Raw genomic sequence first — 106,858 nt, forward strand, 5'->3', positions numbered from 1 at the left:
CCCCCTCTCCGTCTCGGGCTTCGCCCGAGCCACCTCTCCCCCGCTTTGCGGGGGCGAGGAACCGAAATTGTTAGACGCTCCCATCAAAACCTCGGAATATCCGGAAATGCCACCTGCCCGCGATGCACATGCATGCGCCCCAATTCCGCGCATCTGCGCAGTTGTGGAAACACTTTTCCCGGGTTGAGCAGATGATTGGGATCGAAGGCGCATTTGACGCGCATTTGCTGGTCGAGGTCGATCTGGTTGAACATCTCCGGCATTAGGTCGCGCTTCTCGACGCCGACGCCGTGCTCGCCGGTCAAGACGCCGCCGACCTTGACGCAAAGCCGCAATATGTCGGCGCCAAAGCTTTCCGCCTTGTCGAGTTCGCCCGGCACATTGGCATCATAGAGGATCAGCGGGTGCAGATTGCCGTCGCCGGCATGGAAGACATTGGCGACGCCGAGCCCGTATTTCTCCGACAGTTCGCGCATGCCGGCGAGCACCTTCGGCAGCTCCTTGCGCGGGATGGTGCCATCCATGCAGTAATAGTCGGGCGAGATACGGCCGACAGCGGGGAAGGCCGCCTTGCGGCCGGCCCAGAAACTCAGCCGCTCCTGTTCGGACTGCGAGATGCGGCAGGTGGTGGAGCCGTTCTTGTAGGCGATCGCCTCGACCAGGCCGATCAGGTGATCGACCTCGACGCCCGGCCCGTCGAGTTCGACGATCAGCAGCGCCTCGACATCAAGGGGATAGCCGGCATGGACAAAATCCTCCGCCGCATGGATTGCCGGGCGGTCCATCATCTCCATGCCGCCGGGAATGATGCCGGCGCCGATAATGTCAGCGACGCATTGGCCGCCCTGCTCGCTGGTGGGAAAACCGATCAGCAGCGCGCGTGCCGTCTCCGGCTTTTTCAGGATGCGCACAGTGACCTCGGTGACGACACCAAGCAGGCCTTCGGAGCCGGTCATGACGCCCAGCAGGTCGTAGCCTTCCGAGTCCAGATGATTGCCGCCGAGGCGCACCACCTCGCCGTTCATCAGCACCATCTCGATACCCAGCACATTGTTGGCGGTCAGGCCGTATTTCAGGCAGTGCACGCCGCCGGAATTCTCCGCGACATTGCCGCCGATCGAGCAGGCGATCTGGGAGGATGGATCGGGCGCGTAGTAAAACCCCTCCTGCTCGACGGCGGTGGTGATGCCGAGATTGGTGACGCCGGGTTGAGCGACGACAACGCGGTCGGGATAGTCGATGGCAAGGATGCGGTTGAAGCGGCTCATGACCAGCAGCACGGCATCTTCCAGCGGCAGCGCGCCGCCGGAGAGCGAAGTGCCGGAGCCGCGTGGCACGACGCGAATGTTGCGGTCGTTGCAGTATTTCAGCACCCGCGACACCTGCGCCACGGTTTCCGGCAGCACCACGACCAGCGGCAATTGCCGGTAAGCGGTGAGGCCGTCGCTTTCGAAAGCGCGCATTTCGTTCACGGCATCGACGACGCCCTCGCCCGGCACGATGATGCGCATGTCGGCAACGATCTCTGTGCGCCGGCGCATCGTGGCGTCGCCTGGCTTGGGCATGACAAGGCCGGACATCGGCAACGTCCTCCGCGTGACTGGTAAAAATCTTTTACCAGCCGTCGGCGCTTGTTGCAAATCCTGCTTTGGTCGAGCGCGCGGCAAGGTCCAGCGGCGAGCTTCCGCAGCGGCAATCTGCCGCTGGCGCTCTCCCCCCTTGAAGGGGAGATGGCCGCGAAGCGGTCAAGGGGGCCTTGCACGTGAAGCGCCGACGTCGTCTTCCGTCTCGAGAACGAGGCTGGCGCTTCACGCGAGACGACCCCCTATGTCGCCTTCGGCGACATCTCCCCCTCAAGGGGGGAGATTATTCCCCCGGATGTTTCGCGGGCTCGGAATGCATGCGCCGCACACGGCGCACACCCCACCAGACCAGCAGGATGGCGATGGGCACCGAAGCGGCGGTGACAATTTCGGGCGCAAAGGCATGGCCGAAGATCGAGGCGCCCTTGGCGAGATAGGAGATCAGGCCGACGACATAGTAGGACACCGCGGCGACCGAGAGGCCTTCCACCGTCTGCTGCAGGCGCAGTTGCAGCCGGGCGCGGTTGTTCATCGAGGCCAGCAGATCGCGGTTCTGCTTCTCCACCTCGACATCGACCCAGGTGCGCAGCAGCGTGGTGGCGCGGGTGAGTTTTCGCGACAGATTGGCCTGGCGCTCCTCGACCGAACGGCAGGTGCGCATGGCGGGTGCTACGCGGCGCTGCAGGAAGCCGCCCCAGGTGTCGTAGCCGGGCACCGCCTCCTCCTCCAGCGCTTCCAGCCGCTCGACAACGATGCCGTCATAGGCGCGGCTGGCGCCGAAGCGATAAAGGCTGGAGGCGGCATCGGCTTCCAGTTCGGCGGCAAGCTCGGTCAAATCGGCGAGCAGTGTCTGGCTGTCGCGGGTTTCAGTGACCTTCATTTCCAGCGTCGTCTGCGCCAGCCGGTCCTCGATGCGGCGGGCGCGGCTCGACAGCGTCAGCGCCAGCGGCAGGCCGAGCATGGCAAGCGTACGGTAAGTCTCAATGTCGATCAGGCGCTGCGACAGCGCGCCGGTGCGGGCCGGCGTCAGGCCGCGGTCCAGAACCAGGATGCGGGTCATGCCGTCGCCGTCCTGGCGAAAATCAGTGACGATGGCCGCGTTGCCGCGCTCGACCAGCGAATAGCACAGGCTCGTCGGGTCGAAGCCGGCGATCAGCTTCTCGCTCGCCTGCGTCCATTTGCGGATGTCGAGGCGGATGCCGGAAATGACCGTTCCAGGCGGCGAAAATCCATTGCCGAAGGGAGAATCCTCCTGCGCCCTGCCGTTTTCGGCAAGCGGCCCTTCCCACAAATAGGTCGAGAATTCGGTGTGCCGCTCCCAGCGCAGCGTGCCCTTGCCCCACTTCATGGCGTGGTGGCGGGCGTGACGGTCGGGCGCGGCGATGCCGAGGCGCCGCGACAATTCGGAGAGCACGGCCATGTCGACGCCGGAGCCGCCTTCGGTCATGAAGGCAAGCTGCACCAGCACACGCGGCTTCTCGATCAGCGGATGCGGCCGGGCATGAACCTCGCCAAGCGCGCCGGGCCGTCCCTCATGCGCGGGAAAGCCCATCACGCTGCCTTGGGCGCGCGGCTGGAATTCGAGATTGGACGTCTCGTCCGACACGGCTGGTCCCCCTGTTCTCGACCCTTCGTGTTGTCGCGTCCTCTTGAGACAATCGATGAGGCGCGTAAACAGCAAAGTTTAGCCGAAGCGATTTCGCCGGCACCGCACGGAAAGCGACTGTGTGGGGCGAATTGGATAAATAATTTGACCAGTTGGCGACACCGGCTTTAATCTGCACGACAAGAAGCAGAGCATGATGTCGTCCCGAAAACCGCTTCACACTTTTCGGCATCATGCTCCAGGCAAGATTTCCCAGGCGCCCCTTTGAGCGATATTTTCTCTAGGATCGAGCATTCGCGCACCGCCGACGAGGTGGTGCAGCAAATCGAAAGCCTGATCCTGGAAGGTGTGCTGCGCACCGGCGACCGGCTGCCGGGCGAACGCGAACTGGCGCGCCAGTTCGACGTGTCGCGGCCGATCCTGCGCGACGCGCTGAAGGCGCTGGAGGGGCGTGGACTGTTGACGACCAAGGCCGGCGGCGGCACCCATGTCGCCGATGTCGTCGGCCAGCTGTTCACCAAGCCGGTGACCGACCTGATCGCCATGCACCGCAAGGCGGTGACGGACTATCTGGAATATCGCCGCGAGATCGAAGGCGTCGCCGCTGAATATGCGGCGCGGCGTGCCACAGCAGACGACATCGCGTTGCTCGACCGCATCATGGCGCGCATGGACGAGGCGCACCGCACCGGCGATTTCGACGACGAGGCGGAGATCGACGTCGAGTTCCATCACGCGGTCTGCGAGTGCGCGCACAACATCATCCTGTTGCACACGCTGCGCTCCTGCTACCGGCTGTTGTCGGAAGGCGTGTTCCAAAACCGGCTGCTGGTGTTCACCGTGCCCGGCGCGCGCGAGGCGCTGCTGGCCCAGCACCGCGCGATCTACAAAGCGGTGAAGGCCGGCGATCCCTCAGCCGCCCGGCAGGCGGCGATGGACCACATCTCCTATGTCGAGCGCTCGATGCTCGAGGCCGAGCGCAGCGGCGACTGGCAGCGCGTGTCGCGGCTCAGGCTCAAACAGCGCTCCGACGCCGGCGACGGCACGAAAACAACCGGCTAGCGAGAGACCACCATGAGCGACATCCTCACCATTGCCGACCTCAAGGACTTGGCGCGCCGGCGGGTGCCGAAGATGTTCTTCGACTATGCCGATTCCGGCGCCTGGACCGAGAGCACCTACCGCGCCAATGAGGAGGACTTCGGCAAGATCAAATTTCGCCAGCGCGTGCTGGTCGACATGAGCAACCGCTCACTGGAATCGACCATGATCGGCGAGAAGGTGGCGATGCCGGTGGCGTTGGCGCCAACCGGCCTGACCGGTATGCAGCATGCCGATGGTGAAATGCTGGCGGCGCAGGCGGCGGAAGAATTCGGCGTGCCGTTCACGCTGTCGACGATGAGCATCTGCTCGATCGAGGATGTGGCATCGGTGACGAAGAAGCCGTTCTGGTTCCAGCTCTACGTGTTGCGCGACAAGGATTTCGTACTCAATTTGATCGACCGGGCGAAGGCGGCGAAATGCTCCGCACTGGTGCTGACGCTCGACCTGCAGATCCTCGGGCAGCGCCACAAGGATATCCGCAACGGACTGTCGGCGCCGCCCAAGATGACGCTGGCCAACATTGTAGACATCGCCATGCGGCCGCGCTGGCTGATGGGCATTGCGGCTACCCCGCGCCGCACCTTCCGCAACATTGTCGGCCATGCCAAGGGCGTCGGCGACGTCTCCTCGCTGGGCTCGTGGACAAACGAGCAGTTCGATCCGCAGTTGTCGTGGAAGGACGTCGCCTGGATCAAGGAACGCTGGGGCGGCAAGCTGATCCTGAAAGGTATTCTCGACAAGGAGGACGCGCTGATGGCGGTCGAGACAGGCGCGGACGCCATCGTCGTTTCCAACCATGGTGGGCGCCAGCTCGACGGCGCCTCATCATCGATCATGGCGCTGGAAGAAATCGCCGATGCGGTCGGCGACAAAATAGAAGTCCATATGGATGGCGGTATCCGCTCCGGCCAGGATGTGCTCAAGGCGCTCTGCCTCGGCGCCAAGGGCACCTATATCGGCCGGCCCTTCCTGTACGGTCTCGGCGCCATGGGCAAGGAAGGGGTGACCCTCGCGCTGGAGATCATCCGCAAGGAGATGGACATTACGCTGGCTCTATGCGGCAAGCGCCTGGTGACCGACATGGGCAAGGACCAGCTGCGGCGCTAGGAGCTTGTTCATCGATTGATCCTAGCCTTCCGGGACCACGGAGACGACGCCAGCCTTGACCGAGACCGGCATCCATTACCTCGATGCGCGCGCGCCGGACGGCATGCGCCTCTATGCAATCGGCGACGTGCATGGCCGGCTCGACCTGCTCGAAGCCATGCACCACCGGATCGAGAGCGAGCTCGAATACAAGCCGACCGCCGACTGGCGGATCATCCACCTCGGAGACTATGTCGACCGCGGACCAGACTCCAAGGGCGTCATCGATTTCCTGATCGAGGCGCAAACGCGCGATCCGCGCAACCTGATGCTGGCCGGCAACCACGATATCGGCTTCCTCGATTTCCTCGACGTGCCCGACCCGGAAGGGCTGTTCATGCGCTATGGCGGTGTGCAGACGGCACAATCCTATGGCGTTGACCTGATTGGAGACGCACGCTGGTTCGGCAAGGCAGAGGCGGTGCAGCGGGGGCACGCCGACCTGGTCAAGGCCGTGCCGCAAGCCCATGTCGACTTCCTGCGATCGCTGACGTTTTCAGTAAGCTTCGGTGATTTCTTCTTCTGCCATGCCGGCATCAGGCCTGATGTGCCATTGGAGAGCCAGAACCCGCAGGATCTCATCTGGATTCGCGACGCCTTCCACAACCATCCAGGGCTTTACCCGAAAGTGGTCGTGCACGGCCACACGCCGGTGCCGGAGGCCGAGGTGATGCCCAACCGCGTCAATGTCGACACGCTCGCCTGGCAGTCAGGCATGCTCACCGCGCTGGCCGTAGACGGCGCGGACAAGCGTATCCTGACTGTGCAGGGAAAAGCGTTTTAACGGAGCGCGGCGGTGACGCCGTAGCCGTCGACGGCTTGATGGTTGTTGGCTGCATCGGCGGAATAAATACCGAGACCGCACAGCACGATGGCAGACAGCATGACAAAGGACAGAAGCGCTGCTTTCACGGACGTCATCTCTAGTTGAGCTTCCTGCATCTGGGCACGAGGCGGTTACCAATGCGTTGAAACGGAGAATTCGTCTCAAAGTTTCGACGATTTCGCGCTTGTAGGTCGATTCTGTATCGGCGGTGTGTCGCGCGGAGCACACAGAAGGTTCATCGCGGTTGCATTGCCGATGCAGAGCGCGCGCCTTGTAAGATAGCGTTCGGCCACAAACCAAGGACGAAAGAGGTTGTCCCCGGCGGATTCACCGCCGCGTGCCAATTATGCAACGGCTGGCTTCCGCGCGGCTACCGGGGGGTCAGATCGTCGCCACCCAAGCGCGGGCAATGGCGAGGCCGGCGGCATCGGCGTCAGGGCCGTTGCGGGCCATTTCGCCATCGAGCCGGTCATGCCAGTCGGGATGGCGCTCGGCGATGAGCGGTGCGAAGGATGTGCTCCAGTCCTTCACCATCGGCCGGTCGGCTTCGAAATGGAACTGGAAGCCGTAGACGGCGCGGCCGATGCGGAATGCCTGGTTCTCGGCAATATCGCTGCCGGCTAGCCGCACCGCATTTTCGGGCAGTGCGAAGGTGTCGTCGTGCCATTCGAAGATGGGGAAATCCTGGGGCAGTGCGCCAAGCACCGGATCGGTCTTCGCGTCCGGTGTCAGCGACACCTTGTGCCAGCCGAATTCCGAGGCGCCGCCGATCTTGTTCTCGCCACCGAAAGTGCGGGCGACCAGCTGGCTGCCCAGGCAGATACCGAGCACAGAGCGATCCTTGGCGGCGAAATCGCGGGTCAGTTCGAGCAGCGCCGGGAAATAGGGGTAGTCATCGTCGGCCAGCGCGTTCTGACCGCCGCCCAGCATCACCATGGCATCGTGCCCGGTCGCGTCGTCAGGCAGCGGATCGCCCTTGTAGGGCCGGCGCAGGTCGAGATCGGCGCCGGCTTCGGCAAGTGCCGCGCCGACCTGGCCGAGACCGGTGTTGTCGTAGTTCTGGACCACCAGCACCCGCATACGGAAATCCTGCTGACATGAAATGACGCGACGAGCGATATCATGTCGCCAGCATTGCAGCCAAGATGCGCGTTCCAGGAGAGAGCTATGCCACTGCAAAACCGGGTCGATCCGTTCGGTGCCATTCATGCCGTGCCGGAACGCGGCCTGTTCACCGGCAATCGCGGCATCATCCACGACCCGCAGACCAAGACGCTGCTGAAAAAGCGCTGGGCGCTTCAGGCGTGGATCATCTGCGTCTGCAAGTTTGGCAATGTGCGGCGCGAGCCGATGGGCCGTAATCGGCCGGGTGGCAAGGCCGGCTGGACCGAGCTGTTCTTTCTCGACGAGGTGACGGCGCTGGCCGCCGGGCACCGGCCCTGTTTCTACTGCCGGCGTGAGCGAGCCACGGATTTTGTCGGCCGTTTCGGCAAAGCTTTCGGTGTGACCGAGCCGCGCGCGCCAATGGTCGACAAGCGTTTGCACAAGGAGCGGCTGGCTTCGGGCGGCAAGCCACCGGCGATCAAGGCGGAAGATTTGGCCGGATTGCCGGACGGAGCGATGATCGCGGATGCCGGCACCGCCTATGCGTTGCGTAGCGGCAAGACACTGCGTTGGTCGTTCGCGGGTTACGGTAGTGCGGTAGGGTTTGCGAGCTTTGCCGGTCGACAGGTTCACTTGCTGACACCGGCGACAACCGTTTCGGTGTTGCGGCAGGGCTTTGAACCTGTGTGGCATCCTTCCGCCGAGGCTTGACGCCGGGAACCGCCTCGCCCATTCCTCGGCGATGCGCGCCAACTACAAGATGCAGCGACTGTTCGTGCCGGACGATCTCGCGGTAGGCATCGAATTCGATGCCGGCCAGCAGCAGAGCCATTATTTGATGCATGTGCTGCGACTTGGCGAAGGCGCCGAGATCCTGGTCTTCAACGGCCGCGACGGCGAATGGTCGGCGGCGATCGCCTCCAAGTCGAAGAAAGCGGTGCGGCTGAAGGTGCTGGTCCTGCAGCGGCCGCAGCCGCCACTGCCCGATCTCGTCTACTGCTTCGCGCCCCTAAAGCAGGGGCGGCTCGACTATCTCGTGCAGAAGGCGGTGGAGATGGGCGCCGGCATCCTGCAGCCGGTGGTCACCCAGCACACGCAAGTGGCAAAACCCTCCATCGATCGGCTGCGCGCCAATGTCGTCGAGGCGGCCGAACAATGCGGCATACTGGCTGTGCCTGAGGTGCGCGAGGCGGAAAAGTTCGAGCGCCTGCTCTCCGGCTGGGACAAGGAGCGGCGGATGATCTTCTGCGACGAGGACGCCTCGACCAACAATCCGCTGCCGGCATTGCAGGCGATCAGGGAAAGGAAGCTTGGGCTGCTGGTCGGACCGGAAGGCGGCTTTTCCGACGACGAACGCAAGATGCTCCGGGCCCTCCCCTTCGTCACCGCCATCCCGCTCGGCCCACGCATCCTGCGTGCCGACACGGCGGCGGTAGCCGCCCTTGCTGTGATGCAGGCGACGATCGGGGACTGGTGAGACTTCGCCTATTGCAAGGGACGGGCGAGGCAGTCACATTCAATTCCTGTTGACCTGTGGCTCAGGATTTTTTGCTTGATCGGCTGCTGACATTTCGTCCATTTAGCGCCGGCGGGCTCCGAGAGCCGCAGAGGGGGCCCCCATGGCGCGCGACACAACCGATTTCCGGCCAATCGAAGACTTCGACGAACTCGTCGAGCATCTGGCGGAAGGCAACAAGCCGCGCGACAAGTGGCGCATCGGCACGGAGCACGAGAAATTCCCCTTCTATGTCGACGGCAACGCGCCGGTGCCCTATGGCGGCGAGCGCGGCATCCGCGCCATCCTCGAAGGCATGCAGCACAAGCTCGGCTGGGATCCTATCATAGATGACGGCCGCATCATCGGCCTGGTCGAGCCGACCGGACAGGGCGCCATCTCGCTGGAGCCGGGTGGCCAGTTCGAACTGTCCGGCGCGCCGTTGGAATCGATCCACCAGACCTGCCGCGAAGGCAATGCCCATCTGGCGCAGGTGCGCGAGATCGCCGAGCCGATGGGCATCCGCTTTCTCGGCCTCGGCGGCAGCCCGAAATGGTCGCTCGCCGAGACGCCGAAAATGCCGAAATCGCGCTACGAGATCATGACCCGCTACATGCCCAAGGTCGGCACCAAGGGTCTCGACATGATGTACCGCACCTGCACCATCCAGGTGAACCTCGACTTCGAGAGCGAAGCCGACATGCGCCGCAAGATGCAGGTGTCGCTGAAGCTGCAGCCGCTGTCGACGGCGCTGTTTGCCAACTCGCCCTTCACCGATAGCCGGCCGAACGGCCTGCAGAGCTGGCGCGGCGACATCTGGCGCGACACCGACAACCAGCGTTCTGGCCTGCTCGAATTCTGCTTCTCGCCCGAGTTCGGCTTTGCCGACTATGTCGAATGGGCGCTCGACGTGCCGATGTATTTCGTCATTCGCGACGGCCACTATCACGACATGACGCACGTCACCTTCCGCCAGTTCATGGCGGGCGCCGCCCGCAATGAAGTGCCCGACGGACTGCCGACGATGGGCGACTGGGCGAACCATCTGTCGACCTTGTTTCCCGATGTGCGGCTGAAGCGCTTCCTTGAAATGCGCGGCGCCGATGGCGGGCCGTGGCGGCGCATCTGCGCGCTGCCGGCCTTCTGGGTCGGATTGCTTTACGATGAGGCCGCTCTCGACGCCGCCGAGGCGCTGACCTCGAGCTGGACCTATGAAGAAACGCTGGCGATGCGCAATGCGGTGCCGGAACAAGGCATTTCGGCGCCGTTCCGCAACACGACGCTGCGCGACATCGCCCGCGACGTGCTGGTTATTTCGCGCATGGGCCTGAAGAACCGCGGCAAGAAAAACCGCGACGGCTATGACGAGACCTCGTTCCTCAATACGCTGGACGAAGTCGTGGCGCGCGGCACCACCAGCGCCGAGGAAATGCTGTCGGCCTACCACACGCGCTGGGGCGGTTCAATCGAGCCGGTGTTCATGGAATATGCCTATTAACGGCGCGGCTCGAGCTGCGGCAAAAGCCGCTTCAATCGAGCATTGAAACCAACTAGGCTCTTCTTCGAGGATTTCCCGGAGGAGAAACCGATGCCCACCTTGTTCGACATATTGGCGCAGGCCCAGAACGGCAACGGCATGCAGGCGCTTGCCCAGCAGTACGGGCTCTCGATGCAGCAGACGCAGGCGGCGGTCGCTGCATTGCTGCCCGCTTTCTCGCAAGGGCTGCAACGCAACACGGCCGACCCTTACGGGCTCGGCGCCTTCATGACGGCGATGGCAAGCGGCCAGCACGCCAAATATTTCGAGGACGCGACCAGGGCTTTCTCGCCGCAAGGCGTCAATGAGGGAAATGGCATTCTGGGTCATCTGTTCGGCTCCAAAGAGCTGTCGCGCGCTGTCGCCAGCCAAGCCGCGCAGGCCACCGGCGTCAGCCAGCAGATCCTGCAGCAGATGCTGCCGGCCATCGCCTCGATGGTGATGGGCGGACTGTTCAAGCAGACGACAGACCAGTTGATGGGGGGCCAGATGCAGGCCGCCGGCGGCTTCGGCGGTGGCAGCAATCCGCTCGGCGAAATCATCGAGCAGATGATGCGCCAGGCCGGTGGCGGCGCACAGCAGGCGCCGCAGCCGGCACCCAATCCTTACGGCGAGAACCCGTTGGGCAAAGTGCTGCAGGACATGTTCGGCGGTGGCGCGCAACAGCCGCAAACCCAGCCGCAACAAGCGCCCAACCCCTATGGCGACAATCCACTCGGCAAGGTGCTGCAGGACATGTTCGGCGGCGGCGCGGCGCAACAGCCGCAGGGCCGGGCGCAGCAGCCGCAACAAACGCAGAGCCCTTACGGCGACAACCCGCTGGGCAAGATTTTCGAGGAGATGATGCGGCAAGGTGGCGGCGGCGGCTTCGGCCTGCCCGGTGGCCAGCCGGCGCCGCAGCAGCCGCAAGCATCCCAGCCGCGGCAGGCGCCACAACAGCGCCAGGCGCCGCAACCGCAGGCCAATCCAAGCGGCAGGCCACGGAACCCGTTCGACGATATTTTCGGCAAGATGTTCGAGACCGGCGCCCAGCAGCGCGACGAATATCAGAAGGGCGTGGAAACGATCTTCGACCAGTTCAAGCGGGACATGGACCGGCGGTAGTCAGAGGCTGAGCAAAAAAGAAAAGCCCGGTCCTGGGAGGACCGGGCCAGTGTGCAGGCTGGCCGGCGGGGATCCGGCAGGGAGTGGGGAGCCTGCGATAGTCCTTGGTTGCCGCGAGCCTGAGAAAGGTTCACGGAAGCCGAAACAGGGCGCCTGATATCACGCTACCTGGCGGGCAAGATTTTCGATCGTATCGGCACGATCACTGGCGATCGCACGCAGCTTCACGGTCGGATCACCGCCGAACGGCACATCGATGGCGACATGGAGGTCGGCGCGCGTCAGGCCGATGTCGGCGAGTTCGGCGTCCGACATTTCGCCAAGGCGATAGAAGGCGCGGCGATTTTTCCAGGCCTGGAAGGCGTTGAGAAGAGCATTGGCCACGCGCGTCGCAACGGCCGGACGCGAGGTGATGCGCGAGGTCTCGGTGGCGAAATCGATCGTGGTCATGTCAGTCTCCTTCGGAGTCGAGCGGACGAAGCCGGGCAAACAGTGCTTGGGAGAAGCGCCGTTCCGGTCTCGATTCACATGCCTTCATGTGGATGTCAGGGAATATGCCACGACGCGATTGATTAATCCAACGAATGTTTCTAATCTTTAGCATCAACGCCAGTGATGGATTGGACCCGATGAAAGCGCCACTCGATCTCGACCAGTTGCAGACCTTCATCTCGATTGCCGATACCGGCAGCTTCACCCGCGCCGCCGAGGAAGTGCTTCGCACCCAGTCGGCGGTGTCGATGCAGATGCGCCGGCTTGAAGAGCGGATCGGCAAGCCGCTGTTCGAAAAGGACGGCCGCACCAACAGGCTGACCGAGGAAGGCGACAAGTTGCTCTCCTATGCACGGCGCCTGCTCTATCTCAACCGCGAGACGCTGGCCGCCTTCGACGACCGGCGGCTCGAAGGCACTATCCGCATCGGCACGCCCGACGACTATGCAGACCGCTTCCTGCCCGAGATCATGGCGCGCTTCACGCGCTCCAACCCGCGCGTCGAGCTGACCGTCATCTGCGAGCCGACGCCGGGGCTGGTCGAGCATATCAAGCGCGGCAATCTCGATCTGGCGCTGGTGACGCACAACGATACGCGCGGCCAGTCGGAAGTGGTGCGGCGCGAACCACTTTTGTGGGTAACCTCGGCCAACCATGCCACGCATGAACAGGAAGTGCTGCCGATGGCCTTCGGCCGGCCGAATTGCATCTGGCGGCGCGCCGCCGTCGATGTGCTCGACCGGCAGAACCGCGACTATCGCATCCTGTTCACCAGCTTCTCGGCAACCGTCATCACCGCCGCAGTGCTGTCGGGGCTCGCAATCTCGGTGCTGCCGGAATGCGCGCTGCGGCCCGGCATGCGGGTGCTGGGCGAAGCCGACGGCTTCGGCGTCCTGCCCGACTGCCGCATCGGCATCATGCGCGGCCAGACCTCGCGGCCGGAGATCGTCGACGCGCTGGCCCGCCACATTTCGGAAAGCCTCGACAACATTTCCGTGCCGCTCGGCGAAGAGACGGGAAGCTTCGATTTTGCTGCACTCGCCTTCGCCAAGATGAAGCGGAGCAAACCCAACCAGATCCTGCCGGGCTGGTAGGGCGGATCAGGCCGACGCGGCCGTCTCTGTCGTTGCGTTGGCCGACGACAGGCCGGGCAACGCCAGCAATTGCGCCGGCTCAAGCGGCGGCGACAGGAGATAGCCCTGCAGTTGCTGGCAGCCCATGGCGACCAGCAGCGCCTTCTGCGCTTCGGTCTCGACACCTTCGGCGGTAACCTCGACCCTGAGAGCGCCGGCGAGATCGATCAACGCCTTGACGACGGCGCCCGAATTGCCGTCGCCATCGAGAAGCCGCACGAAGGAGCGGTCGATCTTGAGCTTGTCGATGGCATGGCGGCGCAAATAGCTCAGCGATGAATAGCCGGTGCCAAAATCATCGAGGGCGATGCCGACACCCGACCGGCGCAGGCCAGCCAGAATCGTTCTGACCGTATCGTTGCTTTCCAAAAGCACGTTTTCGGTAATCTCGAGCTGCAGCCGGTCCGGCGCCAGCCCGGTTTCGGCAAGGATCGTCTCAACCTGATCGGCGAAACCCGCGTCGCGCAATTGCAGCGGCGAGACGTTGACGGCCAGCCATGGCAATTCGGTTTTGACGGCAAAGCGGCAAGCTTCGCGCAGCACCCACTCGCCGAGCTGGCCGATCATGCCGCGTTCTTCCGCAATGGCGATGAATTGCGCCGGCGGCAATGCGCCATGGATCTCATGCGCCCAGCGGATCAGCGCTTCGGCCCCAAGGATCGTCTTGCCGTCGGCCGCAAATATCGGCTGATAGGCCAGTTTGATACCGGTTCCACCATTCAAGGCAGTGCGCAACTCGCTCTCGACCTTGCGCTTGCGCAGCAAAAGGTCGTCCATGTCGCCGGCGAAGACCTGGTAACGGCCGCGGCCATTCCTCTTGGCTTCGTAAAGTGCGATGTCGGCCTTGCGCAGCAGGTCGTCGGCATCGGCATCTGGCCCCGTCGACAAGGCAATGCCGATGCTGGCGCCGACAAAGACCTGGTCGTCTATCAGTTTGAACGGCTCCTGCAATTTTTGCAGCACCCGGTCCGAAATGTCTTCTGCGCTCCTGATGTCGCGGACATCGAGCAGGATCACCGCAAATTCGTCGCCACCCAGCCTCGCCACCGTGTCGACGTCGCGAACCGTATGCTGCAGTCTGGCGGCGGTCTGGCGAACGAGCTCGTCACCGGCCGGATGGCCAAGCGTGTCGTTGACATGCTTGAAACGATCGAGGTCGAGGTAAAGCAGCGCCACCTTGCCGGCATCGGTGCCGGAACTGAGCAAGGCACGCCGCAGCCTGTCCTCGAACAGTGCCCGATTGGGCAGGCCGGTAAGCATGTCGTGGAAGGCGAGATACTGCGCCTGGTCCTGGCTGGTTTGCAGCGCCCATGATGCACGGCGCAGACGCCGGAGCAGGAAGGCGAGCACGCTCGCCGCGAGCAGCGTGGCCAGAGCCAGAGCCGGGCCGGCCTTGCGCACCAGCGTCAGGCCTGGGCGCTCCTGATCCCAGCAGATATAGCCGAGGATGACGCCGCGCGAATCGAGCAGCGGAATGGCGGCAGAGCCGGTCGGCTGCGACAGCGTCAGCAGATGAGCGCCATCCAGCAGGTATTTTTCAGCAATCTTGGCGATAACCGCATCGTTGAGGAACTCGACCGACACATGCAGATACTCGGTTCCCGGCGCCTGGCTGACGCGACCCGAACTGGGCACCAGGGGCATGATGCTGAGGATTGCAGGCTTGCCACCGAGCGACACCAGATCCTCGGCGACCATCTTCGCCGGCGCCCCGGAAGCATCAGCCTTCGGTGGCTGGCTGATCATGCCGCGCAGTTTTTCGATGGTGGGCTGGATCGCGGGCTCGTCCTCGCCATAGACGGACGGGTCGAGCACCTTGCCCTCCCGCATGGCGTGGACCGGATGGTTCCCGCCGTCGAGTATGTAGACCCGGTTGTGACCGTAGTAGGAGTACATCCAGACGCTGAGATTTTCCTCTATCCAGGTCTGATTGCCGGCCTTGGTGTTGATCACGGAATCGTCCCAGACGGCAACGCTTTCCTGCTCGCGCGCGACCGCCGCGATCTGATCCTTCAGTCCATTGGTGAGGAAGATCTTCTGCCGTTCGAGCGAGACATGATCGGCTTGCGCGGTCGCGTATATGCCAAAGCCGACGACCATCGCCAAAGCAAAGGCGGCGAGCATCAGCACGGTCAGCGTGACCTGGTGCGTCAACGGGCTGCTGTTCGGGCGTGCGCTCATGCGTCCTTGGCCATTTGAGTGACCTACACTCAAATCAAATCGGGCTTAAGATCACGTTATGAATCGGCCACGAACTTCAGCCGCTTGACGCGGGCGGACAACCGTCCCCCAATCGGCGCATGAGCGACGCAGAATCCGAATCACGCACAAACGCCACCGAATACACGGTGAGCGAGATTTCCGGCGCGCTGAAGCGCACGGTCGAGGATGTCTTCGGCCATGTGCGGGTGCGCGGCGAAATCTCCGGCTATCGCGGGCCGCACTCTTCCGGCCATGCCTATTTCACGCTGAAGGACGACCGCGCGCGGCTCGATGCGGTGGTCTGGAAAGGCACGATGAGCCGGCTGAAATTCCGCCCCGAAGAGGGGATGGAGGTGATCGCCACCGGTAAGCTCACCACCTATCCCGGCAAATCCAACTACCAGATCGTCATCGATAATCTCGAGCCGGCCGGCGCCGGTGCGCTGATGGCGCTTTTGGAAGAGCGCAAGCGACGGCTGCAGGCTGAAGGGTTGTTCGACGCCGGTCGCAAGCGGCGACTGCCGTTCATGCCGTGCATCATCGGCGTCGTCACCTCCCCGACCGGATCGGTCATCCGCGACATCATTCACCGCATCAAGGACCGCTTTCCACTGCACGTGCTGGTCTGGCCGGTGAGAGTCCAGGGCGAGACGGCAGGCGCGGAAGTGACGGCCGCCGTCAACGGCTTCAACACGCTGGCCCGGGATGGCGCCATTGCCCAGCCCGACCTTCTAATCGTGGCGCGCGGCGGCGGCAGCCTGGAAGACCTCTGGGGGTTCAACGACGAAGGTCTGGCGCGTGCGGTTGCCGCCTCGCGCATTCCGGTGATTTCGGCCGTCGGCCACGAGACCGACTGGACGCTGATCGATCTCGTCGCCGATATGCGGGCGCCAACGCCGACGGGCGCAGCGGAGATCGCGGTGCCGGTGAAGGCGGATCTCGAAGCGACGCTCGCCAGTCTTGGCGCACGGCTCAAGGCGGCGGTCTTGCGCAATTTTGAACGCAAACGGCAGGCCTCGCGCGCGGCCGCCCGCGCGCTCCCCTCGCCCGACCAGTTGCTGGCGCTGCCGCGCCGGCGCCTGGATGAGGCGACCAGCCGGCTCGGCCGGGCGCTGTCGGTGAGCATCGAGCGCAAGCGGACCAAGCTTCAGGGCCAGCGGCTGACGCCGGCCACCCTATCGCGACGCATCAACGAGGCACGCACGCTGACCGGACGCGACCTGGCGCGGGCGCAAGCAGCATTTTTCGGCATCGTGCGCGAACGGCGCACCCGGTTTTCGCGCACAGCAAAACGGCTGTCGCCGGCGCCGATCGCCAGGCGGCAGAAATTGCAGGCGGACGCGCTGGCAGCACTGACGCGCCGCCAGGATCATGCGGTTTCGCGACGGCTCGACCGGCTGCGCGGACAATTGACCCAGGCTGACCGGCTGCTGGCGACGCTGTCGCACAAGGCGGTGCTGGCGCGTGGCTTCGCGCTGGTCAAGGACGCTGAAGGCGCAGTGATCAAGCTGGCGGCGGATGTCGCGCCGGGCGCATCGCTGCAAATCGAGTTCGCCGACGGCACCACGAATGCGGTTGCGATCGGCGGCACGGGGCAGCCGGAGGCAGTTGCCAAACCGGCTACGCCGCCTGCCAGCAAGCCCGCGGTCACCAAGGCTGCCCCCAGCAAACCAAAAGAACCGGGCAATCAGGGCTCGCTTTTCTAGAGGACGGCATGGCCGGACACGACCCGCATCTTCAAACGCCGGCCGGCAAGCCGCGCGCCCGTGCGTTCGGCATTGCCTTTGAAGGCACGCCAGGCCGCTTCAATGCCATCACCGACGTGCCCGGTGTGAGCGTCGGCTATGCGACGCTGATCTCAGGCGATGGTCCGCTCGATGTCGGCACAGGACCGGTACGCACCGGCGTCACCGCCATCCTGCCGCGACCGTTAGCGGAGCTCGCCACGCCGGTGTTTGCCGGCGTGTTCAGCCAGAACGGCAATGGCGAACTGACGGGCTCGCATATCATCGAGGAGGTCGGCGCCTTCAACCTTCCGGTCACTATCACCAACACGCATTCCTGCGGCGTCACCCGCGACGGCACGCTGCGCTGGATGCAACGCGTGCTGCCGGCGGCACTCGACCGTGGTTGGGGGCTGCCAGTGGCGGCGGAAACCTATGACGGCTTCCTCAACGACATCAACGGCCATCATGTCGGCTTCGAACATGTCGAAGCCGCGCTCGACGGTGCCACCGGCGGAACCATCGAGGAGGGCAGCGTCGGCGGCGGCACCGGCATGATCGCCTTCGGCTTCAAGGCCGGCTCGGGCACGGCGTCGCGCATCGTCGAATGGCAGGGCATCAGGCATACGGTCGGTGTGTTCGTGCAGGCGAATTTCGGCAAGCGGCACAATTTCACGCTGCGCGGCGCGCGCGTCGGACCTGATCTGGTGGAACCGGCGATGCGCGAAGGCACGCCGCGCGCCGAGAAGGGTTCGATCATCGCCATCGTCGCCACCGATGCGCCCTTCCTGCCGCATCAGATGAAGCGGCTGGCAAGGCGTGTGCCGCTCGGCATCGCCATGACCGGCGGCTTCGGCTACCACAGTTCGGGCGACATTTTCCTCGCCTTCACCACCGCCAACCCGCAAGCAGCACTTGCGCCGCCAGGACAGACGGCCAGCGCCGCTTACATTCCGGACGTCGATATCGACCCGTTCTTCGATGCGGTGGTGCAGGGTGTGGAAGAGGCGATCCTCAATGCGATGGTCGCCAATGAGGATATGAGCGGGCGCGACGGCAATTTCGTGCCGGCGCTGCCGAAGGCCTGGCTGAAAAATGGGTTTGGATAGATGGGAGCCCGGCTCTGGCGGCCGGGCCTGACATTTATTCGGCGGGCTTGCCCGAATTCGCGTTGCTCTGGTCGGCCTCGGCCGCCTCTTCGAGCCGCGAGGCGATCAGCTCCTGGATGTCGCCGACTTCTTCCTGGATATCCTCCAGCGGGATGCCGACCTCGGCCGCCTTGGCGGCGCATTCCTTGGCCAGGGTCTCGGCCTGCTTCTCGATCTTCACCGGCGAGTGCTGGCAGTGGACCTTTTCACCAATCCACCCGCGCAAAAACTCGATCGCATGTTCACTCATACTGCTTTTCCCTGGCGGCTATGCCGGTTGGTAATCGTAAACGTCCGCACCCGGTAAAGGATGCATGCCCGCATTCGAACCGAGTCGGCTTCGCCCGGCAAGCCGATCTTGCCCGAGGTCCACAAAGCCGAAGGAAGGGAAGGGTTCAAGGAGCACGTTCTGATTGTTTGATAGAGTGGTACCGTTGGCTGGGATCGAACCAGCGACCTCCGGATCCACAATCCGGCGCTCTAACCATCTGAGCTACAACGGCACGTTCGCCTGAGCCAGATCGTGGTGAAAAATTCATTCTCCGAGATCCGCTCTGTCGTTCGGCGATGCGTCCAATACGGTCTATCAGAGTCTAATTCAAGGCCTTTGATAAGGCAAAGCCCGGTTCCTCGAGCGGGCGCCGCTTTTCAGCAGGCAAAAGAAAAGGCCGGCGGGAGGAGGTGCCGGCCTTTTCCTGTTACGAGCCAGCGGGAGGAGGTGCTGGCTGGTTACCCCGGAGAGCAGAGGGAGGAGGTTCCACTCGCCGGGTATTCATTGGACAACTCTATCGCACATCTATTTGTCTGACGAAATGCGACGTTTTGATGCATCGCAGAGTTGTGCGTAATTATTAGGCGGCCTTGATGTCCTTCAGGGCCTTCTCGAAAGCGGTCTTGACCGGCTTGGAGACGTCTTCGGCAGCCTTTGAAGCAACCGCCTGGAATTCCTTGGCCTGCTCGACGGTCGACTCGACGCGCTTGCGCAGGAAGGCGGTCTGCAGCTCGACGACTTCCGACAGCGACTTGGCGCCGATCAGGGCTTCGAGATGCGAGAAGCCGGCTTCGGCATTGGCGCGCAGAGCGGCGATGGTCTTGAGCGACAGGTCGCTGGAAACGGTCTTGGCGGTCTCGAAGGTCGATTCCAGAACTTTCTGGGTCTCTTCGGCGCCGGTCTTCAGCTTGGAATAGGCTTCCTTCGACTGCTCAACGCCCTTTTCGGCGAAAGCGCGGATCTGGTCGGTCGCCTTGGAGGCGTCGAAGCTCGGGAATTCAACGTTTTCGATGGTCTCAGCGGTCTTGGCCTTGGTCATTTTCCATCCTTTCGGGGGTAGCGGCTTTGACAGAAAGCCGTCTCGTTCATGTATGATGGCAATATAGCGGTTTTTTTGTGCGATGCAATATCTTTGTTGCAGTGCACCATAAATTTCTTCCGCGACGTTACCCCGGGCATTGCCCGAGGGTCGTTAACCAAGAGGCCAGAGATTCCGTCTGCTTTCCGCCACGGCTTGTGGACCTTCGCCGCGTGGGCTTTTATTAACAAAGCGTTAACTGCAAATTGCCCGCCTTGTAGGTTCGCCAAGAGGTTTCACCGAAAGGGTCCGCCAAGCGCATGCCGTCCGAGAACTACTCTTTCCTCGATGTCGCCGTGCTCGACGCGGTCCGCCGGCGCTTCGCCGCCGGCGACGCGATCGCGATTCTGTCGGCTGACCTCGAACAGGTGATCTGGGCCAACGGGCCGGGCGCGGCGGTGTTCGGCTACCCCGATATCGAAGCCATCATCGGCGCCTCGGCACAGCTGCCGCTGATCGCCAGGCGGCAGATCATGGCGACCGCAGGCTTTCCGAAGATCGGCAGCGACCGCGCCATCACGGTGCGTCTGGCGACCGGCATGACCAGCCGCGCCGTCGGCTTCCTGGCCAGTGCGGTGACCATGCCGGACGGCGAAAGCGCGATCATGCTGGCACTGCCGGCAGCGCAGACCGGCTCGCGCAGTGCTGCAGACATTGCGGCCCGCGCCATCAGCGGCTTTAACGAAGACGGCCATTTCATCGCCTTTGTCAACGCCGCCGGCACCGTCGAGGCGGCTTCGGATGGTTTTGCCGCGCTCGCCATCCGGCCTGAAACGCTGGCGGCGCTCGTCGCCGATGTGGCGAGCCAGGACGACCGCATCGTCAAGCGGCTGGTCCCGGGCGGTACCACGTCCTATCCGGCGGGCTTTGCCCGCCTGACCGAGTCCAGGCATCTGCTGGTGGTCATCGACGAGGATCAGCTCGGGGAGGAAAACCCCGTCGGTGAGCTGGATGCCGAACCCGCCACAGCGCAGCAGGACGCGGACCCGACGCAAGCGGCCCCAGAGGACGCAGTGACGGCGGATGCAGTAGCCGATCAACCCGCAGCAAGCGGCAATCAGGGCGCACGGCTCGCGGTCGTGCCAGCCGAGGCCGCTCCGACAGCGACTGAGCATGATGCTTCGGCGTCAACCGATACAAAGGCAGACGATCGCGGGCAAACGACCGGCCGCGAGCAGGCGGCGAACGACAGCGCGCCTGTGCAACATGATCATTGGTACTTCCATGCCGGCGAAGAGCCGCAGGCGAGCGAGTCGGACAGCCCGACCGAAGCCGAGCCGGAATCGGTTGTGTCGGCCGTGAACCCACAGCCGGACAGTACTGTTGCCACCTCGCCCACCCTGCCCTCCAATGTAACCTCACCGGCTGCGCCACCCGCCGCCCGCGAGATCGACCGCACGGCGCCGCCGCTGCGTTTCGTCTGGCGCACCGACGCCGAGGGCAAATTCAGCGCGTTGTCGCCGGAATTCACCGACATCGTCGGCAAGCCCGCCGCCGATGTGATCGGCCGCCGCTTCAAGGATGTCGCGGCAACATTCGGCCTCGATGCCTCTGGCGAGATCGCCCGCCTGCTCGAACGGCGCGACACCTGGTCGGGCCGCTCGGTGCTGTGGCCGGTGGCCGGCACCGACCTGAAGATTCCTGTCGATCTGGCGGCACTCCCCGTCTATGGCCGCAGCCGCGCCTTCGAAGGGTTCCGTGGGTTCGGCGTCGCCCGCGCCAGCGATGCGGTGGTCGATCCGGAAGCGATCGGCATGGCGCTGGTCCCCAACGGCACCCCACCGGCGGCAGCCGAGCGAGCCGCGGAACAGACCGTGGCGGACGCTCCCAAGGCGGCCGATCCGTTCAAGGGCGAAGTGCCTGCACTGACCATCGTGCCGAAGCAGGAACGGCGTTTCGCCGACAAGGTCATTCGGCTGGCCGAGCATCGGCAGCCCGCCAATGACAAGGGTCTGTCGACGCTGGAACGCAGCGCTTTCCGAGAGATCGGCGAGCGGCTGAAGAAGGACAATCCTCCGCCGGAGCAGCCGGAGACCAGCAAGCCGGCCGAACCTGCCAAGCCAGATCAGGTGACGCCGGACCAGGCCGGGCCGGACCACGCCAAGGCAGATCAGCCCAAGCCGGATCATATCGAGGTGGACCAGGCTGAAACGGCCCCGCCAGCCCAGCAACCCGCCGAGGCCACGGACGAAGCCATCCCGGCAGCCGCATCCGAAACACCGGCAATTGAAAGCGAAACGGCTGAGGCCGAACCGCCCGAAGGCGACGCCGAGGACGAAAAGGATCTGGCGCGGCTCGACGGCGCCGAGCCGGACAAAGCGGCTACAAACAAGGATGCGGGCGAGACGAAAGCGCCGATCGTGTCGCGCTCGCTGCTCGACTATGCCGATCCCGAACCAGGCTCCGTCACCGGCGAAGGCGACGCGGCGACGTCTTCCGGTAGCGAACCGGCGCCGGCTTCCGAGCCGGTAGAGACGAGCGCACAAGAGACCGTCGAAGCTTCCGAACCGCAACCGGCTGCTGCCGAGGCGCCGGCCGATGCCGGCGAAGACGACAGCATGACTGCCGCCGATTTCCGCGATGCCGAGGACAATGAGGATTGGGCCCCGGCCGACGAGGCGACCGGTTCGGCCGTGCAAGACGGTGACAAGGCCGGCGCTGCGGACACCGCGCCGGCAGAACCGCCGCGCCTGAAAGTGCCGCCGCTCAAGCTTGAAGGGTTCGTGCCCTCGGCATTTTCGGCCGGAGATGAACACAAGGCGCCGGACACCTCGTTGCTCGGCAAATTGCCGGTGCCGCTGCTGATCCATTCCGGTGACGAGCTTCACTACGCCAATGAGGAATTCCTCGGCCTCACCGGCTATGACACGCTCGAGGATTTGAGCGATGCTGGGGGCCTCGACGCGCTATTTGCCGATCCCTATTCTGAAGCGGCAGATGAAAGCGACCACGCGCTTCGGCTGAAGACGCGCGAGGGCCAAGAATTTCCGATCGAAGCCATTTTGCGTTCGGTGCCGTGGCGCGCAGGCAAGGCGCTGATGCTGGTGGTGCGGCGCACCGGCGACGATGAGGCGCCGGTGGCTGCGCATGTCGCAGCTGAAGAACAGACGCAGCCCGACGTTTCCGAGCTCAAATCGCGCATTGCCGAAATGCGCACCATCATCGACACCGCGACCGATGGCGTGGTGCTGATCGGCCGTGACGGCGACATCCGCTCGATCAGCCGGCCGGCCGAGGCGCTGTTCGGCTTCGACAGCGACGAGGTGACCGGCAAGCCGTTCGCTTCGCTGTTTGCCATCGAAAGCCAGCGCGCGGCGCGCGACTATCTCAACGGCCTGTCCGAGCCCGGCGTGGCGAGCGTCATGAATGATGGCCGCGAAGTGATCGGGCGGGAGGCGCAGGGGCGCTTCATTCCGCTGTTCATGACCATAGGCAGGCTGCCCAACGACAGCGGCTTCTGCGCCGTGGTGCGCGACATCACGCAGTGGAAGCGCGCCGAGGAGGACCTGACCCAGGCGCGCGCGGTGGCTGAGCGCGCCTCCTCGCAGAAGACCGATTTTCTCGCGCGCATCAGCCACGAAATCCGCACGCCGCTCAATGCCATTATCGGCTTCTCTGAGCTGATGGTGGACGAGAAGTTCGGCCCGGTCGCCAATGACCGCTACCGCGACTATCTGCGCGACATCAACCGCTCGGGCAACCACGTGCTCGACCTCGTCAACGACCTGCTCGACATCTCGAAGATCGAGGCCGGCCAGCAGGAGATGGACTACGAGGCAGTGTCGCTCAACGATACGCTGGGCGAGACGGTGGCGATGATGCAGCCGCAGGCCAATCGCGAGCGCGTCATCATTCGCTCCAGCTTTGCTTCGCGGCTGCCGGAAGTGGTCGCCGACCTCAGAAGCGTGCGCCAGATCGCGCTCAACATCCTGTCCAACGCCATCCGCTATACGCAGGCCGGCGGCCAGGTGATCGTGTCGACCGCCTATGAAACCTCCGGCGACGTCGTCATGCGGGTGCGCGACACCGGCATCGGTATGAGCCATGCCGAGATCGAGCAGGCGCTGAAGCCGTTCAAGCAGATCAATGCGCTGAAGCGCGGACGCGGTGATGGCACCGGGCTCGGCCTGCCGCTGACCAAAGCGATGGTGGAGGCCAACCGCGCCCGCTTCACCATCACCTCGACACCCGGCGAAGGCACGCTGGTCGAGGTCGCCTTCCCGTCGACGCGTGTTCTGGCGGAATAGAGCCGCTCCATCCAGAACCGGCACAAAGAAAAGGCGTCCAACAGGACGCCTTAAATGGATTTGCTGTCACAACGGGGGCTTGAGCGAATCTGATCCTCAGGGGACGAGGAACGGGATTTCTCCCTCAAGTTACGTGCGACTATCGACGCCGGGCCTTAACAACTCCTTACCGGCCGCCCAAAAAATTTACGAATGTGTACCACTCGTGAAATCTAGGTAAATTCGACCGACATATCTCGTTAACCATGCCGGCGGCGGTCACTCCGCCAGCTGCGGCAGGTTCCTGAACAGCTCCAGCGCCTCCGGATTGGCCAGCGCCTCCTTGTTCTTGATGGCGCGGCCGTGGACCACGTCGCGCACCGCAAGCTCAGTGATCTTGCCCGACTTGGTGCGCGGAATGTCTGAGACGGCAACGATCTTTGCCGGCACGTGGCGCGGGCTGGCGCCGGTGCGGATCTTCGCCCGGATGCGCTTTTCCAGATCCTCGTCCAGCGTCACGCCGGCGGCCAGCCGCACGAACAGCACGACGCGTACGTCATTGTCGAAATCCTGGCCGATGCACAATGCTTCGAGGATTTCCGGCATCTGTTCGACCTGGTTGTAGATCTCCGCCGTGCCGATGCGCACGCCGCCCGGATTGAGCGTCGCGTCGGAGCGGCCATGGATGATCATGCCGCCATGCGCCGTCCATTCGGCGAAGTCGCCATGGCACCAGACATTGTCGAAGCGTTCGAAATAGGCCGCCTGGTATTTCTTGCCGTCAGGGTCGTTCCAGAATCCGATCGGCATCGACGGAAACGCTTTTGTGCAGACCAGTTCGCCTTTCTCCTCGCGAATCGGCTGGCCGTCATCATCCCAGACATCGACGGCAAGGCCGAGGCCGGGCCCCTGGATCTCGCCGGTCCAGACAGCTTGCGTCGGCACGCCGAGAACGAAGCAGGAGACGATGTCGGTGCCGCCGGAGACCGAGGCAAGGTGCACGTCCTCCTTGATCCCGTCATAGACAAAGCGAAAGTCCTCCGGCGACAGCGGCGAGCCGGTGGAGGAGATCGCCCGCACGGTCGACAGATCATGGCTGCGGATCGGCCTGAGGCCGGCCTTGCGCACGGAATCGATGAATTTGGCCGAGGTGCCGAAGAAGGTCATCTTCTCGGCATCGGCGAAGCGAAACAGCACATTGCCGTCAGGGTAGAAGGGCGAGCCGTCATAGAGCAGCAGCGTCGCCCCTGACGCCAGGCCCGACACCAGCCAGTTCCACATCATCCAGCCGCAGGTGGTGAAGTAGAAGAAGCGGTCGCCTTCGACGAGGCCGGCATGCAGCCGATGTTCCTTGACATGCTGGATCAGCGTGCCACCGGCCGAATGAACGATGCATTTGGGAATGCCGGTCGTTCCCGACGAAAACAGGATGTAGAGCGGATGCGCAAACGGCAGGCGATCGAATGTGACGGACTTTGCCGCAAAAGGCGACAGCGCCTCTTCCAGCGCCACGGCCTTGTCGATAATCCCCGCGATATCGCGCGACGTCCCGAGATAGTCGACGATCAGCACCTTGCCGACGGTTTCGAGCTTCGTGGCAACGGCAGCGATCTTGTCGGCAACTTCGATTGCCTTGCCATTGTACCAGTAGCCGTCCGGCGCGATGAAGACGACGGGTTCGATCTGACCGAAACGGTCAAGCACGCCCTGTTCGCCGAAATCGGGAGAGCAGGACGACCAGACCGCGCCAATCGAGGCGGCCGCCAGCATGGCGGCGACGGTTTCCGGCATGTTGGGCATCATCGCCGCGATACGGTCGCCCTTTTTCACCTTGAGCGACAGGAAAAGCTGCTGAAAGCGCGAGGTCAGCTGGTGCAGTTCGTTCCACGACAGCCGCCGCTCGATCTTGTCCTCGCCGCGAAAGACGATTGCCGCACCGGAACCGGTCTTTTTCAGCAGGTTCTCGGCGAAGTTGAGCGTCGCATCGGGGAAGAACGATGCGCCGGGCATCTTGTCGCCATCGACGAGCACCGTCTCGCCCTTGTCGCCGACAATGCCGCAAAAGTCCCACAGCAGGCTCCAGAGGCCTTCGCGATCCTCGACCGACCAGCGATGCAGCTCGGCGTAGGAGGCGAAGGATGTGCCGGTTTTGGCTGCCGCCGCCTTCATGAAGGCGGTCAGCGGCGCTGCATCGATTCGGTCTTGCGTCGGGGTCCAGAGCGGTGCTTCGGCAGCCATGATCGATCCTCCTTGAAGCCGGTCGCGTCGCAAGACTGATATGCTTTTGTTTCCATGCATGTCGTTGTCCTGGAACCGCTGCACACTTCCGGCCGACATGCATTAGCCCCAGCTTTACAGGCGTCGCTGTCCCAAAAACGCCGCGTCTCGTACCAGGCTGAAGCTGCATCGCTTATGCCTATCGCCATGCGGCAGAGCAAGATTTTGTTCAGCTAAACTCAGCCAGGTGTGCGCAATTGCCATCGCCGGGCCATAAAGACTTGAAATGCGTCAGCGCTGGGTTACACCCGTCGGGCGATTTTTGTCGGAATGAAAGCATACGGGGCGATATGCCATCACCTTTGATCCGGCACGGAATATGGGCGATCGGCGTTGCCGTGCTCGTCATCGCGCTGGTCGTCGCCGCTCTGCCGCTGATTGCCTCGACCCGGATCGTGCGCGACCGCATCGCCTGGGAGATGAGCGCATGGAGCGGTTTCAGGGTCACCATTGACGGTTCACCGCGCATCGAGGTGTGGCCGAACTTCCGCGCCATATTGAGCGACGTCACGCTGTCGCAGTGGACCGAGACCGACGCGCCGCCGGTGATCGAAGCCGAGCGGGTCGAGGTCGACCTTTCAGCTATGGCGGCGCTGCAGGGCGATGTGGAGTTTTCGACGGCGCGGCTGGTGCGGCCGACGATCCGGGTCCAGCGCACCGCAAACGGCATGTTTCTGCCCGCCATGCCGACCGGAGGGCGCATCACGCGCTCCATCGACACCGCGCGCGGCGTGGTCAGCGCCGATCCGGCGAAGCCTGATCTGAGCAAGCTGCCGACCGATCCGTTCGGCACCGTGGAGTTCAGGGACGGCCGCATGGTCGCCTCCATCGGCGGCAAGGACGTCGAATTGCTGACCAGCCTCAGCGGCCAGGCGAACTGGGCGGCGATGAACAGCAATGCGACCTTGTCGGCGACCGGCATCTGGCGCGGCGAAAGCGTCACCCTCGATGCGTCCTCGCCCAAGCCGCTGGTGTTGTTTGCCGGCGGTGCTGCGCCAATCACCTTTTCGTTCAAGGCAGCCCCGGCCAGCTTCTCATTCGACGGCACGGCCGGGATGTCGCAAAACGCCTATTTCGACGGCCAGGTGAAATTCGCCGCACCGTCGCTGCGGCGCGTGCTGGAATGGTCGCAGGCCGGAATTGCACCGGGCGCCGCAATCGGCTCGGTGTCGATTTCGAGCAAGATCACTGCGACGGCCGGCCGCATCAAATTCGAAAACACGGCGGTCACGCTCGACAACAACCCGGGAATGGGGGCGCTGGACTTCTCGTTCGGCGACGCCTTGCCGGTGATTTCCGGCACGCTCGCCTTTGATACGCTCGACCTCAGGTCGCTGTTCTCCGCCTTCACGCCGCTGGCGCCCACCGGCGAAACCGGCCCCGGGGAAATCGACACCAGCTTTGCCGACCGCGTCAATCTGGATCTGAGGCTATCGGCGGCGCATGCCTCGGCCGGCGCGATCCAGCTTGCAGACGTCGCCGCCACGGCGCAGGTCAAGAACGGGCTTGCCGTCTTCGACATTTCCGATGCGTCGGCCTTTGGCGGCAACGTTCAGAGCAGCCTGCGCTTCGACCGCAAGCCGGAGGGTTCGCAGGTCGAGATCCGGCTGCTCGCCTCCGACATTGACGGCGCCGCTTTCGGCACGGCTGCCGGCATGACGCGATTGGTGCCGGCCAGCACCGGCACGGTCTCGGTTATCCTCAAAGGGCCGGGGAAATCGTGGGACTCGATCTTCGAGAACGCCGACGGCTCGGTCTCGGCGACGTTCGGGCCAGGCGCACTGAGCGGGCTCAATTTGCCGGCGTTTCTGAAGCACACCGAACAGGGCGGCTTCTTCGCGCTCGACGATGTCTCGGACGGGACGCTGCCGATCGACGGCGCCGAGCTCAAAGCCACCATCTCGAAGGGCGTGGCGCGGCTGGACAAGGCCGAGGCCAATTCGGCGAAATACAAGATCTGGCTATCCGGCATCGCGTCCTATGGCGGACGCGGGCTGGCGCTGTCGGGCGGTATCACCCAGGTCGATCCGGCGGCAGCGCCCGCCAATGGCCAGCAGGTGCCTAACCAGTCGTCCTTTTTCGTCGGCGGCACCTGGAGCACACCGTTCATCTCGCCGATCAGCCGCGGCATCTCAGGCGAATAGGCAGCCCCTCCCCGGGAGCTGCCGTGCTCTGTTTGTTTGACGCAATTCCGAACGGAATTGCTCGGGATCAGCCGCGCTGCGCGGCCTGTTCGTCGAGCTGACGCTGCACCTCACGCCGTTTGTTGGCGACCGAGGCGATGACAACGCCTACTGCCACAACCGCGATCAGGATGGTGCAGGCGGCATTGATCTCCGGCGTCACGCCGAGACGCACCTGGCTGTAGATCTTCATCGGCAGCGTGGTGGCGCCGGGGCCAGACGTGAAGGACGCGATCACCAGATCGTCGAGCGAGAGGGTAAAGGCCAGCATCCAGCCAGACACGATAGCCGGCATGATGACCGGCAGCGTGATCTGGAAGAAGGTCTTCACCGGCGTTGCGCCGAGATCCATCGCGGCCTCTTCCAGTGACCGGTCGAACGAGACCAAACGCGACTGCACGACGACGGCGACAAAACACATGGTCAACGTGATGTGGGCAAGCGTGACGGTGACGAAACCACGGTCGAGACCGACGGCAACGAAGAGCAAAAGCAGCGACAGGCCGGTGATGACTTCCGGCATGACCAGCGGCGCAAACACCATGCCGGAAAACAGAATGCGGCCCCGGAAGCGGGTGTAGCGGGTCAAGGTCAGGGCCGCCAGCGTGCCGAGCACGGTTGCCACCGTGGCGGAGATGACACCGACGCGCGCCGTCACCCAGGTTGCGTCCATCAGCCCCTGATTGTGGAACAGCGAGACATACCATTTGGTCGAGAAGCCGCCCCAGACGGTGACCAGCTTCGATTCGTTGAACGAGAAGACGATGAGCAGCACGATCGGCAGATAGAGGAAGGCAAAGCCCAGCACGACCGAGGTGACGTTGAAGCGGCTCCAGGTGGCGTTCATTTGTCCTGCTCCTGGGCGCGTGCCTGGGCCTGCTGGAACAGCATGATCGGCACGATCAAGAGCAGCAGCAGGATGACGGCGACGGCCGACGACACCGGCCAGTCACGGTTGGCGAAAAACTCGTTCCACAAGGTCTTGCCGATCATCAGCGTCTGCGAGCCGCCGAGCAGGTCGGGAATGACGAACTCGCCCACCGCGGGGATGAACACCAGTAGGCAACCGGCAATGACGCCAGGCAGCGACAGCGGGAAGGTGATCTTCCAGAAGGCTGATGTTGGCGGACAGCCGAGGTCCTTAGCTGCCTCAATCAGCGAATAGTCCATCTTTTCCAGCGACGAATAGAGCGGCAGCACCATGAATGGCAGGTAGGAATAGACGATGCCGATGAAGATCGCCGTGTAGGTGTTGAGGATGATCAGCGGCTGATTGATGACGTGCAGCGACAGCAGCAGCTGGTTGAGCAAGCCTTCGGGCTTGAGGATGCCGATCCAGGCGTAGACGCGGATCAGGAACGAGGTCCAGAACGGCAGGATCACCAGCATCAGCAAGGTCGGGCGGATGGTCGCCGGCGCGCGCGCCATCCCGTAGGCGATCGGGAAGCCGACGAGCAAGGTCAGGATCGTCGAGACTGCAGCGATAATGACGCTGGTGACATAGGCTTTGAAGTAAAGCGCGTCCTGCGTCAGCCAGACATAATTGTCGAAGTTGAGATCGCGGAAGCCGGCGAAGAAACCGGAAATGCCGTCCGTGAAGTCGAGCACCGGCGTGTAGGGCGGCATGGCGATTGCCGATTGCGACAGCGAAATCTTGAAGACGATGATGAACGGGATGAAGAAGAAGAACAGCAGCCAGAGATAGGGGACGATGATGACGAGCCGGCTTACAAAGCCGGCGCCGAGCCGTGTGAGCAATGGTTTGGCCGCTGTCGATGGGCCGGCGTCGGTGATGGCGATGTTGGACATGGCCGCCCCCTATCGTGTCAGCACGACGCCGGCGTCCGGCCGGAAGGAGACCCAGGCGCGGTCGTTCCAGGTCAGCGGATCCTCGGTGACGCGCGCCGCGTTGAGCGCGCTTGCCCTGATGATCTGCCCGTCATCCAGCCTGATGTGGTAAACGGTCATGTCGCCGAGATAGGCGACGTCGTAGACTTCGCCCTCCAGCGCATTGACGGCGTCCGCCGGCTTCTTCGACGTTACCTTGATCTTCTCCGGCCTGATGGCGAAGACGATGTTGGAACCAGCTGCGGTATCGGTGTTGTTTTCGACGACGATCTGGGCCCCTGTCGCGCCGGTGATGCGTGTCGTATTTGCCGCCCGCTCGGCGACCTTGCCCTCGAACATGTTCACATTGCCGACGAAGTGGGCGACGAAGCGCGAGCTGGGTGCCTCATAGACTTCCGCCGGCGTCGCCACCTGCATGACCTCGCCCTTGTCGATGATGGCGATACGGTCGGCCATCGTCATCGCCTCTTCCTGGTCGTGGGTGACGACAACAAAGGTGAGGCCGAGATTTTGCTGCAGATCCATCAGCTCGAACTGCGTTTCCTCGCGCAGCTTCTTGTCCAGCGCGCCGAGGGGCTCGTCGAGCAGCAACACTTTTGGCCGCTTGGCAACCGAGCGGGCGAGCGCGACGCGCTGGCGCTGGCCGCCCGACAATTGGTGCGGCTTACGCTTGGCGAACTGCTCGAGCTTGACCAGCTTCAGCATCTCGGCGACGCGCTTTTCGATATCCGGCGCCGGCATGCCTTCCTGCTTGAGGCCGAAGGCAATGTTCTTTTCCACGCTCATATGCGGGAACAGCGCATAGGACTGGAACATCATGTTGACCGGGCGGCGATAGGGCGGGATGCCGCGCAAATCCTGACCGTCGAGAAGGATGCGGCCGGCGGTCGGCTCCTCGAAGCCGGCGAGCATCCGCAGCAGCGTCGACTTTCCGCAGCCCGACGCACCGAGCAGGGCGAAGAACTCACGCTCGAAGATGGTCAGCGACAAATTGTTGACGGCGGTGAAGTCACCGAACTTCTTGGTGACGTTCTCGAATTGAATGTATGGCTTGGCGTTCGGGTCGTTCCATGGCGCGAAATCCCTGCGGATGCTGCCAAGCGATTTCATGTCCCACTCCGTCCTGTTTTTTTGCTTCTTGCCCCAGAAGAATGGCCCCGGCAGGTGACTGCCGGGGCCATGTCGCATTGCTTACTGGCCAGTGACGATCTTGGTCCAGCTGCGCGTGATCAGGCGCTGCGTCTTGGGATCGTAGGGCTGGACCGTATAGAGTTTTTTCAAGGTCTCGGCGTCCGGATAGACCGCCGGATCATCCAGCAGCGCCTTGTCGACGAACTGCTGCGAGGCCTTGTTGCCGTTGGCGTACAGCACATAGTTGGACGACTTGGCGATCACTTCCGGCTTCATCATGTAGTTGAGGAATTCGAGTGCCTCGGCGACATGCGGCGCATCTGCAGGGATCGCCATCTGGTCGAACCACATCTGCGCGCCTTCCTTCGGCACGGAATAGCCGATCTCGACGCCTTGCTTGGCCTCGACGGCCCGGTTGCGCGCCTGGAAGACGTCACCCGACCAGCCGACCGCCAGGCAGATATCGCCATTGGCGAGCGCGTTGATGTATTCCGACGAGTGGAATTTGCGGATGTACGGCCGCACCTTCAGCAAGGTCTCCTCGGCCTTGGCGATGTCGTCGGGCGAGGTGCTGTTGGGGTCGAGGCCGAGATATTTCAGTGCCGCCGGGATGATGTCGGCCGGCGAGTCCAGCACATAGACGCCGCAGTCCTTCAGCTTGGCCAGGCTATCGGGATTAAAGAACACATCCCAGCTGTCGATCTTGTCGGTGCCGAGTGCCGCCTGCACTTTCTTGAGGTTGTAGCCGATGCCGACCGTGCCCCACATGTAGTTGACCGAATATTCATTGCCCGGATCGTATTTGGCGGTCCGCTCCAAAACCGTGTCCCACATGTTGGAAATGTTCGGCAGCTTCGACTTGTCGAGCTTCTGGAACACGCCGGCCTGGATCTGGCGCGCCAGGAAGTTGCCGCTGGGCACGACGACGTCATAGCCGCTGCCGCCGGCAAGCAGCTTGGTCTCGAGGATCTCGTTGGAATCGAAGGTGTCATAGACGACCTTGATGCCGGTTTCCTTGGTGAAGTCGTCGATGATCGAGCTGTCAATGTAGTCCGACCAGTTGAAGACATTGACGACGCGGTCCTCGGCATGGCCACCGACGGTAAAAAGCGTCAGAAATGCCGAGGTTGCCGAAAGCCAGAGCGCTTTGCGGATCATGCTGTTCTCCTTTGATGAGTGTTCCTTCGCCAATTCGTCGCTGTTCCAGCGCGATTGGGCATTTGCTTCAGAGTATTGAGCTTTCCGGGCAGCCACAAGCGCGAACTGCCGGCGCCCTGCGGGCGGTTCGACGAGCAGCGGATGATGGCTCTGTGTGCCCGTGTGGCGGGCGCGCCGACGCCGTCAGAGGCTTTCGCCGTGGCGCGGGCAGGGATACGACGCTGTGATCCGGTCTTGGTCCGACCGGCGGGGACACTTGGCAAGATACGCCTGTCTTGTTGTTGCCGTGTCTCCAGCCTGCCCGTGCGGTAGCAACGTTGTCAATGGCCCATCTCGCGCTTTGGGCGCGCGGCGTCGTCAAATGGGCAAAGGCAGCGTCAATTAGGGGACGGCAGGCCGGTGACGCCTGGCCGCGCCGGCCGCGCCTGGCGCTTGAATTCGAGCCCGATATGGACGAGCAGCGCGGCAACCACAACGGCGCCGCCGATGATGGTGCGCACCGAGGGCACCTCGGCATGGACGAGCCAGACCCAGATCGGGCCAAGGATCGGCTCGAAAGTGCCGAGCAATGCCGCGATCGCCGCCGGAACGAGGCGGGCGCCGGTGGCGAAGAAGGCAAGGCCAAGGCCGAGATTGACGACGCCGAAGGCAAACAGGAAAGCCATGTCGTGGCCGGAAACCTCAAACTGCGTGGCTTGCGATGCGGCAAACGCCGCTGCCAGCATCGTGCCTAGGCAGGTCGCCGGTGTCATGCGGACATGGGCGAAGCGCCGGGTGATAACGGTGGCAATCGAGAACATGACGGCGATCAGCAGCGCCAGCCCGTCGCCGATCGGCGATACGGCGCCGTCGAGCGATTCCGACACCATGATGGCGACGCCGGCGATGACGGCGGCGATCGCCACCCAGGTCGCGACGGCGACGCGTTCGCGAAATAGCACCCAGGCAAGCAAAGCCGCCAGCAGCGGCACGCCGGCCTGCATCAACAGGATGTTGGCGACGGTGGTGTAGGCAAGCGCGACAACGAAGCAGGTCGAGGCAGTGGCGAAGCACACGGCAACGGCAAGGCCGGGCAGGCCCATGTCGCGAAACAGCCGCGGCACGCCCCGCCAGCCGTCGCGCCAGGCCATGAAGCAAATCAGGAACGCAGCCGCCCACAGCGAGCGCCAGAACACCACCGTCCAGCTGTCAGCGGTGTCAATGAAGCGGGCAATGGTGCCGCCAAAGCTCCACATCAGCGCCGACAGGAATACCAGCAGGAAGCCGATGCGCTCGTCGCGCGGCGACACGGTCGGCGAAGCAGTTGTCGGCATTGATGCGGTGTCGGTCATGGGTGCGACTGTCGGCTATCTCGGGACGGCATGATGCACAATGGACGACAGAAACGTGCCGCATTCGCCTAGCGCAAAGGCCACGGCCGCACGTGATCCAGCCCGGTATTCCCTTTGGCGCACCGCCTGCCAGTCGGCGGCATTCAGTCAAAAAAATCGGCGGCGCCTATGACTTGGTCTTGTTGCCGCGGATGAAGCGCCAGAGACCGGCCAGCGGAACCAACAGGAGAATGCCGAATTTCTTCAGCGCGATCAGCGCGACCGCAATCAGCCCTGCCTTGGCCGCCAGTTTGCCGGCGATGAGGCCGCCAATGCCGACTGCGGCGACGGTGTCGGTGCCTGGCAGGAAGTCAGTGTATTTCTTGCCGGTGTTGAAATCGGCAACGCCGAGCACTTCCTCCAGGCTCTGCTTGATCTCCGGCAATTGTTCGACCGTGGCGATGTAGCTCATCACGAAGACGCCTTCCCGGCCGAGGAAACGGACATCGTAGTTGAGCGTGTGGACGGTATCGTCGCCGAACTGCAGCTCCTTTGCCCAGTGCAGCCGCTTGTGGACGAAATCATAGACCGGGGGCGAAGCCCAGCCGATCAGCTTGATCGGCTGATAGCCGTCCTTCACCCGCTGATCGTTGGCCGACAAAGTGTCCGCCCGCATGCTGCTCAGCAATTCGGCGTAGTCGATGGCGGCGGCGTCGCTGTCATCGACATGGCCGATCTTTTCATAGCGCAGCTCGATTCCCCAACCGTTGCCGGCGATGGGCTCATACTTGGCCGGGAAAATCATGCCGATCGCTTCAGAGGCGGTATCAGGCGGGTTGCCCCAGGCCTCGGTCAGAACGGATGTCGCATCCTTCTTGTCCAGAAAGTAGAACTTGTCCTTGAGATCGAGATGGATGCCTTCCGGAAGGTCGACCGCGCCGGTCTTCGGATCGATCTTGTCCAGGAATGCCTTGCCGTCGTCGCTATACTGTTGATAGCCCTTGAAGAATTCAGAGGATTTTTCCGCCAGAGCAGGCCCTGCCGAAAAGGCAAGCGCCACGCCAAGCCACAAAGCTTTCCTGTCCATATAAGCCACCCCCCTGGCTGCCCTCACCTTTCGATACCGCAGCGCCGATGCTTAATCAATATTTCGATCGCCTCGGCTGGGATAGGATCTATATTTCACGTCGCTAATGTGCAGGCGCCTCTTCGAGGACCCACAAACCTCGACAAGCATCACTGAAAGTCGAAGGCGCTCAAGCCCGTCACCATCTCGTCGAGGCCGAGCGGGCGGGTCACCGGCGGCTCGGCGCGGGCGAGACAGCCGATGCGTTCGCACAGCCGGCAAGCGGGGCCGATCGCCGTGGCGGCGCCCTGTCCGGTCTTTGCCGACGCCGGCAGCCCCGCGCCATAGACGATCTCGTCGCGAAAGCCGATGTCGCAGCCCAACAGCAGCGCGGTACGGCGCGGGCGCTCCGAGAACGAGCCTTGCGGCCCCTCGAGCGTGCGGGCGATGCAGAGGAACTCGGCGCCGTCAGGCATTTCCACAGCCTCCACCAGGATCTGGCCAGGCAGTGCAAAGGCGGCATGCACAGGCAGTTTCGGACAGCCGCCGCCAAAACGGCTCTGTGGAAAGCCTTGGCCGCCCGCCTTGCGGAAGCAGTTTCCGGCATTGTCGACCTCGAGCATGAAGAACGGCACGCCGGAGGCACCCGGACGCTGCAGCGTGGTCAGACGGTTGGCCGCCTGCTCGAAGGAAACGCCGAAGCGTGAGCGCAGCACATCAATGTCATAGCGGGCGCGGACGGCAGCGGCGTGGAACGACTGGTAAGGCATCATCAAGGCATGGGCGGCGTAGCTGCCGAGTTCGAAGCGGGCGAGCCGGCCGGCTTCATCGGTGCCGAGCTTCAGCGCCTGGATTTCGCCGGCGACGGCGACGGTCATGCGGATCAGGCAGGCCTCCATGGCGACCTCGCGCAACTGGTCGAAAGGCGACAACCGTTCGGACAGGAACAGGCGCTGCGAATGGCGGTCATAGCGGCGGCGCCAGTTCGGCATGGTGGCGACCGGCAACACCTTGACGACGATGCCGTATTCGCGTTTCAGCCAGGCTTTCAGCGCGCCGAACAGATCATCGCCCGGGGAGAGCACCGAGGTGAAGGCCTCGGCCTCTTCCTCGAGTGCTGCAAAATGGTTCGGCCGGCGTTCGAAAATCTCGTGCACCTCGTCGATCGGCAGCCTGGCGCCGGAAAGTGCTGTTGCCCTGCCCTCGCGCGCCAGCAGCTCGTTGAGATCGGACAGCCGCTCGGCCTGCTCGCGATAGGCGCGAAACAGCTTTATCATCGCGGCCGACGCGTTGGGCGCAGCCTCGGCGAGCTCGATCAGCTCCTGGTCGCCCGGCAATTCGCCGGCAAGCAGCGGGTCGCCGAACACCTCCTTCAAGGCCGAGATCGACCCCCTCGCCTCGCCCTGCAGCTCATGCGGGTCGACCTTGTAGACCGAGGCCAGTTTCAGGATCAGCTGCACCGTCAGCGGCCGCTGATTGCGCTCGATAAGATTGAGATAGGAGGGCGAGATGCCGAGGCCTTCGGCCATCGCCGTCTGGGTCAGGCCCTTGGCGAGGCGGATGCGGCGGATGCGCGGCCCCGCAAAGATCTTCTGGTCGGCCATCGGCTGTCCTTGACAGGAATTTTACAACGCTTGCGCGCCATGAGCGCACATCGATTTTTACAATCGTGACAAATTTACAGCGCTCGCCCGTCAAACACAACACAGGTTTTCTCTTATTTTCTGCGAGATATGACGGTTTCCCTGGGCTCTCTTCGCGACGCAATGTAAATGATGTCACACACCGACGGCGCAAATTTCCGATTACGCGACGTTGCAAGACACTGGCATCGATTGATCTGGAGCGACCAATGACTGATTTTTACAACCTCGTCCCATCCGCGCCCGAAGGCCGCTTCGACGGCATCGAACGGCCTTACTCGCCGAACGATGTGAAGCGGCTGCGCGGCTCGGTCCAGATCCGCCAGAGCCTCGCCGAAATGGGCGCCAACCGGCTGTGGAAGCTCATCCATGAGGAAGACTTCGTCAACGCGCTCGGCGCCATGTCGGGCAACCAGGCGATGCAGCAGGTGCGCGCCGGGCTGAAGGCAATCTATCTCTCGGGCTGGCAGGTCGCCGCCGACGCCAACACCGCGTCGGCCATGTATCCGGACCAGTCGCTTTACCCCGCCAATGCGGCGCCGGAACTGGTCAAGCGCATCAACCGCACGCTGCAGCGCGCCGACCAGATCGAGACCTCGGAAGGCAACGGCCTGTCGGTCGATACCTGGTTCGCGCCGATCGTCGCCGATGCCGAAGCCGGCTTCGGCGGACCGCTCAACGCCTTCGAGATCATGAAGGCGTTCATCGAGGCGGGCGCTGCCGGCGTCCACTATGAGGATCAACTGGCCTCGGAAAAGAAGTGCGGCCATCTCGGCGGCAAGGTGCTGATCCCGACCGCGGCGCATATCCGCAACCTCAATGCGGCGCGCCTTGCGGCCGACGTGATGGGCACGCCGACGCTGGTCGTGGCGCGCACCGACGCCGAGGCGGCCAAGCTTTTGACGTCCGACATCGACGAGCGCGACCGGCCCTTCGTCGACTACGATGCCGGCCGTACGGTGGAAGGCTTCTACCAGGTCCGGAACGGCATCGAACCGTGCATCGCGCGCGCCATTGCCTATGCGCCGCATGCCGACCTGATCTGGTGCGAAACCTCCAAGCCAGATCTGGCGCAGGCCAAGAAGTTCGCCGAGGGCGTGCGCAGGCATCACCCTGGCAAGCTGCTCGCCTATAATTGCTCGCCGTCGTTCAACTGGAAGAAGAACCTCGACGACGCGACGATCGCCAAGTTCCAGCGCGAGCTAGGCGCCATGGGCTACAAGTTCCAGTTCATCACGCTGGCTGGTTTCCACCAGCTCAATTTCGGCATGTTCGAGCTGGCCCGCGGCTACAAAGCGCGGCAGATGGCGGCCTATTCCGAGCTGCAGGAAGCCGAATTCGCGGCCGAAGTCCATGGCTACACCGCGACCAAGCACCAGCGCGAGGTCGGCACCGGCTATTTCGATGCGGTGTCGATGGCGATCAGCGGCGGCCAGTCATCGACCACCGCCATGCATGAATCGACCGAGCATGCCCAGTTCAAGCCGGCAGCGGAATAACAGCAAACAACCAGAGGAAACGCCCAACAGGGCAAGGGGCACAGGAGAAGAAAAATGGCATCGATAAGCCGCGTCAAGGAACGTGCAGAAGAGCAGTCCACCACCATGAGCGTCGACCAGCAGGCGACCATCCGCATGCTGGCCAACGACCTGCACAGGCTCAATCAATCGGTGATGAAGGCAGTCGAGGCGGGCGTCTCGGTGGAACTGGTGCGCTCGGCCCGGCACCATGGCGGCGACGGCAATTGGGGTGACCTGCTGATCCCGGTGATCGTCACGCAGCAGAGTCACGGATGATCTTCCCTTACGGAAGCTTTGTGCTTACGGAATCTTCTGACACGGTCATGCACTGGCCGATTTCAACGTCACCCGCGCGTTTTCAGTGCGGGTGACTTTCGTTTTTGAGCACGAAATTAACTACAGTTTGAAAACAGACCTTGGTTTCGCGGTTTAATATTTCCGGCTATATTTCCCGGCTCCGCCATTTCAGCTTGACATGGCGCGCGATCTCGCGCCAATTGGCTCTCGTATTTCAACCCTGCATTGAAGCAGCGCCGAGTGCCCGCACCGCCCATGTGCCCTGTGAATCGCGAGACCGACACCGCCAAACATCTGAAGTCGACAAGCAGGGATGCGAACTCCAAGATATCAACGGATTTCTCCCACGTGCTGGTCGTCGGAAAATCGCCGATCAACCGGGTGGTGGTGTCGAAGATCGTCGAGAAGTCCGGGCTGAAGCCGATCTCCGAGTCACTCGAAATGGCGACCAAGACACTGCGCACCCTCATTCCGGGCGCCGTCGTTCTCGATGGCGGCGCCGACAACAAGGATTGCGACGCGCTGATGTCGGCCATCGATGCCTTGCGGCGAGCGTCGGGCCGGTCGCTTCCCTCGGTGATCCTGCTTTCAACCAAGACCGGCACGCCCGAAAGCCTCGGCCTGTCCAGCGTGGTCGATGTCGTGGTGGCCAAGCCGATCACCACCGAAAGGCTGCAACCGGTGATCGACCGGCTGATCGGTCTCGGGCGCGGCTGATCGCACTCCGCGGCGTTCGAAAACCCGTCGAGCCGGTCAACCTTTCCTGTCGATGCTTTCGATCAATGCCGGCAGTTCCCCGAGATCAACAATCTGCCGAAAGCGCGGTGCTGAGACCGGTGGCTCGACATGTTCCAGCACCCAGGTCAGTTCATGCGGGATGTAGACGCCCCAGCTGCCGGCCTCGATGGCCGGCACCACGTCCGACTTGAGCGAATTGCCGACCATCATGCTGTCCTGCGGGCTGCCGTGGCGGCCAAAGATCCTGGCATAGGTAGCGGCGCTCTTGTCGCTGACGATCTCGACGGCATCGAACAGGTCGCCAAGGCCGGACGCCGCCAGCTTGCGCTCCTGGTCGAACAGATCGCCCTTGGTGATCAGCACCAGATGATAGGCGCCGGCGAGCCTTTCCACGGTCTCGCGCGCATGCGGCAGCGCCTCGACAGGGTGGCCGAGCATGTCGCGGCCGGCGGCAAGGATTTCGGCGATGGTCGCGGCCGGCACACGGCCCTCGGTCACCTCGATCGCCGTCTCGATCATTGAGAGGGTGAACCCCTTGATACCGAAGCCGTAAACGGCAAGGTTGCGCTTTTCGGCTTCGAGCAGCCGCGCCGAGATGTGCTCGACCTCGCCATGATCGGCGAGCAATGCCGCAAAGCGCTTTTCGGTCATGCGGAAGAACTGCTCGTTCTGCCACAGCGTGTCGTCGGCATCGAAGCCGATGGTTGTCAATTTGCCTGGCATGCGGTGTCTTCTGCTGCTCGATCCGCGGGAGGCTGACCCTAATCTGCGCGGGGCGATTTTCAACCGGGAAGGCGAACGTCCTTGTTTGACGCAATTCCCAAGGGAAAGCGCTACGCGCTTTCCGGGAAAACCGCTCACACTGGAATTGCTCTCGGCGGCCTCCCCTTCCCTTCCATCACCCGCCCCGGCTATACTCCAAAATCCGCAACCCAATCTGGTGAATGATGCCGCCTGCAAAAAAGGAAGTCCGTCCGTCGAGCCGCGGAGGACGCGTCCGCACGCCTGCCTTCGTGAAAAACCAACGCGGCGTGAAGAACTGGAAGGAAGTCAGCGCCTGGCTGGAATGGCGCGGCATCGAAGACATAGAATGCATCACACCCGACCAGGCCGGCGTCGCCCGCGGCAAGATGATGCCGTCCAAGAAATTCACTTCCAACACCTCGCTGGCGCTGCCTTCGGCAGTGTTCATGACGACGATTTCGGGCGGCTATCCCGAGGATGGCAACGGTTTCCACTATCCGGAAGACGATGGCGATCTGAAGCTGATGCCGGATCTGTCGACCCTGACCGTGGTGCCGTGGGAAGAAGACCCGACGGCAGCTGTCATCTGCGACCTCGTCCACCAGGACGGCCGCTCGGTCGAGTTCACGCCGCGCAACGTGCTGAAGCGCGTGCTGGCTGCCTATGACAAGCGCGGGCTGAAGCCGGTGGTGGCGCCCGAGATCGAATTCTACCTGGTGCGTAAGAACCCCGATCCGGACTATCCGCTGACGCCGCCGGTCGGGCGTTCGGGACGGGCCATCGGCGGCGGCGCCGGCTATTCGATCGCCGGCGTCAACGAGTTCGACGAGCTGATCGACGACATCTACCATTTCTCCGAAAGCCAGGGCCTGGAGATCGACACACTGATCCACGAGGAGGGCGCCGGCCAGCTCGAGATCAATCTGCGCCACGGCGACCCGATCGAGCTTGCCGACCAGGTGTTCATGTTCAAGCGCACCATCCGCGAGGCGGCGCTCAAGCACGAAATCTATGCCACTTTCATGGCGAAGCCCATCCAGGGCCAGCCTGGCTCGGCCATGCACATCCACCAGTCGATCATCGACAAGAAGACCGGACAGAACATCTTTTCGGCCGAAGACGGCTCGGAAACCGACGACTTCTTCCATTTCATCGGCGGCATGCAGAAGCATGTGCCGAATGCGCTGGTGATGTTTGCACCCTACGTCAATTCCTACCGCCGGCTGACGCAGTCCGCCTCGGCGCCGGTCAACAACAAATGGGGCTATGACAACCGCACCACGGCGTTCCGCGTGCCGCGCTCGGACCCGGCGGCGCGACGTGTCGAAAACCGCATCCCGTCTTCCGACGCCAATCCCTATCTGGCGCTGGCGGCGTCGCTTGCCTGCGGGCTGATCGGCATGACCAGCAAGGTCAAAGCCGAGCCTCCGGTGCTGACCACCGCCAACGCAGACGAGATCGACCTGCCGCGCGGCCTGCTCGAGGCCGTCGACCTGTTCGAAGGCGACGAGGAACTCTGCGCCCTGCTGGGCAAGTCCTTTGCCGCCACCTATGCGGCGATCAAGCGGGCGGAGTTCGAGACCTTCATGGAAGTGATCAGCCCGTGGGAGCGGGAGTATCTGCTGCTCAATGTGTGAGGGGCGACTTTGTCGCGTCGATGGTGAATGGTGAATGGTGAGTAGTTTCATACTGGATGGATGAGCGCAGGCGACGCGCGTCGCGCAGCCATTCACCATTCACTATTCACCATTGACTGGCGTTCCCATGCCTTACCAATCACCGATTTCACCTGGCCGCTCCTGGTACGAAGACACAGCCGGGCCACGCCCTGAGTACCCCGCCCTAGACGGCGACCGTAGCTGCGACGTCGTCATCGTCGGCGGCGGTTTCACCGGTCTGTCGGCGGCGGCGCATCTGGCCAAAGCCGGCGCGGACGTCGTGCTGATCGAAGCGTATCGCTTCGGCGATGGCGCCTCCGGGCGCAATGGCGGCCAGCTCGGCACCGGCCAGCGCGCCTGGGCCGAGGAGATGGAGGCCGAATACGGCTTTTCCCGCGCCAAGGCGCTGTTCGATCTTGCAGAGGAAGCCAAGGCGCACCTGCTCGAATTCGCCGCCGTCAACCAGATCGACATCGACTATATGCCCGGTCAGTTGTCGGTGGCGCACAAGCAGCGCTATGTCGACGACTACAAGGCGCATGCCGAGATCATGGCGGACCGCTTCAACTATCCGCACATCGCCTTCATGGATGCCAGGGAAACGGCCGAACGACTGGGCTCCACACGCTACTTCGGCGGCACCCGCGACACCGGCACAGGACACATCCACCCGATGAAACTGGTGATCGGCACGGCAAAGGTGGCGACTGCTGCCGGGGCCCACCTGTTCGAGCAGACGCCATCGACCGGCATAATGTCCAGCGGCGGCAAGGTCAGGGTCACGACGCCGAGAGGCACCATAACCGCGCAGAAATGCCTGATCGGCGTCAACGCCTATGGCGGCACGCTCGAGCCGGTGAGTGCCGCGCACATCATGCCGATCGGGTCGTTCATCGGTGCGACGGTGCCGCTGGGTGTGGACTCCAAGGTGCTGCCTGGCGGCGAGGCGGTCGACGATTCGCGTTTCGTTGTGCGCTATTTCCGCAAATCCAGGGATGGAAGGCTGCTGTTCGGCGGGCGCGAGGTCTACGGCGTCAACGATCCGAAGGATATCCATATCCATATCCGCCGGCAGATCGTGGAACTCTATCCGGACCTCCGGGATATCGAGATCACCCATGGCTGGGGCGGCTATGTCGGCATCACCGTGCCGAGAAAGCCGTTCGTGCGCGAGGTGATGCCCAATGTGATCTCGGCCGGCGGCTATTCCGGCCATGGCGTCATGCTGTCGAACTTCTTCGGCAAACTCTATGCCGAGACCGTCGCCGGCAACCGCGACCGGCTGAAGCTGATCGAGGATTTGAACATCCCGGCCTTCCCCGGCGGCCGAAGCTTTCGCACGCCGCTGCTGTTCCTGGCGCTCAACTGGTTTGCGCTGCGCGATCGAATCTAGAGCAACAAGCGATTCCGTCTGTAATATTCGTTGCTTGAGCGACACATTGCAGAATCCTTAACAAGGGTGCAGAATCCACGGTTGGGGCGCACTGATGCCACAATCGCGGGTAAAAGGTGCCGGTTCTGGGTGATTGAACGGGGACTTTTGCGGGCCTGCCCGCTTGTTTTTGGGACCGATGCCGATCGAATGCCGGCCTTCCGGCGCTGATCGAAAGAACATCGGCCGCATGTTGGAGGTGGCAAACGTGAACGAGCCCTTCAGTTTCGGCGCGCCGGAACGTCGGCGCTTTGCCATGCAGTTCGGTTACGACATGCGGCCCTCCTTCTGGCAGGGGGTGCGCACGAATTCGCATCTGGTGATCGCCGCGGTCGGCACCGCAGCGCTGCTTGGCGTGGCGGGTATCGCGCTTTGGCTGGCATTGCCGGCGAGTGACCGGCAAGCGGTTGCCAGCACCCAGCAGAGCGTTCCGACCATTCCGGTCAAGACAACGAAGATCGCCCCCGTCACGCCCGCGACGACAGTTGCCGCGGTGGCGGCGCCGCAAACGGCGCGCAAGGGCGACGCGGTTTCGCCCAAGGTCGCTGCCAGCGAGGCCGCGATACCGGCACTGTCGGCCAATGATCCGCGCTGGACTGCGCCGCAATCGAACAGCGACGCTGAAGCCACGCCGTCCGATCAGGCCGCGACCGAGCAGGCAGCCGCCAAACCAACAGGTGCGGCAGCTTATGAGGAACCGTCGGCGCAGAGCGATGCCACGACGCAGTTGTCCAAGGTTGCTGCACCAGACGCCGCCGCGAAAGACGGGCACACCGACGGCGCCGAAACCGCCGCCATCCCGACGCCGAAGCCGCAACTGCCGGACGCGCAATCTTCCGCCGCCACGGACGATACACAGGCCAAGACCAAGCCACAGAATGTGGCAGCTGCTGCCGGCACCGGACGTATTCTCAGGACCGTGACAATGCGCACCGGCCCGCAGAAAAACGCTGCCGCCATGGGAACCGTGCCCGCCAAGTCATCGGTGCAGGTGGTGAGCTGCAAGAAATGGTGCCAGATCGTCTACAACGGCAAGCGCGGCTGGGTTTACAAGAGCTACATCAAGACCGGGGCGTGAGACAACGACGTCGTCGACGCTGCCCGGGACCAAGCCGCTAGATTTTGGTCAGCCACCGAGCAACCATCTGAAACGGTGTCTTCTGCGGGCAAGTTTGCGCTTTGCCAGGAAATCCGAGTGCTCCTCGAACGGCACCTCATACAGGCCGCACATTTGGCAGCTTTCTGACTTGCCGCATACTGGAATCCAGCATTTCACATCGTGCGTCCAGGCGAGCGCGATCCTTTCCAGATGAAGGTTGGACGAACTTTTCAGCAGAATTAATTCTCCCGGGACTGCCGTCTGTTTGATATGATCCGAAACTTCCTTGGCACTGCGGAGCTCGATGAAACGGCCGCTGTCGCGGTCGACCTGGCTGGCGCGCGAGCGATGCGCATTGTCGCCCGTGTAGATGACCTCATCGGCGATTTCGCGCGCGATCTTGTAGGCGGTGCCGTATTTCCTCGACGAGCCGGCGTAGTCGGATATCTGCCCAAGCACAATGCGCTTACTAGAGGCCTTGGCCTTTGCAATCATCTCCAGGGCAATGTTGATCGAATGCCAGGGCGCTTTGGCGGTATCGACCAGGAATTGCGGACCTGCTTGTACCGCTTGCACGGTGGAGCGGTTGGGTAACGGTTCAAACGATGCCACTTGCCCAGCAATCTTCTCTGGCGAGACGCCAAGTTCCAAGGCGGCGGCCACCGCGGCTGCAGTCGGCAGCCAGAACTGCTCGCCGGGAAAAGGCGCATGAATATTCAGGCTGCCACCGCGCCAATGAAGGGTGAACCGCAGCAATTCCGGATACGCGGCATACACGTCACTCACGCGGTAGTCTGCCTCGTCGGATCGGCCAAAGGTCGCAATCCGGCACTTCGCGCCAGATGCCATACCGAGCACCAGTGGGTCATCGCAATTGAGAACCGCAAGTCCATCGGGTTGGAGTGCATCGACCAGCGCCCGCTTCTCTGCCGCCACGGCGTCCAGAGTCCTGAACTTGCCGAAGTGCTCCAGCCGGACCATCGTAACCACCGCCACGTCCGGCTTCAGCATCTGCGCCATGGCGCTGATCGTGCCAAAGTCGGAAGCGCCGGCTTCGAAAACGACGTAGTCGACTTTGCCGGCCTTCCTCAGGCGCTTGTAAAGCGTTCGAATGAGCGCAGGCATTGTGTTGGCTTGGGCCTGTAGATGCACCTTGCCTTGCGCGCCCAGTATGTGTGCAAGCAGGCTGGTGGATGTGGATTTGCCGGAGCTGCCGGTAATGCCGATGAACGTCGCCTTGTTACGCGCTCGCACCCAGCGCGCCTGCAGCCGTCGCAGCGCCCACCCCAAGTCCTTGCGAATTTTCAGGAATTCCAGTTTCACAACCCGCCGGTTTTTAGCCCTGCCTTATATGCGTCGTGCCGAGTTCCCGAGTCAAACGGAGCGCTGGCGTGCTCGGGCCAAAAACTTTAGCGACTGATGAGCCGCAGCAGTCTGTGCTTGCGGCGCTTCAATTTTTTCTGCGCCACAAACTCGCGGTGCTGCTCAAACGGCACTTCGTAGAGACCGCATTGCTCGCACCCCTCGGTTTTGCCGCACACCGAAACCCAGCACTGGACGTTGTGGGTCCAGGCAAGCGCGACACGCTCGAGGTGAAGGCTGGATGAGCTCTTAATCAGGATCAGTTCGTCCGGCTGCGCGGTTTGCGCGACGTAGTCCGACACCTCCTTTGCCGTGCGCAGTTCGATGAAGCGGCCGCTATCGCGATCAGACTGGCTTGCCCTGGAGCGATGGGCGTGATCGCCGGCATAGATCACCTGGTCTGCGATCTCGCGTGCGCTGCTGTAGGCGTAGGCATACTTGCTGTTCGAGCCGGTAAAATCCGATAGCTGGCCAAGAACGATGCGTTTTCGCCCGAATGTGGATCTGGCTACCATGTCGAAAGCAAGGGTCAGAGAATGCCAGGGCGCTTTCGCGGCATCCACGATGAAGTGGGGGCCGCCAGCGGGGGCGAGCACCTGGCCGCGGTTCTCCAGGGGCTGGAACGTCGCGGTCCTGTCCTTTACGATCTGCGCAGGTACTCCCAGTTCAAGAGCTGTTGCCGCAGCCGCCACCGTCGGCAGCCAGAAATGCGCACCGGGGAACGGCGTCTCGATATTGAGCACACCGCCGCGCCAGTGGAGCGAGAATCGCAATCGCCTGGGATAGGCGGCCTCGATATCGCTGACGCGATAATCCGCCTGCTCCGATGTGCCGAATGTGACGGCGCGGCAATCGCTCACCAAGGCCATGCCCAGCACATGCGGGTCATCGGCATAGAGCATTGCGAAGCCGCCCGGCTCCAGCGCCGCGACCAGTGCGCTCTTTTCATGCGCGACGTTTTCCAGAGTCTTGAAACTGGCACGATGCTCCAGCCGGACCATTGTGACAACAGCCACATCAGGGCGAAGCAACTCGGCCATCGGCTTCATTGTACCCGGACCGAACGCAGCCGCCTCGAAGACGACGTAGTCGGTTTTGCCGCTCTTCCTCATTCGCCTGGATAGCGTCGAGACCAACAGCTTCATCGTGTTGGCCAGAACCTGCGTATAGACCGAACCGTGGCCCGCCAGGATATGGCCAAGCAGGCTTCCCGCCGTCGTCTTGCCGGAACTTCCGGTAATGCCGATGAACGTCGCCTTGCTTCGCGCCCGCGCACGCCTGGCCAGGTAAAGCCGCAGCCGCCATCCCAGATCGTTGCGTGCCTTCGGCTGCTTGATCTTCATCTCCCATCAACACCAATGGCCGATCCGTTATGCCTTTCGGTGGATCGCGAAGTCAAACTGGGGCCTGGCGTGACGGCGTCAACTGTTCGTTCCTTGGCCGGCCGGCGAACCGATGCGAACTCTTCCTGACGTTGCTCTATCTGCCACGCATTGCGAACAGAGAGGTACTTCCCTCAAATTGCTTAGATGCAGCGGCCGCCATCGACCTCCAGCGCCACGCCGGTGATGAAGGCGGCTTCGTCAGATGCGAGCCACAGCGCGGCGTTGGCGATATCGAGCGGCGTCGACAGCCGACCGAGCGGGATCGAGGCGCGGAACTTCTCGCGGATTTCGGGCGTGTCGGCGCCCATGAATTTCTCCAGCATGGCGGTTTCGCCGGCGACAGGGCAGAGACAGTTGACACGGATGTTCTTGGGCGCGAGTTCGACCGCCATCGACTTGGTGGCGGTGATCGCCCAGCCTTTCGAGGCATTGTACCAGGTGAGGCCCGGCCGCGGCCGCAGACCTGCGGTCGAAGCCGTGTTCAGGATGACGCCGCCGCCCTGCCGCTCCATGATCGGCACCACGGCAAGCGCGGCATGGTAGATCGCCTTCATGTTGACTGATGTGATCAGGTCGAAGGTCGCCTCGTCGACGTCGAGCATGTCGCCATTGCGATGGGTATAGCCGGCATTGTTGACCATGATGTCGATGCGGCCGAAGGCGTTTTTTGCCGCATAGACCATCTCGTCGAATTCGGAACGCTGCGAAACGTCGGTCTGGGTCCAGATCGCGGCCTCGCCGATGTCGGCGGCGACACGCTCCGCGCCCTTGGCGTTGAGGTCGGCGACGACGACCTTGGCACCCTCTTCGGCAAAGCGCCTAGCCATGCCTTCGCCGAAGCCCGCTGCCGCACCGGTGATGACGGCGACCTTGTTTTCCAGACGCATGCTTTTCCTGCTCATTCCAAGATCACCTCGCAAGCGCATTTCTCTCTTTGTTTTGATGCATGTCGACCTCTCAAAACCGGGGCCACTTTTGAGCGACGTGCATTGGCTTTCGTCACATTCCCGCTCTATGTTGCAGGTGCGAAAGCCCCCCGGGACCATAGCTTGACGAAAAGCCTCCGGGTGGCAGCCAGTGTCAAGGCACATTTGGACCGAATCAATATGCAGTGATCGGTCCTTGATGTGACACCATGGCACTGGATAATTTAAATCGATTAGATTATATCCAGCCGCGTCACAGTGTGCGGCGTCAAAGCGGACAGACCATGACCAGCCAGATCATCCCCGTCGATCCCTTCGACTTCATCATCTTCGGCGGCACCGGCGACCTTTCGGAACGCAAGCTCCTGCCGTCGCTCTACCATCGCCAGCGCGACCATCAGTTTTCCGAGCCGACCCGCATCATCGGCACGTCGCGCTCTAAGATGAGCGACGAGGAATTCCAGGCCTTCGCCAGCCAAGCGATTTCCGACCACGTCAAGCCGGCCGATATCGACGCCAAGGAGCTGAAGACGTTTCTGGCGCGGCTGTCCTACGTGTCGGCCGACGCGACGACGGGCGCCGGCTTCGACAAGCTGAAAAAGGCGATCGGCGACAGCGACCGCGTCCGCGCCTTTTACCTGGCGGTAGCGCCGGCGCTGTTCGGCGACATCTCGCACCAGCTGAAAGCGCACAATCTGATCACGCCGAATTCGCGCATCGTGCTGGAAAAGCCGATCGGCCGCGACCTCGATTCGGCGCGCAAGCTCAACGACCTGGTCGGCGACGACTTCCACGAAAGCCAGATCTTCCGCATCGACCACTATCTCGGCAAGGAGACGGTGCAGAACCTGATGGCGCTGCGCTTTGCCAATGCGCTTTACGAGCCGCTGTGGAACTCGGCGCATGTCGACCATGTGCAGATCACGGTCGCCGAGACCGTCGGGCTGGAAGACCGCGTCACCTATTACGACAAGGCCGGCGCGCTGCGCGACATGGTGCAGAACCATATGCTGCAGCTGCTTTGCCTGGTTGCCATGGAGGCGCCATCGTCGATGGATGCGGACGCCGTGCGCGACGAGAAGCTGAAGGTGCTGCGCGCGCTGAAGCGCGTCAACGGCAATGAAGCGCCCAAGCACACCGTGCGCGGCCAGTATCGTGCCGGTGCCTCGGCCGGTGGCGCCGTCAAAGGCTATGTCGACGAGCTTGGCAAGGACAGCAACACCGAGACCTTCGTCGCCATCAAAGCCGAGATCGGCAACTGGCGCTGGGCCGGCGTTCCATTTTACCTCCGAACCGGCAAGCGCTTGGCGACCCGGGTCTCTGAAATCGTCATCGAGTTCAAGCCAATCCCGCATTCGATCTTCGGCGACAGCGCCGGACCGATCTTCGCCAACCAGTTGGTCATCCGGCTGCAGCCCGACGAAGGCGTCAAACAGTTCATCATGATCAAGGATCCGGGCCCGGGCGGCATGCGGCTGCGCCAGATCCCTCTCGACATGAGCTTCGCAACATCTTTCGACGGTCGCGCGCCCGATGCCTATGAACGGCTGATCATGGATGTCGTGCGCGGCAACCAGACGCTGTTCATGCGCCGCGACGAAGTCGAGGCGGCATGGAAGTGGATCGATCCGATCCAGAACGCCTGGGAAAGCGCCAGGCAGGAAGCGCAAGGCTATACGGCCGGCACATGGGGCCCCTCGGCCTCGATTGCGCTGATCGAACGCGACGGGCGGACATGGCACGAGAGCAATTGAGCGAGCCCGCCTACAGCTGGAACGGCTTTGCCGGGCGCCAGGACCTGGCGGCAGCCCTTGCCGGCAATGTCGCGGCGCGGCTGACCAAGGCCATCGACGAACGCGGCACGGCTCTGCTTGCCGTTTCCGGCGGCACCACGCCGGCGAAATTCTTTACAGCACTGTCGGCCATTCCGATCGCCTGGAACAAGGTGACGGTGACGCTGGTCGACGAACGGTTCGTGCCGGCCTCCTCGCCGCGCTCGAATGCCGGGCTGGTAGCCGCCAATCTGCTGCAGAACGCGGCGGCGGCCGCGCAATTCGTGCCGATGTATCACGAGGCCGCAAGCATCGAGACTGCCGCAGCGTCCGACGACATGGCACTCAAGGCACTGGCCTGGCCGCTCGACGTCGTCGTGCTCGGCATGGGCGGCGACGGCCACACCGCGTCGTTCTTTCCTGATGCAGATAACCTCAGCGACTTGCTCGATCCTGCTTCGCGCAGGATCGTGCTGCCGGTGCATGCACCGAGCGGCGGCGAGCCGCGGCTGACCCTATCGATGGCGCGCATCATCGCCGCTGGCTTCATCGCGCTGCATATCGAAGGCGAGGACAAGCGCATCGCCTTCGAGTATGCGATGGGACCGGGTGCGAAGAAGCCCATTCGCAAAGTGCTCGAAGCAGCCCCCATACCAATAGAGGTGTTCTGGGCACCCTGATTTTCACGAAAAGCAGCCCCGGCAAACAGTGGGAGGACGTTCTCCGGGGCTCGAAAGGACCGACCATGACAGCCAGACGCGACATCGAAGCCATCACCGAACGCATCCGCCAGCGCTCGAAAGCCGGCCGCGAGCGCTATCTCGGGCGCATCGCCGAGGCCTCGAGCCGCACCGCCAACCGTTCGGTGTTGTCCTGCGGCAACCTCGCGCATGGCTTTGCCGTCTGCAGCCCGTCTGAAAAGCTGGCCCTCGGCGCCGACAAGGTGCCGAACCTCGGCATCATCACCTCCTACAACGATATGCTGTCGGCGCATCAGCCGTTCGAGACGTTTCCGGCGCTGATCAAGGATGCCGCGCGCGAAGTTGGCGGCATCGCGCAAGTGGCCGGCGGCGTGCCGGCCATGTGCGACGGCGTAACCCAGGGACAGCCGGGCATGGAGCTGTCGCTGTTCTCACGCGACGTGATCGCCATGGCCGCGGCAATCGGCCTGTCGCACAACATGTTCGACGCCGCCGTCTATCTCGGTGTCTGCGACAAGATCGTGCCGGGGCTCGTGATCGCGGCCCTCACCTTCGGCCATCTGCCGGCGGTGTTCGTGCCGGCCGGACCGATGACGACGGGCCTGCCCAATGATGAGAAGGCCAAGGTTCGCCAGCTCTATGCAGAGGGCAAGGCAGGACGCGCGGAACTGCTCGAGGCCGAGTCCAAATCCTATCATGGGCCGGGCACCTGCACCTTCTACGGCACCGCCAATTCCAACCAGATGCTGATGGAGATCATGGGCCTGCATACGCCCGGCGCCTCCTTCGTCAATCCGGGCACGCCGCTGCGCGACGCGCTGACGCGTGAGGCGACGAAGCGGGCGCTGGCGATCACCGCGCTGGGCAACGCCTACACGCCGGTCGGCCGCATGATCGACGAACGCTCTTTCGTCAACGGCGTCGTCGGCCTGCACGCCACCGGCGGCTCGACCAATCACACCATCCATCTCATCGCCATGGCCGCGGCGGCCGGCATCACGCTGACCTGGCAGGACATTTCCGACCTATCGGAAGCGGTGCCGCTTCTGGCCCGTGTCTATCCGAACGGGCTTGCCGACGTGAACCATTTCCATGCCGCCGGCGGGCTTGGCTTCCTGATCCGCGAACTGCTCGACGAAGGCATCCTGCATGAGGATGTCCAGACAGTGTGGGGCGAAGGCCTCCGGCCCTATGCGGTCGAGGCCAGGCTCGGCGAAGACGGCAGCGTGGTGCGCGAAGCCTCGCCGCTGCAGAGCGGCGACGAGAAAGTGCTGGCTCCTTTCAAAAAGGCCTTCCAGCCGACCGGCGGCCTGAAGGTGCTGGCCGGCAATCTCGGCCATGCGGTCATCAAGACCTCGGCCGTGAAGCCGGAACGCCGCGTCATCGAGGCGCCGGCCAAGGTGTTCGACAGCCAGCAAGGCCTCAACGAAGCCTTCAAGGCCGGCACGCTCACAGGCGACTTCATCGCCGTCATCCGCTTCCAGGGGCCGAAGGCCAACGGCATGCCGGAACTGCACAAGCTGACCACTGTGCTTGGCATCCTGCAGGATCGCGGCCAGCGCGTCGCGCTGGTCACCGACGGGCGCATGTCGGGTGCTTCCGGCAAGGTGCCGGCGGCGATCCATGTGACGCCGGAAGCGGTCGAGGAAGGGCCTATCGCCCGGATCCATGACGGCGACATCATACGGCTCGACGCCGACGCAGGCACGCTGGAAGTGCTGGTGCCTGGGCCTGAACTCGCGCTGCGCCGCACGGCCGACATCGATCTCATCGGCAACGAGTTCGGCTTCGGCCGCGAGCTGTTCGCCGGCTTCCGCCAGTTGGTCGGCCGCGCCGATCATGGCGCCAGCGCTTTCGGCACGGCCTGAACCATCATTTCCTGCGATATAAAAAGGGCGGCTCAAGGCCGCCCTTTTTTCGTTTGGGATGAAACGCCAATTACGGCTGGACCGTAATCTCGATCCGTTCGCCGGCCTTGACCGTCACCGGCATTTCCTTGTCCTGGCCTTCGCCGGACATGTGGCGGACGACAACATAGTCGCCGGCCGGAATGGTCTGCTGCCAGGTGTCGCCATAGCTCAGGCCAAGCGCCTTGCGGTTGCCCTGGATGTCCTTCTTCGACGACAGCATCTCGATCGAATAGGCGCCCGGCGCCGACATGGCCAGCACGCCGGCATCGAGCGTCACCTTAACGTCCTGGGCGTCGCCGGCCTTGACGCTGAAAGGCTGCTCGACGGTTGCGAGGTCGAGCGCGGTGACCGCGACATAGTCATCCGGCGGCAGCCAGAACTTGCTGTCAGGGCCATAGGAATGGGCGACGTCTTCGCGCGAGCCGTCGATCTTCTTCTTGGCCTTGACGATCTGGATGCTGATGCCCGACGAGTCGGCCTTGTCGCCGCCCGCGGTGTAGTAGGCGTTGACGACGGCATGGCCGACGCCGACGACGATGTCCTTTTCGACCGTCTGGCCGGCGGCGAGCTGGATGGTTTCGGTCACCGAGCCGCTGCCGACCGCCACCGTGATCTTCTGTTCGCCCGCCGGCACGATGATCTTGGTGTCGCCATAGTGAGTGGTGCTGCCACCCGGGAAGGCGAAGTCGACATGGGCTTCGTCGCTGATATCGGCACCCTGGTAGGCCTTTGGATGGATGAGCATGGTGCCGGCGTTCAAGGTGAAGAGCGGCTTGTAGACCTGCCCGGCCTCGATCTTGACCTTCTGTTCCACCAGGGCCTCGTCGGCGCGTGCGACGACGATATAGTCGCCCGGCTCGAGATTGGCCTCGTAGCTGTTGTACTGGGTGGTGACGGACTCGCCACGCGTGCCATCGGGCTTGGTCTTGTAGACCTCCCAGGCATTGCCATCGGTGATCGGATCGCCGCCTTCGGCCATGACCACGCTCGGTATGAAATTGAATTCGGGCTTGGCCGGTTCGGGCGCCGGTGCCGGAGCAGGCGCCGGAGCGGGTTCAGGCGCCGGTGCTGGGGCCGCGACGGTTTCGACCAGCGCTTCCTGCAGAGCCTTCTCGTCCGAAGCCTGGATGTATTTGCCGCCGGTGTTCTCGGCCAGGCATGCGATCTGCTTGCCTTCATCGGCGGTCAGGCCGAAGCCGACGACATCGGCGGTGAAGTCGACGCCCGACGCTTCCAGTTCCTTGCCCAGCGCGCACGGGTCACCTTCGCACGTTTCAAGCCCGTCGGTGATGAGAACGACGGTCGCCTTGTCCTCGGTGTATTTCAAGGCTTCAGCCGCCTGCTTGACGGCAGCGGTCAGCGGCGTCTTGCCCAAAAATTTCAGGCTGTCGGCGGCGGCCGAAATGGCACTGGCCGAGCCGGCCTGCGGCGGCACGATCAGCTCGATGTCCTCGCAGCTGCCCTTCTCGCGATGGCCATAGGCCATGAAGCCGATCTCGTCGTCGGCCGGAACCGACTGCAGCACGGTTCTGAGCGATTCGCGCGCGATTTCGAGCTTCGGCTTGCCGTCGATCTGGGCCCACATCGAGCCTGAAGCGTCAAGAATGATGATGACCTTGTTTGCGGCAAAGCCGAGCGACGTCATCGACAAAAGGAGCAGCGCCGCAGCGACGCTCCGCAAAAGTCCCGCCATTGGAATCTCCTTGAGGCCGCCCTCTGGTCCGCGCCGGAAGCTATTTGACGGCGCGTTCGGACACAAGCCTAGAGCGTGTCACGAACGGTTGCAGTGTAACAGGATCGGCCCCGGGCCAAGGCCTGTTCTGAGGCTGGCTCAGCACCGCATCAGTAGGTGGTGCGCCGCTCCTCGGAAGGTGGACGGCCGAACTGCAGCCGGTAGCTCTGCGCGAAATAGGAGTGCGAGGTGAAGCCGGTGGCGATCGCCACATCGAGGATCGGCATGTTGGTCTGGCGCAGCAATTCGCGCGCCCGCTCGAGCCTGAGCCGCATGTAATAACGGCCGGGCGTGACGCTCAAATGGCGCAGGAACAGGCGCTCGACCTGGCGCACCGACAGGCCCGCCGACTTGGCAAGCTGCACCGCCGATAGCGGCTCGTCGAGATGGTCGGCCATCAGTTCGACGATGCGCCTGAGCTTCTCCGATTTGCCGGTAAGGTCACGTTCCGGCCCGACGCGCTGGCGGTCGCCGGCGGAGCGGATGCGCTCATGCTGGAACTGGTTGGCGACGCCATTGGCGAGGTTCGAGCCGAAATCGCCGCGCACGATCTCCAGCATCAGGTCGATCGAGGTGGTGCCGCCGGCGCAGGTATAGCGCTTGCGGTCGATCTCGAAGACATTGCCGGTGCAGTTGATATCGGGGAAGCGCTCGACGAATCCGGCGCGGTTTTCCCAATGGATGGTGCAGCGATAGCCTTCGAGCTGGCCGGCTTCGGCGAGCAGATAGGAACCGACAGACAGCGCGCCGAGCGCGTTGCCGCGCCGACCCCAGCTGCGCAGCGCCGCCAGCACCTTGCTCTTGCCGGGGAATTCGATCGACAAGCCCACCGACACGAACAGGATGTCGACCGGCGGCAGGTCGGCCACGGCATAGTCGATCTTGAGCGGCAGGCCGTTGGAGGCCATGACCGGATCGCCGTCGGCCGAGACTGTGGTCCAGCCGTAAAAATCGCGACCGAGCAGGCGGTTGGCCGAGCGGAAAGTGTCGATTGCCGCGGCCAGCGAAAACATCGAAAACTTGTCGACCAGCAGGAACGCGAATTGCCGTCCGCCTTGAACGGGATCATCCATGACCGGCCGTTCAGAGGGAACAATGGGGTTCGGCAAAGAAGCTGCTTTCTGGGTCAGAAGGAAGGCCGCTTCAAGCCGGCCGCAAGGTAGGCTGAGGCTAACGTATTGGCCATCAGCATGGCAATGGTCATCGGTCCGACACCGCCGGGCACCGGGGTGATGGCGCCAGCGGCCTTCGCCGCCTCGGCATAGGCGACATCGCCGACGAGGCGGGTTTTGCCTTCGCCCTTCTCGGGTGCCGGAACGCGATTGATCCCGACATCAATCACCGTGGCGCCCGGCTTGACCCAGTCCCCCTTGACCATTTCAGGCCGGCCGACGGCGGCCACCAGAATATCGGCCGTGCGAGCCAGCGCCGGCAAGTCCTTGGTGCGGCTATGGGCAATGGTGACGGTGCAGTTGGCGGCAAGCAGCAAATTGGCCATCGGCTTGCCGACAATGTTGGAGCGGCCGACAACGATCGCATTAAGGCCGGAAAGATCCTTGCCGCGCACGCGTTCGATCAGAAGCATGGAGCCCGCCGGCGTGCAGGGCACAAAGGCGGTCTCGAGTTCGCCGGTGCCGAGCTTGCCGACATTGATGAAGTGGAAGCCGTCGACATCCTTTTGCGGCGCGATGGCCTGGATGATCTTGCCGGCATCGATATGGGCGGGAAGCGGCAGCTGCACCAGGATGCCGTTGACGGCCGGATCGGCATTGAGTTCGCCGATGATCTTCAGCAGTGCCTCTTCGGACGTGTCGGCCGGCAGCGTGTGCTGCAGCGAATGAAAGCCGCATTCCTTGGCGGTGCGCGACTTAGAAGCGACATAGACCTGGCTTGCCGGATCCTCGCCGACGATGACCACCGCCAGGCCGGGCTTGGCCCTGCCCTTGGCGATCAGGTCCGCGGTCAAGGCCTTGACCTTCTGAACCACGTCTTCGGCGACGCTCTTTCCATCAATCACTTCGGCCATGAACCATCCTCGATATCATTCCAGCCAAGGCGCGCCGCGCGCCTTGAACGTTGTTTCGTGCATGTCGTTGTTCCAAACGTTCCGCCCATTCGGGTCAAGCCCGACGGCAGCGCTTTTTGAGCGCCATGCTGCGCGGCATTTTCACGAAATTTGACCCAGGCAATCCCGTCAAAGCGCCGTCAGATGCCGTAAACTCGAAACCGGCAGTTTTTATTCCGTGCCGGCGGGGTCAGAAATAGCGGCGGCGCGAACGGTTTTCGGTGAGTTCGCGCACAGCCTCGCGAAATTCGCGCAGGCCGGCGCGGATATCGTCGATTTGCGCCTGCTGGTCGTCCGGCGCCGCCTCGGCGGGCCACGGAGAAGACTGCTCTGACGCTGCCGGCATCGGCTGGGCCTGCGAATAGGCGTAGTCAGCCGGTCGACCCGGTTGCGCGTAGCCGGGCTGCTGCTCATAGGCGTGTGGAACCTCGTGCGGGAAGTCCGGCTGACGATAGCCCACAGGCTCCTGCATCGGCCTTGCGCGCTCAGCGATGGCCGGCGCGGCTGGTTGGACACGGCTTGTCCTGGCGGGTTTTTCCTGCTGCGTCCCGCCGCCTGGCATGGCTTTGCGCACAGCCGAAAACATTCCACCAAACAGACCGGGCGCCAGGGCGGAAGCGGTCCCGGCCGGCGGCACCGGAGGTGTTGCAGGCAGCGGCGCCACAGGCGGCGGCGCGCGATAGCCCTTGTCTTCGACGGGTAGCCGGCGCTCGTTCATTCTGCCGCGCGAACGCGAATTGGCGGCGTCGCGCAGGCTTGCAAAGGCGCCGCGCAGGGCGCCGAGACCGATGCCGGAAGCAAGGCCGAGCAGCAGGCCGGCAAGCGCGATCACAGCCCGCGATGGCCCGGCGGCTTCGAGCGGGGGGCGAGCCTCGGTCCACTTACTGATGTTGGTGGTGTTGATGTTTTCCTGCTGGCCGGTCTCCTTGGCGCGCAGCAGATATTGTTCATAGACGGCGCGCTTGGCGGTGGCATCGCGCTCATATTCGCGCAAGGTGACGAGGTCGCTGTTGACGTCACCGCTCTGGACCTTTGCCTGCGCCAGGCGAGAAGCAAGATCCTGCTCGAGCTGGACCGCGCGCTTCAAGTCGACCTGCAGCGACGAGGCGATGCGGCGCAGTTCCCCGGCGATGCGTTCGCGCGCGCCAGCGAGCTGGGCATTGAGCGCCTGGAACTCAGGATGGCGCGGGCCAAGCCGCACGGAGGCGCGGTCGGCATCCTGTTTCAATGTCGCATATTGCGAGCGCAATTCGCTCATCGTGTTGGAGTTGATCTCTTCCGGCAGAGTGCCGTTGATAACCGAATTGACGTCCAGCGAACGCGCCGACGCCGCCCGGGCATTGAGTTCCAGCGTGTGGGCACGGGCAAGGGACAGCTGGTCGTTGAGCTTCAGCATCTGGTCGTCGCTGATCAAATGGCCCTGCGCGTCGACGAGATCATGCGTGGCCCTGAAATCCTCGACTTTGCGCTCGGCCATCTCGACGTCGTTTCGCAAATCTGCGAGCTTGGCCGTCAGTTGCTTTGTCGCGCGTCCGGCCGTACCGAACTGGTCTTCGGCAGCCTGGTCCTGGAAGACGTCCCTCGTCGTGTTGGCGATATCCGCCGACAGCTTTGGGTCCTGCGTCTTGGCGCTGATGGAAACGACAAAGCTCTTGCCGCTGCGCTCGACCGACAGGCTCTCGGCCAGATTGCGCACGGCCAGCGCCTGGCGAATCTTGTCTTCGCCGGCCGGTCCGTCCTGGCGCGACAAGATCGAGCGGATGAGCGACATAACGCTGAGACCGCCGGAACCCTGCCCGTTAAACTCCGGATTGTCGGCGAGCTTTAGGTCCGCGACGACCTTGTCGAGGACATTGCCTGATGTCACCATCTTGATGCGGGTTTCGACGACGGCGAGCGCCGCGTCGGGTTGCCCGACCGGTTGGGTCAGATCGGTATTGGAAAGGTTCAGGTCACCCGGGTTGATGACTATTTCGGTTGTGGCCTCGTATTTCTTGGGCGTCGACACGGCGATGGCGATGCCGAGCACCGTCCCCAGTATCGTCGTCGAGACGATCAACAGCTTGGACCGGGTGATGCCACGGACGACCTGTAGCGGGTCTATCAGCGGCTTCCATTCCTGATCGTCGTCATCGTCGCGGTCCCGCCGCTGCTCGTCGGCATAGCGGGGCTCATAAGCGGGTTGCGAACGGTAGGCTTCGAACCGGGTAGCCTCGTCACGCGGTCTAAAATCAGATGCTTCGGGCGGCCTGGCGTGCTTGTAGCGAACGGCCTCGTCTGCCGACGACCATGGCTCGCCCGAAACGGGTTCGCGGTCGGCTCGTGGCGGCTCGGGCGGTGACGCTGGCGCGGGATTCGACCGCGCCTCGCGCTGCGAGCGGGCGATCCGGTGACGCGTTGCGGCGTCCTCGCGCCATGACGGATCGGCCCGGTCACCGATAGAGACCGGCGATGCATCCGCCGCCTCGTCGCCGCGCACAGCTTTGCCGAGCGCCAGGAGGGAGCGCTCGCGCCTCCAGTCTTCACGGTTTTCCCTGTCGACCATTGTCTCGAAACTTTACCCTTGGCGGCTTGGGAGCGGCGGTCGGCCAATCGTTAAGCCACGCTAAACAGGCATGGGAAACAAAAGGTTAATTTCCTTGGTCCGAAGCCGAAGTTTCTCGCGTCTGCCGTACATTATCGAATGCGTAAAAGGGCGGTCAGAACCGCACGTTAAACTTTCCCGCCTATGGCTTTCCTCGACATGATGCAGGCTAGCGACACACCGCAAAGGCGGACATTCGCCCGGATCGGTACCTTCGTTGCCGAACGACGGGGGTTGGTCCGCGACTATCTCTCGGCGATCAGTGGCGCCGGCGGGCGGCTGGTGTTCTCGCTCGCCTATTTCATCGCACTCGCCAACACGCTGTCGATCGCCGAGTTCGGCATGTTCGCCACGGCATCGGCGGCCGGTGTCATGCTGTCGCGGATCCTCGCCTTCGGCTTCATCTCGGCGCTCTACCGCACCGCCACCATCCGACCCAACCTGATCGGCACCTTCACCGCCGGCTTCCTGCTGCTTGGCGCCGTGTCGTTGCCGCTGCTGGCGGCCGCCTCCTACGGCGTCTACCTGATCTTCTTCGCCAGCACCGTGCCGCTGGCCGTCTTTGCCGCAATCGTCTTTGCCGAAGCACTTTTGTGGCGGCCGGTCGAGGTCGTGCTGATCGTCAACAACGGGCTCGGCAAATTCGGCCGCGCCGCCGTGCTGTCGATCGTGACCACGGCGTTCCGCGCGCTGGGCGCGGTGCTGTTCATGCTGTCGGGGCAGCACAGCGTCTGGGTGTGGTCGTTGTTCTACATCGGCGCCAACGCCGCCTCGCTGCTGCTCGCCTTCGGCTTCTACTATCCACGCCAGCGGCTCAGGCTGCGCACCGAGCTGTATCTGCGGCGGCTGGCCGATTCGATCTATGTCGCCGGCGCCGAAGTGCTGTTCTACCTGCAGTCGGAATTCGACAAGCTGCTCGTGCTGGCGATCGGCGGGCCGCATCTGGCAGGCATCTATGCCATCATCATGCGGCTGGTCGACCTGACGGCGATCCCGATCCGCACCTTCTCGATGATGCTGGTGCAGCGCATGATGCGGGCGCCGGAGCTGTTGTCGCGACTGCGGGTCAAAAGCGGCATCGAAGCCGGCGTGTTCCTGGTGTCGACTTTGGCACTGGCGGCACTCGGCATCGTGCTGCATTTCTTCCCCAATGCGCTTGGCCGGAATGTCGCCGAGGCAGCACCGCTGGTGGCATTGGCAATCGGCGTGCCGGGACTGCGCAACCTGGTCGAATATCACGCCGAGCTTCTGTTCGCGCGTGGCCAGACCGCGATCCGCGCACTCAATCTCGGCCTGCTGGCCGGGCTGAAGGCGGTGCTGTTGACCTATGTGCTGACCGCGATCGCCGACACGCCCACGCTGGTGCTGTCGCTCAATGTCGTCTTCCTGCTGCTCTATCTCGCCTCGGCGCTGCTGACCTACTCGGCGATGCGCAAGCCGGCAAAGGCTATTTAGGGTCAAACTCAATCAGCTGGATGCGCCTGGGCAGCCTCTCCGTCCAACCTGCCCAGGCTTTCGCCCAATACGACAAGTGCGATGCCGAGCAGCGCGATGTCCTTGATCAGGAACTGACCAACGGGACCGAGTGCCGGAAAGCCCAGAGTAGGTTCCCAGATCGGCAGGGCGATCATGATAGAACAGGTTACCAGGAAAGTCAGGGCGGCCAAGGCCCCGCCGGCCACGCCGGCGCGCGCCGACCAAGGGCCGACGATCAGCAAAAGCGCGGTCGCGATCTCGATGACGCCAAGAACATAGGAGGTGCCGGCTTCACCTAACACCGGATACATCCAGGCAAGCCACGGCGTGCCGCTGATCAGCGGTTTCAGCGCCTCGATCTCAACCTGAGTAAATTTCATGCCGCCGATCAAGAGAAGCGGTAATATGACTCCAGCCAAGGCAACGATCCGGCCGACTTTCCTGATCGTTGTGGCCAATGGCCTCGTGAGAGAGCCGTTTTGAAGGTCAATCCCTGATGTTTTGAGAGCCGACATGAATTTCCTCCTGTTGGATACCGACGGTGTCATGAGTTAGAGATCAGGACTCAGTGGTGTTGAGGCGTTCATCGGCTGCTGCCCGGCCCCAGCGCTCACGCCTTGCAGCAGAACCCCGGCAAGGATCGCTGCCGCCAGCACTATCAGGGCGCAGATACCGGCAGCCGTCTGGAACGCCAAAGCGAACGCCTCTCGCGCTTTGTCGAGCAGATCGGAACCGAGTTCATCGGGCAAGGCCATGGCGACTGCCACGGCGCCTCCTAGCGTGTCCTGGGCGGCATCGATTTGTTGCACGGCTACCCCGTCCGCGACCACCCCGGTCATGCCGCTGCGATAGACGGCGGTGATGATGCTGCCGAGAACCGCGATGCCGAGTGCGCCGCCCAACTCGCTGCTGGTTTCCGCGATGCCGGAGGCAGCGCCGGCCTGCTCGGGTTCAACGGTCCCCACGATGATGTCTGTGGCCAAAGTGAACGCCGGCGCGAGGCCAAGCGAGAAGACACTGTAGCCAGTTACGATAACTGCGAGATCGGCCTGTCCGCCAACGCGGGTCAATACGAGAAAGCCTGTCGCCGCGAGCGCCAGGCCGGCAGCCATCACATAGGCCGGACGAACCCTGGCAGCCACGATTGGGGTCAGCGTCGAACCGGCGATGAAAGCGAAGGCGGAAGGCACGGTCCACAAGCCGGCTTCAAAGGGTCCCATCCCCAGCACCAGCTGGAGATATTGCGCGGTAAAGAGGAACGATCCGAACGCGACGAAGAAGCCGAGAACGTTCACCACCAATGAGGCGCTAAAGGCGCGCGAGCGAAAGAGCCCCAAATCGATCAGGGGATTTCTCAGCCTCTGCTGACGCAACGCGAAAGCTGCGCCGACGGCCAGGCCGAAAACAATGGAGAAGGCCGCCTCCCGCCCCAATCCGTATTCGGCGATCCGCTTGATGCCATAGATCACCGAAAGTACAGGGACGAGCGATAGCGCGGCGCTCAGAATGTCGAGCCTACCCGCTTCGGGATCACGATACTCTGGCAGGACCATCGGAGCGAGCACCAGCAACGCGACCATGACCGGGACCGCGACGAGGAACACGGAACCCCACCAGAAATAGCTAAGCAGGATACCTCCGACCAGCGGACCGATGGCGCCGCCTGCAGAAAAGCTGGCAATCCAGACGCCGATTGCAACCGTGCGCTCCTTCGGGTCGAGGAACATGTTGCGGATCAACGAAAGGGTGGACGGCGCAAGCGTCGCCGCGGCAATCCCGAGCAGCGCGCGCGCGATGATCAACATTTCGGCGCTTGTGGAGAACGCAGCAAAAACCGAAGCCATTCCAAATGCTACCGCACCGATCAACAGCAGCCTGCGGCGGCCGATGCGGTCGCCCAATGTGCCCATCGTGATCAGGCTCCCGGCAAGGAGAAAGCCGTAAATGTCAACGATCCAGAGCAATTGCGAACTAGACGGTTTCAGGTCGGCGCTCAGATGCGGTACGGCCAGGTTCAAAACCGTCAGATCCATCGAATAAAGAAGGCACGGCAATGCGATGACGGCGAGCCCGGTCCATTCGCGCCGTGTTGCTCTGGGAAGCGCGGTGACATCAGACATTTGCCAGATGCTCCGCCAGCATGTCGAAGCTCTCGCTCCAGCCTTGGATATGGCCGTCGCGGATTTCGACTGAGGTGAAGGGGGCCTGGTGGAAAGTCATCCTGGTCTTGCCTTCGTGTTCGGCAAACGTCACCGTCACCAGCGTTTCGTGGCCGGGGGTGCCATCCTCGGTCTCCCACGCATGGGTGAAAACCAGACGCTCAGGCTCGGTAACTTCGCGAAATATGCCCTGCTCGGCGGTCTCAGAACCATCCTTGCCGCGCGAACTGACCCGCCAAATTCCACCGGGTCGCAGATCCATCACACATGAAAGCGTCGTGTAGCCGCGTGGGCCCCACCACAGCCTGACGATCTGCGGCTGGGTCCAGATTTTGAAGACGAGCGCACGCGGCGCGTCGAAAACGCGATCAATTGCGAGTTCGCGATCCAGCTCTTTCTTCGGTTCAGTTGCTGGGGTCATTCTTCACCTCCTTGCTGAAGATCACGTAGATAGTCGTCGATGCGATCGAAGCGTTCTTCCCAAAACTTGCGGTAACGATCGAGCCAATCGTCGATCTCTTTGAGCCGATCAGCTTCGAGCCGGCATGGACGCCATTGCGCCTCGCGGCCGCGGGCGATCAGACCGGCGCGCTCCAGCACTTTGAGATGCCTTGAGATGGCCGGACCACTTATATCGAACGGCTCGGCCAGTTCGTTAACGGTTGCCTCACCCGAGGTCAGGCGCGCCAGGATGGCGCGCCGCGTAGGATCGGCAAGGGCTGCAAAGGTAGAGCTGAGGTGGTCCATCGGTCCCTGTATTTAACATTGTTGTTATATAACGTTATCGTTAAATACTGGGTTGGCTGCTTGCTGTCAAGCGTGGCGCGCCTTTCAGCGATGCGGCCTATCCGTTCGAACTGTCCATTTGACGAATGGCCGCCAATGTCGGGATAGAGGCGGTCAGAATTCCCCTTGGAAAAGGGTGGTGAACTCGGTCGTTCAGAGTGACTGGGTTGGCTCTAGGACCAATCCAGCCCGATCAGACGGCGGATGCGGCCGATATCGGTGCCGATGAAGGATTGCATGCCGATCGCCACCTGTTCCGGCGCCATGGCGGCGACGAAGCTGCGGAATTCGTCGTCCGACAGCGCTTCACCGGTCCAATGCACACGGCAGAATTCTTCCGAGCCGTGGAAATGGCCGGCGCCCTTCAGCACATCGTCGACATAACGGCCGTAGATCATGCATTCGGAGAATCGGCGCGCCGAGCCGATGACTTCGACCCAGCCGCGCGCGTGGACCTTCTCTATCTCGGCGCACATCGCCATCACCGTCTGCCTGCGCCAGGCGATCAGCGTCGAAATATAGTCGTGGGTCGAAACTTCGGATGGATCGATGCCAAGCGCTGCAGCGGCATTGCGGGACCAGATGCGATGCTCGTCGTGACCCTCGCTCGACAGCACGCCGTCGCGCCGGAACAGCCGCACCTTGCCGTCGTGCCAGAAGGCGCTCAGATCGAATGGTTTGACGAACGCGACGTCGGAATCGCAGAAGACCAGCACGTCTTCTGCCGCATGCGCAGCGATGGCGATGCGGCGCAGCTGCTGCACATGCCAGCCGCGAAGCGGCTGGGTCTTGAAACTGAGCCAGATGCGGCGGCGAAACAGGCTCATCGGATCGTCGAACACACGCAGCCAGCGCGGCAGCAGGTCGCGTTCGTCGACGACGGTGCGGCGGCCGTTTTCCAACTGGCGAAACAGCGCCACGTCGCGATGCTCAACCAGTATGTAGTGATGCGCCACGCCGGAGACATGGCGGTCGAGGGTCTCGCACAACAGACGGCAGCGCTCGAAATCCGGCGCATAGCTGGCGGTCACCACCGCCGCTGTCGGCGTCTGCGGCAGGACGCCCGTGTCGGCGGCGGCATCAGGCACGAAGCGGCTGTTCACCGCAACTCTCCGGCAGGCCTGGGTCGATGCGAGAATTTCTGCCTGACGGCACGCCACAGAAACACCGGATTGCCGACGACGTAGCGGCGCCACAGCCGGCCCGGCTCGATGCACAGGCGGAACAGCCATTCGAGCCTCAGCTGGCGCATCCACAGCGGCGCTCGCGGCACGGAGCCGGATAGGAAATCGAGCAGCGCGCCGACGGCGATCGGCAGCGTGCAGTGGCGAGCGTCGATATGACGGGCGATCCACAATTCCTGACGCGGCACGCCCATGGCGACAAGCAGCACGTCGGGCCGCAACGCCTCGATGCGGTCGACGATCGCCTGCTCTTCGGCGGGCGAGAAATAGCCGTCATGGATGACGACGAATTTGTGCTGCACGGCCAGCGCCGCCAGCTTGATCGACGCCGCCTCGGCGTTGGCGCGGGTGGCGCCAAGCAGCCCGACGGTCAGCGGCCTTGCCGATGCCTGCAGAAAGGCTGGAATGAAATCCGTGCCGTTGAGATTGTCCGGGAATGGCGCGCCATAGAGCAGCTTTGCCGCCAGGTCGACGCCGACGCCGTCGGGCAGGATGAGGAAATCGTCGAGCGCTTCGGCAAAGACCGGATCGGTATAGGCGATGTTGGCATTGTGGGCGTTGAGAAAACTGACCTTGGTGAAGTGGCGCTCGGCAATCAGCCGGGCCAGCAGCGCGATCGCGTCATCCCAGCGGATGGCGAGGACCGAAATGCCGAGGATCATCTTCAGCGTATCGAGCCCCAGGGCGGCGCGGGCGGTGTGCATGTTCATGCAAACACCTCCTGCCCGACCGGTCCGAGCCTTTCCAGGCCGAGCCTGATGGCGGCATCGAGCGCCTTCATTTGACTGCGATGGAAGGCGCTGCCGTCGACATCCCTGACATCGGCCGCCGCCGCTTCCAGCGCGCCGGCGAAGGCGGCCGGATCGTCCGACACCACGCAATTGGCCGGGCGATGGTCGATGCCCCGCAGCGAGCGGCTGGTAGCGACCGATGGCAGGCCGAGCTCGAAGGTTTCGATGGTCTTGAGCTGCACGCCGCTGCCGGCGGTGCTGATCAGCGGGATGACGGCGGCGCCGCGCACGAAAGCCTGCGCGTCGGGCACGCGGCCGACGAATTCGACGCCGGGATGCGCGGAGGTGATATCGGACGGCATGTTCCCGGCGATCCTGATGCGAAAATTCCGCCTGAGATGTGGCACGACTTTTTCCAGGAACCAGTCGAGGCCGATGCGGTTCGGCTGCCAGGTCCAGGTGCCGATCAGTGCCGCGTCGCAATCGATGCGGCGCGGCTTTACCGGCTTGGGCGCCGTGGCAGTGGTCACCAGCGGCAGCACCGCCGAGCGGTCGTCGGAGGCAACGCCGAGTGCGGCGCGGTCTTCCTCGGCCAGCGTGAAGACGAAGCGGGCCCGGCGGCAGAGCCGCTCTTCCATGGTCTTGAGGAGCCTCGCCTCGCGGGCAAACAGCAGGCGCTGGAAGCGACTGTTTGCTGCGGCCGCATTCTCCCTGGCCGAAGCATGTTCGACATTGTGGGCGACGAAGATCGATGGGCGGTCGGCGAACAGTTTTTCAAAGGCGCCAGCGAACTGCACGGAATTCAGGACATAGCCGTCGAAAGGGCCGAAACGTTCGATGGCGGCGCGGACTTCGCTGTCGGAAACCGCGCGCAGCTTCACGGAAGCGAAGGTGAGTCCTGACAGCATCGCCTTGCCGAGCCAGGCGAGCTTCCGCATCGCCGATGCGCTTTCCGTGCGCACATCGACGGCGCCGAGCACGATGGTGTTTTCGGGGTCGCTTGCCGCCTTGCCCGGCCAGATGAAGCCGATGACGGTGACGCGCACGCCGACGCGCCGCAAGGCGGCGATGATCGCAGCGTTGGAGATCTCATAGCCCGAAGCGAGTGCGCCGTCGGGCACGATCGATGTGGCGAACAGCAGATGCATCTCACCTATCCAGGCGTCAGCCACTATCAAAGCTGGGTGAACCCTTGATTAAGTCACGCAACGCAACGGATGAAAGGCACCGATCAGCAGGCTCGCTGCGAAAGGTGATTAACGAAACGTTATCATCGCGGTGCTATCGGAAGCCAGATTTAATACATGCGGCTGGAGCGGATGATCCCTTTGCCATCGGATGGTTCGGTATCGATCGCGGGACGCTCTCCGGAGCTCGTCGCCGACACCATCGAAGCCGTCGTCACGCTGCCGACTTTCAAGCGGCCGCAACTGCTCCTGGAAACGCTGGCGTCGCTCAAGGCGCAAACGACTGCCAGGCGTTTTGCCGTCATCGTCATCGAGAACGAAGCCGATGCGCGTGAAGGCGCCAAGGCGGCAGCGCCGCTGTTCGAGCGCGGCGATATGACGGGCATGGTCATCATCGCGCATGAGCGCGGCAACTGCAGCGCCTACAATGCCGGCTGGCAGACCGCGATCCTGCATTTTCCGGACTTCAGGCATTTGCTGGTCATCGACGATGACGAGATCGCCGACGCCGACTGGCTGGAGCGCATGTGCAAGGCGTCGGAGACGCTCGGCGCCGACATTGTCGGCGGGCCGCAAGTACCGGTGTTTGCCGATCCGGCCCATGCGAAATGGGCCGAGCACCCGGTGTTTGCGCCGCCCTATCGCGAAACTGGCCGCGTTGCGGCGCTCTATTCCTCGGGCAATCTTCTGGTCGGGCGCAACGTGCTCACCACCATGGGGCCGCCCTTCCTCGACCTCCGCTTCAATTTCATGGGTGGCGGCGATTCCGACTTTCTCAGCCGGTCGGCGCAGAAAGGGTTCGTGCTTGGCTGGTGCGCCGAGGCCAAGGTGCGCGAAGGCGTCCCGGCCAGGCGCGTCGAGGCCGACTGGATCCGTGCCCGATCCTTGCGCAACGGCGTGATCTCGACACTGGTCGAGAAGAAGAAACGCGCCGGCACACCGTTGGCCGGGGTTAAGGTTTTTGCTAAAAGCCTGGCGCTTCTTGCCGCCTCGCCGCTGCGCGGTGCAGTCAAGCTGGCGCGAACAGGCTCCCCGTCGACGGCGCTTTATCCCGTCTATGTCGCGCTCGGCCGCGTGCTTGCCGAATTCGGATACGCCAATGAGCAATACAGGCAGCCTGAGAAAAACTGACGAGCTGCTGCTGGGCGGCATCGTCACCCGCGACGGCGTGGCGACGGCGATTGCCGCGCTGTTGTTTGCCGTCATCATCGTGTCGTTCCGGCCGTTTCAGCCGGCAGGTGCGGAACTGACCGGCGACGGAGGCGACATCGTCAACCAGCTCGGCTTCAGTTCGCTCGGCGCCATTTCGATCTTCTCACTGCTGACGTTCGCCGACCCCAAGGTGGTGCGCTCGTTGCTCAGCCCGTCCTGGATCTTGATGCTCGGATTTTTCATGCTCTCGGTCATCAACGCGACCGACCCGTCCTCGGCGATGCGCGCGGCCTTCTTCACGCTGCTCGGCGTCTTGACGATAGCGACGGTCCTGGTGCTGCCGCGCGACGCCGACAGTTTTTCGAAAGTCATCATCTTCTGCGCAGTCGTCGTTATCGGCCTGTCCTATATCGGCCTCATCGTTTTTCCGCATGAAGCCCTGCACACGGCCGATTCGCAGGAGCCCGAACATGCCGGCCTGTGGCGCGGCGTCTTCGCCCACAAGAACATCGCCGGGCCGATCATGGCCTGCTTCAGTTTTGCCGGTCTCTATCTCTTCCGGCGCGGCCAGAAATTCTGGGGCGTGGCGATCTTCGGCGCGGCGATGGTCTTCATGCTGCACACCGGCTCCAAGACGACGGCCGGCCTGGTGCCGTTCTCGATCCTGATCGTGGTGCTGCCCGGCCTCATCGGAATGCGGTTCGGCACACCGGTCCTGTTTGCGCTGGCGATCATCGCGACGGCGATCGGCACGCTCGGCATCGTCTTCATCCCGCCGGTCAAGGAGCTGGCGGCGACCTACTTCCCCGACCTCACCTATACAGGGCGCACGACGCTGTGGGAGTTCTCGGGCGAGATGCTGGCGAAGAAGCCGTGGACCGGCTACGGCTATGAAAGTTTTTGGGGCACGCCGCTGCTGCTCAGCCAGGACCAGCCTTTCGACCGGCCCTGGGACATCAGGACCATCGTGCACGGCCATGACGGCTATCTCGACATCGCCGTGCTGATGGGCATTCCGGCGCTTTGTGTGGCCGTCTACACCTTCCTGATCGCGCCGCTGCGCGACTACATGCGCATCCCGCCGCGCAAGGAGAACATCTATCTCGGTGATTTCTTCATGATGGTGGTGCTGTTCACGGCGCTGAACGCTTTCCTCGAAAGCTTCTTTTTTCATCGCGGCGACCCGGTCTGGCTGTTCTTCGTGCTCGGCGTGCTTGGCCTGAGGCAAGTGTCGCTGCGGCCGATCGCGGTGCGCCGGCGACCTTGACCGGCTGGCCTGATCCAGCCAGCCTTGAGGGTCTTCCCCGCCCGTCGGTGAGCGTTTAAGGAGAAGCTTGTCTCGGAGGCTCTCAATGACGATCAGGCTTGTTCTCGCCGGCTGCGGCAATATGGGTTACGCCATGCTGGCGGGCTGGCTGAAATCCGGCAAGCTTGCGCCGCATGCCGTGTTCGTGGTCGAGCCCAATGCCGAGTTGCGCAAGCGCGCCGAGCATCTTGGCTGCGGTGTCGCCGAGGATGCCGACGGCATCCCGGTCGAGGCTGAGCCCGACCTCGTCGTCATCGCCGTGAAGCCGCAAGTGATCCGCGACGTCACCGCTGCCTACAAGCGTTTCGCCGACGGCAGGACCACCTTCGTCAGCATCGCTGCCGGCACGCCGGTCGCCACGTTCGAGCATATCCTCGGCCATCTCGCGCCGATCATCCGCTGCATGCCGAACACGCCGGCCGCGATCGGCAAAGGCATGATGGTGGTCTATTCCAACCCGCTGGTGACCGACGATGTCCGCCGTTTCGTCGCCGAGCTGCTGTCGGCGAGCGGGGTGGTGACGACGATCGACGATGAAGGCCTGATGGATGCGGTGACGGCGGTTTCGGGTTCCGGTCCGGCCTACATCTTCCACTTCATCGAGGCGCTGACAGTTGCCGCCGAGAAAGCCGGGCTGCCGACCGAGACCGCCAGGCTGCTCGCCATGCAGACCGTCTATGGCGCCGCAGCACTCGCCGCCGAAAGCGGCGAGGAGCCCGGCCTGCTGCGCCAGCAGGTCACCAGCCCCAACGGCACGACAGCCGCGGCGCTTGCGGTGCTGATGGGCGAGGAGCGGCTGACGAAGCTGCTGACCGAGGCGGTGGAAGCCGCGCGGCTGCGGTCGGTTGAACTCGGGAAGTAGACTTCAGCCCCCGTAAAGCATCTCATCCTGCAGCTTGCGCAGGGCGTACAGCCTTGTCGTCTGGTCGGGCGTGGCATTGTCCGTGGTCAGCAATTCGCCTTTCCTGACCGGTTTCAGCACCTTGCCACCCTCGAGCAAGCCGACCGGCACGGCGCGGTGGGCGCGCGCCTCTTCAGCGGTCATGGTCCAGGAACGGTAGCAGGTCTCGCCAATGGCATCGAACGTTTCGCCCACGGCGAGATCGCGCTTGGCGACCGCGCAGACTTCGGCGACCGGCTTCGGCAGCGGCACCATGTCGGGCCGGCCGTAAAGCATGATGCGCGCCGCGGTCAGCGGCACTTCCAGCGAGGTCAAATGATAGGGCCGGAAGAAGCTGTAGTAGGGACCATGGCCGATATGCAGATCGTCCATGCGCTCGACGATGCGCGGATGCGTGGCCTCGACGATGACGAAGACGCCGGGCGCCACGCCCTTGCCGATGGTGTAATCGACCACGCCCTTCTTCGACAGGATGCCGCCATCGGCGCGTGGAATGAGCACCTTTGCCAGCTGGTCGCGGTCGGCCTTGGGGCCGTGCATGCCAGGCACATCGGGCACCAGTCCGGTGGCGTTGGCGATGGCGCACATCTCGACCATGGTTTTCGAGCCGTCGACGAACTCGACCAGCATGCGCGGGTTCATGTTGCGGCGGATCGCTTCCTCGCGATAGTCGTCCGGCACGGCATCGTGGTTGAGTGGGTTGTTCTTGCCCTTGCCAGCCGAGACGATGGTGTAGCCGAGCGCCGAGGCGAACTCGATCAGCTCCATGCAGCTCGACGGCTCGTCGCCGGCGCCGACCGAATAGACGACACCGAGCCGGTCGGCCTGCTGCTTGAGATAACAGCCGATGGTGACATCGGCCTCGACGTTCATCATCACCAGATGCTTGCCATGCTCCATTGCCTTGAGGTCGAAATCTGCGGCGACACCGGGCTTTCCCGTGGCGTCGATGACGACGTCGATCAGCGGATTGGTGACCAGCGTCTCGTTCGAGGTGATGGCGATTTTCCCCGACTCGATCGCGGTGGTGACTTTCGATGCCGTGTCGGCCTCGACCACCATCGCTTCGTCGCCGTAGGCGATGCGGATGGCGTCACGCGCGGTGTGCGGGCGGCGCGTCGAGATGGCGCAGATCGAAATGCCCGGCATCAGCATGCCTTGCGTGACCAGATCGGTGCCCATTTCGCCGGAGCCGATGACGCCGATGCGCACCGGCTTGCCCTCGGCGGCGCGCCTGGCGAGATCGCGGGCCAGTCCGGTCAGGGCAACATTGGTCATGCAAGCGTGTCCACGGCTTCTTGATTTGCAGGCGGGAATAGCAGGGAACGACCCTGCTTTGCCAACGAAACCGGCGGACAGTGGCAATTTCTCCGACAATACGCCCCGTCGAACAGGAACAGGTGCGGCGTCACACCACCCTGACGTAGCTCGTCATGCCTGATTTCTGATGCTCGATGATGTGGCAGTGCAGCAGCCAGTCGCCGGGATTGTCGGCGACGAAGCCGAGCTGCACCTTCTCATTGGGCTGAATGAGATAGGTGTCGGAGATTACCGGCTGCACCTGGCGCGTCGACGACGACAGAACCTTGAAGCTCATGCCGTGCAGATGGATCGGATGCGATTGCGGCGTCAGATTCTCCATGTCGATGACATAGCCTTTGCCGAGCTTCAACTCGGCCAAGGGTGCGGTCGGGTCCGGCGTGTCGCCGGGCCATGGCACCTTGTTGATGGCCCAGAAACTGTAGCCGAGCGAGCCGCATATGCTATCGCTCGGCACGTTTTCGGCCGTGGCGCTGAGCGAGAGCGCAATATGCCTGGCGCTGGCGAGATCCACCTCCGGCACGGGGTTGACCTCTAGGGGCGGGAGATCACGCAGGTCCCGCTTGAGCGAGCTGCCGGTGCTGCGCAAGGTGGCGAGCGTCTTGGGCTTGGTGCCCCTGACGTCGCCCAGATTGACGATGGCGCCCTCCTGGTCGGGCATGCGAATGGCGAGGTCTATGCGCTGTCCCGGTCCAAGCAGCAAGGCATCGGGCGAAAAACGTTGCGGCACCGGATTGCCGTCGAGCGCGATGACCGCGGCCTCGGCGCCCTCGACGCGAAAGGCGTAGATGCGGGTGACGTCGGTGATGGCGACCCGCAGGCGCACCAGCCCGCCGGCCGGCGCGTCGAACTGCGGCTGGTCGAGCCAGTTGGCGGTGCGCACCGTGCCATAGGTTCCGGTTTTTGCGGCATCGCGCGGGCGGAACTGCTGGATGAACTGGGCGTCGTCGCCGAGCCGCCAGTCGCGCAGATTGACGACCGCCTCGGCGTCGAATTTCGGATCGTTGGGATTCTCGACCACGATCACGCCGGTCAGGCCGTGGCCCATCTGCTCCAGCGTGTTGCAATGCGGGTGATACCAGAAGGTGCCGGCATCGGGCGGCGTGAAGGCGTAGTCGAAATGATCGCCGGTATAGACGTAGGGCTGAACCAGGAAGGGGACGCCGTCCATCTTGTTTGGAACGCGAATGCCGTGCCAGTGGATGGTCGTCGGATCGTCGATGGCGTTGACGAGGCGCGCGGCGAAAGGCTCGCCCTTTTTCATCCGCAACACCGGCGGCATTCCGGCTTCACCATAAGTCAGCACGTCCCGGGTCTCGCCGACATCCATGAACTTCGCCTGGATCTTTGCCGTCTTGAGCACCACCGGCTCCGGAGCGGCCGCGGCCCAGCCGCCGAGCCTGGCCATCGCCGCAAGACCGACCCCGCCGACGCCGGCTACCGCGGCTGTTTTTAGAAGCCTGCGGCGGGTGACTACAGTCATCTAGCGCTCCAACTGAACATTGTCGCGCCAGTGTCGTGGATGGTGACGGCAACCGGCGCAAGTGCCGATACTGCCACATCGCTTCCCTGTCATGCCATGGCGAGCCGATGACATTTACTTGCGCTATAGCGTTAATGCCGGCGTCACGCCCATTCGTCCGCCCGCCGGAGCGCGGCACTCCAGTTTCAGTGCAGTTCGGCGAGCAGCGCCTGCGCTTCGGCGAGGTTCTTTTCCGAACCGGCGGCGAGATCGTCCATCTTCTTGTCGCGGAAGATGCCGAGCGCCTCCTGACAAGCGGCGATGGCTTCCTCGGCCATCGCTTTGTCCTTGCGGGCCGCGCCCAGATCGACCAGCACGTGATGCGCACGGCGCCGGCTGGCTTTCAGCTTGCGAGCGGATACTGTTCAGCATGGCCGCCGGATAATGCAATTCAGGCTTGACGGCTTCTTAAGGGAGGGTTTGCAATGACAACGGATTACACGCCGAAATTCGACCTTGCCGGCAAGGTGGTGCTGGTCACCGGGGCCTCACGCGGCATTGGCCGCGCCTGTGCGCTGGCCTGCGCCGGCTCTGGCGCCGACATGATCGTGGGCGTGCGCAGCAAGGCCGACGGGGCCGAGCTTGTTGCGGAGATCGAGCGCATCGGCCGGCGAGCGCTTGCCGTGCATATGGATGCGACCGATCTTGCCAGCGTGCGAAAGGCGGTCGCCGAGGCGCATACCGCCTTCGGCCGCATCGACGTGCTGGTCAACAATGTCGGGCTCGGGCCGGAAAACCTGGCCGAGAACGTCACCGAGGACGATTTCGACCTGACGGTGAACGTCAACCTTAAGGGCACCTTCTTCACCACCCAGGCGGTGGCGAAGCTGATGATTGCGCAGAAAGGTGGGCGCATCATCAACATCAGCTCGCAGGCTGGCACGGTGACGCTGAAGGGCGAGGCCATCTACTGCATGAGCAAGGCGGCGATAAACCATCTGACCCGCTGCCTGGCCGCCGAATGGGCGCAGCACGGCATCGCCGTCAACAGCGTGGCGCCGACCTTCATCTGGACCGATGGCACGCGGCCCTCGCTGGCCGAGCCGGAGTTCCACGCCCATGTGCTCGGCCACATTCCGCTCGGCCGCATCGGCGACCCGATCGACGTTGCCGGAACCGTGGTGTTCCTGGCCTCGCCGGCGGCCTCGCTGATCACCGGCGCCAACATCCTGGTCGATGGCGGCTGGTCGGTGGCTTAGAGCGCCCGGCATCCGTGCCGCGGTCAAAAGCGCGGCAGGCGCGCCGGCGGAATGGATGGCGCCATTGGCGACGGCGACCAGGCCCACAGGTGGAAGCGGCCTTCGCGCCGGTGCTATCTCTTCGACATCGTCGAACGCAAAAGCGTCTGCATATGCACCGGAAGGTCAAGTTCGCCGCGGGCCTCTATCTCCAGGAGATATCGAGCCTTGGCCAAGCGGTCGCCTTCTCCAGCCGCGGGATAAGCGCAGATGGCCAGCAACGCCTTCTCCTCATCCCGGCTCGCTCTTTCGCGGTCTGAGCGGTCAGCGCGCACGTCGCGAACGACCTTGCCGAAGGCAACGTAAGCTGCCCGGTGGGTTTCGATCAGCCCTTGCAGGTGATTGGACGATTGCTGTTCCTGTGGCGATGGCTTTGCGACGGCGGCTCTCGCCACAATGGTCGACGTGACAACGGCGCCACCCGATTGAAACAGCAAGGCGCGGCGATTGATCCTGGACGTGACACTATCTCCTCTTCACGCAATGGCAGGCGCAACGTGGTGCGGCGAGCACCATCGGCACCGTAACACGACCGTCTGCGCGTTTTTGTCAGGATGGTGAAATGGCCACGCGGCGCTGAGGCCGTTGGGCCGCTCGCCTCGGCTTGCAATGACCTCCGGCGCCACGCGCCGGAGGTTGGAATGCCGGAGGTCGGACATGATCGTCACCTCCGCCGGCGGCCCGGATGCGGCACGTCCTGCATGCATGCCGCCATGCAAGGCTGGAGCCTGGTGTCAAACGACCGTTATGAAACGAAGTCACCCCGGTCTTACGACCCTGACAGGCGTCACGATCGAATGGCTTTGCCCGACGCTGTCCGGGCCTTTAATGTTATCCATGACACGAAGCGCGGTATTGTTACGGGTATAATGTGGATCGCATCTATTTGACCGAAGATGCGGCCGGCGCCAGGCCGTGGCAGAGCATCGCCGACAGCCTTGCCGGCGACTGGACGGTCCGCCGCACGATGATCGATTTCCTTGCCGGTGCGACATACAATTTCACCGGCAACGCCGTGGTGACCGCGGATGCATTTACCGAGCGCGGCGTCATGCAAATCGGCGCTCATGCGATGCCGGCGAGCCGGGCTTACCGGCTTGAGCGGCGCGACCGTTCGATACGGATTCTTCGTGCCGACGGGAGCGACTTCATCGAGCTCGAGCCGAAGGCAACACAGATCGTCCAGCATCATTGCGGCGCCGATGTCTATGCCGGGCGCTTCTTGTTTCGCGGCCCCGACGAATGGGCCGAGGCGTGGCGGGTCAAAGGGCCGCGCAAGAACTACGCGAGCCTCAGCCGGTTTCGTCGCCTAGATGCCGGGGATGTTGAGCGCGCGAAACCTCTTCCAGGTAGTTGATCAAGACCCGGACTTTCGCAGGCAGGAATTTCCGACTGAGATAGATTGCGTAGAGGCTGAAGCCGGTCATGCTCCAGCCTTCCAGGATCGGTACCAGTCGGCCTGGATCACGAATGGCTGTTCTGGGACAACCAGGACCTGATGAACCAGCTTGGCCTAGGCAAGTAGATGACGAAGTCATGACCTCGTAGATCGAGCCGGAAAGGCCCCATGCGTCGAGTTGAACGTCCCTCAAGGAAACCCCGGCTCTGCCGGGGTTTCGCTTAAATGGAAAACAGACACGCTTGCCGCCGTTCGGCTTAGCGGTCGGCTTCAACCGTCTGCGCAAGGCAGCACAGCGGCGGTCAGGCCATCTTTGCCATTATCTTGGCCATATCCGCCGCGTCGAACGCTCTCAATGTCTGAGTTCTGATGTTGCCTAGCGATGCGATCGATAAGGCCAGTGCGGTCGCAGCAATGTCGTCGTCGGCTTCGGCAATCGCCACGACATCATGTTGACCAAGCGTCCACAACAGGGTGTGAACCTTGATGCCGTTCTTGCTGGCCATCGCCTTGAAGGCCTCAGCACGTTTCTGAGTATCCTTTATGGCCTTGATACCTTGATCTGTGAAATTTGACAGCAATACGTAATAAGCCATTTGTTCCTCCCATGGTGGGAGCGGGCGGGCACTCACGGCGCGTCCGCCGTCTCCCGGAACTACGATAACACGAGTCAGGTGCGCGAACCACTTGCGGTAAGGAAGGCCATGACCGCCGTTGGATGGTCGCGACTGCCCCTGGCAGTTTCTTCGGCGCGGCGGTCAGCTCGGAGGGGCGTTCGAAGGTGCGTCTTCCCGCCATGGCAGGGCGAAGGTCCTTCAGAATGACCGGCCGAGCGTAGTAGCGGCCGTCGCGGAATAAGAACTACCGATTGGCTCCGGGCCATGACGCTTGCAACCATTTGTTACGAATTTTGCAACAAGACAATGGCCGCAATGCCTTGCAAATCAAGGGCTTCAATGATTTCAAGGAGATAGGCTGGTGCTGCGAGAGAGGATTGAACTCTCGATTGTGTTAATAAAATCAACAACTTACGTGACTTTTTGTAACATTGTGACGGCCGTCGAAATGACCGCGCATGGCCATGAAGTCGAAGTGGTAGCGCTAGCCGAACAATGCGCGAGAATCAGCGGGCGCTTCGGAACGCCCCTTCAAGCTGTAATCCCAGAGGACATTGGTGACCCGTATACGATAATCGCGCAGTATGCCGTCACGCCCCTTAGCCATAATAATGCGATGCTCTTCGAGATTGCGCCAGTGTGCCAGCGCAGCTTCGTCGCGCCAGAGCGAAAAGGAGAGGAACTTTCCGGGTTCTTGGCAGCTCTCGAACCGCTCCGCCGAGATGAAGCCGTCGATGGACTCCAGTAGCGGGCGCAACTCTGCCGCTAGGGTATCGTAGTCACTTTGCCGATCCGGGTAGGGCCACAATTCAGAAATAACAGCAATCACAGGAAAATCTCCCACCCATTGTTAAAGCAAGTTAGGGATGAGACACCGCTAGCAAGTTAGAAATGCGACACTCATAGGGCGGCGGGTCGGTTCCTAGCAAAACCTTCTTGGCGCGGACGAGAGCGCCCGATCGGGCGTCAGCTGATAGGGGTTGCACAGCCCGATCGGGTGCGATCCAGTGAGGCTGCTTCGGCTTTAGCTTTGAGTGCCCGAGCTCTCGAAAAAAGCGCTGCATGGCGCGTTCTTTCCACGTAACTGTAACGCATGACGCAAGACGCGACTGCATCGATTACCCCTCGCAATATGCCAGCTGCATTCGGTGGCGGTGTAGTCATAGGTGCGCTCGGCGGGCTGATTGGTCTCGGCGGCGCTGAGTTTCGTCTGCCGCTATTGATTGGCATGTTCAACTTCGTTGCGCTGGAAGCAGTGATCCTGAACAAGGCGATGAGCCTGGTCGTGGTGGCCACAGCTTTGCCATTCAGGGCGCAGACAGTGCCCTTTGCCGACGTGGCGGCCCATTGGCCGGTCATCCTCAATCTGCTTGCTGGTAGCCTCTGGGGTGCCTGGTTCGGAGCAGGGTGGGCGACACGCCTCAAATCGGAAGCGCTCTACAAGGTGATAACCTTGCTCCTGGTCGTCATCGCGGCCGTGCTGTTGTTCGGTCACGATGCAACGACAAGTCAGGCGCTGTTCACCGGCACAGCATTGCTCGTAGCAGGGGTCATTGCTGGGTTCATCATCGGCATCGTCGCCTCGCTCCTCGGAGTCGGCGGCGGAGAGCTGCTGATCCCGACGCTGGTTCTGCTGTTCGGCGCCGATATCAAGCTGGCGGGCAGCCTGTCGCTCGCCGTGAGTCTGCCGACGATGCTCGTTGGGTTCACTCGCTACAGCCGAGATCAGAGCTTCTCGGTCATCGGCCGCAACAAGAAGTTCCTTCTGATCATGGCCGCCGGATCAACCATAGGGACATTCATCGGTGGCCAGTTGCTCGGGCTGGTGCCGAGTTACGCGCTGCTTCCGGCACTCGCGCTGATCCTGGTTATATCGGCCGTAAAGGTCTGGCGGCACAAGTAGTCACTCGGCTGCTTCCATTCACTCGGCTGCCTCCAGTCGCTCGGCCGCCTCCAGTCACTCGGCCGCCTCTATCCGAGCCATTGCCAGCGCCATCAGGTTCGCCGCCAAGCCGCCGCCGCACGGGCTGCCGGTGAACCCCGCGCAACCGACTGCTTGCGCCAGTCATCCGACGACGCTGTGTTCGATCGATGTCGCCGCCGGAGCCGACCGCCACGACGTCACATTCTGATTGAGCACCGCCGCGAACAATCCTCCCAGGGCGCCCACAGGCTCGCCGGAACCGAGGACATAGCCGAAGAACCTGCCGGTGGATGGCCGCCCATGCTCGGCGATCGACTTGAAGTCCTGCAGGACATCCGGACCTCGCCCCTCCTCGGCCCAGGGCCGCGAGAAGAGTTCCGTTGTTTGTTTACCACTGGTCGATGGAAAGGCCGGACGTTCATCGGGCGACGCCCCATAGGTCCTGGCGAGGTCTATCGCCTCGTCCGCCAGCCGCGACAGTTGCTGATTGGAGATTTCGAGCGCGTTCATAAAGTCCTGCCCTGCCGGCGAGCCGACGTTCAGTTTCGTCGACCGACATTTTCATTTCCAAGTGTGCCGCGATGACAGACAAGGCTTCGGCATCCGCATGACGAGTCCGATCGATCGAAAGCATAACTGTCACCATCCTCAAATGACTCCCAGGCCGGCCCTGATCTCGGCAACCGAGCGAAGCTGCCGCCCGTCCGCGAAATTGCCAGGATCGAGCCAAGCCTCAAAAGCTGAGCGATGGGCCGGCCATTCGCTGGAAAGCATCGAATAGACACAGATGTCGCAAGGCTTGCCCTTCAGGAACAGGCCCTGGCGCTGCGTGCCCTCATAGACGAAGCCCAGCCGGTCGGCCGCCTTGCGCGAGCGCTGGTTGGTCGAGGTGCATGTCCATTCAAGGCGCCGGTAGCCGAGATCGTCGAAGACATGGCGCAGGATCAGGTAGAGCGCCTCGGTGGCCAGCCGCGTGCGCTGCAGCGGCGGCGTGTAGAGCACATAGCCGAGCTCGACGACATGATGGGCGGGTCTTGCCTCCATGAGGCAGAGCCATCCCAGCGGCTTGTCGTCGACGCCGGCTACGGCGAAGAAGGCCCGTTTCTTGTCAGCCACCAGTTCTGCGACATGGTCAGCGAAAGCTTGCTCACTGGCGAACGGGCCGACCTTCATGTCGACCCATGTGGCATTCGTGTGCTCGTCATGCGAGAGCGGGTAGAGACAGGATCCGTCGCGCTCGGCGTCGAGCGGGCGCAGGCTTCCCCAGCGACCGACCAGCACGACGGCAGCGGGAACCGGAGCGTCGCCCGGCGGGATCTCACCCGGTTTCGGATTTGATGACACGGTCGCCCCGACGCGCTGGCTAGTTCCAGTAGCGGAATACTCTGCCCATTCTGTTGGGCATCATGAAAATCTCCTCCGCGCGGCGAAACCCGGCATCCCGCCCCATGCCGAGCCATGTGTCGGCGGTTTCGGGGAAATCGGCCACAAGCATATGCCGTTTCATGGCAGCGAACTCCTCGTCGGAAAGGGTTGACCATCTATCGCGCTGCAAGGAGAAGCGGGCGAGCCAGGCAGCGCGATCCTCTCCCTCGAACAGGGTCGGCTCCCAGATGACGAATAGGCCCAGGCCGCCCAAGGCCCTGCGGGCGTGCCGCATCAGCCTCGCCTTGCCTTCGGTCGCCAGGTGGTGCAGCGACATGCCGATCCAGATCACGTCGACGGGTTCCGACCAGTTCGCCATCGCTTCCGCGAAATCGCCGCGGCGCAGCTCGACCGGGCACGGGAGCCCTTCGAGCGCGCGATCGGCCAGCCTCAGTGACGCTTCCGACAGGTCGATGCCGACGTAGCCGCCGATCGCGGTCGTCTTCAGCATCGCGGCCGAGGCAGCAGCATCGCCGCACGCCACGTCGAGGAACCGAAACGACCCTGGAGCATGCTCGACGAGCAGATCGCGCAGGAGCCCGTAGACCTCGCGGTGGAACATGAGGTTGGTGGCCACGACCCTGCGATACGTCTCCAGCTCCTTGTTGAATATGTCCTGGGTGCCGGTTGCCTCGTCAGCTGACGTCACCGGCATGCTCTCGCTCGACGAACTTGCCATGTATCCTCCCAAGGAACATTGATGGGACACCGCTAGGGCGCGGCACCAGCTGCGTAGAGATGCAAGGCGCGGAAGACCGCCGTGTGGCCAGGGGTCGCAATACCGAACTTGATGCCCAACTCGTGCATCCGCCCGGACAGCCAGGCGACCTCGATCGGCTTGCCTCTTTCGAGGTCGTTGGCCATCGACGATTTTACGTGCGGGGGGAATGCGGTCCATCTGGTCATGACGCGCCCTTCGAACCCCTCGGCCATCGGATGGCCGGCCGCCGCCGCGACCGCCATCCCCTCGTCGCGCAGTTGCTCGATGAAGATGCGTGCCTGGGGGTCGTCGAGGATCGGACCGATCCCGGAGCGCATGAGCGACGTCCCTCCGGAAAAGGCCGCGAGCGTCACGAACTTCTCCCACAGCACATTGTCGATGTCGGCAACCGGCTTCAGCTCGAGCCCTACAGCACGATCGCAGAGCGCCTGAAGGTCCTTGATGAGAGGGTCGCGATGCCCGCCGACCAGGATGTCACGCAGCCCGCCAGCGTGGACGACTTCTCCCGGCTGTTTGATGAATGCAGACAAGTAGGTGGCTCCGCCAATCACCTGGTCGCCAGGAACATAACGACCGAGCGTTTCGACGCTGTCGATGCCATTTTGCAACGTCACGATACGCGTATTCCTGCTTATCAGCGGTCCCAGCGCTGCTGCGGCCTTCTCACTGTCGTAGAGCTTGACCGCAAAAATCGCGAGATCGACGGGACCGATGTCGGCCGGCGCGTCGCTCGCGGACACCCTGGGGAGAAAGACGTTGCCGAGATCGCTTTGAATTCGCAGGCCGCCCTTGCGCATTGCCTGCAAATGGGCACCGCGAGCAATGAAGCTGACGTCGCCCCCCGCCTCGGCGAGCCTTGCGCCGAGATAGCCGCCGATGCCGCCCGCCCCTATCATTGCGATCCGCATGCCGCTCTCGACGCCAGCTGCCGCGATTAGCCGCGAAGCTGGAATAGCATTCGCCGGATCAGTGAATATAAGCATTTCCTTGAATACAAGGCCAGCCCGGTGCCGGATGTGGCGCCTTCAAGACTGACGTCAGCGCCTATCTGACGCAGCACGCGGAGTTGTTCGTTCCTGTGTTTGCAGCGCAGGCATCGATGAGGTCATGCGGCACGGGTAGCCCGGCCAAGATCTGATCTCATTAACACGCGAGCAGTGCCTTTCCGTATTTGGCCCACAGCTGTTCGCAATCTCTGGCTCGAAGAGTTGGAGTCCCCAGGTCGCCATATACGACCATTGCGGCACGGACATCGTAACCCAAGATCGGAGCATTGGCGACAAACTGAACCGCCTCGCCCAGTCGGCGGACGTCAAGAGTGGCATCGGTTTTATTGGTGCTATCGAACACACCCAGGATCTGGGCTTCCTTGTTCCTCACTGCCAAAACTGCCGCAAGCGCTTCTTCGGTCATCATGTGGCCTGTCGACCAACCGTTTCAGGAATTTTCATAGCGCGTCGCGGCGTGTCCAGATTGCCCAGGACGCTTCGCGACATTTTTTGATTGCATCTTGCCGCGAACCATTCGGCGCTATCGCGCGTCAAACCGATGAGGCATTGGGTAGCGAAATCCGCCGGCACGTCCACGATGGTGTCAATTACGGCCCAGGTGTCGATCGGCTCCTGCAAGATCAGGAATCTCATATTAGTCACTCCTAATGAAATAACTCGCGAGGAGTGCCGCTGTTCCGCCGCGGGGTGCTGCGCCGCCGCTCCGCGTAGAAACTGCTGAAGACCCGCTGGAACCGGATGAGTTACCGCCTAAGGGTCCCGGCTGGGTGCTCTCTGTATTTGAGATGGAACCGCAAGTCCCAGCGGCCTCGCGGCAATGTCGAACGCAATCTTGGCGCCGCACATAGGAGCACCGACCTCGGGCCGGCGCGCCAGGGGCGCTCGGATCGTCAAGGGTGAAGTGTTAGCGTATCTGAATGAGCCTTGAACCTGCTTGGCCGGTTCGCCGTTCTTTCTCGTCGCCATCCCCCGACTATCAGGCCCCACCCTCGTAGAGTTCAATGGGGAGTCCGTCAGGGTCCGCAATGAAAGTAAACGAACGTCCTGTGTAGGGATCTATTCGGATAGGCTCAACTTCCACGCCTCGCGCCCGAAGTAACCGGGCGGTCACCTCAACCGAGTCGACCGAGAATGCTAAGTGTCGCAATCCGCATGCCTCAGGCCTAGTGGGCCGGCTCGGTGGTGCTGGAAAACTGAACAACTCAATCTGCACAGGTCCATGGCGCAAGTCGCACTTCCAAGATTGCCTTTCGGCGCGCCAATTTTCGTCCACCACAACGAAATCGAGCTTGTTCGTGTAGAACTGCTTCGAGACCTCGTAGTCACTGCAGATGATTGCGACATGATGGATTCCCAGAAACATCGAATTGGCCTTATGTGAGCGCGGACAAAGCAAACAGAGCGATCACAAGTCATGCTTTAGACCCGCGAGGATCCGCTTCGGTGTGAACGGGGTGCGGCGGAACCTCACCCCAGTAGCATCGAATCGCGCATTACCAAGAGCCCTGCGCCGCCTCGCCCGCTGCTCAGGTTGCAGGTGTGTAAGGTTGGGGACCGATCACCGTCCTTTGGAACGCTCTGCCATCTTGGACATTGCATGGAAGCAGGAGGTGACACCATGCCCAATTTCCGCTTTGAGATCGTAGAGTTCGGCAAAACCACGACATTGGAGCAGGAGCTTTCCAGCGCCGACCTGGCCAGCCCGAGAGCAATCGAAATGGCCCATGCCGCCCTGTCGACAGGATCCTCGACCGGCGCTGATCAATCGGGCTCGATTATCAAGGTTTACGACGAGGCAGGCTATCTGGTTGCCACCGTCAATTTTTCCGACGTAGTGCGTGATAATTCCGAGCTGCGATCTCGCGATAGTAATCCGCCCACCGAAGAGCCGGGTGTGATGCGGTCTGGTTGATCAATTTCAAACAGCTATGTCAGCCACCCGTCTTGAGGGCGCGATTTTGTTTTCTGCGTTCGATGCTCCGGGCGTTTCGACGAGCAATTCTCAGTTCGGCAAGTGTCGGTTGCCACCAGCCCCTCGAACGTTCGTCCACTCCTGGCGGACTGCGTGCGGGCCACGTCCTGACCAATTCGGGGAGCGTGGCCGAACGCCAGCGGCCCCAAACGTAGTCGCATTGCGATTGGAATGAAGCCGTCAACTCAAAAGGCTCAACGAATTCGCCGGACACTTCATTGAAAACGACGATGCCGTATTTCTCTGTCGCAACTGGCCGACCAAGAGGCGGCAAATCTTCAGCTGGCAGTGGATAGCGATGGCGGCGACGTTCGGCATTCCGCTGTTGTGCGGCCTTGTAGGCTTCAGTCTTTCTGGCGACCTCTCGTCGTCGCTTCCTTGCTTCGGGTTCGGCATGTTGGGCAGCCCGTTCGATCCTGGGCCACCGTCGCCGTAGCTCCTCATACGATCGGAACGGCACCCGCCAGGCCCGCAATTCGTCGTCCCAACTTGCCCACGGAACTGCCCGCAGTTCCTCGAGAATCGTCTTCGAGTAAGGCGTGCGAACACGTAGGTCGTCCGACACCTCCAGGTATGGGCTCGATATCGGATCGAAGGCGAAGGCATCACGTCCCTTGCTGTCTCCGTGAATGGCCAACATCTCTGCCTCTTGCGCCAACCAGCGGTCGATCCGGCGGGTGGCCGTCTTTCCCGGGACGAACCAGCTCTTGCGCACATCGCTCCACCTCGCTCGCGGAAAAGCGTGTCGAAATCGCTCGACGGCCATTCTATCGAACGGAAAGCGCGCTTCGGCACCGGGGGGGCCTTTTTTCTGCGGCACGAGATTAGCGTCCGATTTTTCCGCAATGCGCCATCAATCTGTTTCGCACAGAACGATCAGCAACCTTTATGGTTCATGCGTGAACGGAGACACGCCAGACCCAATAACCCCTCCCCTTTGGAACCTAGGCGGTGAACGACCGTTTTGCATTTGTGTAAAACCAAGGAGGTTGTTGACCATGGACTGGAACCGCGTTGAGGGAAACTGGAAGCAAGTCAAAGGCAAGGTCAAGGAGCAGTGGGGCAAGCTCACTGATGACGATCTGGACCGCATCGCCGGCAAGCGCGACCAACTCGAAGGCAAGATCCAGGAGCGTTATGGGATTGAGAAGGATCGCGTGCGTCGGGATATCGACGACTGGTATATCCGACAAGGCTGGTAGAAGCCTTTTCGGCAATCGATGGGGCGCTGTCGCATGGCAGCGCCTTTCTGTTGAGGGTGCAACCCTAACCCATCCACACTTCGGCGCCGGTGTTCGATTAGCGTCCCCCTAGATCGAGCACTTTCTATTTTGGCGAAGGGCGGCGAGCTAGGGCCGGGGGCCAGTAGGCGGTCGATCGCCCGGGAAGAAACCAGTTCTCGGAGACGTTAATGGACCCGCGCGCGAAGGTCCTTCTGGTCAATATCGAGCTCTGCACCTTGCATCTCAGCGAAACCACTGAACTAGAAAAGCTGCTGTCGTTCTGCCTTTGGGGCGATGGCTGCGCGGCCGCACTTGTCACCGGCGAGCCCCCCCGGACGCGAGCGCCCATCGCCGCACTTATATCCCGATCCCGACCGTTAGAAATCGCTAATGTTCCACTTGACGATTTCGCTGTCCACCCCAGACTCTTGAAAGGGCTCGAGGCATCGGCCACCGTCGATCAGGATTCCCGACAGGGAATGCAAGCGCATCCGGCTTAGAGATGGCTAAAGGTAGGACGAACAAACTCGCCACCGTCATCAAGGGCACCGGCCATGCGTCCTCGTTGACGGACCAAGGCAAGCATTTCGAGATTTCCCACGACAGGCGGTCGATCGACAAGCGCCTCCTAGAGGCGTCAGCCGTGGTGGCTGTGCCGCTCCTGTTCGCGATCAGTGGGATTGCCATTCGCTATGCCGCTTTTGCTTCGGTGTCGGCAGAACCAGACTTTGAGTCTTATGCTCGCGCGCTCTGTCGATGGGATTGCCACTGGTATGTGGATATTTCCGAACTCGGCTATGAGAGCTTTCCCATTCCAAATCAGAGCAATGTCGGACGATGGGGCTTCTTCCCATTGTATCCCATGCTGGTAGCGGGGATCCGGACGGTTTTCCCTTTTCCTACAATACTGGTGGCATCGATTACCTCGATTGCCTGCAGCTACGCCGCATGTCTTGTAGCATGGCCGCTGTTCGGGAAGAATATGCGGGCATATGTTCTTTATTGCGCCTTTCTCCTTAGCGGCCCATTCTCCTTCCATTTCACTACGTTCCTTACTGAACCCCTTTTTGTTCTCCTAACTTCGTGCGTTTTTCTGGCCCTCAAACGCTCCAACTACTTGGTCGCGGGCGTTTCATCGGCGCTCCTGTCGGCTACGAGGCTCGTTGGGGTCCTCGTTGTATTTGCGACCGCCATTCAGATGTTCCAGCAGCATCGCGGACAGGGCAACACGGCGCTTTCCTTCCCACGTTGGCTGCTCAGCCGACCAGATCTACTCGTTGCCATCTTAATCTCGCCTGCCGGTTTGTTCGCTTACATCCTATTTTTGTATGTCACTGTCGGGGACGGCTTTGCGTTCTTGCATGTCCAACGCGCGTTTGGGCGTGTGGCGGGCAATCCGCTCCTCTTTCTCTGGGATGGCCTCTCTGCTGTTCCGACTACTGGATGGCTGCCTACGGCGCCGCAATGGAGCGCACTCGCGGCGCTCACCGGACTGGCGTTGTCAGTCGTTCTGGCGGTTCGCGGGCAATATGGCGCCGGGCTCTTCTGTGCGGTCTGCATCATCCTGCCACTGATCACCAACCTGGCCTCCATGGTCAGATACGTTATTGGGCTTGCGCCTCTGATTATGTTGATGGCCATCCTGTTGTCGGCGTCGAAACTGATCTGGCTCGCCATTTTGGTTCTCTTCTTGGGCGCCTGTTATTTCATGACAATGGCATGGATTGGAGGCTACCTTGCCTTGGTCTGACACCCTGTGGCCCTATGATCGTGCTGGCTCGTTTGGCGGCTACATGGTCGCGGCAGTTCTGGCCGTGTCCGAAGTCGTGATCCTCGCGCTGGCTCTCCACCCGGATGTCAACGCCGACTATCGTGCCTATTACATCGACCGGACGACGACATGCCTCAACAGAGATGCCCTCGGCAGCTACACAGTTGGCCAGAGAGTATCCTTCCGGTCCGACGGCGCCAAACAGGCAGCCGGAATGTTAGTCTGTGGCTGGTCGGGGCCGGTCGCCGACGGCACCCATTCGCTGGGCGAGACGTCGCGGCTTCGCTTGGAGATTCCACCGCTACGCGACGGCCTGACAGCAACACTACAAATGGCCGCCGTCATTCGTCCGCCGCAGATGTCACAAAGGGTTCTGATCTCGGTGAACGGCATTCCGACACATAAGGTGACATTGTCTGGCAAAGAACCGACGACGGTCTCGTTCGTCATTCCGCACGCGGCCTTTGCGAACGCGAAGGCGCTCGACATGGCCTTCGACTATCTCGACGGGATTCCGCCCAGCGCGGCCGCCAGCAACATCTACAAGCGCTCCATCAAGTTGGTGTCGTTCCGGCTGGACGCCGCTTAGATAATAATCAAGCGGAGCGATTGCCGTGCCGACCAAGCCTGCTCTCGGCAAAGACCCACCGGTCGAGCACGAAGAAATTGACCCCCGGGACGAGCAAGCAGGTAACTACCACAGGGACGATGAGGGGCAGGCCCAGCTTCACCGTCAACAGCGCTGGCGCCCCGTAGGCGATGGCCAAGCCTGTCGCCGCCAACACAAGAAAACGGGGAGCCTCAGATTGATGCGGTTCGCCCGACACGAACGTTACGGATTTGTGAGCCAGATACGAGAACAGAGTGGCTGCGGCGTATGCAGCAAGCGAGGCCTGGATGGGCGTGAAGCCGATCCGTTCCGATTTGGTGAAAATGGCAACCAATCCAGCATACAGGATTGTGGCGGCGATGCCGACCAAGCCGAAGCGCGCCAAAAGCCTCAGGGCGCCGCCACGAACAGGCCGATGCTCAGACAACCGCACTACACGCATATTGTGCTCCCAGCGGCAGGGACGCGAGCGCGCGCTCGACTTTTCTGGCGAACGGCCTGGCTGACGGCAACAGCAGGAAGTGCTCGGATCGGATGTTCCTGAAGCCTGCTTCTTGAAAGAGGGATGCTGTTTGGGCTGCGCTGAGCAGGACGGCGGCCTGGTCGAATGGACACCGGAACACCGCGAGACGCGTCAGCGGATTATAAGGATTGTGCTCAATGATGCAGGCGACGCCGCCCGGCCGCACGACGCGCCGCATCTCCCGAAGGAATTCGAGCCATGAGGCCGGTGGAACATGATGGACGACGCAACTGGCGAATGCCAAATCGAACGCGCCATGGCCATATGGCAAGTTCGGCGTGTTGCAGGCCCTGTAGGAGACGTGTGGATTGTCCTGGCTGGCACGCAGGATCGATTCTTGCGAGATATCGCAGCCATCCAGGCAGTCGAAAGCGCCTTCGAGATAGGGATGGAGCGAACCGATGCCGCAGCCGACGTCTAGCGCCCGAACACCCGAGCCGCCGTGACGAAGCCCTCGCTCGACAACAACGCGTCGCAGCAAGTCGGCCTTCGCCACTAGAAAGAAGTCGTGCTTGAGGCCGGAAAACCCGATTGAACATTGGACCGCCTCGCCATAATTCAATCTATAGCTGTCGAAGAGTTCGGACATTGGCCGAGATCCCATTCCGGGGTTTGCGAAACGATCGGCGGCTCTCACCAGGGGACGCACGCTTCGCCTTGTCAAAACCGGTGAGGCGATCAATCACGTAAAGGGGGCGGCGTTTGACCTCGGCGTGAATGCTGCCGACATAAAGTCCGACCACGCCGGTCATGAAAAGATTGATACCGCACAGGAGCGACACGATCACCACGGTGGACGTCCAGCCGGCAATAATGCCGGTTTCAAAGATCCAGGCGAAAATGGCGTAGGCGCCAAAGACTACGGCAAGCGTCGAAATGCACAACCCGCCCCAGAGCGCCAGGCGCAGCGGTTGCTCTGAGAAGCTGACTATGCCGTGCACGGCAAGGTGCACCATTTTCCAGAATGGGTATTTGGTCTGCCCCAGGGTCCGCGCTGCGCGTTCGAAAGGCACCGCCGTTTGCTTGAAGCCCATCCAGCCGAACATGCCCCTGACGAAGCGATCTTGTTCGGGCATCTGTCTAAAAGTTTCCAGCGCCTTGCGTCCGACCAGGCGGAAATCCCCAACGTCGCGTGGGATGTCGACTGACGTCATCTTCTCGAGCAAGCGGTAGAAGAGACTTGCCGTAAAGCGCTTAAACCAAGTTTCGCCCTCGCGCTTGACGCGGCGGGCATAGACAATCTCGAAACCTTCCTTCCACTTCGCTACCAAATCGAGAACCACCTCGGGTGGGTCTTGAAGGTCGGCATCCATGACGATAACGGCATCCCCCTCGGCGGCGTCCATGCCGGCTGTGATCGCGATCTGGTGCCCGAAATTGCGGGAAAGCTCGATCAGCCGGAAACGAGGCTCGTCGGCGACCACACGCCGAAGGTAGCTTACGCTGCCATCGCGGCTTCCGTCATCGATGAAAATCGCCTCGGTTTCTCCGTCTAACCGGTAGATCAGCGACCTGATCCGCTCGACCAGCCGAGGCAACACCTGTTCTTCATTGTATATCGGCAGGACCAGCGAGTAGCGCGGCATGGACGGCGCATTCACCCCAGTCCTGATGCCTTGGACGACAGAATTTCGCATGCGGGTGAAATGAAACGGGCGCCCCAAAGTTCCATAAGTCATTCCTAAATTAGAGAAATCTTTTGTATGCGGCTCGTCGGTGTCGGAGAGGCTGCGTTGCTCGCACGTTCAAGTGGTCGACGATTTGGTGCCCGAGGCATCCATCGGTTGGCGGTTTCACCCCGCGAGACCGCCTTCACGATGTTCGACTGCGTGGATGATCGCTTCATAGACGCTGCCGATCTCTTCATCGATCTCCTGAATCGCGATGCCTTCAGCATCGGCAGCCCGCATGGCCTGGTCTGCCATATCGATGACGAACAAGCCAAAGTCATCAATCGGTCCCTCCGGCATATGCTCGGAAATCCATTTGTATAGGAAGTCGAGGCCTCGGGTGCTCATGAGTTAGTAAGATGGCGTTGTGCTTGACGGGCTCGCTACGTCGCCAGCCGCCGATCGGCCGCCCGAGGTCTGAAAGCTTGGTCATTTTGCGAAGTCGACGATCTGAAGATTTCCGGTTTCGTCGATCACTCGGAACCAGTGCCGCTGCTGCACTGCCCTTGGATAGACCACCTTTCCGGTTACCGCTTCGACAGCGGGGAGAGCATCATACGCATTCCGTATCCAGCAAGGTGACGACCTCTTCGCCATAAAGCTCGTCGACATGATAACGCCCCATGGCAGTCTACCTCTTGCCTAGCCGTTCAGCTTCACGCTCTAGGCGTCTCTCGACTGTTTCCGTGCTTCTTGTTAACTTCGCGAACCTCGGGGATCGTGAGACGGAATTTGCTGGCGAAATTTGTCGTCAGCCATTTCGCATCCTCCTTTCAGAATCTTGTTATGTTCACACTAGCTAATATAAGCCGGTGACCCAGACTCGGTTCCATGCGAAAGCGGGCAGGCGAGGCGCCGGCTTCAGTTTCAGTGCGACAATTCGGGAGCAAGTTCGGGTGCCGCGGGAGGGTGCCAATGCGAGAATTGCCATTCGACGTCGATGCAGATGCCGTGATTGAAGTCGGCCGACGTCTGGATGGTCACGCGACGACCACCGCAGTTTCGGTATCTGAAGCGCTCCGTGTAACCAGGCGTCGCGTCAACAAATCGCGCGTCGGCGACAATGGTCTAGAGGAACTGATTGTAGAAAGCGCCGCAGCCAGAAAGCTTGCCCTCTTGTTGGACAACCACAATTAGTGCGCGGGCCTGCCGGCGCATTTTATAGCCTAAGAACAGCCACAGGGACGCGCCAGGACGCGCGCGCTTCCCTCCAGGAGGACAGCGGCCGGCCTAAGCGCGCTGGTGAGGCTCGGCACGGAACGACAACAAACTAACGCGCAATGACCCTGCCCCACAATGGATCATTTGCCGCTGGCACAAGATTTGCAGTGTCAGAAGCGCCGGGTGTTGGGGCCCGGCAATTGGGGCGGTTGGGGCCTCGCCGCTTCGCGAATGGAGCGGCGAGGTTTTTCATTCAGCAGGCGGCCGGCAAGCGAGCGAGAAGGTTGTTGGCCTGCCATCCAGTCGCCATGATCCGGTCACCGGCTATGAATGCTGCGACGGCAAGAAGGATTGTAGGGTCATCAGCCCGCGCTATGTCAAGCGGCTGGTCGGTTCGGGCCCGAACGCACCGGCAATAATGACCTTATTCCGAAGCTGAAATGTGCCAAGTGTGGCGGCAAGAGAGTAGGGTCGATCTATACCCCGGACTCCAGCCCGACCGGTGCACAGAGCGGCAGAAACTGACCGGGCCGGATCAGAAGAAACTGACCGGGAAATAGCGTAGATAGAATTCGGCGAACGTGCCCTTCACCGATATCTCCTGCAGCGCGTAGTCCATGGCCGCTGCCAGCGCCGGATCGCCGGCCCTTGTGGCAATCGTCATGCCGGATCCCAGATATTCCGGAGCCAGGTATGGGCCACCGGCGAAGCGGCAGCAGCCTGCCGCGTCCGTGCCGCCCAGCCAGAAGGAAAACCGCATGCCGTCGCCGAAGGCGGCGTCGATCCTGCTGCTCTTCAAATCGGTGTAGAGGTCTTCAGGGCTGTTGAAGGGGACGATCTGCACCGTGCCGAAATAATCGCGCAGCATCTTTTCATGCGCTGAGCCGGCCAGTACGCCGACCCGTTTGCTGCGCAATTTGTCGAGGATAGGCTCGGCAAAGGCCTTGGTCTTCGGCATGATGAAGCGCGCCGGAAACTGCAGATAGGAGCGCGAAAAACTGTATTTCGCCCGCGTTTCCGGCGTCGCGGCGATGCCGGCGATGATCGCCTCGCCTTCGCCTTTCTGCAACGCATCGTCGAGCTCGGCCCAGGGCAGCGCCTGGATCTGGCATTTGTCGGCGATGTCGAGTTCAGCGCAAATCGCCCGCGCCAGGTCGATGTGAAAGCCGGACAGCCGGCCGGCGCCGTCGAGAAAGTTGAAGGGCGGGAAATCGGTGGTGGTGAGGAATCTGAGCCTCGGCAACGCCGAGAGATCCGGTTTCGGCAGCCGCTCCTTGGCGTCCCAAAGCACGGGCACCTGCGGTTCCGCCGCCCGTGCGACGCCGGCAAAAGGCTGCGCTCCGACCAGCAGCGACAGCAAGGCGATGGCTATCCAGCGAGATGTCACGAAAGAACTCCACGCGTCTTGTTGGCTTTTGATACGAAAACGGTGCAGGCACAATTGTTTTTGATTTCAAAGGGCAAATTTCGGGTTATGCTTTAAGGAGGTTGCAAATAGCTGCGCAGATTCGGCCCGAGGGCAAGCGGTCGCTGCGCTATAAAAAAGCAAACATGCGGCTTGCAATCCGGGGTTGATGGCGAAGTGTGCATCAGGCACGTAACATCGGTCTCAAGAGCGGTAGGCAACATAGGGTAGATGTTGCGATGGGCCATTTTGACCGGACACTGGAATATATTGACCAGGTGCAGCGTGCCGGCACGGCGGCTGCGGTGTGCGAGCGGCTACTCAGTGTCACCTCGAATTTCGGATTGACGGCCCTGATAGCCGCGACGGTGCCGCAGCCCGGCACGTCAAGCAGCCAGCAGAAGGACCATGTGCTGCTTTGCGATTGGCCTAATGAATGGCTGGAGCGTTACCTGACGCGCAACTATGTCGACCACGATCCGGTCGTCAGCCACTTGAAACAGTTGCGGGCGCCATTCCAATGGCGCGAGGCCGTTCAGAGCATGCCCGCCGACAAGAGCAGCGACGAGGTGATGCGCGACGCTCGCGAATTCAAGCTGCGTGACGGCCTCGCCTTCCCGCTGATCACGCTCGAAGGCCAGATCGCGCTGGTTTCGCTGGGCGGTGAGGCGGTCGAGCTGTCCGACTCCGAATTCGCAATGGTCTCGCTGGCCTCCACCTATGCCATCGGCCGCGCCATGCAGCTTCAAACGACGACCAGCAAGGTTATCGAGCACATTGAATTGACGCCGCGCGAGCGCGAATGCCTGCAATGGGCGGCGGTTGGCAAATCCGAGTGGGAAATTTCGCAGATCCTCGGCATCTCGGAGCATACCTCGGAGAAACACCTTCTCAACGCCAAGAGTAAACTGGGCGCCGCCAATCGCGTGCAGGCAGTCGCCGAGGCAATCAGACACGGCTACATCAGCTAGGCCGGGCCCCCAAATCATTTGGCCGCCCCCTTGGCGTAATCTTCTGGAGAGCCCGACTCTGTCGTCCTCTTGAGACGGCTAATGCTTTCTTAACGCCAAAAGCAGACTGAACGCCGCCGACGGGACAAGCCGTCGCAGAGGCGATTAGGCGCGGTTATATTAGCCACGTCGGCTGTGGCAGCCCAGAAATTCTTGCCAACACCTTCGCGCAATTTTTTCGGAAAGCCCGACCGTATCTCCCTCTTAAGCCCAGGAGACGGCTAATGCTATTTTCCCTCACCACACAACAATTGATGGAGCGTCCCGACCTATGGGAGGCGGTCCATCGCCTGCGTTACAAGATCTTTGTCGATGAGATGCGGTGGGCCGATCTCGATCGCCCGGACGGCCTCGAGATCGATCAATTCGACCATGATGCAGCCGAACACCACCTTGTCATCCGCAATGGCGAGCTGGCCGGCTATCAGCGCATGCTGCCGACCACGCGGCCGCATCTCCTAAGCGACGTGATGCCGGAACTCTGCGAGGGAAGGCGCCCTTCGGGACCGAATGTCTGGGAGCTCACCCGCTACGCGGTGGCGCCAGGCTTTCGCGATGGCAAGCGCGGCGTGTCTACGGTCGGCACCGAGCTGATCGCCGGCTTCGTCGAATGGGGCCTTGGTCGCAATATCAATCAGGTCATTATCGAGGTCGAGCCGGTGTGGGTGCTGCGGACACTGCAACTACATTTCCTGGCAACGCCGCTCGGCTACCAGCGCACCTATGGCAACCAGCAGGTCGTCGCCACCTTGCTGACCTTCAACGACCACACGCTCGATGTCGTGCGCTCACGCCGCAACCATCACGCCCCCGTGCTGGCCAGGGGCACGCCCGACATGCTCGGCATGCGGCAGGCGTCGTGAAATCGGAGACGACAAGATGAGCTTTGACCCCCAACCCGAACTGCGCGGCCACACGCTGGTCGTCACCGTGTGGTCGCATGACGGCCGGCCGGTTCTGGACAGGGGCGCCCCCTTCTGCAGACGCGCGGCCTGCTCAAGGGCGATACGGACGTGCTCTGCGACCGCATCGATCGCGAGATCACGCTGTTCCAGCAGGCGCTGCAGGACGACACCACGCTGAAGCGGCTGCAGCGGATCGCCCGCCTGGCGGCATGACGGCAGCCGTATAGTCGCGGAGGATGAAAAAACAGAGCCCATCCCGATATCAGGGGTGGGCTCTGTGCCTCGGCGTCTACTTCTCCAGGAATGACGGCCCTTCGCCGATGATCTTCTTGTCTTCCTTGCCGATGGCGTCGAGATCGCGCCCATCATAGGGCAACGACAACAGGATGCGCCGCATGGCGGCCAGCCGCGAGCGTCGTTTGTCGTTGGCCCGCAGGATGATCCATGGCGCGAACTGCTTGTGCGTGCGCTCGAGCATCTGGTCACGGGCCTTGGTGTAGTCGTCCCATTTGGTGATGCCGGCAATGTCGATCGGCGAGAACTTCCAGTTCTTCAGCGGAGACCAGCGGCGGTCGTGGAACCGTTCGAGCTGGGTTTCGCGGCCGATGTTCAGCCAGAATTTGAAGAAATAAATGCCCTCGTTGGAGATCATCCGTTCGAAATGCGGCGTCTCGTCGAGAAATTTCTCATGCTGCTCCGGCGTGCAGAAGCCCATCACCGGCTCGACGCCGCCGCGATTGTACCAGGAACGGTCGAAGGTGACGAATTCCCCCGATGTCGGGAAATGGTCGACATAGCGCTGGAAGTACCACTGCCCGACTTCGGTCGGCGTCGGCTTGGTCAGCGCCACATTGCGCGCGGTCCGAGGATTGAGATACTGGCGCAGCACGAAGATGGTGCCGCCCTTGCCGGCGGCATCGCGCCCTTCGAACAGCGACATCACCCGCTTGCCGGTCGCCTGCAGCCAGGCCTGCGCCTTGACCAGCTCTATCTGCAGCCGCTCCAGCGTCTCGTCGTATTCCTCGCTCTTCATTTTCTTGTCGTAAGGGTAGTCGCCGGCGGTCAGCTTGTTGTCCTCGATCCAGGCCGGGAGCTCGGGATCCTCGATATCGAACTCCCGCTCCTTGCCGTCGATCCTGATCTTTAGCGGACCCTTTGCCGGCTCTGCGGCGGGACTGTCCTTGTTTTTTTTCATCGAGACGAACCTTTTCAGCTTGCGGACTCATGCTATGGGGGGCCTTGAAGCCGGTCCAGCGGAAGTTTCGTTCGGCCGGCGCAAGGTGCGGGACGCGCGAATGGCTGACACCGGCGCAGAGCGGATAACCACGGCGCAGGCGCTAAGGGCCAGGGTGTGGAACGGCCGCTGGCTACTCGCGGCCGGCGTCGTTGCGGTCGCGGCCGTCTATGCTTTCGCTGGCATGTCCGTCTATGTCGTTCTGCTCGCCTGTGCGGTGCTGCTTGCTGCCGCGATGCTGCCGACCGGCGGCGCAAGCCAGTCCATCCAAAGCGATGCCGCGATCGAGGCGAGCGGGCTGCAGCGGCTTTCCGGCGAATATCTTGCGGCCGCCGTTGCCGATCCACTGATCATCTTCGACCGCACCGCCACCATCGTCCATGCCAATGCCGCCGCCTTCGCTGCCTTTGGCGGGATCGCGCCCGGCCTGTCGCTGTCGTTGAAATTCCGCGCCCCTGAGATGCAGGCACTGCTGGACAGCGTGCTGTCGGGAACGGTCGCCTCCGATGCCGTCGACTACACCGAGAAACTGCCGGTGGAACGGGCCTACCGGGTCAGTGCGTCCTCGGTCGGCCACGCCACCGATCTCTTTGTGCTGGTGTTCAAGGACCAGAGCGAGACGCGCCGCATCGATCGCATGCGCGCCGACTTCATCGCCAATGCCAGCCATGAGTTGCGCACCCCGCTGGCCTCGATCTCGGGCTTCATCGAGACATTGCGCGGCCCGGCCCGCAACGATCCGGCGGCGCGCGAGCAGTTCCTGCAGATCATGCAGAACCAGACTGGCCGCATGGCGCGCCTGATCGACGATCTGCTGTCGTTGTCGCGGCTGGAAATGAAGCCCTATCTGAAGCCGGGAACCGAGGTCGATTTGCGCCAGACCATCGACAGCGTCATCGACTCGCTAGGGCCGCTTGTCAAGGAGAACAGCGTCGTCATCGAACGCGACTATGCCGAAGGGCCGCTCGACGTGCCCGGAGACCGCGATGAGCTGTTCCAGGTTTTCGAGAACCTGGTGGAAAACGCCTGCAAATACGGCCAGCCGGGCGGACGTGTCACGGTGTCGATTGCGCGCGGCGAGGCCGGTCCCGAACCGGGCATCGACGTCACCATCAGGGACTACGGTCCAGGCATTCCCGAAGAGCACATTCCGCGCATCACCGAGCGCTTCTATCGCGTCGACGTCGAGAGCAGCCGCACCCAGAAAGGCACCGGCCTCGGCCTGTCCATCGTCAAGCACATACTGACGCGTCACAACGCCAGACTTTCGATCAAGTCGGAAGTCGGCAAGGGCGCGGCGTTCACGGTCCATTTGCCAGCGCGCTGAGGCAGTACTATTTGCTAACTGCCTGTTTCGTCTTTCTGTCATCCGGCTAGCGTATCAGCACAGGATTCGAGGAAACGACTCAAAAGGCCAAGGATTCTAGGAAGGCATTTCATCCATGCAGTCCGTACACATCGTCAGCGCCTATGACGAAGAGCTGAAATACCTGTCGAAACGCATCGCCGCGATGGGCGGGCACGGCGAGCGCATGGTCGAGCAGGCGATTCAGGCACTGGTCAATGCCGATCCCGGCCTCGCCCAGAAGGTCATCCGCGACGACATTGTCCTTGATGAGGGCCAACGCGAAATCGACGACAAGGCCATAGTGATCATCGCCAAACGCCAGCCGATGGCGACGGATCTGCGCGAGATTGTCGGCGCGATCCGTATTTCCGCCGACCTCGAACGAATCGGCGACCTCGGCAAGAATGTCGCCAAGCGAGTGGTGAGCGTTATCGACGGCCGCCAGCCGACCAGCCTGTTTCGCGGCATAGAGGCGCTGGCCGATCTGGCGCTGACCCAGCTGAAAGAGGTGCTCGACGTCTATGCATCGCGTTCGGTCGACAGAATAGGTTTCGTGCGCGACCGCGACGACCAGATCGACGCCATGTACACCTCGCTGTTTCGCGAACTCCTGACCTACATGATGGAAGACCCACGCAACATCACGCCGTGTACTCATCTGCTGTTCTGCGCCAAGAACATCGAGCGCATCGGCGATCACGCCACCAACATCGCCGAGACCATCTATTACATCGTCACCGGCGACCAGATGCCGGCCGAGCGTCCCAAAGGCGACAAGACCGACAAGGTGGCGCTTCCGTCGCTGCCGGTGAAGTGATCGCGCGCCCCTCGAACGCTTAATCATATTGCGCTAAGCTATCGCAGCGTTAAGCTTCTCAGGTTCTGCTCCGGAGGCTGCGATGGAATATGTGCGAGAGTTCAAGCCGGCGCCGGCATCGTCCGGCATCATCGCGTCGAGCGTCTACACCGCCGGCAAGCGCATCGCCGACATCCCGATCGAAGAGGCCGGCGAATGGGCGAGGAAATCGGGCCATGTCGTCTGGATCGGGTTGCTCGAACCCGACCGCGAGTTGTTGCTGCGCGTCAAGGCACAGTTCCATTTGCATGAACTGGCGATCGAGGACGCCGAGCATCCGCACCAGCGGCCGAAGATCGAGCAGTATGGCGATGCCCTGTTCATCGTCGCCCGCACTGCCCAACTGATCGACGGCCGCGTCACCTTCGGCGAAACCCATCTGTTTGTCGGCTCAGGCTACATCGTCAGTGTCAGGCATGGTCCCTCGACCTCCTATGCCGCCGTCCGTCAGCACTGGGAAAGCTGCCCGCATTCGCTGGCCAAGGGCGAGGATTTCGTCCTCTACGCCATTCTCGACTTCATCGTCGACAATTACATGCCGGTGCTCGAGCAGATCGAGGACGAGGTCGAGGCGATCGAAGACAAGATCCTGCTGAAGCCGATGACCGGTCCCGACATAGAGCGGCTCTACATGCTGCGCCGCGACCTGTTGCGCCTGCGCAATGCCGCACTTCCCTTGGTCGAGGTCTGCCGCCGGCTGACCAGCGCCGAACTGCCGCAGATCCATAGCGCCATGCACCCGCTGTTCCGCGATGTGACCGACCACATCCGCACCGTCCAGGAAAAAATCGACAGTCTGCGCGAGGTTCTGGCCTTCGCCTTCGAAGCCAGCTTGCTGGTTGGCCAGAGCCAGGAAACGGCGAATACCAAGAAGCTGGCGTCATGGGCCGCCATACTGGCGGTGCCGACGGCGCTCGCCGGCATATACGGTATGAATTTCGATGACATGCCGGAGCTGAAGATGGAATACGGCTACCCGGTAGTGCTGACCGCGATCGCCTGCATCTGCTTGTTTTTGTACTGGCGGTTTCGCAAGAATGGATGGTTGTGAGGGCAGGGCAGTAGGGCAGTAGGTTAAGACGACGCCTCACGAGCGCAGTTCAAAAACATACTGCCCTACTGCCCCTATTCCCTAATACCTTACCTGCTCCTGCGCCGCTCCGAAGCCGGCTGGAACGCAACCCTTGCGTGATACTTGCAGTAAGGTCCGGTTTCTGCGGCCTCGTTGCCGCAGAAGTTGAAGTCTTCCGACAGCGGATCGCCATTCGGCCATTTGCAGGTGCGCTCGGTGAGGTCAGTGAGCTGCAGATGCCGCGAGATCGGCACGACGACGTTCTCGACCGGGCGGATGTAGTGGCGAGCCACCGGCTCGGCGTCGAACTGTGTCTGCAGCGCGGTCGCACCGATCGAGGTGGTGACGTGACGCTGCGTGGTTGCGGCGCGCGACACCGACTTCTGGATCGACGATCCCTGCGTCGTCTTCTTCTGGCGCGCCGGCGTTGCGGTCGAGCGTCCGCGGCCCGACAGCTTCAGCCGATGCACCTTGCCGATGACGGCGTTGCGGCTGACCCCGCCGAGTTGGGCCGCGATCTGGCTTGCGCTCAAACCTTCCGACCACAGTTTTCTGAGAAGTTCTACCCGCTCGTCAGTCCAGTTCATGAGACCGCGCTCCTGCTAAGCGTGCGGCAGCCGGAATCCATTCCCGACCCGGCAACCTTTGCCGGGGCAGACACCACATATATTAGGTGATTAGGTCCGCCGCACGAAATCTAGTTATTTCCCGACTACAATTACCTCATGTGTTGACTCGGTGACAAGAGTCCCAGGTGCAACACGAATCGGTTTTTTCGGTTTTCCCCAACTTGCCCGGTCGCTTATGAGCCGGCGTGTCGTTGGGAGCTTGCCGCGCGCCTTTGCACGACGTTTTCGTTGACTTCATGGCCGAAAAACACGATAAGCCGCACAAGGCCGCCGCTTTGGCGGCTTTTTTGATTTTCCGGTACCGGAGACGCATATAATGAGCGGTTCGGCGCTTTACGAGACCTTTGCTCGCGCACCCTTGGCCTTCGACCACGGTGAAGGCACTTGGCTGGTTACCGACAAGGGCGAGCGATATCTCGATTTTGCTGGCGGCATCGCGGTCAATTCGTTGGGCCACAGCCATCCGCATCTGGTCTCGGCGCTGACTGAACAGGCGGCCAAGCTCTGGCACGTCTCCAATCTCTACGAGATCCCGGGGCAGACCCGGCTGGGCGAGCGGCTGGCCGAGGCCACTTTCGCCGACAAGGTGTTCTTCACCAATTCCGGCGCCGAGGCCTTGGAATGCGCGATCAAGACGGCGCGACGCTACCAGTTCGTCACGGGCCACCCCGAGCGCTTCCGCGTCATCACCTTCGAAGGCGCCTTCCATGGCCGTACGCTGGCGACCATCGCCGCGGGCGGCCAGTACAAATATCTCGAAGGCTTCGGCCCCAAGGTCGAGGGTTTCGACCAGGTCGGCTTCGACGACATCGACGCCGCCGAGAAGGCTATCACATCAGAGACCGCCGCGATCCTGATCGAACCGGTGCAGGGCGAGGGCGGCATCCGCCCGGTGTCGACGCAATCTCTTAAGCGGCTGCGGCAGCTCTGCGACCAGCACGGCCTGCTGTTGATCTTCGACGAGGTCCAGTGCGGCATCGGCCGCACCGGCAAGCTGTTCGCGCATGAATGGACCGGCGTGACGCCCGACATCATGGCGATCGCCAAGGGCATTGGCGGCGGCTTCCCGATGGGCGCGTGCCTGGCCACCGACGAAGCTGCCGTCGGCATGACGGCAGGCGTGCATGGCACCACCTTCGGCGGCAATCCTCTGGCCATGGCGGTCGGCAACGCCGTGCTCGATGTGGTGCTGGAAGACGGCTTCCTGGAAGACGTTCAGCGCAAGGCATTGCTGATGAAACAGGGTCTGGCGGCCGTCGCGGACGAATTTCCCGATGTCATCGAAGGCATCAGGGGCACCGGCCTGATGCTCGGCCTGAAATGCGCCATGCCCAACACCAAGGTCAACATGGCGCTGCGCGACCAGCATCTCCTGGCGGTGCCGGCCGGCGACAACGTCATCCGCCTGCTGCCGCCGCTGACCGTCACCGATGCCGAAATCGGCGAGGCACTCGACCGCATCCGCGCCGGCGCCAAGGGCCTGGCCGACGCCATCACCGCTGCCGCCGCGAAGTAACCCCGGAACCATTCCTGATGTCACTTCGCCATTTCACCGATCTTTCCGCCGTTTCCGAAGGCGATCTGCGGTTCATGCTGGACGACGCGGTGGTGCGCAAGGCGCGCCTCAAGGCCGGCGAGCGCACCAGGCCGCTCGAAGGCAAGGTGCTGGCGATGATCTTCGACAAGCCGTCGACGCGCACGCGTGTCTCCTTCGATGTCGGCATGCGCCAACTCGGCGGCGAGACCATCATGCTGACCGGCACCGAAATGCAGCTCGGCCGCTCCGAAACCATTGCTGACACCGCCAAAGTGCTGTCGCGCTATGTCGACGCCATCATGATCCGCACGACGTCGCATGAACGGCTGCTCGAGCTGACCGAGAACGCCACCATCCCGGTGATCAACGGGCTGACCGACGACACCCATCCCTGCCAGCTGATGGCCGACATCATGACCTTCGAGGAGCATCGTGGTCCGGTAGCCGGCAAGACCATCGCCTGGACCGGCGACGGCAACAATGTGCTGCATTCGCTGCTCGAAGCCTCGGCGCGGTTCCGCTTCAACCTCAATGTCGCGGTGCCGGAAGGCAGCGAGCCGGCGCAAAAGCATATCGACTGGTCGAAGACCAATGGCGGCAAGCTCAGCTTCACCCGCTCGCCCGAGGAAGCCGTCGACCAGGCCGATTGCGTGGTCACCGATTGCTGGGTGTCGATGGGTCAGGAACACCGCGCCCGCGGCCACAATGTCTTCTCGCCCTATCAGGTCAATGCGGCGCTGATGGCAAGGGCCAAGCCCGACGCCCTGTTCATGCACTGCCTGCCGGCGCATCGCGGCGAGGAGGTGACCGACGAGGTCATCGACGGGCCGCATTCTGTGGTGTTCGACGAGGCTGAGAACCGGCTCCACGCCCAGAAGGCCGTGCTCGCCTGGTGTCTTGGAGCTTGAAGTGCCTTGGTGCCTGACGTGCTTGGGCGCTTGATCTGGGGCGGCGTGATGCCTATCTGCGCCGCATCACGCAAATCAAGCGCGTTTGGACGCATGCATCCCAGAGGGCGGCATGGCCGCGCCCTGGAGCTTTGTCATGTTGGAAACGCATCAAGTGACTGAACATCACCCCAAACTCGGCGAGTTCGGCTATGCCGGCGACGATCACGTCGTACCGTTCGAGGTCGGCCCGCTCGACGTTCGCGGCCGCACCGTGCAGCTCGGGCCGATGCTCGACGCCATCCTCGGCCGTCACGACTATCCCGAGCCGGTTGCCCGCCTGCTGGCCGAAGCCTGTGTGCTGACGGTGCTGCTCGGCACCTCGTTGAAGTTCGAGGGCAAGTTCATCCTGCAGACCCGCACCGACGGGCCGGTCGACATGCTGGTCGCGGATTTCTCCACACCCTCGGCATTGCGCGCCTATGCCCGCTTCGACGCCGATCGGTTGGAAGCGTTGGTAGCCGCCGGCGAGACCACGCAGCAGACGCTGCTGGGCAGCGGCGTGCTGGCGCTGACCATCGACCAGGGCGCGCACACGCAGCGCTATCAGGGCATCGTCCAGCTCGACGGCGAGACGCTGGAAGACGCCGCGCGCACCTATTTCCGCCAGTCGGAACAGATCCCGACCGAGCTCAGGCTTTCTGTGGCCAAGCTTCTGACGCCGGGCCCCGGTGGCGCGCGCGAACAATGGCGCGCCGGCGGCATCCTGGCGCAGTTCCTGCCGCAGTCGCCCGAGCGCATGCGCGTGCCCGACATTTCGGGCGGCGACGGCGATCCACGCGATGTGACGCATGAACCGGTCGACAATTCCTGGCAGGAACTGGTGGCCCTGCTCGGCACCATCGAGCCGACCGAACTGATCGACCCGACCATCGGCGCAGAGCGGTTGCTCTACCGGTTGTTCCATGAACACGGCGTGCACGTCTTCGGCGGCGTTCCGGTCGCCGACCGGTGCTCGTGCTCGCGCGACAAGATCCGCGGCATTCTCGAAGGCTTCTCCGCCGAAGAGATCAAGGAGAGCACCGAGGATGGCGGCATTCACGTCGCCTGCGAGTTCTGCTCGAAGCAGTATGACTTCGACCCAGCGGAATTCGCGGCTCAGTAAGGCCTCTTCCTTCCCCCCGTTTCACGGGGAGAAGGTGCCCGAAGGGCGGATGAGGGGCAGCGCGACCATTGGTGAATAGTCGCGCGCCTGGTCTCCGTCGTCATATGCGTAGAAGATAACCTCACGAGCCAGCGCCGCCCCTCATTGCCCTGCCGGGCATTTCTCCCCGTAAACGGGGAGAAAGACGCTAATTCACCGTCCGCCGTGTCCCCGGCAAATCCAGCGAAAACGCCGGGATAGCGATGTCGAACGTCTCGCCCCTTTTGTTGCGCATGGTGTAATGCCCGACCATGAAGCCCGACGGTGTCGAGAGCGGGCAGCCGGACGTATATTGATAGCTGTCGCCGGGATTGAGCTCGGGCTGGTCGCCGACGACGCCGGCGCCGCGCACCTCTTCGACCCGGCCGCTGCCGTCGGTGATGTGCCAGTAGCGCGACATAAGCTGCACGAACTCGTCCGACTGGTTGTCGATCGTCACCTGGTAGCCCCAGACATAGCGGTTCTCCGACGGATCGGAGCGATCCTCCAGATAGAACGGTCTGACCTGCACTTCGATGTTGCGCGTGACGGCGCGGTACATAGGCTGCTCCAAACGACACCAACGGACCTGTCGGCGCTCTTGCCGTACTCCCGGATTAGGGCCTCATGCGCAGTTGCCGAACAACAATGTCATTTAAGTGACACATGACAATGATGGTGTGCACGAACCGTATCGGGCGACTCAGCGCTCTGTCGAACTGTTGAAAACGGCCATTCCTGGCCGCTTTTTCCCGGAGTGACCAGATCTCGATGGAACTGACAGTCATAGCAGCGCTGCTTTCGACACTCCTGCTTCTTTCCAATCTCGCCAGCATTGTGCTTGCCTCGCTCAACCTGAAGCGGCCGCGCCAGCTCGCTCCGCCGGCCAGAGAGGCGCCGCCGGTGTCGATCGTGGTGCCGTCGCGCGGCGTCGAACCGTTTACCGAGGAGACGCTTGCCCGTGCCTTCTCGCTCGACTGGCCGCGCTACGAGCTGATCTTCTGCGTCGCCCATGCCGACGATCCGGTGGTCAAACTGATAAACCGGGCGATTGCCCGGTTTCCAAAGGTGCCGGCGCAGCTGCTGATCGGCGATGACCGCATCAGCAGCAACCCGAAACTCAACAATTGCGTCAAGGGCTGGGTGGCGGCGCAGCACAACTGGGTCATCCTGGCCGATTCCAACGTGCTGATGCCTGTCGACTATGTCCAGCATCTCATGGCGGCCTGGCGGCCGGACACCGGGCTTGTCTGCTCGACCCCGATCGGCTCGCGGCCGGACGGTTTTTGGGCCGAGGTCGAATGCGCCTTCCTCAACACGCTGCAGGCGCGCTGGCAATATGCCGGCGAAGCCCTTGGTCTCGGTTTTGCCCAGGGCAAGAGCATGCTGTGGAACAAGCCGATGCTCGACGCCAATGGCGGCATCGAGGCGCTTGCCGCCGAGATCGCCGAGGATGCCGCCGCGACCAAGCTGGTCAATGGGCTCGGCCTGCGCGTCAATCTCGTTGCCTCGCCCTTCGAACAGCCGCTCGGCCAGCGTACGTTTGCCGAGATCTGGTCGCGCCAGACGCGCTGGTCGCGGCTGCGTCGCGTCACCTTCCCGCTGTTCTACACGCCCGAGATCCTGACGGGTGTGGCGGTGCCGCTGCTGCTGGCGCTGGTCGCGGCGGCAAGCGCCGGCGTCAGCATGCCCACAACGGCTTTGTGCGTCCTGGCCTTTGCCTATGTGCCGGAATGCCTGCTCGCCTGGGCCAAGGGCTGGTATTTGTCACCGCGCATCGTCACCGCCTTGATCTTGCGCGATGTGATGCTTCCCGCCATCTGGTCGCGCGGTTGGCTCGGCGGCGCGGTCGAATGGCGCGGCAATGCCATGACCATCCGCACCAAGGCGATGACGGAACTGGAAGAGGCCTCGTCGGGCGCCTGAGCGCCGCCCAGGCCTTTGCCTTGCTTTCGCAGCAGGCCGCTATTTCGCCGCCTCCAGCGCCTGTGCAACGTCCTCGAGCAGATCGTCCGTATCCTCGAGGCCAACCGACAGCCTCAGCGTTCCCGGCCCGATGCCGAGTTCGGCGCGCGCCTCCTCGCTGAGGTTCTTGTGCGTCGTCGTCGCCGGATGGGTGATCAGGCTCTTGGCGTCGCCGAGATTGTTGGAGATCAGCACGATGTCGAGCGCGTTCTGCAAGGCAAAGGCCGCCTGCTTGCCGCCCTTGACGTCGAGGCAGATCAGCGTCGAGCCGCCCGCCATCTGCTTCTTGACGATGTCGGCCTGCGGATGGTCGGCGCGGCCGGGATAGATGACGCGGGCGATCTCCGGTCGTCCGGCCAGGAAATCGGCGATCTTGCCCGCACTTTCCGTCTGCTGGCGCACCCGCACCGGCAGCGTCTCCAGGCCCTTCAGCAGCGTCCAGGCGTTGAAGGGCGACAGGCTCGGGCCGGTGTGGCGGAAATAGTCGTGCAAATTCTCGTCGATCCACTTCTTGTCCGACAGGATGATGCCGCCGAGACAGCGCCCCTGGCCGTCAATGTGTTTGGTCGCGGAATAGACGACGATATGGGCGCCGAGCAGCAAGGGCTTTTGCTGCAAGGGCGTGGCAAAGACATTGTCGACGATCAGCCTGGCGCCGATCGAGGTGGCGAGCGACGCGACGGCGGCAATGTCGACCACTTCCAGCGTCGGGTTGGTCGGGCTTTCCAGGAAGAACAGTTTGGTGTTCGGCCTGACCGCCTTTTCCCAGTTGGCGATGTCGGTGCCGTCGACCAGCGTCGCCTCGATGCCGTATTTCGGCGCCAGCGTCTCGACCACCCAGCGGCAGGAACCGAACAAAGCGCGCGCCGCAACGATATGGTCGCCGGCCTTGGCGCTGCACAACAGCGCCGCCGTCACCGCAGCCATGCCGGACGCGGTTGCCCGCGCGTCTTCGGCGCCTTCCAGCGCGCACATGCGCTTTTCGAACATGTCGACGGTCGGGTTGGCGTAGCGCGAATAGATGAAGCCCGGCTCCTCGCCCTTGAACCGGGCTTCGGCGGCCTGCGCCGTCTCATAGACATAGCCCTGGGTCAGGTACATCGCTTCCGACGTTTCGCCGAACTGGGAACGCAGCGTCCCCCCATGCACGAGTGCGGTCTGAGGCTTCCAGTTACGCTTCTTGGTGCTCATCGCTTTTGTTCCAGACACAAAAAAACCGGCCGCGAAAGTCGCAACCGGTCCATACGGCCTTGCGGCCCGACGGTCCTTTAGCGACTTGTTTAACGTGGCTGCAAGCCGACCGGCCAAATCACCACGGGATAACGACCCTTTAGACCTCAGCCATGCTTGCGTCAATTGCCGGCTTCATTAAGAGGTTTGTACCAGTTGGAGCGGAGCCAGCCATTGCGGCAGACAGGCATTCTTCCCGATCAGGATATTTCCGCGCTGTTCCAGTCCGGCGCGCTGAAGTCGCCGCGCGCGCTCGATGTTGACCAGGTACAGCCGGCCAGCCTCGATCTCAGGCTCGGCGACAAGGCTTTTCGCGTCCGCGCCTCCTTCCTGCCCGGCCCCAACCACAAGGTGTCGGAGAAGCTCGAGCGGCTGAAGCTGCACGAGATCAGCCTGACCGAAGGCGCGGTGCTGGAGACCGGCTGCGTCTACATCGTACCGCTGCTCGAGAGCCTCGCCCTGCCGGCCAATATTTCCGCCTCGGCCAATCCCAAGAGCTCGACCGGACGGCTCGACATCTTCACCCGGGTGATGACCGACCGCGGCCACGAGTTCGACAAGATCGCCGCCGGCTATCACGGGCCGCTCTATCTCGAGGTCAGCCCGCGCACCTTCCCGATCGTCGTGCGCGCCGGCTCGCGCCTGTCGCAGATCCGCTTCCGCACCGGCAATGCGCTGTTGTCGGAGGCAGAGCTGAATGAATTGCACCGGGCCGAGATGCTGGTCGCGACCGAGCCGCCAAACATTTCCGGCGGTGGCATTGCGCTGTCGATCGATCTCGACGGCGATCACAACGGGCTGGTCGGCTATCGCGGCAAGCATCACACCGGCCTCGTCGACGTCGACAAGCGCGCCGCCCAGGATGCCGTCGATTTCTGGGAGCCGCTCTTCAAGAGCGGCGCCGGCGAACTGGTGCTCGATCCCGACGAATTCTACATCCTGGTCAGCCGCGAGGCGGTGCACGTGCCGCCGCTCTACGCCGCCGAGATGACGCCGTTCGACCCGCTGGTCGGCGAATTCCGCGTCCACTATGCAGGCTTCTTCGATCCGGGCTTCGGCCATTCGGCCGCTGGTGGCACCGGCAGCCGGGCGGTGCTCGAAGTGCGCAGCCACGAAGTGCCGTTCATCCTCGACCATGGCCAGATCGTCGGTCGGCTGGTCTACGAGCATATGCTGAAGCGGCCGCAGGCGCTCTACGGCACCGATCTCGGTTCCAACTACCAGGCGCAAGGCCTGAAGCTCTCCAAGCATTTCCGCACCGCCGTCTGAACCCTCAATCACCGTTGGGCAAAATACTTGCCTGCATTGGCTCACCGTGCTTGGCTGCCTTTCTGTGGCCGGCCAGAGACCGGCGCGTAAGGGGAACCAAAAATGCAGATTTCGAAATGGATCATATCGGCAGCCAGCGCTGCCATGCTGGTGATGGCGGCCGGTTCGCTGGCGCAGGCGCAGGAGAAATTGAAGATAGGCACCGAAGGCGCCTATCCGCCCTTCAACACCATTACATCTGACGGCAAGGTCGAAGGCTTCGACATCGACATTGCCAATGCGCTGTGCGCGCAAATGAAGGTCGAGTGCGAGATCGTCACCCAGGACTGGGACGGCATCATTCCGGCGCTGCAGGCGAAGAAATTCGATGCCATCATCGCCTCGATGAGCATCACCGAGGAGCGCAAGAAGCAGGTCGCCTTCACCAACAAATACTACACCACGCCGCTGGCGCTGGTGGCGCCGAAAGACAGCGACCTCACCTCCACCGAACCGGCCGCCCTTGCCGGCAAGACGGTGGGCGCGCAGGCGTCGACCACCCAGGCCGACTACGCCCAGAACGCCTACGGCAAGGCCGGTGCGGAGGCAAAACTCTATCCGACTCAGGAAGAGGCGATCACCGACCTGCAGAATGGCCGTCTCGACGCGGTGATCTCGGACAAGTTCGTGCTGATGGACTGGCTGAAGAAGGCGAGCGACGGCTGCTGCAAGCTGGTCGGCGACGTCAAGGGCACCGAGACGCAAGCTGGCATCGCGGTGCGCTTGGAAGACACCGCGCTGCGCGACAAGCTCAACGCGGCGATAGACGCGATTGTTGCCGACGGCACCTACAAGAAGATCCAGGCGAAGTATTTCGATTTTGATATTTATTGAGGCTGCTAATCTCCCCCCTTGAGGGCAGGGGAATCGCAGATAAGTTGATTGGCTCTTGCCAAGTAGGAAAAGAGGGATTCTTGAGAGGCTTTCTCGCTACAGAGGAGGCCGCGGTGCCGTTGATTATGTCTATCCTGCGAGAGGTTC

General features: G+C 62.6%; 99 protein-coding genes, 1 tRNA gene, 1 pseudogene and 1 riboswitch. Of the genes and pseudogenes, 46 read left to right on the forward strand and 55 right to left on the reverse strand.

Annotated features, from left to right (window positions below):
- Positions 1-83: 83 nt before the first annotated feature.
- A complete protein-coding gene (locus JQK88_RS25370) occupies positions 84-1,580 on the reverse strand; it encodes an FAD-linked oxidase C-terminal domain-containing protein (protein ID WP_203279817.1) in 1,497 nt (498 codons plus the stop codon).
- A 286-nt stretch (positions 1,581-1,866) separates the two neighbouring features.
- The gene (locus JQK88_RS25375; protein ID WP_203279818.1) at positions 1,867-3,189 is read right to left on the reverse strand and encodes a DUF3422 family protein; all 1,323 of its coding nucleotides are present in this window, start codon (positions 3,187-3,189) and stop codon (positions 1,867-1,869) included.
- A gap of 264 nt (positions 3,190-3,453) precedes the next feature.
- Between JQK88_RS25375 and JQK88_RS25380 the strand changes: the two genes are divergently transcribed.
- From JQK88_RS25380 to JQK88_RS25390, 3 genes are read left to right on the forward strand one after another with little or no spacing between them, the layout of a single operon-like run.
- The gene (locus JQK88_RS25380) at positions 3,454-4,251 is read left to right on the forward strand and encodes an FCD domain-containing protein (protein WP_203279819.1); all 798 of its coding nucleotides are present in this window, start codon (positions 3,454-3,456) and stop codon (positions 4,249-4,251) included.
- 12 nt (positions 4,252-4,263) lie between these two features.
- Positions 4,264-5,400 (forward strand): alpha-hydroxy acid oxidase, encoded by a 1,137-nt coding sequence (locus JQK88_RS25385; protein WP_203279820.1) that lies wholly within the window; start codon positions 4,264-4,266, stop codon positions 5,398-5,400.
- Positions 5,401-5,455: 55 nt separating this feature from the next.
- Entirely contained in the window at positions 5,456-6,223 is a 768-nt protein-coding gene (locus JQK88_RS25390) for a metallophosphoesterase (RefSeq protein WP_203279821.1), read from the forward strand.
- Here JQK88_RS25390 and JQK88_RS25395 read toward each other — a convergent pair.
- Positions 6,220-6,360: a hypothetical protein gene (locus JQK88_RS25395; protein ID WP_006206855.1), complete on the reverse strand. Its 141-nt coding sequence runs from the start codon at positions 6,358-6,360 to the stop codon at positions 6,220-6,222. The genes JQK88_RS25390 and JQK88_RS25395 overlap by 4 nt on opposite strands.
- Before the next feature lie 286 nt (positions 6,361-6,646).
- The gene (locus JQK88_RS25400; protein ID WP_203279822.1) at positions 6,647-7,345 is read right to left on the reverse strand and encodes a type 1 glutamine amidotransferase; all 699 of its coding nucleotides are present in this window, start codon (positions 7,343-7,345) and stop codon (positions 6,647-6,649) included.
- Positions 7,346-7,432: 87 nt separating this feature from the next.
- On the opposite strand from JQK88_RS25400, the gene JQK88_RS25405 reads away from it, so the two are divergent.
- The 4 genes from JQK88_RS25405 (at position 7,433) to JQK88_RS25420 (ending at position 11,505) form a co-directional block, all read left to right on the forward strand.
- Complete coding sequence (locus JQK88_RS25405; protein WP_203279823.1) at positions 7,433-8,080, forward strand: hypothetical protein; 648 nt, start codon at positions 7,433-7,435, stop codon at positions 8,078-8,080.
- Positions 8,081-8,111: 31 nt separating this feature from the next.
- Positions 8,112-8,846, forward strand: a complete 735-nt coding sequence (locus JQK88_RS25410; protein WP_203279868.1) for a 16S rRNA (uracil(1498)-N(3))-methyltransferase — start codon at positions 8,112-8,114, stop codon at positions 8,844-8,846.
- 142 nt (positions 8,847-8,988) lie between these two features.
- Positions 8,989-10,362, forward strand: a complete 1,374-nt coding sequence (locus tag JQK88_RS25415; RefSeq protein WP_192248153.1) for a glutamate--cysteine ligase — start codon at positions 8,989-8,991, stop codon at positions 10,360-10,362.
- 90 nt (positions 10,363-10,452) lie between these two features.
- The gene (locus tag JQK88_RS25420; RefSeq protein WP_203279824.1) at positions 10,453-11,505 is read left to right on the forward strand and encodes a DUF937 domain-containing protein; all 1,053 of its coding nucleotides are present in this window, start codon (positions 10,453-10,455) and stop codon (positions 11,503-11,505) included.
- Positions 11,506-11,664: 159 nt separating this feature from the next.
- Here JQK88_RS25420 and JQK88_RS25425 read toward each other — a convergent pair whose 3' ends face one another.
- A complete protein-coding gene (locus JQK88_RS25425) occupies positions 11,665-11,955 on the reverse strand; it encodes a DUF1127 domain-containing protein (protein ID WP_192248159.1) in 291 nt (96 codons plus the stop codon).
- Between the two features lie 179 nt (positions 11,956-12,134).
- On the opposite strand from JQK88_RS25425, the gene JQK88_RS25430 reads away from it, so the two are divergent.
- The gene (locus tag JQK88_RS25430; protein WP_192248162.1) at positions 12,135-13,091 is read left to right on the forward strand and encodes a LysR substrate-binding domain-containing protein; all 957 of its coding nucleotides are present in this window, start codon (positions 12,135-12,137) and stop codon (positions 13,089-13,091) included.
- A 6-nt stretch (positions 13,092-13,097) separates the two neighbouring features.
- Here JQK88_RS25430 and JQK88_RS25435 read toward each other — a convergent pair whose 3' ends face one another.
- Positions 13,098-15,311, reverse strand: coding sequence for a bifunctional diguanylate cyclase/phosphodiesterase (locus JQK88_RS25435; RefSeq protein WP_203279825.1), 2,214 nt, complete (start codon positions 15,309-15,311; stop codon positions 13,098-13,100).
- Positions 15,312-15,430: 119 nt separating this feature from the next.
- Between JQK88_RS25435 and xseA the strand changes: the two genes are divergently transcribed.
- The gene (gene xseA, locus JQK88_RS25440; protein ID WP_203279826.1) at positions 15,431-17,038 is read left to right on the forward strand and encodes an exodeoxyribonuclease VII large subunit; all 1,608 of its coding nucleotides are present in this window, start codon (positions 15,431-15,433) and stop codon (positions 17,036-17,038) included.
- Between the two features lie 8 nt (positions 17,039-17,046).
- Positions 17,047-18,165 carry a DmpA family aminopeptidase gene (locus JQK88_RS25445; RefSeq protein ID WP_203279827.1) on the forward strand — a complete coding sequence of 373 codons (1,119 nt, stop codon included), beginning with the start codon at positions 17,047-17,049 and terminating at the stop codon, positions 18,163-18,165.
- A 34-nt stretch (positions 18,166-18,199) separates the two neighbouring features.
- On the opposite strand, the gene JQK88_RS25450 is transcribed toward JQK88_RS25445, so the two are convergent.
- The 3 genes from JQK88_RS25450 to JQK88_RS25460 form a co-directional block, all read right to left on the reverse strand.
- On the reverse strand, positions 18,200-18,454 hold the full coding sequence (locus JQK88_RS25450; RefSeq protein WP_192248174.1) for a DUF768 domain-containing protein: 255 nt from the start codon (positions 18,452-18,454) through the stop codon (positions 18,200-18,202).
- Positions 18,455-18,630: 176 nt separating this feature from the next.
- Positions 18,631-18,707 (reverse strand) — tRNA-His (locus JQK88_RS25455).
- Between the two features lie 348 nt (positions 18,708-19,055).
- Positions 19,056-19,514, reverse strand: a complete 459-nt coding sequence (locus JQK88_RS25460) for a phasin (RefSeq protein ID WP_112561969.1) — start codon at positions 19,512-19,514, stop codon at positions 19,056-19,058.
- 299 nt (positions 19,515-19,813) lie between these two features.
- On the opposite strand from JQK88_RS25460, the gene JQK88_RS25465 reads away from it, so the two are divergent.
- On the forward strand, positions 19,814-23,800 hold the full coding sequence (locus JQK88_RS25465) for a PAS domain S-box protein (protein ID WP_192248181.1): 3,987 nt from the start codon (positions 19,814-19,816) through the stop codon (positions 23,798-23,800).
- A gap of 258 nt (positions 23,801-24,058) precedes the next feature.
- Here JQK88_RS25465 and JQK88_RS25470 read toward each other — a convergent pair whose 3' ends face one another.
- Positions 24,059-26,017, reverse strand: a complete 1,959-nt coding sequence (locus JQK88_RS25470) for an acetoacetate--CoA ligase (RefSeq protein WP_203279828.1) — start codon at positions 26,015-26,017, stop codon at positions 24,059-24,061.
- A 329-nt stretch (positions 26,018-26,346) separates the two neighbouring features.
- Between JQK88_RS25470 and JQK88_RS25475 the strand changes: the two genes are divergently transcribed.
- Positions 26,347-28,200, forward strand: a complete 1,854-nt coding sequence (locus JQK88_RS25475; RefSeq protein ID WP_203279829.1) for an AsmA family protein — start codon at positions 26,347-26,349, stop codon at positions 28,198-28,200.
- Between the two features lie 67 nt (positions 28,201-28,267).
- Here the strand turns inward: JQK88_RS25475 and JQK88_RS25480 are convergent, their stop codons facing one another.
- From JQK88_RS25480 to JQK88_RS25510, 7 genes are all read right to left on the reverse strand, one after another.
- Positions 28,268-29,086, reverse strand: a complete 819-nt coding sequence (locus tag JQK88_RS25480; protein ID WP_203279830.1) for an ABC transporter permease — start codon at positions 29,084-29,086, stop codon at positions 28,268-28,270.
- The gene (locus tag JQK88_RS25485; protein ID WP_192248193.1) at positions 29,083-30,048 is read right to left on the reverse strand and encodes an ABC transporter permease subunit; all 966 of its coding nucleotides are present in this window, start codon (positions 30,046-30,048) and stop codon (positions 29,083-29,085) included. Before JQK88_RS25485 ends, JQK88_RS25480 begins: the two co-directional genes overlap by 4 nt.
- 9 nt (positions 30,049-30,057) lie before the next feature.
- The gene (locus tag JQK88_RS25490) at positions 30,058-31,197 is read right to left on the reverse strand and encodes an ABC transporter ATP-binding protein (RefSeq protein ID WP_192248196.1); all 1,140 of its coding nucleotides are present in this window, start codon (positions 31,195-31,197) and stop codon (positions 30,058-30,060) included.
- 81 nt (positions 31,198-31,278) lie between these two features.
- Positions 31,279-32,376, reverse strand: coding sequence for a polyamine ABC transporter substrate-binding protein (locus JQK88_RS25495; protein WP_192248199.1), 1,098 nt, complete (start codon positions 32,374-32,376; stop codon positions 31,279-31,281).
- A gap of 377 nt (positions 32,377-32,753) precedes the next feature.
- A complete protein-coding gene (locus tag JQK88_RS25500; RefSeq protein ID WP_192248202.1) occupies positions 32,754-33,707 on the reverse strand; it encodes a DMT family transporter in 954 nt (317 codons plus the stop codon).
- Positions 33,708-33,873: 166 nt separating this feature from the next.
- Positions 33,874-34,773: a DUF2167 domain-containing protein gene (locus tag JQK88_RS25505; protein WP_203279831.1), complete on the reverse strand. Its 900-nt coding sequence runs from the start codon at positions 34,771-34,773 to the stop codon at positions 33,874-33,876.
- Positions 34,774-34,922: 149 nt separating this feature from the next.
- Positions 34,923-36,356: a helix-turn-helix domain-containing protein gene (locus JQK88_RS25510; RefSeq protein WP_203279832.1), complete on the reverse strand. Its 1,434-nt coding sequence runs from the start codon at positions 36,354-36,356 to the stop codon at positions 34,923-34,925.
- Between the two features lie 248 nt (positions 36,357-36,604).
- Between JQK88_RS25510 and aceA the strand changes: the two genes are divergently transcribed.
- From aceA to JQK88_RS25525, 3 genes are all read left to right on the forward strand, one after another.
- Positions 36,605-37,894, forward strand: a complete 1,290-nt coding sequence (aceA, locus tag JQK88_RS25515) for an isocitrate lyase (RefSeq protein ID WP_203279833.1) — start codon at positions 36,605-36,607, stop codon at positions 37,892-37,894.
- Positions 37,895-37,948: 54 nt separating this feature from the next.
- Positions 37,949-38,191: an SMc00767 family acetate metabolism repressor gene (locus JQK88_RS25520; protein WP_006202762.1), complete on the forward strand. Its 243-nt coding sequence runs from the start codon at positions 37,949-37,951 to the stop codon at positions 38,189-38,191.
- Between the two features lie 276 nt (positions 38,192-38,467).
- Positions 38,468-38,929 (forward strand): ANTAR domain-containing protein, encoded by a 462-nt coding sequence (locus JQK88_RS25525; protein WP_203279834.1) that lies wholly within the window; start codon positions 38,468-38,470, stop codon positions 38,927-38,929.
- A 36-nt stretch (positions 38,930-38,965) separates the two neighbouring features.
- On the opposite strand, the gene JQK88_RS25530 is transcribed toward JQK88_RS25525, so the two are convergent.
- The gene (locus tag JQK88_RS25530) at positions 38,966-39,673 is read right to left on the reverse strand and encodes an HAD family hydrolase (protein ID WP_203279835.1); all 708 of its coding nucleotides are present in this window, start codon (positions 39,671-39,673) and stop codon (positions 38,966-38,968) included.
- Between the two features lie 221 nt (positions 39,674-39,894).
- On the opposite strand from JQK88_RS25530, the gene JQK88_RS25535 reads away from it, so the two are divergent.
- The 3 genes from JQK88_RS25535 to JQK88_RS25545 all read left to right on the forward strand — a co-directional run bounded on the left by JQK88_RS25535 (position 39,895) and on the right by JQK88_RS25545 (position 43,862).
- Positions 39,895-41,331 carry a glutamine synthetase family protein gene (locus JQK88_RS25535; protein ID WP_203279836.1) on the forward strand — a complete coding sequence of 479 codons (1,437 nt, stop codon included), beginning with the start codon at positions 39,895-39,897 and terminating at the stop codon, positions 41,329-41,331.
- Positions 41,332-41,458: 127 nt separating this feature from the next.
- Positions 41,459-42,745, forward strand: a complete 1,287-nt coding sequence (locus JQK88_RS25540) for an NAD(P)/FAD-dependent oxidoreductase (protein WP_203279837.1) — start codon at positions 41,459-41,461, stop codon at positions 42,743-42,745.
- A 247-nt stretch (positions 42,746-42,992) separates the two neighbouring features.
- Positions 42,993-43,862, forward strand: coding sequence for an SH3 domain-containing protein (locus JQK88_RS25545; RefSeq protein ID WP_312037323.1), 870 nt, complete (start codon positions 42,993-42,995; stop codon positions 43,860-43,862).
- A 48-nt stretch (positions 43,863-43,910) separates the two neighbouring features.
- On the opposite strand, the gene JQK88_RS25550 is transcribed toward JQK88_RS25545, so the two are convergent.
- The 3 genes from JQK88_RS25550 to JQK88_RS25560 form a co-directional block, all read right to left on the reverse strand.
- On the reverse strand, positions 43,911-45,206 hold the full coding sequence (locus JQK88_RS25550; protein ID WP_203279839.1) for a Mur ligase family protein: 1,296 nt from the start codon (positions 45,204-45,206) through the stop codon (positions 43,911-43,913).
- Between the two features lie 86 nt (positions 45,207-45,292).
- A complete protein-coding gene (locus JQK88_RS25555) occupies positions 45,293-46,588 on the reverse strand; it encodes a Mur ligase family protein (protein ID WP_203279840.1) in 1,296 nt (431 codons plus the stop codon).
- A 182-nt stretch (positions 46,589-46,770) separates the two neighbouring features.
- Positions 46,771-47,517, reverse strand: coding sequence for an SDR family oxidoreductase (locus JQK88_RS25560; RefSeq protein WP_192248497.1), 747 nt, complete (start codon positions 47,515-47,517; stop codon positions 46,771-46,773).
- A 323-nt stretch (positions 47,518-47,840) separates the two neighbouring features.
- On the opposite strand from JQK88_RS25560, the gene zwf reads away from it, so the two are divergent.
- The 3 genes from zwf to edd all read left to right on the forward strand — a co-directional run bounded on the left by zwf (position 47,841) and on the right by edd (position 51,897).
- Positions 47,841-49,310 (forward strand): glucose-6-phosphate dehydrogenase, encoded by a 1,470-nt coding sequence (gene zwf / locus JQK88_RS25565; RefSeq protein WP_192248232.1) that lies wholly within the window; start codon positions 47,841-47,843, stop codon positions 49,308-49,310.
- Entirely contained in the window at positions 49,292-50,008 is a 717-nt protein-coding gene (gene pgl / locus JQK88_RS25570) for a 6-phosphogluconolactonase (RefSeq protein WP_192248235.1), read from the forward strand. The genes zwf and pgl overlap by 19 nt, the downstream gene beginning before the upstream one ends.
- Positions 50,009-50,073: 65 nt before the next feature.
- A complete protein-coding gene (gene edd / locus JQK88_RS25575; RefSeq protein WP_203279841.1) occupies positions 50,074-51,897 on the forward strand; it encodes a phosphogluconate dehydratase in 1,824 nt (607 codons plus the stop codon).
- A 70-nt stretch (positions 51,898-51,967) separates the two neighbouring features.
- Here edd and JQK88_RS25580 read toward each other — a convergent pair whose 3' ends face one another.
- The 4 genes from JQK88_RS25580 to JQK88_RS25595 all read right to left on the reverse strand — a co-directional run bounded on the left by JQK88_RS25580 (position 51,968) and on the right by JQK88_RS25595 (position 58,281).
- The gene (locus tag JQK88_RS25580) at positions 51,968-53,632 is read right to left on the reverse strand and encodes a vWA domain-containing protein (protein ID WP_203279842.1); all 1,665 of its coding nucleotides are present in this window, start codon (positions 53,630-53,632) and stop codon (positions 51,968-51,970) included.
- Positions 53,633-53,781: 149 nt separating this feature from the next.
- A complete protein-coding gene (locus JQK88_RS25585) occupies positions 53,782-54,744 on the reverse strand; it encodes a GlxA family transcriptional regulator (RefSeq protein ID WP_112561945.1) in 963 nt (320 codons plus the stop codon).
- Positions 54,745-54,797: 53 nt separating this feature from the next.
- Complete coding sequence (gene folD, locus JQK88_RS25590; protein ID WP_192248244.1) at positions 54,798-55,697, reverse strand: bifunctional methylenetetrahydrofolate dehydrogenase/methenyltetrahydrofolate cyclohydrolase FolD; 900 nt, start codon at positions 55,695-55,697, stop codon at positions 54,798-54,800.
- A gap of 229 nt (positions 55,698-55,926) precedes the next feature.
- Complete coding sequence (locus tag JQK88_RS25595) at positions 55,927-58,281, reverse strand: GumC family protein (RefSeq protein WP_203279843.1); 2,355 nt, start codon at positions 58,279-58,281, stop codon at positions 55,927-55,929.
- A gap of 198 nt (positions 58,282-58,479) precedes the next feature.
- Between JQK88_RS25595 and JQK88_RS25600 the strand changes: the two genes are divergently transcribed.
- Positions 58,480-59,775, forward strand: a complete 1,296-nt coding sequence (locus JQK88_RS25600) for a lipopolysaccharide biosynthesis protein (protein WP_203279844.1) — start codon at positions 58,480-58,482, stop codon at positions 59,773-59,775.
- An 8-nt stretch (positions 59,776-59,783) separates the two neighbouring features.
- On the opposite strand, the gene JQK88_RS25605 is transcribed toward JQK88_RS25600, so the two are convergent.
- The 7 genes from JQK88_RS25605 to JQK88_RS25635 all read right to left on the reverse strand — a co-directional run bounded on the left by JQK88_RS25605 (position 59,784) and on the right by JQK88_RS25635 (position 65,804).
- Positions 59,784-60,311, reverse strand: a complete 528-nt coding sequence (locus tag JQK88_RS25605; protein WP_203279845.1) for a DUF417 family protein — start codon at positions 60,309-60,311, stop codon at positions 59,784-59,786.
- A 36-nt stretch (positions 60,312-60,347) separates the two neighbouring features.
- The gene (locus JQK88_RS25610) at positions 60,348-61,916 is read right to left on the reverse strand and encodes an MFS transporter (protein ID WP_203279846.1); all 1,569 of its coding nucleotides are present in this window, start codon (positions 61,914-61,916) and stop codon (positions 60,348-60,350) included.
- Entirely contained in the window at positions 61,909-62,376 is a 468-nt protein-coding gene (locus JQK88_RS25615) for an SRPBCC domain-containing protein (protein ID WP_192248258.1), read from the reverse strand. Before JQK88_RS25615 ends, JQK88_RS25610 begins: the two co-directional genes overlap by 8 nt.
- The gene (locus JQK88_RS25620) at positions 62,373-62,702 is read right to left on the reverse strand and encodes an ArsR/SmtB family transcription factor (protein WP_192248261.1); all 330 of its coding nucleotides are present in this window, start codon (positions 62,700-62,702) and stop codon (positions 62,373-62,375) included. The genes JQK88_RS25615 and JQK88_RS25620 overlap by 4 nt, the downstream gene beginning before the upstream one ends.
- 212 nt (positions 62,703-62,914) lie before the next feature.
- Complete coding sequence (locus tag JQK88_RS25625; RefSeq protein ID WP_192248264.1) at positions 62,915-63,844, reverse strand: DUF6492 family protein; 930 nt, start codon at positions 63,842-63,844, stop codon at positions 62,915-62,917.
- A complete protein-coding gene (locus JQK88_RS25630) occupies positions 63,841-64,635 on the reverse strand; it encodes a WecB/TagA/CpsF family glycosyltransferase (protein ID WP_192248268.1) in 795 nt (264 codons plus the stop codon). Before JQK88_RS25630 ends, JQK88_RS25625 begins: the two co-directional genes overlap by 4 nt.
- Positions 64,632-65,804: a glycosyltransferase gene (locus tag JQK88_RS25635; RefSeq protein WP_203279847.1), complete on the reverse strand. Its 1,173-nt coding sequence runs from the start codon at positions 65,802-65,804 to the stop codon at positions 64,632-64,634. The genes JQK88_RS25630 and JQK88_RS25635 overlap by 4 nt, the downstream gene beginning before the upstream one ends.
- Positions 65,805-65,975: 171 nt before the next feature.
- On the opposite strand from JQK88_RS25635, the gene JQK88_RS25640 reads away from it, so the two are divergent.
- From JQK88_RS25640 to proC, 3 genes are all read left to right on the forward strand, one after another.
- The gene (locus tag JQK88_RS25640) at positions 65,976-66,974 is read left to right on the forward strand and encodes a glycosyltransferase family 2 protein (RefSeq protein WP_203279848.1); all 999 of its coding nucleotides are present in this window, start codon (positions 65,976-65,978) and stop codon (positions 66,972-66,974) included.
- Positions 66,943-68,262: an O-antigen ligase family protein gene (locus JQK88_RS25645; RefSeq protein ID WP_203279849.1), complete on the forward strand. Its 1,320-nt coding sequence runs from the start codon at positions 66,943-66,945 to the stop codon at positions 68,260-68,262. Before JQK88_RS25640 ends, JQK88_RS25645 begins: the two co-directional genes overlap by 32 nt.
- An 85-nt stretch (positions 68,263-68,347) precedes the next feature.
- A complete protein-coding gene (proC, locus tag JQK88_RS25650; protein ID WP_192248280.1) occupies positions 68,348-69,163 on the forward strand; it encodes a pyrroline-5-carboxylate reductase in 816 nt (271 codons plus the stop codon).
- A 3-nt stretch (positions 69,164-69,166) separates the two neighbouring features.
- On the opposite strand, the gene JQK88_RS25655 is transcribed toward proC, so the two are convergent.
- The 3 genes from JQK88_RS25655 to JQK88_RS37020 all read right to left on the reverse strand — a co-directional run bounded on the left by JQK88_RS25655 (position 69,167) and on the right by JQK88_RS37020 (position 72,322).
- The gene (locus JQK88_RS25655; protein WP_192248283.1) at positions 69,167-70,480 is read right to left on the reverse strand and encodes an NAD(P)H-dependent oxidoreductase; all 1,314 of its coding nucleotides are present in this window, start codon (positions 70,478-70,480) and stop codon (positions 69,167-69,169) included.
- A 130-nt stretch (positions 70,481-70,610) separates the two neighbouring features.
- Complete coding sequence (locus tag JQK88_RS25660; RefSeq protein WP_192248286.1) at positions 70,611-72,005, reverse strand: multicopper oxidase family protein; 1,395 nt, start codon at positions 72,003-72,005, stop codon at positions 70,611-70,613.
- 185 nt (positions 72,006-72,190) lie between these two features.
- Positions 72,191-72,322, reverse strand: a complete 132-nt coding sequence (locus tag JQK88_RS37020) for a hypothetical protein (RefSeq protein WP_281434900.1) — start codon at positions 72,320-72,322, stop codon at positions 72,191-72,193.
- 147 nt (positions 72,323-72,469) lie between these two features.
- On the opposite strand from JQK88_RS37020, the gene JQK88_RS25665 reads away from it, so the two are divergent.
- Positions 72,470-73,243, forward strand: coding sequence for an SDR family NAD(P)-dependent oxidoreductase (locus JQK88_RS25665; RefSeq protein WP_192248292.1), 774 nt, complete (start codon positions 72,470-72,472; stop codon positions 73,241-73,243).
- A gap of 113 nt (positions 73,244-73,356) precedes the next feature.
- Here JQK88_RS25665 and JQK88_RS25670 read toward each other — a convergent pair whose 3' ends face one another.
- Positions 73,357-73,719 carry a hypothetical protein gene (locus tag JQK88_RS25670; RefSeq protein ID WP_210388381.1) on the reverse strand — a complete coding sequence of 121 codons (363 nt, stop codon included), beginning with the start codon at positions 73,717-73,719 and terminating at the stop codon, positions 73,357-73,359.
- 449 nt (positions 73,720-74,168) lie between these two features.
- Between JQK88_RS25670 and JQK88_RS25675 the strand changes: the two genes are divergently transcribed.
- Positions 74,169-74,639: a DUF6314 family protein gene (locus JQK88_RS25675; protein ID WP_203279850.1), complete on the forward strand. Its 471-nt coding sequence runs from the start codon at positions 74,169-74,171 to the stop codon at positions 74,637-74,639.
- 344 nt (positions 74,640-74,983) lie between these two features.
- On the opposite strand, the gene JQK88_RS25680 is transcribed toward JQK88_RS25675, so the two are convergent.
- A complete protein-coding gene (locus JQK88_RS25680) occupies positions 74,984-75,277 on the reverse strand; it encodes a GYD domain-containing protein (protein WP_203279851.1) in 294 nt (97 codons plus the stop codon).
- A gap of 505 nt (positions 75,278-75,782) precedes the next feature.
- On the reverse strand, positions 75,783-76,127 hold the full coding sequence (locus tag JQK88_RS25685; protein WP_203279852.1) for an antibiotic biosynthesis monooxygenase family protein: 345 nt from the start codon (positions 76,125-76,127) through the stop codon (positions 75,783-75,785).
- A gap of 264 nt (positions 76,128-76,391) precedes the next feature.
- Here JQK88_RS25685 and JQK88_RS25690 point away from each other — a divergent pair, with 264 nt between their 5' ends.
- A complete protein-coding gene (locus JQK88_RS25690) occupies positions 76,392-77,201 on the forward strand; it encodes a sulfite exporter TauE/SafE family protein (protein WP_203279853.1) in 810 nt (269 codons plus the stop codon).
- Positions 77,202-77,363: 162 nt separating this feature from the next.
- Here JQK88_RS25690 and JQK88_RS25695 read toward each other — a convergent pair whose 3' ends face one another.
- The 7 genes from JQK88_RS25695 to gloA2 all read right to left on the reverse strand — a co-directional run bounded on the left by JQK88_RS25695 (position 77,364) and on the right by gloA2 (position 81,741).
- The gene (locus JQK88_RS25695) at positions 77,364-77,732 is read right to left on the reverse strand and encodes a hypothetical protein (protein WP_246750036.1); all 369 of its coding nucleotides are present in this window, start codon (positions 77,730-77,732) and stop codon (positions 77,364-77,366) included.
- A 138-nt stretch (positions 77,733-77,870) separates the two neighbouring features.
- Positions 77,871-78,566, reverse strand: a complete 696-nt coding sequence (locus JQK88_RS25700; protein ID WP_203279854.1) for a GNAT family N-acetyltransferase — start codon at positions 78,564-78,566, stop codon at positions 77,871-77,873.
- A gap of 19 nt (positions 78,567-78,585) precedes the next feature.
- On the reverse strand, positions 78,586-79,326 hold the full coding sequence (locus JQK88_RS25705; protein WP_203279855.1) for a class I SAM-dependent methyltransferase: 741 nt from the start codon (positions 79,324-79,326) through the stop codon (positions 78,586-78,588).
- Positions 79,327-79,358: 32 nt separating this feature from the next.
- Complete coding sequence (locus tag JQK88_RS25710) at positions 79,359-80,276, reverse strand: ketopantoate reductase family protein (protein ID WP_246750038.1); 918 nt, start codon at positions 80,274-80,276, stop codon at positions 79,359-79,361.
- A 235-nt stretch (positions 80,277-80,511) separates the two neighbouring features.
- Positions 80,512-80,784, reverse strand: a complete 273-nt coding sequence (locus JQK88_RS25715) for a hypothetical protein (RefSeq protein WP_203279856.1) — start codon at positions 80,782-80,784, stop codon at positions 80,512-80,514.
- Positions 80,781-81,011, reverse strand: a complete 231-nt coding sequence (locus JQK88_RS25720) for a hypothetical protein (RefSeq protein WP_203279857.1) — start codon at positions 81,009-81,011, stop codon at positions 80,781-80,783. Before JQK88_RS25720 ends, JQK88_RS25715 begins: the two co-directional genes overlap by 4 nt.
- Before the next feature lie 343 nt (positions 81,012-81,354).
- On the reverse strand, positions 81,355-81,741 hold the full coding sequence (gloA2, locus tag JQK88_RS25725) for an SMU1112c/YaeR family gloxylase I-like metalloprotein (protein WP_203279858.1): 387 nt from the start codon (positions 81,739-81,741) through the stop codon (positions 81,355-81,357).
- A gap of 255 nt (positions 81,742-81,996) precedes the next feature.
- Between gloA2 and JQK88_RS25730 the strand changes: the two genes are divergently transcribed.
- The gene (locus JQK88_RS25730) at positions 81,997-82,290 is read left to right on the forward strand and encodes a hypothetical protein (protein ID WP_203279859.1); all 294 of its coding nucleotides are present in this window, start codon (positions 81,997-81,999) and stop codon (positions 82,288-82,290) included.
- Positions 82,291-82,309: 19 nt separating this feature from the next.
- Here the strand turns inward: JQK88_RS25730 and JQK88_RS25735 are convergent, their stop codons facing one another.
- Positions 82,310-83,116, reverse strand: a complete 807-nt coding sequence (locus JQK88_RS25735; RefSeq protein WP_376740453.1) for a hypothetical protein — start codon at positions 83,114-83,116, stop codon at positions 82,310-82,312.
- 232 nt (positions 83,117-83,348) lie between these two features.
- Here JQK88_RS25735 and JQK88_RS25740 point away from each other — a divergent pair, with 232 nt between their 5' ends.
- The 4 genes from JQK88_RS25740 (at position 83,349) to JQK88_RS25755 (ending at position 85,933) form a co-directional block, all read left to right on the forward strand.
- A complete protein-coding gene (locus JQK88_RS25740; RefSeq protein ID WP_203279861.1) occupies positions 83,349-83,552 on the forward strand; it encodes a CsbD family protein in 204 nt (67 codons plus the stop codon).
- 209 nt (positions 83,553-83,761) lie between these two features.
- Positions 83,762-84,073 carry a hypothetical protein gene (locus JQK88_RS36440; RefSeq protein WP_246750039.1) on the forward strand — a complete coding sequence of 104 codons (312 nt, stop codon included), beginning with the start codon at positions 83,762-83,764 and terminating at the stop codon, positions 84,071-84,073.
- 2 nt (positions 84,074-84,075) lie between these two features.
- Complete coding sequence (locus JQK88_RS25750; protein WP_246750040.1) at positions 84,076-85,323, forward strand: putative hexosyltransferase; 1,248 nt, start codon at positions 84,076-84,078, stop codon at positions 85,321-85,323.
- Between the two features lie 43 nt (positions 85,324-85,366).
- Positions 85,367-85,933: a hypothetical protein gene (locus JQK88_RS25755; protein ID WP_246750041.1), complete on the forward strand. Its 567-nt coding sequence runs from the start codon at positions 85,367-85,369 to the stop codon at positions 85,931-85,933.
- A gap of 7 nt (positions 85,934-85,940) precedes the next feature.
- Here JQK88_RS25755 and JQK88_RS25760 read toward each other — a convergent pair whose 3' ends face one another.
- The 4 genes from JQK88_RS25760 to JQK88_RS25775 all read right to left on the reverse strand — a co-directional run bounded on the left by JQK88_RS25760 (position 85,941) and on the right by JQK88_RS25775 (position 88,447).
- Positions 85,941-86,396: a GtrA family protein gene (locus JQK88_RS25760; RefSeq protein ID WP_192248341.1), complete on the reverse strand. Its 456-nt coding sequence runs from the start codon at positions 86,394-86,396 to the stop codon at positions 85,941-85,943.
- Complete coding sequence (locus tag JQK88_RS25765) at positions 86,374-87,066, reverse strand: class I SAM-dependent methyltransferase (RefSeq protein WP_192248344.1); 693 nt, start codon at positions 87,064-87,066, stop codon at positions 86,374-86,376. Before JQK88_RS25765 ends, JQK88_RS25760 begins: the two co-directional genes overlap by 23 nt.
- Entirely contained in the window at positions 87,041-88,063 is a 1,023-nt protein-coding gene (locus JQK88_RS25770; RefSeq protein WP_192248346.1) for a glycosyltransferase family 2 protein, read from the reverse strand. Before JQK88_RS25770 ends, JQK88_RS25765 begins: the two co-directional genes overlap by 26 nt.
- Before the next feature lie 207 nt (positions 88,064-88,270).
- Positions 88,271-88,447, reverse strand: coding sequence for a hypothetical protein (locus JQK88_RS25775; protein ID WP_246501455.1), 177 nt, complete (start codon positions 88,445-88,447; stop codon positions 88,271-88,273).
- 615 nt (positions 88,448-89,062) lie between these two features.
- On the opposite strand from JQK88_RS25775, the gene JQK88_RS25780 reads away from it, so the two are divergent.
- Positions 89,063-89,284: a hypothetical protein gene (locus JQK88_RS25780; protein WP_203279862.1), complete on the forward strand. Its 222-nt coding sequence runs from the start codon at positions 89,063-89,065 to the stop codon at positions 89,282-89,284.
- 559 nt (positions 89,285-89,843) lie between these two features.
- Here the strand turns inward: JQK88_RS25780 and JQK88_RS25785 are convergent.
- The gene (locus JQK88_RS25785; protein ID WP_376740454.1) at positions 89,844-90,665 is read right to left on the reverse strand and encodes an ABC transporter substrate-binding protein; all 822 of its coding nucleotides are present in this window, start codon (positions 90,663-90,665) and stop codon (positions 89,844-89,846) included.
- Positions 90,666-90,952: 287 nt separating this feature from the next.
- Here JQK88_RS25785 and JQK88_RS25790 point away from each other — a divergent pair, with 287 nt between their 5' ends.
- The 3 genes and pseudogenes from JQK88_RS25790 to JQK88_RS25800 all read left to right on the forward strand — a co-directional run.
- Positions 90,953-91,684: a helix-turn-helix transcriptional regulator gene (locus JQK88_RS25790; protein WP_192258858.1), complete on the forward strand. Its 732-nt coding sequence runs from the start codon at positions 90,953-90,955 to the stop codon at positions 91,682-91,684.
- A 263-nt stretch (positions 91,685-91,947) separates the two neighbouring features.
- Positions 91,948-92,586: an acyl-homoserine-lactone synthase gene (locus JQK88_RS25795; protein WP_192258859.1), complete on the forward strand. Its 639-nt coding sequence runs from the start codon at positions 91,948-91,950 to the stop codon at positions 92,584-92,586.
- Between the two features lie 111 nt (positions 92,587-92,697).
- A pseudogene (locus JQK88_RS25800) lies at positions 92,698-92,841 on the forward strand (enoyl-CoA hydratase-related protein); the annotation flags it as partial.
- A 76-nt stretch (positions 92,842-92,917) separates the two neighbouring features.
- On the opposite strand, the gene ppk2 reads toward JQK88_RS25800, so the two are convergent.
- Positions 92,918-93,823, reverse strand: coding sequence for a polyphosphate kinase 2 (gene ppk2 / locus JQK88_RS25805; protein WP_203279863.1), 906 nt, complete (start codon positions 93,821-93,823; stop codon positions 92,918-92,920).
- A 100-nt stretch (positions 93,824-93,923) separates the two neighbouring features.
- Between ppk2 and JQK88_RS25810 the strand changes: the two genes are divergently transcribed.
- The 3 genes from JQK88_RS25810 (at position 93,924) to JQK88_RS25820 (ending at position 97,117) form a co-directional block, all read left to right on the forward strand.
- Entirely contained in the window at positions 93,924-95,189 is a 1,266-nt protein-coding gene (locus JQK88_RS25810) for an ATP-binding protein (RefSeq protein WP_203279864.1), read from the forward strand.
- A 115-nt stretch (positions 95,190-95,304) separates the two neighbouring features.
- Entirely contained in the window at positions 95,305-96,027 is a 723-nt protein-coding gene (gene phoU / locus JQK88_RS25815; RefSeq protein WP_203279865.1) for a phosphate signaling complex protein PhoU, read from the forward strand.
- An 82-nt stretch (positions 96,028-96,109) separates the two neighbouring features.
- Complete coding sequence (locus tag JQK88_RS25820) at positions 96,110-97,117, forward strand: magnesium and cobalt transport protein CorA (protein ID WP_112560494.1); 1,008 nt, start codon at positions 96,110-96,112, stop codon at positions 97,115-97,117.
- Positions 97,118-97,206: 89 nt separating this feature from the next.
- Here the strand turns inward: JQK88_RS25820 and JQK88_RS25825 are convergent, their stop codons facing one another.
- Positions 97,207-97,725, reverse strand: coding sequence for a GcrA family cell cycle regulator (locus JQK88_RS25825; RefSeq protein WP_112560493.1), 519 nt, complete (start codon positions 97,723-97,725; stop codon positions 97,207-97,209).
- A 358-nt stretch (positions 97,726-98,083) separates the two neighbouring features.
- Here JQK88_RS25825 and JQK88_RS25830 point away from each other — a divergent pair, with 358 nt between their 5' ends.
- The 3 genes from JQK88_RS25830 (at position 98,084) to JQK88_RS25840 (ending at position 101,356) form a co-directional block, all read left to right on the forward strand.
- On the forward strand, positions 98,084-99,283 hold the full coding sequence (locus JQK88_RS25830) for an aspartate aminotransferase family protein (protein ID WP_203279866.1): 1,200 nt from the start codon (positions 98,084-98,086) through the stop codon (positions 99,281-99,283).
- Positions 99,284-99,300: 17 nt separating this feature from the next.
- On the forward strand, positions 99,301-100,212 hold the full coding sequence (argF, locus tag JQK88_RS25835; protein WP_192258864.1) for an ornithine carbamoyltransferase: 912 nt from the start codon (positions 99,301-99,303) through the stop codon (positions 100,210-100,212).
- A gap of 112 nt (positions 100,213-100,324) precedes the next feature.
- Complete coding sequence (locus tag JQK88_RS25840) at positions 100,325-101,356, forward strand: Hsp33 family molecular chaperone (RefSeq protein WP_192258865.1); 1,032 nt, start codon at positions 100,325-100,327, stop codon at positions 101,354-101,356.
- A 187-nt stretch (positions 101,357-101,543) separates the two neighbouring features.
- Here the strand turns inward: JQK88_RS25840 and apaG are convergent, their stop codons facing one another.
- Positions 101,544-101,936 (reverse strand): Co2+/Mg2+ efflux facilitator ApaG/CorD, encoded by a 393-nt coding sequence (gene apaG, locus JQK88_RS25845; protein WP_112565540.1) that lies wholly within the window; start codon positions 101,934-101,936, stop codon positions 101,544-101,546.
- Between the two features lie 209 nt (positions 101,937-102,145).
- On the opposite strand from apaG, the gene JQK88_RS25850 reads away from it, so the two are divergent.
- On the forward strand, positions 102,146-103,300 hold the full coding sequence (locus tag JQK88_RS25850) for a ceramide glucosyltransferase (RefSeq protein WP_203279867.1): 1,155 nt from the start codon (positions 102,146-102,148) through the stop codon (positions 103,298-103,300).
- A gap of 39 nt (positions 103,301-103,339) precedes the next feature.
- On the opposite strand, the gene JQK88_RS25855 is transcribed toward JQK88_RS25850, so the two are convergent.
- On the reverse strand, positions 103,340-104,530 hold the full coding sequence (locus JQK88_RS25855; protein ID WP_192258867.1) for an O-succinylhomoserine sulfhydrylase: 1,191 nt from the start codon (positions 104,528-104,530) through the stop codon (positions 103,340-103,342).
- 57 nt (positions 104,531-104,587) lie between these two features.
- Positions 104,588-104,665: riboswitch (SAM riboswitch) on the reverse strand.
- 78 nt (positions 104,666-104,743) lie between these two features.
- On the opposite strand from JQK88_RS25855, the gene JQK88_RS25860 reads away from it, so the two are divergent.
- Complete coding sequence (locus tag JQK88_RS25860; RefSeq protein ID WP_192258868.1) at positions 104,744-105,838, forward strand: 2'-deoxycytidine 5'-triphosphate deaminase; 1,095 nt, start codon at positions 104,744-104,746, stop codon at positions 105,836-105,838.
- Positions 105,839-105,940: 102 nt separating this feature from the next.
- Entirely contained in the window at positions 105,941-106,711 is a 771-nt protein-coding gene (locus JQK88_RS25865) for an ABC transporter substrate-binding protein (protein WP_192258869.1), read from the forward strand.
- Positions 106,712-106,858 lie beyond the last annotated feature (147 nt).

This window comes from Mesorhizobium caraganae (genome assembly GCF_016836705.1).
Taxonomy (GTDB): Bacteria; Pseudomonadota; Alphaproteobacteria; order Rhizobiales; family Rhizobiaceae; genus Mesorhizobium; species Mesorhizobium caraganae.

What these genes read in the sequence shown, in the direction of transcription:
- JQK88_RS25370 (WP_203279817.1), bottom strand. Translation starts at nt 1,580, where the DNA reads ATGTCCGGCCTTGTCATGCCCAAGCCAGGCGACGCCACGATGCGCCGG.
- JQK88_RS25385 (WP_203279820.1), top strand. Translation starts at nt 4,264, where the DNA reads ATGAGCGACATCCTCACCATTGCCGACCTCAAGGACTTGGCGCGCCGG.
- JQK88_RS25395 (WP_006206855.1), bottom strand. Translation starts at nt 6,360, where the DNA reads ATGACGTCCGTGAAAGCAGCGCTTCTGTCCTTTGTCATGCTGTCTGCC.
- JQK88_RS25400 (WP_203279822.1), bottom strand. Translation starts at nt 7,345, where the DNA reads ATGCGGGTGCTGGTGGTCCAGAACTACGACAACACCGGTCTCGGCCAG.
- JQK88_RS25405 (WP_203279823.1), top strand. Translation starts at nt 7,433, where the DNA reads ATGCCACTGCAAAACCGGGTCGATCCGTTCGGTGCCATTCATGCCGTG.
- JQK88_RS25410 (WP_203279868.1), top strand. Translation starts at nt 8,112, where the DNA reads ATGCGCGCCAACTACAAGATGCAGCGACTGTTCGTGCCGGACGATCTC.
- JQK88_RS25415 (WP_192248153.1), top strand. Translation starts at nt 8,989, where the DNA reads ATGGCGCGCGACACAACCGATTTCCGGCCAATCGAAGACTTCGACGAA.
- JQK88_RS25420 (WP_203279824.1), top strand. Translation starts at nt 10,453, where the DNA reads ATGCCCACCTTGTTCGACATATTGGCGCAGGCCCAGAACGGCAACGGC.
- JQK88_RS25425 (WP_192248159.1), bottom strand. Translation starts at nt 11,955, where the DNA reads ATGACCACGATCGATTTCGCCACCGAGACCTCGCGCATCACCTCGCGT.
- JQK88_RS25430 (WP_192248162.1), top strand. Translation starts at nt 12,135, where the DNA reads ATGAAAGCGCCACTCGATCTCGACCAGTTGCAGACCTTCATCTCGATT.
- JQK88_RS25435 (WP_203279825.1), bottom strand. Translation starts at nt 15,311, where the DNA reads ATGAGCGCACGCCCGAACAGCAGCCCGTTGACGCACCAGGTCACGCTG.
- xseA (WP_203279826.1), top strand. Translation starts at nt 15,431, where the DNA reads ATGAGCGACGCAGAATCCGAATCACGCACAAACGCCACCGAATACACG.
- JQK88_RS25445 (WP_203279827.1), top strand. Translation starts at nt 17,047, where the DNA reads ATGGCCGGACACGACCCGCATCTTCAAACGCCGGCCGGCAAGCCGCGC.
- JQK88_RS25450 (WP_192248174.1), bottom strand. Translation starts at nt 18,454, where the DNA reads ATGAGTGAACATGCGATCGAGTTTTTGCGCGGGTGGATTGGTGAAAAG.
- JQK88_RS25460 (WP_112561969.1), bottom strand. Translation starts at nt 19,514, where the DNA reads ATGACCAAGGCCAAGACCGCTGAGACCATCGAAAACGTTGAATTCCCG.
- JQK88_RS25465 (WP_192248181.1), top strand. Translation starts at nt 19,814, where the DNA reads ATGCCGTCCGAGAACTACTCTTTCCTCGATGTCGCCGTGCTCGACGCG.
- JQK88_RS25470 (WP_203279828.1), bottom strand. Translation starts at nt 26,017, where the DNA reads ATGGCTGCCGAAGCACCGCTCTGGACCCCGACGCAAGACCGAATCGAT.
- JQK88_RS25475 (WP_203279829.1), top strand. Translation starts at nt 26,347, where the DNA reads ATGCCATCACCTTTGATCCGGCACGGAATATGGGCGATCGGCGTTGCC.
- JQK88_RS25480 (WP_203279830.1), bottom strand. Translation starts at nt 29,086, where the DNA reads ATGAACGCCACCTGGAGCCGCTTCAACGTCACCTCGGTCGTGCTGGGC.
- JQK88_RS25485 (WP_192248193.1), bottom strand. Translation starts at nt 30,048, where the DNA reads ATGTCCAACATCGCCATCACCGACGCCGGCCCATCGACAGCGGCCAAA.
- JQK88_RS25490 (WP_192248196.1), bottom strand. Translation starts at nt 31,197, where the DNA reads ATGAAATCGCTTGGCAGCATCCGCAGGGATTTCGCGCCATGGAACGAC.
- JQK88_RS25495 (WP_192248199.1), bottom strand. Translation starts at nt 32,376, where the DNA reads ATGATCCGCAAAGCGCTCTGGCTTTCGGCAACCTCGGCATTTCTGACG.
- JQK88_RS25500 (WP_192248202.1), bottom strand. Translation starts at nt 33,707, where the DNA reads ATGACCGACACCGCATCAATGCCGACAACTGCTTCGCCGACCGTGTCG.
- JQK88_RS25505 (WP_203279831.1), bottom strand. Translation starts at nt 34,773, where the DNA reads ATGGACAGGAAAGCTTTGTGGCTTGGCGTGGCGCTTGCCTTTTCGGCA.
- JQK88_RS25510 (WP_203279832.1), bottom strand. Translation starts at nt 36,356, where the DNA reads ATGGCCGACCAGAAGATCTTTGCGGGGCCGCGCATCCGCCGCATCCGC.
- aceA (WP_203279833.1), top strand. Translation starts at nt 36,605, where the DNA reads ATGACTGATTTTTACAACCTCGTCCCATCCGCGCCCGAAGGCCGCTTC.
- JQK88_RS25520 (WP_006202762.1), top strand. Translation starts at nt 37,949, where the DNA reads ATGGCATCGATAAGCCGCGTCAAGGAACGTGCAGAAGAGCAGTCCACC.
- JQK88_RS25525 (WP_203279834.1), top strand. Translation starts at nt 38,468, where the DNA reads ATGTGCCCTGTGAATCGCGAGACCGACACCGCCAAACATCTGAAGTCG.
- JQK88_RS25530 (WP_203279835.1), bottom strand. Translation starts at nt 39,673, where the DNA reads ATGCCAGGCAAATTGACAACCATCGGCTTCGATGCCGACGACACGCTG.
- JQK88_RS25535 (WP_203279836.1), top strand. Translation starts at nt 39,895, where the DNA reads ATGATGCCGCCTGCAAAAAAGGAAGTCCGTCCGTCGAGCCGCGGAGGA.
- JQK88_RS25540 (WP_203279837.1), top strand. Translation starts at nt 41,459, where the DNA reads ATGCCTTACCAATCACCGATTTCACCTGGCCGCTCCTGGTACGAAGAC.
- JQK88_RS25555 (WP_203279840.1), bottom strand. Translation starts at nt 46,588, where the DNA reads ATGAAGATCAAGCAGCCGAAGGCACGCAACGATCTGGGATGGCGGCTG.
- JQK88_RS25560 (WP_192248497.1), bottom strand. Translation starts at nt 47,517, where the DNA reads ATGCGTCTGGAAAACAAGGTCGCCGTCATCACCGGTGCGGCAGCGGGC.
- zwf (WP_192248232.1), top strand. Translation starts at nt 47,841, where the DNA reads ATGACCAGCCAGATCATCCCCGTCGATCCCTTCGACTTCATCATCTTC.
- pgl (WP_192248235.1), top strand. Translation starts at nt 49,292, where the DNA reads ATGGCACGAGAGCAATTGAGCGAGCCCGCCTACAGCTGGAACGGCTTT.
- edd (WP_203279841.1), top strand. Translation starts at nt 50,074, where the DNA reads ATGACAGCCAGACGCGACATCGAAGCCATCACCGAACGCATCCGCCAG.
- JQK88_RS25580 (WP_203279842.1), bottom strand. Translation starts at nt 53,632, where the DNA reads ATGGCGGGACTTTTGCGGAGCGTCGCTGCGGCGCTGCTCCTTTTGTCG.
- JQK88_RS25585 (WP_112561945.1), bottom strand. Translation starts at nt 54,744, where the DNA reads ATGGATGATCCCGTTCAAGGCGGACGGCAATTCGCGTTCCTGCTGGTC.
- folD (WP_192248244.1), bottom strand. Translation starts at nt 55,697, where the DNA reads ATGGCCGAAGTGATTGATGGAAAGAGCGTCGCCGAAGACGTGGTTCAG.
- JQK88_RS25595 (WP_203279843.1), bottom strand. Translation starts at nt 58,281, where the DNA reads ATGGTCGACAGGGAAAACCGTGAAGACTGGAGGCGCGAGCGCTCCCTC.
- JQK88_RS25600 (WP_203279844.1), top strand. Translation starts at nt 58,480, where the DNA reads ATGATGCAGGCTAGCGACACACCGCAAAGGCGGACATTCGCCCGGATC.
- JQK88_RS25605 (WP_203279845.1), bottom strand. Translation starts at nt 60,311, where the DNA reads ATGTCGGCTCTCAAAACATCAGGGATTGACCTTCAAAACGGCTCTCTC.
- JQK88_RS25610 (WP_203279846.1), bottom strand. Translation starts at nt 61,916, where the DNA reads ATGTCTGATGTCACCGCGCTTCCCAGAGCAACACGGCGCGAATGGACC.
- JQK88_RS25615 (WP_192248258.1), bottom strand. Translation starts at nt 62,376, where the DNA reads ATGACCCCAGCAACTGAACCGAAGAAAGAGCTGGATCGCGAACTCGCA.
- JQK88_RS25620 (WP_192248261.1), bottom strand. Translation starts at nt 62,702, where the DNA reads ATGGACCACCTCAGCTCTACCTTTGCAGCCCTTGCCGATCCTACGCGG.
- JQK88_RS25630 (WP_192248268.1), bottom strand. Translation starts at nt 64,635, where the DNA reads ATGAACATGCACACCGCCCGCGCCGCCCTGGGGCTCGATACGCTGAAG.
- JQK88_RS25635 (WP_203279847.1), bottom strand. Translation starts at nt 65,804, where the DNA reads ATGCATCTGCTGTTCGCCACATCGATCGTGCCCGACGGCGCACTCGCT.
- JQK88_RS25640 (WP_203279848.1), top strand. Translation starts at nt 65,976, where the DNA reads ATGATCCCTTTGCCATCGGATGGTTCGGTATCGATCGCGGGACGCTCT.
- JQK88_RS25645 (WP_203279849.1), top strand. Translation starts at nt 66,943, where the DNA reads ATGAGCAATACAGGCAGCCTGAGAAAAACTGACGAGCTGCTGCTGGGC.
- proC (WP_192248280.1), top strand. Translation starts at nt 68,348, where the DNA reads ATGACGATCAGGCTTGTTCTCGCCGGCTGCGGCAATATGGGTTACGCC.
- JQK88_RS25655 (WP_192248283.1), bottom strand. Translation starts at nt 70,480, where the DNA reads ATGACCAATGTTGCCCTGACCGGACTGGCCCGCGATCTCGCCAGGCGC.
- JQK88_RS25660 (WP_192248286.1), bottom strand. Translation starts at nt 72,005, where the DNA reads ATGACTGTAGTCACCCGCCGCAGGCTTCTAAAAACAGCCGCGGTAGCC.
- JQK88_RS37020 (WP_281434900.1), bottom strand. Translation starts at nt 72,322, where the DNA reads ATGGCCGAGGAAGCCATCGCCGCTTGTCAGGAGGCGCTCGGCATCTTC.
- JQK88_RS25665 (WP_192248292.1), top strand. Translation starts at nt 72,470, where the DNA reads ATGACAACGGATTACACGCCGAAATTCGACCTTGCCGGCAAGGTGGTG.
- JQK88_RS25680 (WP_203279851.1), bottom strand. Translation starts at nt 75,277, where the DNA reads ATGGCTTATTACGTATTGCTGTCAAATTTCACAGATCAAGGTATCAAG.
- JQK88_RS25690 (WP_203279853.1), top strand. Translation starts at nt 76,392, where the DNA reads ATGACGCAAGACGCGACTGCATCGATTACCCCTCGCAATATGCCAGCT.
- JQK88_RS25695 (WP_246750036.1), bottom strand. Translation starts at nt 77,732, where the DNA reads ATGAACGCGCTCGAAATCTCCAATCAGCAACTGTCGCGGCTGGCGGAC.
- JQK88_RS25705 (WP_203279855.1), bottom strand. Translation starts at nt 79,326, where the DNA reads ATGGCAAGTTCGTCGAGCGAGAGCATGCCGGTGACGTCAGCTGACGAG.
- JQK88_RS25710 (WP_246750038.1), bottom strand. Translation starts at nt 80,276, where the DNA reads ATGCGGATCGCAATGATAGGGGCGGGCGGCATCGGCGGCTATCTCGGC.
- JQK88_RS25715 (WP_203279856.1), bottom strand. Translation starts at nt 80,784, where the DNA reads ATGATGACCGAAGAAGCGCTTGCGGCAGTTTTGGCAGTGAGGAACAAG.
- JQK88_RS25720 (WP_203279857.1), bottom strand. Translation starts at nt 81,011, where the DNA reads ATGAGATTCCTGATCTTGCAGGAGCCGATCGACACCTGGGCCGTAATT.
- gloA2 (WP_203279858.1), bottom strand. Translation starts at nt 81,741, where the DNA reads ATGTTTCTGGGAATCCATCATGTCGCAATCATCTGCAGTGACTACGAG.
- JQK88_RS25730 (WP_203279859.1), top strand. Translation starts at nt 81,997, where the DNA reads ATGCCCAATTTCCGCTTTGAGATCGTAGAGTTCGGCAAAACCACGACA.
- JQK88_RS25735 (WP_376740453.1), bottom strand. Translation starts at nt 83,116, where the DNA reads ATGGCCGTCGAGCGATTTCGACACGCTTTTCCGCGAGCGAGGTGGAGC.
- JQK88_RS25740 (WP_203279861.1), top strand. Translation starts at nt 83,349, where the DNA reads ATGGACTGGAACCGCGTTGAGGGAAACTGGAAGCAAGTCAAAGGCAAG.
- JQK88_RS36440 (WP_246750039.1), top strand. Translation starts at nt 83,762, where the DNA reads ATGGACCCGCGCGCGAAGGTCCTTCTGGTCAATATCGAGCTCTGCACC.
- JQK88_RS25750 (WP_246750040.1), top strand. Translation starts at nt 84,076, where the DNA reads ATGGCTAAAGGTAGGACGAACAAACTCGCCACCGTCATCAAGGGCACC.
- JQK88_RS25755 (WP_246750041.1), top strand. Translation starts at nt 85,367, where the DNA reads ATGGTCGCGGCAGTTCTGGCCGTGTCCGAAGTCGTGATCCTCGCGCTG.
- JQK88_RS25760 (WP_192248341.1), bottom strand. Translation starts at nt 86,396, where the DNA reads ATGCGTGTAGTGCGGTTGTCTGAGCATCGGCCTGTTCGTGGCGGCGCC.
- JQK88_RS25765 (WP_192248344.1), bottom strand. Translation starts at nt 87,066, where the DNA reads ATGTCCGAACTCTTCGACAGCTATAGATTGAATTATGGCGAGGCGGTC.
- JQK88_RS25770 (WP_192248346.1), bottom strand. Translation starts at nt 88,063, where the DNA reads ATGCCGCGCTACTCGCTGGTCCTGCCGATATACAATGAAGAACAGGTG.
- JQK88_RS25775 (WP_246501455.1), bottom strand. Translation starts at nt 88,447, where the DNA reads ATGCCGGAGGGACCGATTGATGACTTTGGCTTGTTCGTCATCGATATG.
- JQK88_RS25780 (WP_203279862.1), top strand. Translation starts at nt 89,063, where the DNA reads ATGCGAGAATTGCCATTCGACGTCGATGCAGATGCCGTGATTGAAGTC.
- JQK88_RS25790 (WP_192258858.1), top strand. Translation starts at nt 90,953, where the DNA reads ATGGGCCATTTTGACCGGACACTGGAATATATTGACCAGGTGCAGCGT.
- JQK88_RS25795 (WP_192258859.1), top strand. Translation starts at nt 91,948, where the DNA reads ATGCTATTTTCCCTCACCACACAACAATTGATGGAGCGTCCCGACCTA.
- ppk2 (WP_203279863.1), bottom strand. Translation starts at nt 93,823, where the DNA reads ATGAAAAAAAACAAGGACAGTCCCGCCGCAGAGCCGGCAAAGGGTCCG.
- JQK88_RS25810 (WP_203279864.1), top strand. Translation starts at nt 93,924, where the DNA reads ATGGCTGACACCGGCGCAGAGCGGATAACCACGGCGCAGGCGCTAAGG.
- phoU (WP_203279865.1), top strand. Translation starts at nt 95,305, where the DNA reads ATGCAGTCCGTACACATCGTCAGCGCCTATGACGAAGAGCTGAAATAC.
- JQK88_RS25820 (WP_112560494.1), top strand. Translation starts at nt 96,110, where the DNA reads ATGGAATATGTGCGAGAGTTCAAGCCGGCGCCGGCATCGTCCGGCATC.
- JQK88_RS25825 (WP_112560493.1), bottom strand. Translation starts at nt 97,725, where the DNA reads ATGAACTGGACTGACGAGCGGGTAGAACTTCTCAGAAAACTGTGGTCG.
- JQK88_RS25830 (WP_203279866.1), top strand. Translation starts at nt 98,084, where the DNA reads ATGAGCGGTTCGGCGCTTTACGAGACCTTTGCTCGCGCACCCTTGGCC.
- argF (WP_192258864.1), top strand. Translation starts at nt 99,301, where the DNA reads ATGTCACTTCGCCATTTCACCGATCTTTCCGCCGTTTCCGAAGGCGAT.
- JQK88_RS25840 (WP_192258865.1), top strand. Translation starts at nt 100,325, where the DNA reads ATGGCCGCGCCCTGGAGCTTTGTCATGTTGGAAACGCATCAAGTGACT.
- apaG (WP_112565540.1), bottom strand. Translation starts at nt 101,936, where the DNA reads ATGTACCGCGCCGTCACGCGCAACATCGAAGTGCAGGTCAGACCGTTC.
- JQK88_RS25850 (WP_203279867.1), top strand. Translation starts at nt 102,146, where the DNA reads ATGGAACTGACAGTCATAGCAGCGCTGCTTTCGACACTCCTGCTTCTT.
- JQK88_RS25855 (WP_192258867.1), bottom strand. Translation starts at nt 104,530, where the DNA reads ATGAGCACCAAGAAGCGTAACTGGAAGCCTCAGACCGCACTCGTGCAT.
- JQK88_RS25865 (WP_192258869.1), top strand. Translation starts at nt 105,941, where the DNA reads ATGCAGATTTCGAAATGGATCATATCGGCAGCCAGCGCTGCCATGCTG.